Annotated in this window: 117 protein-coding genes and 10 pseudogenes (2 of these 127 cut by a window edge); 69 read left to right on the top strand and 58 right to left on the bottom strand. The window is 60.1% G+C overall.

Going from position 1 to position 110,341, the window contains the following annotated elements:
* Together BLV47_RS33285 and BLV47_RS33280 are read left to right on the top strand one after the other, a co-directional pair.
* Positions 1-523, top strand: partial view of a hypothetical protein gene (locus BLV47_RS33285; protein WP_092320720.1) — the end only. Its footprint begins 605 nt before the window's first position; only the last 523 of its 1,128 coding nucleotides appear in the window; the start codon falls outside the window, past its left edge; the stop codon is at positions 521-523.
* Positions 520-1,779: an insulinase family protein gene (locus tag BLV47_RS33280; RefSeq protein WP_092320719.1), complete on the top strand. Its 1,260-nt coding sequence runs from the start codon at positions 520-522 to the stop codon at positions 1,777-1,779. Before BLV47_RS33285 ends, BLV47_RS33280 begins: the two co-directional genes overlap by 4 nt.
* A gap of 102 nt (positions 1,780-1,881) precedes the next feature.
* Here BLV47_RS33280 and BLV47_RS33275 read toward each other — a convergent pair whose 3' ends face one another.
* Positions 1,882-2,250, bottom strand: a complete 369-nt coding sequence (locus tag BLV47_RS33275; protein WP_092320718.1) for a PilZ domain-containing protein — start codon at positions 2,248-2,250, stop codon at positions 1,882-1,884.
* Positions 2,251-2,382: 132 nt separating this feature from the next.
* On the opposite strand from BLV47_RS33275, the gene BLV47_RS33270 reads away from it, so the two are divergent.
* The 7 genes from BLV47_RS33270 (at position 2,383) to BLV47_RS33240 (ending at position 6,120) form a co-directional block, all read left to right on the top strand.
* Positions 2,383-3,405, top strand: coding sequence for a hypothetical protein (locus tag BLV47_RS33270; RefSeq protein WP_092320717.1), 1,023 nt, complete (start codon positions 2,383-2,385; stop codon positions 3,403-3,405).
* 141 nt (positions 3,406-3,546) lie between these two features.
* Positions 3,547-3,960: a hypothetical protein gene (locus BLV47_RS33265; RefSeq protein ID WP_092320716.1), complete on the top strand. Its 414-nt coding sequence runs from the start codon at positions 3,547-3,549 to the stop codon at positions 3,958-3,960.
* Positions 3,957-4,664: a cyclic nucleotide-binding domain-containing protein gene (locus tag BLV47_RS33260; protein ID WP_092320715.1), complete on the top strand. Its 708-nt coding sequence runs from the start codon at positions 3,957-3,959 to the stop codon at positions 4,662-4,664. Before BLV47_RS33265 ends, BLV47_RS33260 begins: the two co-directional genes overlap by 4 nt.
* A complete protein-coding gene (locus BLV47_RS33255; protein ID WP_092320714.1) occupies positions 4,661-4,867 on the top strand; it encodes a hypothetical protein in 207 nt (68 codons plus the stop codon). The genes BLV47_RS33260 and BLV47_RS33255 overlap by 4 nt, the downstream gene beginning before the upstream one ends.
* On the top strand, positions 4,864-5,376 hold the full coding sequence (locus BLV47_RS33250; RefSeq protein ID WP_092320713.1) for a hypothetical protein: 513 nt from the start codon (positions 4,864-4,866) through the stop codon (positions 5,374-5,376). Before BLV47_RS33255 ends, BLV47_RS33250 begins: the two co-directional genes overlap by 4 nt.
* An 88-nt stretch (positions 5,377-5,464) precedes the next feature.
* The gene (locus BLV47_RS33245) at positions 5,465-5,644 is read left to right on the top strand and encodes a hypothetical protein (RefSeq protein ID WP_092320712.1); all 180 of its coding nucleotides are present in this window, start codon (positions 5,465-5,467) and stop codon (positions 5,642-5,644) included.
* A gap of 89 nt (positions 5,645-5,733) precedes the next feature.
* Positions 5,734-6,120, top strand: a complete 387-nt coding sequence (locus BLV47_RS33240; RefSeq protein ID WP_143038351.1) for a hypothetical protein — start codon at positions 5,734-5,736, stop codon at positions 6,118-6,120.
* 276 nt (positions 6,121-6,396) lie between these two features.
* Here the strand turns inward: BLV47_RS33240 and BLV47_RS33235 are convergent, their stop codons facing one another.
* The gene (locus BLV47_RS33235) at positions 6,397-6,663 is read right to left on the bottom strand and encodes a hypothetical protein (protein WP_244168999.1); all 267 of its coding nucleotides are present in this window, start codon (positions 6,661-6,663) and stop codon (positions 6,397-6,399) included.
* Between the two features lie 177 nt (positions 6,664-6,840).
* Between BLV47_RS33235 and BLV47_RS33230 the strand changes: the two genes are divergently transcribed.
* Entirely contained in the window at positions 6,841-7,365 is a 525-nt protein-coding gene (locus BLV47_RS33230) for a hypothetical protein (RefSeq protein WP_092320710.1), read from the top strand.
* A 92-nt stretch (positions 7,366-7,457) separates the two neighbouring features.
* Here BLV47_RS33230 and BLV47_RS35955 read toward each other — a convergent pair whose 3' ends face one another.
* From BLV47_RS35955 to BLV47_RS33200, 7 genes are all read right to left on the bottom strand, one after another.
* Positions 7,458-7,709 carry a hypothetical protein gene (locus BLV47_RS35955; protein ID WP_143038350.1) on the bottom strand — a complete coding sequence of 84 codons (252 nt, stop codon included), beginning with the start codon at positions 7,707-7,709 and terminating at the stop codon, positions 7,458-7,460.
* A gap of 14 nt (positions 7,710-7,723) precedes the next feature.
* Positions 7,724-7,930 (bottom strand): hypothetical protein, encoded by a 207-nt coding sequence (locus BLV47_RS33225; protein WP_092320709.1) that lies wholly within the window; start codon positions 7,928-7,930, stop codon positions 7,724-7,726.
* Positions 7,931-7,946: 16 nt separating this feature from the next.
* Positions 7,947-8,327 carry a hypothetical protein gene (locus BLV47_RS33220; protein ID WP_092320708.1) on the bottom strand — a complete coding sequence of 127 codons (381 nt, stop codon included), beginning with the start codon at positions 8,325-8,327 and terminating at the stop codon, positions 7,947-7,949.
* A gap of 12 nt (positions 8,328-8,339) precedes the next feature.
* Positions 8,340-8,603, bottom strand: a complete 264-nt coding sequence (locus BLV47_RS33215; protein ID WP_092320707.1) for a hypothetical protein — start codon at positions 8,601-8,603, stop codon at positions 8,340-8,342.
* A complete protein-coding gene (locus BLV47_RS33210; RefSeq protein ID WP_208605342.1) occupies positions 8,600-8,908 on the bottom strand; it encodes a hypothetical protein in 309 nt (102 codons plus the stop codon). The genes BLV47_RS33215 and BLV47_RS33210 overlap by 4 nt, the downstream gene beginning before the upstream one ends.
* Positions 8,909-9,007: 99 nt before the next feature.
* Positions 9,008-12,346: a UvrD-helicase domain-containing protein gene (locus BLV47_RS33205; protein WP_208605341.1), complete on the bottom strand. Its 3,339-nt coding sequence runs from the start codon at positions 12,344-12,346 to the stop codon at positions 9,008-9,010.
* A 68-nt stretch (positions 12,347-12,414) separates the two neighbouring features.
* Positions 12,415-15,099, bottom strand: a complete 2,685-nt coding sequence (locus tag BLV47_RS33200; RefSeq protein WP_092320706.1) for a PD-(D/E)XK nuclease family protein — start codon at positions 15,097-15,099, stop codon at positions 12,415-12,417.
* Positions 15,100-15,254: 155 nt separating this feature from the next.
* Between BLV47_RS33200 and BLV47_RS33195 the strand changes: the two genes are divergently transcribed.
* Positions 15,255-16,328 (top strand): sunset domain-containing protein, encoded by a 1,074-nt coding sequence (locus tag BLV47_RS33195; RefSeq protein WP_092320705.1) that lies wholly within the window; start codon positions 15,255-15,257, stop codon positions 16,326-16,328.
* A gap of 371 nt (positions 16,329-16,699) precedes the next feature.
* Here BLV47_RS33195 and BLV47_RS33190 read toward each other — a convergent pair whose 3' ends face one another.
* Complete coding sequence (locus BLV47_RS33190; RefSeq protein WP_092320704.1) at positions 16,700-17,593, bottom strand: hypothetical protein; 894 nt, start codon at positions 17,591-17,593, stop codon at positions 16,700-16,702.
* A 160-nt stretch (positions 17,594-17,753) separates the two neighbouring features.
* Between BLV47_RS33190 and BLV47_RS35950 the strand changes: the two genes are divergently transcribed.
* From BLV47_RS35950 to BLV47_RS33150, 9 genes and pseudogenes are all read left to right on the top strand, one after another.
* Positions 17,754-18,179, top strand: a complete 426-nt coding sequence (locus BLV47_RS35950; RefSeq protein WP_143038349.1) for a hypothetical protein — start codon at positions 17,754-17,756, stop codon at positions 18,177-18,179.
* 41 nt (positions 18,180-18,220) lie between these two features.
* Positions 18,221-19,906: an IS21 family transposase gene (gene istA, locus BLV47_RS33180; RefSeq protein WP_062838241.1), complete on the top strand. Its 1,686-nt coding sequence runs from the start codon at positions 18,221-18,223 to the stop codon at positions 19,904-19,906.
* The gene (gene istB / locus BLV47_RS33175) at positions 19,794-20,543 is read left to right on the top strand and encodes an IS21-like element IS1474 family helper ATPase IstB (protein WP_062838242.1); all 750 of its coding nucleotides are present in this window, start codon (positions 19,794-19,796) and stop codon (positions 20,541-20,543) included. Before istA (BLV47_RS33180) ends, istB (BLV47_RS33175) begins: the two co-directional genes overlap by 113 nt.
* A gap of 126 nt (positions 20,544-20,669) precedes the next feature.
* A pseudogene (locus BLV47_RS36820) lies at positions 20,670-20,849 on the top strand (AraC family transcriptional regulator ligand-binding domain-containing protein); the annotation flags it as partial.
* Positions 20,850-20,888: 39 nt separating this feature from the next.
* Positions 20,889-21,323, top strand: coding sequence for a helix-turn-helix domain-containing protein (locus tag BLV47_RS36650; RefSeq protein ID WP_244169010.1), 435 nt, complete (start codon positions 20,889-20,891; stop codon positions 21,321-21,323).
* Between the two features lie 396 nt (positions 21,324-21,719).
* The gene (locus BLV47_RS33165; protein ID WP_425272218.1) at positions 21,720-22,139 is read left to right on the top strand and encodes a JAB domain-containing protein; all 420 of its coding nucleotides are present in this window, start codon (positions 21,720-21,722) and stop codon (positions 22,137-22,139) included.
* Between the two features lie 186 nt (positions 22,140-22,325).
* Positions 22,326-24,011, top strand: coding sequence for an IS21 family transposase (istA, locus tag BLV47_RS33160; protein WP_062838241.1), 1,686 nt, complete (start codon positions 22,326-22,328; stop codon positions 24,009-24,011).
* On the top strand, positions 23,899-24,648 hold the full coding sequence (istB, locus tag BLV47_RS33155; protein WP_062838242.1) for an IS21-like element IS1474 family helper ATPase IstB: 750 nt from the start codon (positions 23,899-23,901) through the stop codon (positions 24,646-24,648). The genes istA (BLV47_RS33160) and istB (BLV47_RS33155) overlap by 113 nt, the downstream gene beginning before the upstream one ends.
* Positions 24,649-24,721: 73 nt before the next feature.
* A pseudogene (locus tag BLV47_RS33150) lies at positions 24,722-24,874 on the top strand (JAB domain-containing protein); the annotation flags it as partial.
* 35 nt (positions 24,875-24,909) lie between these two features.
* On the opposite strand, the gene BLV47_RS36315 reads toward BLV47_RS33150, so the two are convergent.
* Both BLV47_RS36315 and BLV47_RS33140 read right to left on the bottom strand, forming a co-directional pair.
* A complete protein-coding gene (locus BLV47_RS36315) occupies positions 24,910-25,074 on the bottom strand; it encodes a hypothetical protein (RefSeq protein ID WP_425272217.1) in 165 nt (54 codons plus the stop codon).
* Positions 25,075-25,322: 248 nt separating this feature from the next.
* Positions 25,323-25,946: a TetR/AcrR family transcriptional regulator gene (locus BLV47_RS33140; protein ID WP_092320700.1), complete on the bottom strand. Its 624-nt coding sequence runs from the start codon at positions 25,944-25,946 to the stop codon at positions 25,323-25,325.
* Between the two features lie 107 nt (positions 25,947-26,053).
* Between BLV47_RS33140 and BLV47_RS33135 the strand changes: the two genes are divergently transcribed.
* The 4 genes and pseudogenes from BLV47_RS33135 to BLV47_RS33120 all read left to right on the top strand — a co-directional run bounded on the left by BLV47_RS33135 (position 26,054) and on the right by BLV47_RS33120 (position 29,878).
* Entirely contained in the window at positions 26,054-26,947 is an 894-nt protein-coding gene (locus BLV47_RS33135) for an alpha/beta hydrolase (protein WP_244168998.1), read from the top strand.
* Between the two features lie 10 nt (positions 26,948-26,957).
* Entirely contained in the window at positions 26,958-27,794 is an 837-nt protein-coding gene (locus tag BLV47_RS33130) for an SDR family NAD(P)-dependent oxidoreductase (protein WP_092320698.1), read from the top strand.
* A 9-nt stretch (positions 27,795-27,803) separates the two neighbouring features.
* A pseudogene (locus tag BLV47_RS33125) lies at positions 27,804-28,001 on the top strand (DUF1329 domain-containing protein); the annotation flags it as partial.
* A 50-nt stretch (positions 28,002-28,051) separates the two neighbouring features.
* Positions 28,052-29,878 carry an FAD-dependent oxidoreductase gene (locus BLV47_RS33120; RefSeq protein ID WP_208605339.1) on the top strand — a complete coding sequence of 609 codons (1,827 nt, stop codon included), beginning with the start codon at positions 28,052-28,054 and terminating at the stop codon, positions 29,876-29,878.
* Between the two features lie 236 nt (positions 29,879-30,114).
* Here the strand turns inward: BLV47_RS33120 and BLV47_RS33115 are convergent, their stop codons facing one another.
* Positions 30,115-30,612, bottom strand: a complete 498-nt coding sequence (locus tag BLV47_RS33115) for a ProQ/FinO family protein (protein ID WP_092320697.1) — start codon at positions 30,610-30,612, stop codon at positions 30,115-30,117.
* A 326-nt stretch (positions 30,613-30,938) separates the two neighbouring features.
* Between BLV47_RS33115 and BLV47_RS33110 the strand changes: the two genes are divergently transcribed.
* The 7 genes from BLV47_RS33110 (at position 30,939) to BLV47_RS33080 (ending at position 37,114) form a co-directional block, all read left to right on the top strand.
* Complete coding sequence (locus BLV47_RS33110; protein ID WP_003116664.1) at positions 30,939-31,451, top strand: antirestriction protein ArdA; 513 nt, start codon at positions 30,939-30,941, stop codon at positions 31,449-31,451.
* A 507-nt stretch (positions 31,452-31,958) separates the two neighbouring features.
* Positions 31,959-32,330: a helix-turn-helix domain-containing protein gene (locus BLV47_RS33105; RefSeq protein WP_092320696.1), complete on the top strand. Its 372-nt coding sequence runs from the start codon at positions 31,959-31,961 to the stop codon at positions 32,328-32,330.
* Between the two features lie 11 nt (positions 32,331-32,341).
* Positions 32,342-33,169, top strand: coding sequence for a replication initiator protein A (locus BLV47_RS33100; RefSeq protein ID WP_092320695.1), 828 nt, complete (start codon positions 32,342-32,344; stop codon positions 33,167-33,169).
* Between the two features lie 244 nt (positions 33,170-33,413).
* Positions 33,414-34,052 carry a ParA family partition ATPase gene (gene parA / locus BLV47_RS33095; protein ID WP_092320694.1) on the top strand — a complete coding sequence of 213 codons (639 nt, stop codon included), beginning with the start codon at positions 33,414-33,416 and terminating at the stop codon, positions 34,050-34,052.
* Positions 34,049-34,291, top strand: a complete 243-nt coding sequence (locus BLV47_RS33090; protein ID WP_092320693.1) for a hypothetical protein — start codon at positions 34,049-34,051, stop codon at positions 34,289-34,291. Before parA ends, BLV47_RS33090 begins: the two co-directional genes overlap by 4 nt.
* Complete coding sequence (locus tag BLV47_RS33085; protein WP_092320692.1) at positions 34,288-34,815, top strand: S26 family signal peptidase; 528 nt, start codon at positions 34,288-34,290, stop codon at positions 34,813-34,815. The genes BLV47_RS33090 and BLV47_RS33085 overlap by 4 nt, the downstream gene beginning before the upstream one ends.
* Positions 34,816-35,164: 349 nt before the next feature.
* The gene (locus tag BLV47_RS33080; protein WP_092320691.1) at positions 35,165-37,114 is read left to right on the top strand and encodes a relaxase/mobilization nuclease and DUF3363 domain-containing protein; all 1,950 of its coding nucleotides are present in this window, start codon (positions 35,165-35,167) and stop codon (positions 37,112-37,114) included.
* A gap of 17 nt (positions 37,115-37,131) precedes the next feature.
* Here the strand turns inward: BLV47_RS33080 and BLV47_RS36815 are convergent.
* From BLV47_RS36815 to BLV47_RS33045, 8 genes and pseudogenes are all read right to left on the bottom strand, one after another.
* A pseudogene (locus tag BLV47_RS36815) lies at positions 37,132-37,224 on the bottom strand (helix-turn-helix transcriptional regulator); the annotation flags it as partial.
* Between the two features lie 167 nt (positions 37,225-37,391).
* Complete coding sequence (locus BLV47_RS33075; protein ID WP_223198360.1) at positions 37,392-38,261, bottom strand: HD-GYP domain-containing protein; 870 nt, start codon at positions 38,259-38,261, stop codon at positions 37,392-37,394.
* An 83-nt stretch (positions 38,262-38,344) separates the two neighbouring features.
* Positions 38,345-38,611 (bottom strand): DUF3391 domain-containing protein, encoded by a 267-nt coding sequence (locus BLV47_RS36860; RefSeq protein ID WP_336509734.1) that lies wholly within the window; start codon positions 38,609-38,611, stop codon positions 38,345-38,347.
* Between the two features lie 156 nt (positions 38,612-38,767).
* Entirely contained in the window at positions 38,768-39,148 is a 381-nt protein-coding gene (locus BLV47_RS33065; protein WP_001054412.1) for a hypothetical protein, read from the bottom strand.
* Entirely contained in the window at positions 39,145-39,471 is a 327-nt protein-coding gene (locus BLV47_RS33060; protein WP_000091614.1) for a hypothetical protein, read from the bottom strand. Before BLV47_RS33060 ends, BLV47_RS33065 begins: the two co-directional genes overlap by 4 nt.
* 23 nt (positions 39,472-39,494) lie before the next feature.
* Positions 39,495-39,830 carry a hypothetical protein gene (locus tag BLV47_RS33055; RefSeq protein ID WP_000741275.1) on the bottom strand — a complete coding sequence of 112 codons (336 nt, stop codon included), beginning with the start codon at positions 39,828-39,830 and terminating at the stop codon, positions 39,495-39,497.
* 14 nt (positions 39,831-39,844) lie between these two features.
* The gene (locus BLV47_RS33050; RefSeq protein WP_001172026.1) at positions 39,845-40,180 is read right to left on the bottom strand and encodes a helix-turn-helix domain-containing protein; all 336 of its coding nucleotides are present in this window, start codon (positions 40,178-40,180) and stop codon (positions 39,845-39,847) included.
* Positions 40,161-40,538 carry a type II toxin-antitoxin system RelE/ParE family toxin gene (locus BLV47_RS33045; RefSeq protein WP_003151133.1) on the bottom strand — a complete coding sequence of 126 codons (378 nt, stop codon included), beginning with the start codon at positions 40,536-40,538 and terminating at the stop codon, positions 40,161-40,163. The genes BLV47_RS33050 and BLV47_RS33045 overlap by 20 nt, the downstream gene beginning before the upstream one ends.
* Positions 40,539-40,729: 191 nt before the next feature.
* On the opposite strand from BLV47_RS33045, the gene BLV47_RS33040 reads away from it, so the two are divergent.
* Both BLV47_RS33040 and BLV47_RS33035 read left to right on the top strand, forming a co-directional pair.
* Positions 40,730-41,332: a recombinase family protein gene (locus BLV47_RS33040; RefSeq protein WP_010465829.1), complete on the top strand. Its 603-nt coding sequence runs from the start codon at positions 40,730-40,732 to the stop codon at positions 41,330-41,332.
* Positions 41,316-44,345, top strand: a complete 3,030-nt coding sequence (locus BLV47_RS33035) for a Tn3 family transposase (RefSeq protein ID WP_010465834.1) — start codon at positions 41,316-41,318, stop codon at positions 44,343-44,345. Before BLV47_RS33040 ends, BLV47_RS33035 begins: the two co-directional genes overlap by 17 nt.
* Here the strand turns inward: BLV47_RS33035 and BLV47_RS33030 are convergent.
* Positions 44,302-45,144, bottom strand: a complete 843-nt coding sequence (locus BLV47_RS33030) for a helix-turn-helix transcriptional regulator (RefSeq protein WP_092320689.1) — start codon at positions 45,142-45,144, stop codon at positions 44,302-44,304. The genes BLV47_RS33035 and BLV47_RS33030 overlap by 44 nt on opposite strands.
* Positions 45,145-45,300: 156 nt before the next feature.
* Here BLV47_RS33030 and hemA point away from each other — a divergent pair, with 156 nt between their 5' ends.
* The 10 genes from hemA to BLV47_RS35940 all read left to right on the top strand — a co-directional run bounded on the left by hemA (position 45,301) and on the right by BLV47_RS35940 (position 55,252).
* Entirely contained in the window at positions 45,301-46,533 is a 1,233-nt protein-coding gene (hemA, locus tag BLV47_RS33025) for a 5-aminolevulinate synthase (protein WP_092320688.1), read from the top strand.
* Position 46,534: 1 nt separating this feature from the next.
* Positions 46,535-47,038, top strand: a complete 504-nt coding sequence (locus tag BLV47_RS33020) for a GNAT family N-acetyltransferase (protein ID WP_092320687.1) — start codon at positions 46,535-46,537, stop codon at positions 47,036-47,038.
* A complete protein-coding gene (locus tag BLV47_RS33015; RefSeq protein ID WP_092320686.1) occupies positions 47,035-48,105 on the top strand; it encodes a Gfo/Idh/MocA family oxidoreductase in 1,071 nt (356 codons plus the stop codon). Before BLV47_RS33020 ends, BLV47_RS33015 begins: the two co-directional genes overlap by 4 nt.
* Positions 48,106-48,127: 22 nt before the next feature.
* The gene (gene asnB / locus BLV47_RS33010; RefSeq protein ID WP_092320685.1) at positions 48,128-49,981 is read left to right on the top strand and encodes an asparagine synthase (glutamine-hydrolyzing); all 1,854 of its coding nucleotides are present in this window, start codon (positions 48,128-48,130) and stop codon (positions 49,979-49,981) included.
* Positions 49,982-50,066: 85 nt separating this feature from the next.
* A complete protein-coding gene (locus BLV47_RS33005) occupies positions 50,067-51,266 on the top strand; it encodes an MFS transporter (RefSeq protein ID WP_092320684.1) in 1,200 nt (399 codons plus the stop codon).
* Positions 51,267-51,279: 13 nt separating this feature from the next.
* Positions 51,280-52,206: a LysR family transcriptional regulator gene (locus tag BLV47_RS33000; protein WP_092320683.1), complete on the top strand. Its 927-nt coding sequence runs from the start codon at positions 51,280-51,282 to the stop codon at positions 52,204-52,206.
* Entirely contained in the window at positions 52,206-52,472 is a 267-nt protein-coding gene (locus BLV47_RS32995; protein WP_092320682.1) for an EexN family lipoprotein, read from the top strand. Before BLV47_RS33000 ends, BLV47_RS32995 begins: the two co-directional genes overlap by 1 nt.
* Positions 52,473-52,557: 85 nt before the next feature.
* Positions 52,558-52,965 (top strand): antitoxin Xre-like helix-turn-helix domain-containing protein, encoded by a 408-nt coding sequence (locus tag BLV47_RS32990; RefSeq protein ID WP_092320681.1) that lies wholly within the window; start codon positions 52,558-52,560, stop codon positions 52,963-52,965.
* A complete protein-coding gene (locus tag BLV47_RS32985; protein ID WP_092320680.1) occupies positions 52,965-53,660 on the top strand; it encodes an RES family NAD+ phosphorylase in 696 nt (231 codons plus the stop codon). Before BLV47_RS32990 ends, BLV47_RS32985 begins: the two co-directional genes overlap by 1 nt.
* 245 nt (positions 53,661-53,905) lie before the next feature.
* On the top strand, positions 53,906-55,252 hold the full coding sequence (locus tag BLV47_RS35940; protein WP_143038348.1) for a hypothetical protein: 1,347 nt from the start codon (positions 53,906-53,908) through the stop codon (positions 55,250-55,252).
* Positions 55,253-55,330: 78 nt separating this feature from the next.
* Here BLV47_RS35940 and istB (BLV47_RS32980) read toward each other — a convergent pair whose 3' ends face one another.
* Together istB (BLV47_RS32980) and istA (BLV47_RS32975) are read right to left on the bottom strand one after the other, a co-directional pair.
* Positions 55,331-56,080: an IS21-like element IS1474 family helper ATPase IstB gene (istB, locus tag BLV47_RS32980; protein ID WP_062838242.1), complete on the bottom strand. Its 750-nt coding sequence runs from the start codon at positions 56,078-56,080 to the stop codon at positions 55,331-55,333.
* On the bottom strand, positions 55,968-57,653 hold the full coding sequence (gene istA / locus BLV47_RS32975; RefSeq protein ID WP_062838241.1) for an IS21 family transposase: 1,686 nt from the start codon (positions 57,651-57,653) through the stop codon (positions 55,968-55,970). The genes istB (BLV47_RS32980) and istA (BLV47_RS32975) overlap by 113 nt, the downstream gene beginning before the upstream one ends.
* Positions 57,654-58,166: 513 nt before the next feature.
* On the opposite strand from istA (BLV47_RS32975), the gene BLV47_RS35935 reads away from it, so the two are divergent.
* The 3 genes and pseudogenes from BLV47_RS35935 to BLV47_RS32965 all read left to right on the top strand — a co-directional run.
* Positions 58,167-58,379: a hypothetical protein gene (locus tag BLV47_RS35935; protein WP_143038347.1), complete on the top strand. Its 213-nt coding sequence runs from the start codon at positions 58,167-58,169 to the stop codon at positions 58,377-58,379.
* A gap of 104 nt (positions 58,380-58,483) precedes the next feature.
* Positions 58,484-58,801: pseudogene (locus tag BLV47_RS32970) on the top strand (site-specific integrase); the annotation flags it as partial.
* A 203-nt stretch (positions 58,802-59,004) separates the two neighbouring features.
* Positions 59,005-59,565: pseudogene (locus BLV47_RS32965) on the top strand (helix-turn-helix transcriptional regulator); the annotation flags it as partial.
* A gap of 61 nt (positions 59,566-59,626) precedes the next feature.
* On the opposite strand, the pseudogene BLV47_RS36645 reads toward BLV47_RS32965, so the two are convergent.
* Positions 59,627-60,182, bottom strand: a pseudogene (locus BLV47_RS36645) (IS66 family transposase); the annotation flags it as partial.
* 279 nt (positions 60,183-60,461) lie between these two features.
* On the opposite strand from BLV47_RS36645, the gene BLV47_RS32950 reads away from it, so the two are divergent.
* Positions 60,462-61,553, top strand: coding sequence for an IS630 family transposase (locus BLV47_RS32950; protein ID WP_092320991.1), 1,092 nt, complete (start codon positions 60,462-60,464; stop codon positions 61,551-61,553).
* Between the two features lie 161 nt (positions 61,554-61,714).
* Here BLV47_RS32950 and BLV47_RS32945 read toward each other — a convergent pair whose 3' ends face one another.
* The 13 genes and pseudogenes from BLV47_RS32945 to BLV47_RS32885 all read right to left on the bottom strand — a co-directional run bounded on the left by BLV47_RS32945 (position 61,715) and on the right by BLV47_RS32885 (position 72,469).
* Positions 61,715-62,965: a benzoate/H(+) symporter BenE family transporter gene (locus BLV47_RS32945; protein ID WP_004574812.1), complete on the bottom strand. Its 1,251-nt coding sequence runs from the start codon at positions 62,963-62,965 to the stop codon at positions 61,715-61,717.
* A gap of 186 nt (positions 62,966-63,151) precedes the next feature.
* Positions 63,152-63,442 (bottom strand): annotated as a pseudogene (locus tag BLV47_RS32940) (transposase); the annotation flags it as partial.
* A pseudogene (locus BLV47_RS32935) lies at positions 63,433-63,840 on the bottom strand (OprD family outer membrane porin); the annotation flags it as partial. The pseudogenes BLV47_RS32935 and BLV47_RS32940, both read right to left, overlap by 10 nt.
* Positions 63,841-64,111: 271 nt before the next feature.
* Positions 64,112-64,303: a 2-hydroxymuconate tautomerase gene (locus BLV47_RS32930; protein ID WP_003454301.1), complete on the bottom strand. Its 192-nt coding sequence runs from the start codon at positions 64,301-64,303 to the stop codon at positions 64,112-64,114.
* Between the two features lie 49 nt (positions 64,304-64,352).
* Positions 64,353-65,147, bottom strand: a complete 795-nt coding sequence (gene dmpH, locus BLV47_RS32925; protein ID WP_059392972.1) for a 2-oxo-3-hexenedioate decarboxylase — start codon at positions 65,145-65,147, stop codon at positions 64,353-64,355.
* On the bottom strand, positions 65,144-66,181 hold the full coding sequence (dmpG, locus tag BLV47_RS32920) for a 4-hydroxy-2-oxovalerate aldolase (protein WP_003448357.1): 1,038 nt from the start codon (positions 66,179-66,181) through the stop codon (positions 65,144-65,146). Before dmpG ends, dmpH begins: the two co-directional genes overlap by 4 nt.
* 10 nt (positions 66,182-66,191) lie before the next feature.
* Positions 66,192-67,130 carry an acetaldehyde dehydrogenase (acetylating) gene (locus BLV47_RS32915; RefSeq protein WP_003448356.1) on the bottom strand — a complete coding sequence of 313 codons (939 nt, stop codon included), beginning with the start codon at positions 67,128-67,130 and terminating at the stop codon, positions 66,192-66,194.
* Positions 67,131-67,144: 14 nt separating this feature from the next.
* A complete protein-coding gene (dmpE, locus tag BLV47_RS32910; protein WP_092320679.1) occupies positions 67,145-67,930 on the bottom strand; it encodes a 2-oxopent-4-enoate hydratase in 786 nt (261 codons plus the stop codon).
* Between the two features lie 11 nt (positions 67,931-67,941).
* On the bottom strand, positions 67,942-68,790 hold the full coding sequence (locus BLV47_RS32905; protein ID WP_059390751.1) for an alpha/beta fold hydrolase: 849 nt from the start codon (positions 68,788-68,790) through the stop codon (positions 67,942-67,944).
* A 10-nt stretch (positions 68,791-68,800) separates the two neighbouring features.
* Positions 68,801-70,261 (bottom strand): 2-hydroxymuconic semialdehyde dehydrogenase, encoded by a 1,461-nt coding sequence (locus tag BLV47_RS32900; protein ID WP_059390750.1) that lies wholly within the window; start codon positions 70,259-70,261, stop codon positions 68,801-68,803.
* 34 nt (positions 70,262-70,295) lie between these two features.
* Positions 70,296-71,219 (bottom strand): catechol 2,3-dioxygenase, encoded by a 924-nt coding sequence (locus BLV47_RS32895; RefSeq protein ID WP_059390749.1) that lies wholly within the window; start codon positions 71,217-71,219, stop codon positions 70,296-70,298.
* Positions 71,216-71,548 carry a 2Fe-2S iron-sulfur cluster binding domain-containing protein gene (locus BLV47_RS32890; RefSeq protein ID WP_059390776.1) on the bottom strand — a complete coding sequence of 111 codons (333 nt, stop codon included), beginning with the start codon at positions 71,546-71,548 and terminating at the stop codon, positions 71,216-71,218. The genes BLV47_RS32895 and BLV47_RS32890 overlap by 4 nt, the downstream gene beginning before the upstream one ends.
* 144 nt (positions 71,549-71,692) lie before the next feature.
* Positions 71,693-72,469 (bottom strand): 1,6-dihydroxycyclohexa-2,4-diene-1-carboxylate dehydrogenase, encoded by a 777-nt coding sequence (locus tag BLV47_RS32885; protein WP_003452491.1) that lies wholly within the window; start codon positions 72,467-72,469, stop codon positions 71,693-71,695.
* Positions 72,470-72,615: 146 nt separating this feature from the next.
* On the opposite strand from BLV47_RS32885, the gene BLV47_RS32880 reads away from it, so the two are divergent.
* Positions 72,616-73,701 (top strand): IS5-like element ISPst12 family transposase, encoded by a 1,086-nt coding sequence (locus BLV47_RS32880; protein ID WP_011913346.1) that lies wholly within the window; start codon positions 72,616-72,618, stop codon positions 73,699-73,701.
* A 218-nt stretch (positions 73,702-73,919) separates the two neighbouring features.
* Here the strand turns inward: BLV47_RS32880 and benC are convergent, their stop codons facing one another.
* From benC to benA, 3 genes are read right to left on the bottom strand one after another with little or no spacing between them, the layout of a single operon-like run.
* Positions 73,920-74,930, bottom strand: a complete 1,011-nt coding sequence (gene benC, locus BLV47_RS32875) for a benzoate 1,2-dioxygenase electron transfer component BenC (RefSeq protein WP_037018498.1) — start codon at positions 74,928-74,930, stop codon at positions 73,920-73,922.
* Between the two features lie 9 nt (positions 74,931-74,939).
* Positions 74,940-75,428 (bottom strand): benzoate 1,2-dioxygenase small subunit, encoded by a 489-nt coding sequence (gene benB, locus BLV47_RS32870; protein WP_003452498.1) that lies wholly within the window; start codon positions 75,426-75,428, stop codon positions 74,940-74,942.
* Positions 75,429-76,796, bottom strand: a complete 1,368-nt coding sequence (benA, locus tag BLV47_RS32865; RefSeq protein WP_092320678.1) for a benzoate 1,2-dioxygenase large subunit — start codon at positions 76,794-76,796, stop codon at positions 75,429-75,431.
* Between the two features lie 157 nt (positions 76,797-76,953).
* Here benA and BLV47_RS32860 point away from each other — a divergent pair, with 157 nt between their 5' ends.
* Positions 76,954-78,297, top strand: a complete 1,344-nt coding sequence (locus BLV47_RS32860) for an IS1380 family transposase (protein WP_037014129.1) — start codon at positions 76,954-76,956, stop codon at positions 78,295-78,297.
* 87 nt (positions 78,298-78,384) lie between these two features.
* On the opposite strand, the gene BLV47_RS36430 is transcribed toward BLV47_RS32860, so the two are convergent.
* Complete coding sequence (locus BLV47_RS36430) at positions 78,385-78,588, bottom strand: hypothetical protein (RefSeq protein WP_037014132.1); 204 nt, start codon at positions 78,586-78,588, stop codon at positions 78,385-78,387.
* A gap of 801 nt (positions 78,589-79,389) precedes the next feature.
* Between BLV47_RS36430 and BLV47_RS32850 the strand changes: the two genes are divergently transcribed.
* Positions 79,390-79,791 carry a single-stranded DNA-binding protein gene (locus BLV47_RS32850; RefSeq protein ID WP_037014135.1) on the top strand — a complete coding sequence of 134 codons (402 nt, stop codon included), beginning with the start codon at positions 79,390-79,392 and terminating at the stop codon, positions 79,789-79,791.
* A 117-nt stretch (positions 79,792-79,908) separates the two neighbouring features.
* Here BLV47_RS32850 and BLV47_RS32845 read toward each other — a convergent pair whose 3' ends face one another.
* Positions 79,909-80,139, bottom strand: a complete 231-nt coding sequence (locus BLV47_RS32845; RefSeq protein WP_037014137.1) for a DUF6437 family protein — start codon at positions 80,137-80,139, stop codon at positions 79,909-79,911.
* A 460-nt stretch (positions 80,140-80,599) separates the two neighbouring features.
* On the opposite strand from BLV47_RS32845, the gene istA (BLV47_RS32840) reads away from it, so the two are divergent.
* Together istA (BLV47_RS32840) and istB (BLV47_RS32835) are read left to right on the top strand one after the other, a co-directional pair.
* The gene (istA, locus tag BLV47_RS32840; RefSeq protein WP_011608156.1) at positions 80,600-82,093 is read left to right on the top strand and encodes an IS21-like element ISSsp5 family transposase; all 1,494 of its coding nucleotides are present in this window, start codon (positions 80,600-80,602) and stop codon (positions 82,091-82,093) included.
* Complete coding sequence (istB, locus tag BLV47_RS32835) at positions 82,090-82,857, top strand: IS21-like element ISSsp5 family helper ATPase IstB (RefSeq protein WP_007011060.1); 768 nt, start codon at positions 82,090-82,092, stop codon at positions 82,855-82,857. The genes istA (BLV47_RS32840) and istB (BLV47_RS32835) overlap by 4 nt, the downstream gene beginning before the upstream one ends.
* A gap of 83 nt (positions 82,858-82,940) precedes the next feature.
* Here istB (BLV47_RS32835) and BLV47_RS32830 read toward each other — a convergent pair whose 3' ends face one another.
* Entirely contained in the window at positions 82,941-83,618 is a 678-nt protein-coding gene (locus BLV47_RS32830) for an FAD-dependent oxidoreductase (protein ID WP_167365738.1), read from the bottom strand.
* A gap of 92 nt (positions 83,619-83,710) precedes the next feature.
* On the opposite strand from BLV47_RS32830, the gene BLV47_RS32825 reads away from it, so the two are divergent.
* Both BLV47_RS32825 and BLV47_RS32820 read left to right on the top strand, forming a co-directional pair.
* Positions 83,711-84,856: an MFS transporter gene (locus BLV47_RS32825; RefSeq protein WP_092320676.1), complete on the top strand. Its 1,146-nt coding sequence runs from the start codon at positions 83,711-83,713 to the stop codon at positions 84,854-84,856.
* Between the two features lie 37 nt (positions 84,857-84,893).
* A complete protein-coding gene (locus tag BLV47_RS32820; RefSeq protein ID WP_143038346.1) occupies positions 84,894-86,126 on the top strand; it encodes an MFS transporter in 1,233 nt (410 codons plus the stop codon).
* On the opposite strand, the gene BLV47_RS32815 is transcribed toward BLV47_RS32820, so the two are convergent.
* A complete protein-coding gene (locus BLV47_RS32815; RefSeq protein ID WP_092320675.1) occupies positions 86,083-86,751 on the bottom strand; it encodes a TetR/AcrR family transcriptional regulator in 669 nt (222 codons plus the stop codon). The genes BLV47_RS32820 and BLV47_RS32815 overlap by 44 nt on opposite strands.
* 78 nt (positions 86,752-86,829) lie before the next feature.
* On the opposite strand from BLV47_RS32815, the gene BLV47_RS32810 reads away from it, so the two are divergent.
* Genes BLV47_RS32810 through BLV47_RS32800 form a run of 3 tightly spaced genes read left to right on the top strand, consistent with a single transcriptional unit; the run spans position 86,830 to position 88,556 of the window.
* Positions 86,830-87,981 (top strand): aromatic ring-hydroxylating oxygenase subunit alpha, encoded by a 1,152-nt coding sequence (locus BLV47_RS32810; protein ID WP_092320674.1) that lies wholly within the window; start codon positions 86,830-86,832, stop codon positions 87,979-87,981.
* Positions 87,978-88,280 (top strand): SCP2 sterol-binding domain-containing protein, encoded by a 303-nt coding sequence (locus BLV47_RS32805; protein ID WP_022676120.1) that lies wholly within the window; start codon positions 87,978-87,980, stop codon positions 88,278-88,280. Before BLV47_RS32810 ends, BLV47_RS32805 begins: the two co-directional genes overlap by 4 nt.
* A 6-nt stretch (positions 88,281-88,286) precedes the next feature.
* Entirely contained in the window at positions 88,287-88,556 is a 270-nt protein-coding gene (locus tag BLV47_RS32800; RefSeq protein ID WP_082209094.1) for an HNH endonuclease family protein, read from the top strand.
* Between the two features lie 3 nt (positions 88,557-88,559).
* Here the strand turns inward: BLV47_RS32800 and BLV47_RS35910 are convergent, their stop codons facing one another.
* Positions 88,560-88,820, bottom strand: coding sequence for a hypothetical protein (locus tag BLV47_RS35910; RefSeq protein ID WP_022676121.1), 261 nt, complete (start codon positions 88,818-88,820; stop codon positions 88,560-88,562).
* Between the two features lie 78 nt (positions 88,821-88,898).
* Entirely contained in the window at positions 88,899-90,008 is a 1,110-nt protein-coding gene (locus tag BLV47_RS32795) for a tyrosine-type recombinase/integrase (RefSeq protein WP_208605338.1), read from the bottom strand.
* A gap of 173 nt (positions 90,009-90,181) precedes the next feature.
* Between BLV47_RS32795 and BLV47_RS32790 the strand changes: the two are divergent.
* Both BLV47_RS32790 and BLV47_RS36810 read left to right on the top strand, forming a co-directional pair.
* A pseudogene (locus tag BLV47_RS32790) lies at positions 90,182-91,444 on the top strand (IS1380 family transposase); the annotation flags it as partial.
* Positions 91,445-91,666: 222 nt separating this feature from the next.
* Positions 91,667-91,927 carry a helix-hairpin-helix domain-containing protein gene (locus BLV47_RS36810; RefSeq protein ID WP_092320671.1) on the top strand — a complete coding sequence of 87 codons (261 nt, stop codon included), beginning with the start codon at positions 91,667-91,669 and terminating at the stop codon, positions 91,925-91,927.
* 34 nt (positions 91,928-91,961) lie between these two features.
* Here the strand turns inward: BLV47_RS36810 and BLV47_RS32780 are convergent, their stop codons facing one another.
* On the bottom strand, positions 91,962-92,600 hold the full coding sequence (locus BLV47_RS32780) for a hypothetical protein (RefSeq protein WP_092320670.1): 639 nt from the start codon (positions 92,598-92,600) through the stop codon (positions 91,962-91,964).
* 7 nt (positions 92,601-92,607) lie between these two features.
* A complete protein-coding gene (locus tag BLV47_RS35905; protein ID WP_143038345.1) occupies positions 92,608-93,039 on the bottom strand; it encodes a hypothetical protein in 432 nt (143 codons plus the stop codon).
* A gap of 525 nt (positions 93,040-93,564) precedes the next feature.
* Between BLV47_RS35905 and BLV47_RS32765 the strand changes: the two genes are divergently transcribed.
* The 3 genes from BLV47_RS32765 to BLV47_RS32755 all read left to right on the top strand — a co-directional run bounded on the left by BLV47_RS32765 (position 93,565) and on the right by BLV47_RS32755 (position 97,034).
* A complete protein-coding gene (locus BLV47_RS32765; protein ID WP_092320667.1) occupies positions 93,565-93,894 on the top strand; it encodes a hypothetical protein in 330 nt (109 codons plus the stop codon).
* 90 nt (positions 93,895-93,984) lie between these two features.
* A complete protein-coding gene (locus tag BLV47_RS32760) occupies positions 93,985-95,295 on the top strand; it encodes a glycoside hydrolase 5 family protein (RefSeq protein ID WP_092320666.1) in 1,311 nt (436 codons plus the stop codon).
* A gap of 194 nt (positions 95,296-95,489) precedes the next feature.
* Entirely contained in the window at positions 95,490-97,034 is a 1,545-nt protein-coding gene (locus BLV47_RS32755; RefSeq protein ID WP_143038344.1) for a hypothetical protein, read from the top strand.
* A gap of 105 nt (positions 97,035-97,139) precedes the next feature.
* On the opposite strand, the gene BLV47_RS32750 is transcribed toward BLV47_RS32755, so the two are convergent.
* From BLV47_RS32750 to BLV47_RS32740, 3 genes are read right to left on the bottom strand one after another with little or no spacing between them, the layout of a single operon-like run.
* Positions 97,140-97,388 carry a hypothetical protein gene (locus tag BLV47_RS32750; RefSeq protein WP_092320664.1) on the bottom strand — a complete coding sequence of 83 codons (249 nt, stop codon included), beginning with the start codon at positions 97,386-97,388 and terminating at the stop codon, positions 97,140-97,142.
* 54 nt (positions 97,389-97,442) lie between these two features.
* Positions 97,443-98,141, bottom strand: coding sequence for an RES family NAD+ phosphorylase (locus tag BLV47_RS32745; protein WP_088922263.1), 699 nt, complete (start codon positions 98,139-98,141; stop codon positions 97,443-97,445).
* The gene (locus BLV47_RS32740; RefSeq protein WP_088922262.1) at positions 98,138-98,533 is read right to left on the bottom strand and encodes an antitoxin Xre-like helix-turn-helix domain-containing protein; all 396 of its coding nucleotides are present in this window, start codon (positions 98,531-98,533) and stop codon (positions 98,138-98,140) included. Before BLV47_RS32740 ends, BLV47_RS32745 begins: the two co-directional genes overlap by 4 nt.
* Positions 98,534-99,393: 860 nt before the next feature.
* Here BLV47_RS32740 and BLV47_RS32735 point away from each other — a divergent pair.
* On the top strand, positions 99,394-99,750 hold the full coding sequence (locus tag BLV47_RS32735; RefSeq protein WP_092320663.1) for a hypothetical protein: 357 nt from the start codon (positions 99,394-99,396) through the stop codon (positions 99,748-99,750).
* Between the two features lie 40 nt (positions 99,751-99,790).
* Here the strand turns inward: BLV47_RS32735 and BLV47_RS32730 are convergent, their stop codons facing one another.
* From BLV47_RS32730 to BLV47_RS32720, 3 genes are all read right to left on the bottom strand, one after another.
* The gene (locus BLV47_RS32730; protein ID WP_143038343.1) at positions 99,791-100,141 is read right to left on the bottom strand and encodes a hypothetical protein; all 351 of its coding nucleotides are present in this window, start codon (positions 100,139-100,141) and stop codon (positions 99,791-99,793) included.
* 151 nt (positions 100,142-100,292) lie between these two features.
* Positions 100,293-100,673, bottom strand: coding sequence for a hypothetical protein (locus BLV47_RS32725; protein WP_244169008.1), 381 nt, complete (start codon positions 100,671-100,673; stop codon positions 100,293-100,295).
* A gap of 199 nt (positions 100,674-100,872) precedes the next feature.
* Entirely contained in the window at positions 100,873-101,283 is a 411-nt protein-coding gene (locus tag BLV47_RS32720; RefSeq protein ID WP_092320660.1) for a hypothetical protein, read from the bottom strand.
* 325 nt (positions 101,284-101,608) lie between these two features.
* Here BLV47_RS32720 and BLV47_RS32715 point away from each other — a divergent pair, with 325 nt between their 5' ends.
* Positions 101,609-102,157, top strand: a complete 549-nt coding sequence (locus BLV47_RS32715) for a hypothetical protein (protein ID WP_092320659.1) — start codon at positions 101,609-101,611, stop codon at positions 102,155-102,157.
* Positions 102,158-102,201: 44 nt separating this feature from the next.
* Here the strand turns inward: BLV47_RS32715 and BLV47_RS32710 are convergent, their stop codons facing one another.
* The 3 genes from BLV47_RS32710 to BLV47_RS32700 all read right to left on the bottom strand — a co-directional run bounded on the left by BLV47_RS32710 (position 102,202) and on the right by BLV47_RS32700 (position 104,560).
* Positions 102,202-103,110, bottom strand: coding sequence for a nucleotidyltransferase domain-containing protein (locus BLV47_RS32710; RefSeq protein WP_092320658.1), 909 nt, complete (start codon positions 103,108-103,110; stop codon positions 102,202-102,204).
* 71 nt (positions 103,111-103,181) lie between these two features.
* Positions 103,182-103,820: a uracil-DNA glycosylase gene (locus BLV47_RS32705; RefSeq protein ID WP_092320657.1), complete on the bottom strand. Its 639-nt coding sequence runs from the start codon at positions 103,818-103,820 to the stop codon at positions 103,182-103,184.
* On the bottom strand, positions 103,820-104,560 hold the full coding sequence (locus BLV47_RS32700) for a hypothetical protein (RefSeq protein ID WP_244168997.1): 741 nt from the start codon (positions 104,558-104,560) through the stop codon (positions 103,820-103,822). Before BLV47_RS32700 ends, BLV47_RS32705 begins: the two co-directional genes overlap by 1 nt.
* A gap of 384 nt (positions 104,561-104,944) precedes the next feature.
* On the opposite strand from BLV47_RS32700, the gene BLV47_RS32695 reads away from it, so the two are divergent.
* The 5 genes from BLV47_RS32695 to BLV47_RS32675 form a co-directional block, all read left to right on the top strand.
* Positions 104,945-106,510 (top strand): OmpA family protein, encoded by a 1,566-nt coding sequence (locus BLV47_RS32695; RefSeq protein ID WP_167365737.1) that lies wholly within the window; start codon positions 104,945-104,947, stop codon positions 106,508-106,510.
* A gap of 15 nt (positions 106,511-106,525) precedes the next feature.
* The gene (locus BLV47_RS36425; protein ID WP_208605337.1) at positions 106,526-108,433 is read left to right on the top strand and encodes a hypothetical protein; all 1,908 of its coding nucleotides are present in this window, start codon (positions 106,526-106,528) and stop codon (positions 108,431-108,433) included.
* Positions 108,433-109,266, top strand: coding sequence for a hypothetical protein (locus tag BLV47_RS32685; protein WP_244168996.1), 834 nt, complete (start codon positions 108,433-108,435; stop codon positions 109,264-109,266). The genes BLV47_RS36425 and BLV47_RS32685 overlap by 1 nt, the downstream gene beginning before the upstream one ends.
* A 165-nt stretch (positions 109,267-109,431) precedes the next feature.
* Positions 109,432-109,911, top strand: coding sequence for a hypothetical protein (locus BLV47_RS32680; RefSeq protein ID WP_092320655.1), 480 nt, complete (start codon positions 109,432-109,434; stop codon positions 109,909-109,911).
* Positions 109,898-110,341, top strand: partial view of a hypothetical protein gene (locus BLV47_RS32675; protein ID WP_143038342.1) — the 5' portion only. The gene runs 351 nt beyond the window's last position; only the first 444 of its 795 coding nucleotides appear in the window; its start codon is at positions 109,898-109,900; its stop codon lies off the right edge, out of view. Before BLV47_RS32680 ends, BLV47_RS32675 begins: the two co-directional genes overlap by 14 nt.

Genomic DNA, 110,341 nt, shown 5'->3' with positions numbered 1-110,341 from the left:
GACCGGGGCATTGCGTGAGAATCAGGGCTCCCTGCTACTGGGCTCCCGCGCCAAGGGCAGCACCCTGGCTATCAGCATCCTCCCTGACCGGGAATACACGCTGGAGCAGTTGGTTGCCGCTCACTTCTCCGCCCTGATTGATAAGTCGCCCAGTGGGCGCTCGCTGATCATCGACGGCATGCGCCTGCGCAAAGACAGTGAAAGCCTGCGCGCCGGGTTCACGCTCGCCCAGCAGCGCGACATCAATATCGTGATCATCGAAGCGGAACCCAGCGCTGAGCTGTGGGGAATGGCCGAAACGCGACTGGTGTTCGGCTTCGACATTGACCTGACAATCACTGAATCGGCCGAGCTGAATCTGGTGCTGACTCAGGCTGCCACCTACGTTGGCCAGCAGGGGCAGAAGCTGCTGTTCGTCTACCACACCACGGCGGGCGGCACTCGCTACACGGCGATGGATCTCACCCCGGACACAATCGCGACCAATGTTGTGCGCCGAGTTTTCGGGGCACGCCTGGGATGAATCTGTTCCGTCGATCAGCGCTTGCAGCTGCTCTTGCCGTACTGGCTGGCCAGGCCGTGGCCGGCTCCTTCATTGAGGTTGATCGGCCTGGGCCTATAGCCGTGCGCGTCGAGGTCGACTACGGCCTGCTCGATAGCTGCGGCTCACGAGAGCTGCCTCACCTGATTGAGCATGTGGTGCTTTCCGAAACCAAGTTCGGGGAAACGCCGGCAGACTTCATTGCCACCCTTGCCGCTCAAGGCGTGCGGGCGACTGCGATCACTCGCCAGGACTTCACCGAGTTCACGTTCGAGGGGCGGCCAGGCACGGGCGATCTGATCGAAGAGGCCATCCTGGAAACCCTGGGCCGGAAGACTCTGCCGGCAGCATCGGCTGCCCGAGAGGTTGAGGCCATCCGGCTTGAGCTGGGAGCAGCTAAAGGCTTTACCAGCATTCCGCACCCCTTCGAGTCGTGGTCAGCGGACCATATCGCCGGCACGCAAGTGGCCTGCGGTACCGAAACGCGGCCTGTTGCGGATATTGGTGCTACGGAGATTCAGGCTGCCTTCGATAGCTTCTACGGGGTCGAAAACTACACGCTGTCGGCAATCGGGCCAGCGGGCGAGATCGATGGCGCTGCACTACTCAACCGCATCAGCCAATCCAGACCAGAGGTCAGCCCACCGGAGCGCAAACTTTCGGCTGGAGTTGTTCCGCTTGAGCCAGAAGAGAACGGCATGCAGGCATCGGGTGAGACTGGGCTTTTCGAAGTCCTGATTGCGATACCGGGCCGCATGGATCTGCCCGCTCCGAAGGCGCGAGAGGCTGCTGAGATGGCACGCCTTGCGCTCCAGGCAGAACTGAGAAAGGAACCTCTGGCATACAGCGTCAAGGCCGTCGTCCACCAGTCAAATCGAGCTGGCTGGGTGAGTTTGACCAGTGAATTGCCAGTGACAATACAGGCCAAAGTGTCAAAAAATGCGACCAGTTTCGCGGTTCAGGCTTTTACAGATGCAGTGACCAAGCCCATCGACACGAGCTTCCTGAGCAATCGAGAAATGGCAGAGAATGCCGTACACATCGCGAGTTCCGCTGAACGGAACGATTCAGGGATGGTTGGATTTCAGTCGAGGCCAGCTGTTTCGCGGGGTTGGAGCCCCTATTTGGTAGTAGTGACTTATCCAAAAATTGTCATTACTATGTTCGGAATGTTGATCGCGCTGTTGGCCTTTGGCCTGTTGTACCGCAGTCACAAACCGATTCGGGCAGATGGGTAGGACTTTCCTATAAGACACCCCCCCCTCTTATCTCCTGCTGTGGTGCCGCTCCATTTGCCCGACTTTACAAAAAGAACCCGCCTCTTGGCGGGTTCTTTGTTTTCAGGGTAGCGCTTTGAACTTATCGCCAAGGCCGCTGAGGAATGCTCCCTCAGGAGTATCGCCGCCTGGCTCAACAATACTGACACCGACCTTCAGATCACCGCTACCGTGATCGGTAGAGGCGTTGACGACGTTGCAGGTGAACAACAGCTCAACGCCGGTCTTGAAGTTCAGCTTCACAGTAATCTTGTCGCCGATCGTCATCCGCTTAGTCGTGGTCAGGAGCATGCCTGCGTAGGAGATGTCCTTGATGTGGCAAGGCCCCCACCCCAACACAGAACCGATGATTCCTAGACGCTTGATCTCCTGACTGACAAACAGGATGTCGGGGAGTGCGTACCGAGTGTGTCTGCGGTCAGAGTGACCCATGCGGTTTTACCTTGGCAGTTGTTTTTCCTAATAACTGCATCGGAGTGAACATTTTGCGGTGCCCACTTGGCTCGCTCGCAAAAAAAACCACGAATAGACTCGCGCGTTCTAGTCACGGCCCATCAGAGAACTATGACTCACTCCATCCAACGCGCCATCCAATATGCAGGGCATGCACTTCCCTGGCAGATCCAGATTCCACTGTTCCTCTGCATCTTCGTGGCAGTTGGCACGTTCTGCTCAATACCCAGCGAGACCTTCCCCAGCGGCTTTACGGTCAACCAGGCACTTGAAGACTTCGGCGTATTCCTTCTGTTCACAGCCCTTTGGGCCGGGATATACGCCCACTTCCGCCGCGACATAAACATCTTCTGGCTTCTTGCGCTCTTTGCCGCAGCGCTTGTCCAGGAAGAGATCAATGTCTGGAACAAGCTCCTGTTCGCCTTAGGCGATACCTTCGGTTATGAGATGACATCCAGAGAGCGGCAGCGTGGCGATGTGTTCATGCTTGCGCTGATCGCAGTCACCCTGCTGGTCAGGCTCGTCCTCGATCGACGCTTCAAGTCATTCATGCGCCTCCACATCACCTTCTTCCTGTTTGCCTTCGTCTCCTTCCAGCTGATGATTCACTTTGTCTTTGCCTACAACCTGCAAGGCGCAGTGATTGAACAGCGACAGAAGTACCTCCAGGAGGTCGTCGCTACTTATACGGACAGGTTCGATTACCTGTGCCAGCAGGATCATCTGATGGGATTCGAGTTCAGCGACAAGCCTGACGCAGAAGTGCTCAAGGTGGCTCCCTCCGTAGTGGATGTCCTGAACAAGAGCAAGGACAGCCCACTCTATGTGACCTCTTGGCTAGAGGTGGCAAAGCCTAGCGGCGAGATATTCCGCGGCGTTGATGCCAACGCAAAGGTTCTGGTGGCCCTTTACCATGAAGGGTCAGAAAACCGGATGGTAGTTGACACTGAATTCCCGATCACCCTGCACAAAATAATCAGCACATCTCTTCTGACTTTCGCTACGCCTTTCGGCCTGGTGTGGTTCTTTGGAGGGATGCACCTGGTGCTCTTTCATCAGGCGCGGGTCTACCGCATGAAATACGGTTCGCTCTTCCGCAAGTCCCTTCCTACCAGCCCAGCCATCCCCGCCTGACGCTGTTTCCTGCGAATCACCCGGCTGGGGCCAACATGACCCCAGCCCCCGCCTCACACACCAATAACGCTTTTGCTGTGACATCGACCAAAAATGGACACCGGCGCTCCGTTATTACGGGAAATACCACAGCGCGCCAGCATGTTTACCGAAGCCAAAGTCACAGTCCCATGGGACCTATCCGATACGAAGACCTTGCGAAGCAATTTCGTGAGCAAGAGCTTCTACGTCGTGATCGATGGTGTCCGCATCGAGGCTGTTCGGTCGGCCGCAGCGCTGATCAAGGAATCGTTTGAGAAGTCTGATGGCTCAATGGTCCGCGGGCCTCTGTGCATGCCGACTGAGAGGCGCAGATACATGATCCTTCGGGAGGTGCCTTCCGAGGGGAAACGAGGAATGTTTATTCCGGGGCCGAAGCGTATCCGCAACGTACTGCTGATCATTCGGCCAAGCGCAATTGGTGTAGCGGCAATGATCTCTCTCACTCTACCGAACAGCGTCAACGTCAAGATCGAGCCATACGAGTCGCAGTACGAACTTAAGGAGCCGAAATGAAAGGTGCACTTCAATTCGACCCAGCTGCGGCCCATGTGTCGGTGCTCGATACGCCAGAACCTGAATACTTCAACAAGACCCCCCTTCTGGAGGGCAGCTGGGCCAGCTGGCTGGTCACCGCATCAAGTTATGGCCAGACATGCTCCATCAAGTCTGGGACGGTGCTGCGGCCAGGCGCAGACGATCTGTTCATCGTCCTGGGTGGCTGTGTCGTTGTCACCGGCATCGATGCGTCACACTCGTCGAAACCGTTGTTTGTGACGGCCATGAAGCGTGGGGACATCATCACCAAGCCCCAGTATTCGTCTGTGGATTTTTCCTTCACCGCGAGAAACGAAGTTCACCTCCTGCATGTGGGAGGGAAGCACTACAAAGAGTTCAGGGATGCCGTGAAGAACAGCGAGGCTGGGATCATGGCAACTGAGCTGACCCTGCTCGCGCTGCACGGGGTGGCCGCACACTCACTGCTGCTCAATGAGACAAGCCGGCTGCTGCGAGTGGCAACCACCCTGGCCCTTCACCCAGATGTCCCGAGAGGTCGCAACGGCACCATTGTTTCCTGCACGAAGGAGCAGCTGCTGAATTACGCGGGGGTGTTCAACCGCCGCATTGGTGCCAGGGCTTTCAGAGAGCTTGAGCAAGCCGGCACCATCGTCTTCGACGGGTACAAGAAGTTCCTCTATTGCGGGGAAGTCCCTGTATGAAGCACGACCGTATCAGCGTCACAAACCTGTCTTTCTACGCCGAAAATCCGGATGCCTTCTGTAAGGCCGGTGGCAAGCCTTACAACGCCAAGGCTGCACGGATCGGGGCGCGCGATCACAGCCGTGTTGGCAGGCTGCCGAGCAAAGCTCTCTATGTGATCCTCACCGTGGCCGCCATTGCTCTCTACCTGTACCTCTCATGAGTCTCTTTCTTCCAATCGCTATCGTCCTCATCGCGGTAGCGCTCTACCTCACAACCAGGACCACTGCTCAAAAGGGCGTACACCGAACCTTCAAGCTGGAGCCGGGCAGATACAAGCTCATTGGCTCTGACCTCGGCGGCGAGTCCAAATCCATTATGTTGACCCACTCTGGGATCGGCGGTGTTCCGGATGCCATTTTTGAGGACAGGAAGAAGCCCAGGATCATTGTTGGTGAGTACAAGGCTCGCCTGATGAAGCGAGGGCCACGGCCGCGGGAGTATTACCAGGTCATTCTGTACATCGGCATCGCAAAGCTGCGCTGGCCACAGCACGAGGTTGTCGGACTCATCTCCTACCGGGACAAGACGGTCTGGATCTATCACGACCAGCGGGCATTTCAGGGCCTCGTAGATTTGAAGCCCGAAGCTGTGCGCTCAATTCGGGCCAAGAAGGCTGCAAACCCCACCCCGCTCCATAAGCGCATCCCGATCAAGATCCCCGTCCGATAGCCTGCCGGCACGCTCCCCTCACGTTTACCTTGCCAACTCGCCTGGCGCTTCGCTCAGGCGGGCTCAAAACAGCCGAGAGGAAACAGAGATGGGAAATTCACGGGAACTGTCGCCCGAACACCGGGCCGCCCTTATGCGATTGCGCCAGGCCTTCACCGAAGCCACTGAGTGCGGTGCCCTGGACTTATTGAACGATTTCCATCGTGATCCAGACAGCATCAACGATGTTGTTGAGTCGCTCGAAGAAGCGCTCGATCACGAAGCGTGAACACGGGGGGCTCGCTGCGATAAAGTCCGCACACTCCATCGCAGCTGCTCCCCTGCACATTGAATCTACCGACCATGGAGACCTGTGAGATGTCATCAGCGGAAAGCAAAATCGATCAGCCGGAGAAGGTAATCGATCGGGCCGAATTCGATGCGGTCATTACTGCCGTCGTCGCCGGCGTTTCTGCCCGGCAAGTTGGCACGGGCGGCTGGCGGCTTATTGGCCCTCTTGCACCCGTCACCCCAACGTCCATAGGACGCTTCCGCTCAGAGCGCAAAGCGCTTGAGCAGCAGGTGATACACGCCTTGGCGCGACTGATCGGATGGGAGTTTAAGGGCGAAGAGCACTACCGGGCTATAAAGCGAATCCAGCGCCGCCTCAACCTGATCAAGGCAAATCTCCCCACAACTGAAGCATTCTTGATTGAGGAACTTGCGGCAGAGGGCTTCACTGTTGCGGGTGCCGAAGAGCTGTAGCCGCGGAATTGATCGCCAGAACTCGGAGGCGAAATGCACATCAGAACCCTCCAGCGGAAGGGTTATGCCGTGAAGTCGTCCAGCGTCGGCCATTGGGTTGATGGCAGGTGCGGCTATTTGGTCACCGGCTACCACGAATCCCGCGAAGAGGCCGTAGAAGAAGCAGCTCGCCTCATTCAGGCCGCGGTTACATCGGGCTAGAAGCCAGCTTGGCTACTTGATCAGGGGTAGGCTCTACCCCTGATCCCAGGCCGCCAAGGCATGGCTGTGCGGGAGTCACTGGATTCGTTCTTCTCGCTCGCCTCTATACACGCAGAAGGCGGAATTCATTGCGTTGTACGTCACCGCATAGGTGAAGTCGCAGAAGTAGGCGGGATGCTTGGTGGCTACCACATCACCGGCCGAGCACTTGTCGCGATGGGATTCTACCACGGTGTCGTTGTTGGCCCCCAAACATGCCTTACCAGTCAGGTCAGTCTCGTGCTTATCGCAGCCGGCGAGAACAGCAGCTACTGCCAGGAGGGTGAACATTTTCAGCTTCATGCATCTTCCTTCGGTTGGTTATGGTGAACAGCTCTTACCTGAGAGCACCTGTTGCATCCTAACGGCCATTTTCAGCCTGCCTCACGGGCCTGCTGGCACGCCAGCCGGGCCATGATACTTGGTTCACCCTATGAGCAACTCCCTGCAACAGGGCGCACAGCAGCAAGAGGAACCATCGTGAACGCTGACCTGATCAAAGCCGCCAATCTCCTGCGCGAGGCAGGTTTCAACCTGAAGTCCCTCACGCGCGACTTCATCCACCCGTGCCTGACTGTTGACGGGACGCCCATCAGCCCATCGGCCAATGGATTCCATCAGGCCATGAAGGCAGGCAAGCCGGTCTATGAGCGTGTGCTTGGGGAGTTCGTCATTTCGGTGGAGTCTGCCAATGCAGCGGACCCGGCTGAGGACTGGTTCGACTGCCAGGTGACCGTGGCGAAGAGCACTGCCCCCATCGTCTCCCTTACCGGGTATGGTTGGCTGCAAGTAGTCTCTGGTGCCGAGTTCGTCGGTCAGGATCAGGGCTATCTGAGCAACTGGTATCTGAACAACGTCGGCTATGACCCGGTAGCAGAAGAGCCGAACATTGATTTCGCCGAGCTGGTTTCGTCATGCGAAGAGCTGGCCCTGATCAACAACTGCGGCGGGGTGGACTCCGCTGCGTACCTGTCCATCGAGGGCATCCGCGCTCGGGAGGACTAACCTCCCCCCCTGAACCAACGAAAAAGGCAGCCATCTGGCTGCCTTTTTCGTCGCCCTTCCCTCAACCATCAGCACCCAATATTGATCGTGTCCTAGGCAAGTCCTGCCCATTCACGGAACGTCGGCATGATCTCGGTGATCAATAAATAGATAGTGAGCCCAATCGCCACTAGGGCCCAGAATTCAAGCGAGTTAAAAAACCTGCTCGATCTCTTAGGGGAATTCTCACTGCAAGTTAGAAAATCGCGCACCTCGCGAATTTCTTCAGGTGTTGCTTCACCAGCAGCCCAGCGCGCTCGTAATAGTTCAATGCGCTCGTTACCTTCGGAAAATCTGATACCCATAATCCGATTACCTATCACTTGATTCGCCCAGATTGGATGGCGGAAAACAGGTCGTTCCGGTACTGGTCTCGCTCAATCACTTCAGCCTCGCCAGCCCGGCGCAACTCCCACTGACCGAAGGCCTGAGCCCAAACAAGGGTGTACTGCAATACGCCTTCGCGCCGCACCTCGATGCTGCCGTCCGGTTGATCGTGATTACTCCAGGGTTCAAGCATGGGCATGGTGTTTTTCCCTTAATCAGAGTCCCAGCCAAACACGCTTACTGTCAGCCCAGTCGTAGAGCTGGGCCAGCATGCTATTGAGGTCGTCCAGCGGAGTGAAATCGTCTTCGCCTTCGTAACTATCCGGCTTCAGTGCTTCCATACCCTCAACGATTTGAGTCAATTCTTCGTCCTGGTCGGTGGAGTTCCAATCCAGCCATTCGGCCGGCACCTGGCTACGCAATAAGGCACCAATGCGATTAGCCACCTGAGCCGAGTGCTCGTTCGAGGTGTTCGCCTGATCCTCATACAAGACCGCTTTAATGTCGATTTTACGATCCCATACAGGCTTACCAGCTGCGCGACGTGCTGCTGCTACCCGGTGGTTTTCAACGATGCTCTCGATGGTGCGGGGCATGAGTGATTCAACCTAACTCTTGAGTGCAGCGCGGAACTCGTCCCAGAGGGCGGAATCGCAACCGCGCACGTGAGGGTGGAGTCGTTCGAGCAAAGCGCGGAGCTTGTCAGCTTCTTCCAGCCCAAGGCGGTAGCCTTCTTCAACCGCCGCTCTTCGGATCGCAATGTTACGTTCTTGGGTAGAGTCGATGTGGATGCACCGGTCTACGGCTGCCGTCAGTGCACTTTCCAGTAGGGCTTCATCAAGATGCTGCGACATGGGTATTTCCTTGATCATTTAGCAGCTCGTGCGGCACGCAGCTGAGCCTCCAGCCATTCGACATAGCTGGCCTGGCCGCTGGCCTTGAACTCGGCAAGCAGAGAGTCAGAGCTTTTACCATCCAACTCCCGGCGCGCATCACTTCTGAAGTAATGCACCCACTGGCTACCGCCGAGCTTACCATTCCGCTTTACGCCATCGGCATACTCCCAGGTGACCTGGAAACCACTTCCAAGTGGCTCTGAGAGTTTCACCACCCGGCGGGGGCCGTTCTTGAACTCGAATACGCGCCCAACTTGAATTGACTCAATAGGGACTGCCATAGGTTTCCTATACCTGGTCGCGGCCAACGCTGAGGCGGCGCGCAAACGAAAAAAGGGCCTGGCGTTCGGCTGAATAGCCAGGCGTATGCTGGGATTCGATTAGCCGATCTCCCGGAGGCAATCTACTGCCGGGAAATAAAGGGCCAGGCGAACCGGGAGGTCAACGCCAGCGTCAATCACACCCTGACGGTATTCCTCCATCTTCGCTCTGTACCGGCTCACTTCTGCCTCAACGAAGGCCTCGATGCTAACGCCTTCCTTCGGAGCCGGCGACTTCCAGTCGACGATCCAGAAATAACCATCTTCAACGAAGGACTTGTCGATAATCCGGTGAACCCAGCGGCCACCGCGATACGCACTGACTTGCACTTCCTGACCGCCATTGTCCCGCTTCTTGAGAATCCACTGACCGTGAGCACTCTGAAGGGTATTCACCACCAGCGCAATTACACGCTGTACGCCGGCGTTGAGCGACTCGGACGGGTAGCCCTCACGGCGCATCATGGCGGCAATGGCGGCCTGCTTGCCACTGACCTTTTCAACACTCCACAGATCCACACCATCGCGGCCAATGATCTCGACGACTTTGTGATAGACGATACCTTCAAGTCGCGCGCACAGATCATTGCCCTGCTCATCGCGGCCCTCGTCATTCAGGTCGTTCTCGCTCGGCGCATGCTCATTGCCCGATGCCGGGATGAACACGCCAGCCGGCAATTGGAAGCTGAATCCTGGGCTCAAACGGGCCTTAGATGGGACGCCAACATCAACGTCTTCCTGTAGCGGGATGCCCGGTTGAACATTGCGAATATCGGCCTCGATTGCAGGCCAGAGGCTTTCCAGAACTGAACCCTTGGCATAGGAGGCCTCGGTCTTCTCGTCGAGCTTCTCGTAGGTCGCATAGAGCGTGCAGGTCACCTTGGCCCGCGTGGTCATCACATACGCGAGGCGCGCAATCTCGTCATTGATCTCGGCTTTGACCTTGCGCCCCAGGTAGTTGAAGAGTCGTTTCTCGGGCGCGTTATCCGCGCATTGAGAGCCGGGATTCGGAGCCAGAACGAAGATGTCATTGATCCGCTTCCAGTAAAACAGGGGCGCATCATCGGAAGCGCCACGGCTGTTGAGCGCAGGGATGATGACGTGATCGAACTCCAGGCCCTTCGAGTTGTGGATGGTCATGATCACCACGCGGCCCGGCTTAGGGGTCGCATACAGGCTGTCGATAGCACGGAAGAAAGCTTGTGGCTTCTCCAGGCAGCCGTTCACTGTGTGCTTCAGCAGCAGAGCGAAAACGGTCAGCACGTCATCCAGCTCGGTGCTATCCACGGATGCAGCCCCGCCCAGGCCAACCCAGAGGGCTTTCGCTGCCCAAGACAGGTCGTCACCACGACTGGAGCCGGTAACGGCGTCATAGGCCTTGAGGAAGGCGGCAACTCGAATGGCACCTTCCGGCGAGAGCTTCGCCTGAACAGCCGGGTTCTTCAGCGAGTGAAGAACAATGCGGTCGCCCCGTGCGACGGTTACGCAATCCTCCCAGGAAAGCCCAACGAATGCCGCGCGCAGGAGGCAGAACCACGAAGAGCGGTCAGCAAGGTGCCAGAGGGAGCGCACAAGGGCGACCACTTCAGATACCGGCGACGACTCACTCAGAGGGTCGATATTCTGGCCACTGGCGGTGATTCCGCGCGCCTTCAGGGCCGGCAGGATGTGTTTGATATGCGAACGGGCGCGGACCAGGATCGCAATGCTGGCTTCTGCGTCAGCCTTGATCAGGCCGTCGATCTGGTCTGCTACCGCCTCCGCCTCACCCAGCGCGCCTGTGCTGATCGGCTTAACCGTTACAGCGCCAGCACCAGAACGTGCAGGCACGGACGGGATGAATGGGATGTCGCTATCGGCAAACACCTTCGAGTAGCACTGGTTGTTCCACTCAACGACCGCTGGCATCGAGCGGAAGTTGACCACCAAGTTGATCAGCTCAAGCTCCAGATTGCCGAAGCGCTTGCTGCGGATGATCTCGTTGAAGGTCTCCGGGGTCGCGTTGCGAAACAGGTAGATCGACTGGCTCTTGTCCCCGCAGAAGAAGATCGAACGGCCATCGCCATGCGACCAGTCAGCGGTCAGTTTGGACAGCAGGTAATACTGGTTTGGCGAACTGTCCTGAACCTCATCGACCAGGATGTGGTTGATTCGATCTTCCTCAAGAAGAGCATCGCCAATTTCTGCGCCCACACCCAGGGCCTGAATAGCTCGGGCAGCTACCTCCGGGAAGTCGAGAGCGGCATTGTCCTCGAAGGCCAGAGTCAGGTTGGCCAGGAGGTAGCGCAGGATCACGGTGAAGTGCCCACACATCTCTGCCGAGAACTCGGCGAACTCAACCTCAGGCAGGCATTGAATGGCGTTCAGCGCCTCTGCATAGCGGGTCGATTCTTCAGTGCCCTTCAGCTCCTTCAGCACCTCGTTCATGCGCTTGGTCAGGGAGTGCCCTGCCGGGAAGCCATTCTTGGCATTCACAGTGGCACGCAGTTTCCCATCGCTGGTGAGGATGAAGCTGGAGAAGTCACGGATGAAGTTGCAGTAGGCTTCCGAGGTTCGATCGGCAGGCACATTCGCCGCCCACTCAAAACCCGGCAGCTCGCTGGCAGCATCTGCTACGACGTTGATCAGAGCATCGATGTGCCCGTTAGAGAGGTCACCGAGCGACTTTTGCAGCTCGAATGCCACGGAATGGGCTAGCGCCATCTGCATTTCGGCTACGTCCAGGCCAATGATCTCGTGTGCCCACTGATCACGCTTGGCCAGCAGGGTGCTGAACATCGGGACAAGCTTCTCGAACTGGTTCTTTGCGAAGCCCAGTACGGCCTCAAGGGCTGCGCGCAGCTCTTCTGGAGCCGAGTCATCGTTGACCGAGCCCAGAGTTTCGAGAATGGCCTGGCGATAGAGCAGGTGCGGGTCGTCCGTGGTCTGTCCGCCGCCGAGCCCTGACATGATCGGGGTCTTACCGGCGAGGTATGCCGAGAAGCTATCGAAGGTCATGATCCGCAGGCGGCCTGGGTTCACCAGCAGGTTCCAGCCAAGCTCAGCGTCACGCTTGAGCACAATCTGGCCGAGCGCATAGAGAGGCTTCTCATGAACGCTCTGCGGTTCAACGCCGCCAGCAGCCAGCGACAGGGCGTCAATGATGCGCTCTTTGATTTCGCCGGCAGCCAACGTGGTGAAGGTGATTGCCAGCACCTCTTCCGGGCGCATAGCTACGGAAAGGCATGCCAGCATGCGGTAGATCAGCTCAGTCGTCTTGCCAGAGCCAGCAGGAGCCAGACACACCACCGAGCGGCGCGGGTCCATTGCGTCGGCGCGAGCCTGGCCATCGTGCGGATTGCTGGCAGCTACGGCGGCCAGGATTGGTTCAAGACTGAGGTGGCCTGCAAATGCGTTCATGGGTGTTCTCCAGTTGATGTACCCAGTCTAACGACGGGCCGGCGTGCCAGTAGGTGCGCCGGCAAGGGTCATCGAGTGAGAGGGGCAATGAACTCGTAGCCCATCGGATGCTTACCTGATTCGATGACGGCATTCCCCGCCATGAAGCCAGCAGCCATCTCCTGAAGAGCCGTATCCCAAGCCTCGGTTTGCTGCGCCCATGCAACCGGATTGTCGACCCCTGACTTTTGCCCCTTGGATGGGCACAGTTGAGAGGCGAAGTCCGAGCGGACATGGAAGCCCAGTGCAGCGGAATTCACCTGAGCCAGAGCTACCCCGCTGATTTCAATGCCAGCGACTACTTTGAAGTCGATCTGGGTTGCATAGATCGGAAGCTGAGGCTCAGTGAGGCTTTGAGCATTCAGGCCTTTGAAGCGGATGACCGACCCGGTTTTGTAGTCGAGCACCACATCAGCGAACTTGGTTTTGTCCTTATCGAAGAACACACGGTCGCGGCGGTCGATCTTCACGGTGACCGGTACTTCCCCCACTACGATTTCGTGCTTTTCCTCGAAGCCGAGGACTTCGAACTCGTACTCACGGGTCTTCTCCAGCTCCAGCCAATCGATGGTCAGCGTGGTGAGGCGGTTCTGCTCCAGGCGGATGATTCGCTTGCCATAGCGCCAGATCAGCTTGTTGAGCAGTCGCTCAGAGGCCAGTTCAATGACCTGAACCACCTTCTCGAACAGCTCATCTTCTGTCATTGCCTTCAGGGCTTCAGAGGTTCGAACGTCAGTCCAGAACAGCTCCAGAATGAGGTGAACCATCGTGCCCTGAATGCGCGGGTCAAGGCCGACCACAGGCAGCGGAAATTCGGTGACGCCCAGGCGATGCTTGGCGAAGCTGTAGAAAGGCGCTTCGGCATAGTCCTTGAAGATCCCCACGCCGCCTTTGAGCATCGTTTTCTCTTCGTCGCTAACTGGCGGGACGACTTCAGGCACGACCACGCTTCGATCCAAGGTGCCAGCCAGGCTCTCGATGAGAGCGCCGCGTCCTTCCACTTTGTCGCCCGCCTCCGGCCAGCAACCAAAGAGGTCGCAATGGCCGACAGTCACGCCTTTGTCTCCCACCATCGGGCACGAAACCACAATCTCGTCCCCGACTCGGAGCACTGCGTCGACCACAAGGCGGCCCCGCTCAAGGGCCAGTTCCCCGCTTGCCTCCGGAATGCCGGCAGCAATCTGGAGCGGCGTCGGAATGAAGGGGGTCGGGCTTGCCGGCACAGGGAGCACAGCATTGGATGCGCCAAGCACCCACACTTTCTCCCAGTGAAGGCCAATCGCCTCTTCGTAAGACATGATCGACACAGGAGCTACGTGCGAGATGCGCGGCTGGAATTGGCGGGTATCAACGACCTCGCGAAGCCACATGTACGCACGCTGATAGGTGATCTTGCCCAGCTGGGCGTCGAGGGTGCGATACAGCACCAGCACCTCATCCCAAGCCTTCATGGTCTGGAAGTTGGCGCTGTCCAGGTCGCCCATGCCCGGCCAGCCCATGAGCGTGAGGGATTCTGCGAATTCCTCCGCCCAGGCAGACGGCAGCTTGGAGTCGTCGCTGACGCGGCGAGCCATCAGTTCACCGAAGCGCTCGCGGAACGACGGGACGGAAGCTTTCTGGCACGCACCGAGTGCCCGCAGGAAGTCAGTGCCACCCATCGACAAGCCCAGATTTTCGCGCAGCCATACGTCCATCACTGCACGGTCGGCAGCCTCAGCATCGGGCGCATAAATCCAGCGGCTGCGCAGGACTCGGGAGAACACCTCGATGTCAGCCTCATTCGGGGTGATCGAGAGAAGGTCCAGAGCACAACGAACAACCGGCCGAGAGCCGAGCGAAGCACCGCTCGAAATGTCCCACAGAGTTTTGACCTCTTGATGGTCGGCGGTAGGCAGGAACGCAGTAGGACATGCAATCAGGCCCAGCGCATCCATCAGAGGCGGGCCGTACTTGCGTACGTCAGGCACGAGGATGGCCATGGTCGGGGCCGCCAGCGGTTCATCTGCATAGGTTGCAAGGGTCTCGGCGACCCAATTGGCCACCGCCGCATATTCATCATCCTGACTGTGCGCCCGGACAAGCGCCGGCACAGCAGGCTCGAATGCATGGTCGGCGTGCTCAACCACACAGCCCATCGACTCCATAGCATCGAGGATGGCTTGCTCAGCAGGGTTCACCTGAAGAAGGCCGACGATCAGAACCCGCTTCGGCAGGGTTACCTCGCCGCGCTGAATCGCCTCCAGAAGGAGTTCAGGAAGGTGGGCGCGGTAGACCCAGCCACGCTCTTTGCAGCGCGCCTCGATCATCTCCTGCCACTGGAAGAACGCCTCGTACTCACTCTTGAAGAGGAATAGCTCGCGATCCATGGTGATGCCGTACTTCTTGGCCAGAGCAAACGCCTGATTGGCCTTCCGCGCCGTGCTCGTGGAGGAAATCATGGTTTCGGGCAGCAAGCCCGAGCTATCAGTGACGGCCTTGGTCACCGCCAGCTCCTGCACCGGGAACAGCAGTTGCTCATCAGGCATCAGATCAAGCCAGGTCTGCTCAATCCACGAAGTGACAGTCTTGATGACAGCCTTGCTGAACCAAGCCTTCTTGCCGCTGCCAGCTTCAGCTGCGGCCAGCTGCATGCGCAGAAAGCGAGCGACGCGCTCGGTCGAAGTGAGAACGACAGTCCCCTCTTCCAGGCTGGTGATTTGACGGTTGAAATCCATGATGAGTCCTCTCGATGTATGGGCTCATCGTAACGACCGACATGCGTGCCACCAGGCCGCCCTGACTTGATTTCACACCCGCAACTTCACGACCTCTCTTTGGCCTTGGCACAGGCATCACTCCGTTATCATGTGGTCATGTCAAAGGAGGTTTTATGCGCCACGGAATCACTGCTTTTGTAACTGCACTCACTCTGCTTCTATCTGGATCGGCTCTCGCCGCCGATATCACTCTCGGCTCCTGGAATGTGAAACGGCTTGGTAAGCAGCACTCCTATGAGGCGCTGTCCGCCGTTGCCGGGAAGTTCGACATCATCGCCCTCCAGGAGGTGATGAACGAAGACGGCCTGGATCGGTTCGAAACAGCCCTCGAAACGCGCACCGGCGAAGCGTGGGGCCGGCTGGAGAGTCATCTGATCGGCTCCCGCTCGTACAAAGAGATGTATGCCTTCCTCTACCGCGAATCGAAGGTTGCCTACGAGGATGGCGCAGTGGTCTACATGGACCGGGGAGACAAGTTCATCCGTGAGCCCTACTCGGCACGCTTCCGGGCGCTGAGTGACAACTCGATCTTTGCCTTGGCCACCGTCCACATTCTTTATGGCAAAGGCGTTGAAGACCGAACTCCGGAGATCAAAGCCCTGGCCGACTACTGGACGTGGCTTGGGGAAATCTACCCCGGTACCGAGTTGATCATGGTCGGTGACTTCAACCTGGCCCCAAACCATCCTGCATGGGGGCCGCTCAAGCAGTATGCGCGACCGCTGATTACCAGCGGAGCCAGCACGCTATCGGGTAAGGACGGGCGTTTCGCCAACCTTTACGACAACATCTGGGTTTCCAACAGCAGTGCCTATGCTCGCAACAAGGCCGGCATCGTGAACTACCCGAAGATGATCGGCTGGAACCATGAAAAAAGTCGCAAGCATGTCTCTGACCATGCCCCCGTGTACCTGGCTATGGGCAAGTCTGCGGCGAACATCAGCACCCCTCAGCCAACCGCCATGCTCCCGGCAATGTCTTCGGCCCCATCGCTGGCCAAGGCCGCCCCGCAGCAACAAGAAGCCGTCGCTGGCACAGGTGGGGTTCGAGGGAACAGCAACTCCAAGATCTACCATCGCCCAGACTGCCCTTCTTACGGACGTATCAGCGCCAAGAACATTGTCGAATTCAGCTCGGCCTCAGAAGCAACTGCCGCTGGATATCGCCTTGCGGGCAATTGCCGCTGAATCTGTTGTGAAACCCAGTTACCGAGAGACTCCATGCACAAGAACACTACCCAGAGTCACGGCCGCAGCCGCAAGGGGCAGGACGTTGCATTCCGAGAATGGGCCGCGAAACTAGGCCCTGATGACAAACTACCGAGAGGCCGATGCAGATCTGTGAGAGCCGCCAGCACGCAGCCGGCCATGTCTCAGGAAACTGCAACTCCCTTGGAGGAAATGCCCGCAATACCAGTGGAGCCGGTTGTGTTTGACTCCATGCCGGAGCATCGCTCTTTCGGTTCGTTCGCCAGCACCTGGGAACCGTGCTGACCACGAGTGCGACCTGATGCAAACCAGCCGACAAAAGAAAGCCCCGGATTGCGGGGCTTTCGTGTTTAGAACACGCCGATAGGCTCCAGGCCTTCACGCTCTCGGGGATCACCCTTCGCAGACAGCAGGTAGACCAGAGAGTCGGGCTTGGTCTTGCCCAGCAGCAGGGCCAGGTCATCAACCTTGTACGAGCTTTTCGGGTCAGGCCAGATGATCATTTCAATCCTGAACGTGTGGGCCTTGAATCCCCCCATCTCGACTGGCGCATAACCAGGTGCGTACTGGGCGCGATACCGATCAGTGATCAGCGCCGTCCTTCCATCTACGGGCACCTTGATCCGGTATGAGTGCCTCCAGAAGCTGTCGCTACGGGGCTCGATCAGCTCAAAAGCCGTCGTTACGTTCTTGTCGTAGTCATCCCAGCACGCCTTCAGAGCATCTTCCTTCGAGAGTTGCTCAGCAGGCTTGAAGCAAAGGATGTGAGATATCGATACGCGTGCGTCGTGAAAGCCAGAGGTATCGGTGTTCAGCACAGCAACCGCGCCTACAGCAGCGCCGGGGGCTGCATCAGCCAGGCCCGCTGTGATCGCGCCATCGGCTACGCCCTCACTCTGACCATTACTTGGGTGCCCGTATTTGCTATTCCGGATGCGTTCTGCCTCGGCCTTTCCTGCGTTTCTGGGCATGGCAGCGGTAAACGTCATCGGGGGCCAGTCTTCCATGCTGGGAAAGCCCAGTACGGCTCTCGCTTTCTCAGTGTCAGTTTTGAGCCCGCTCAGATCCAGCGGTTGGGTATTGGCAAACTTGACGGTACCGCCGAGTGGCTCGTAATAGGAGTAGTAGAGGCCTTTGTGATCGACCCCTACTTCGCTCGGAATCGGGATAGGCGGAATCATGGCGCACCCCTGAACTGTCAGGGCAATACTTCCGGCAAGTGCAAGCTTGAGATATGGATTCATTGGTTCCTCCTTGTGCCCCCGCATTTTAACAGCGACGCCGCTGTCTTCACTCCGAACTCAGCCTCTTGAAACACCCCGGCCTGATGGCCGCCCCGAGGCTCTAGCGCGGGCCTATACAAGAACCTACCGGTCATCGGCATATTTCAAATGTCACCCCAAAATGGACGCCAGCCGGGCGTTATTAGGGAAATGCCATGCTGTATTGATCAATGAGGTGGTTATGAATTCGCCGGCAATGCCGTCCACGCGCACCTATGCGCTTGGTGTCGGTCGTATTCCAGAGTTCCGGTTGGTGTATCAGCCGATCTTCAAGGTTGGGCCAGAGGGTGAATCTGAGCCCTTTGCCTACGAGGCGCTGCTGCGCGTTGAGGAAGAAGGAATACTGGCTTCTGCGAACAATCACATCCTTCACCATGAAGGCCTGGTGCGGATTTCGGAGCACCGTGACCGGCCGTTTCGGTTGATCGTGACCGCTCATTTCGGTAGCAACGTGACCGATTCTCCGCCTGTTCCGAAACAGGTGGTCACGGCTTACCGAAATCGCCGGTCACGACTTAGCGAAAGCCTTCCCCTTCGTTGCGCATGACCTGATGCGCCGCCATCCTCGACCGATTTCGGGAGAGGAAGATGGCGGCGCCGCGAGTAGCCATGCGAAACATCAAAGAATGTCTGCGCCTCAAGTTTGAGGCCGGCTTGTCCCACGAGAAGATTGCCCGTGCCTTGCAGCTGTCCAAGGGCGTGGTTAGCAAGTACATCGCGGCGGCGCGGGTGGCCGGGCTGGACTGGCCGGCGCTGGTGGCCATGGACGAGGCCGCGCTGGCGGCCGCCTTGTTTGCACCGACGTCGACGAACAAGCCGCGCGGTGAGCGAGTGCTGCCCGATGTGCTGAGCATCCACCGCGAGTTGCGACGCAAGGGCGTGACCTTGCAGCTGCTGTGGGAGGAATATCTCGCCGCGCATGCGGGCCAGCCGACCTACCGCTACACCCAGTTCGTCGAGCACTACCGGCGCTACGCCCAGACGCTCAAACGTTCGATGCGTCAGCTGCACCGTGCGGGCGAGAAGCTATTCATCGACTATGCCGGGCCGACGCTGCCGGTGGTCGACCCGGCCACCGGCGAAGTGCGCCGGGCGCACATCTTCGTCGCCGCCCTGGGCGCCTCGAATTACACCTATGCCTGCGCGACGCCAGGCGAAACCCAGGTGGACTGGCTGACCTCGCTGGGCCAGGCTCTGACCTACTTTGGCGGCGTGCCGGAAATGGTTGTGCCGGACAATCCGCGCGCCCTGGTCGCCCAGCCGGATCGCTACGAGCCGGGCCTGAACCGGGCCACGCTGGAGTGCGCGCGTCATTACCAGACGGTGATCCTGCCGGCACGGCCACGCAAGCCTCAGGACAAGGCCAAGGCCGAGGTGGCGGTGCAGGTGGTCGAGCGCTGGATCATGGCGCGGCTGCGCCATCGGCAGTTCTTCAGCCTGCATGCGCTTAACCAGGCCATCGCCGAGCTGCTGGAGGATCTGAATCGGCGCCCGTTCAAGCGGCTCGATGGCTGCCGGCGCGACTGGTTCGAGCGCCTGGATCGCCCGGCCTTGCGAGCGCTGCCGGTGCATCCCTACGAGGTCGCCACCTTCAAGCGCTGCAAGGTCAGCATCGACTACCACATCGAGGTCAATGGCAGCTTCTACAGCGTGCCCTCCGCCCTGGCCCGGCAGAACGTGGACGTGCGACTGACGGCACACACCCTGGAAGTGCTGCATGGCAACCGGCGGGTGGCCAGCCACCTGCTGCTGGGGCGACGCGGCGCTTACAGTACCCAGCGCGAGCACATGCCCGCGGCGCACCAGGCGCATCGCGAATGGACGCCACAACGCCTGCTCGACTGGGGCGCGCGGATCGGCCCCTACACGCGCCAACTGATCGATCACCAACTGACCCACAAGCCGCACCCGGAGATGGGCTACCGCGCCTGCCTCGGCCTGCTCTCGCTGGCCCGGCGCTATGGCAATGCACGCCTGGAAGCCGCTGCCGAACGTGCCGTACACCTGCGCGCCTTCACCGGGCGCAGCGTGCGCAACCTGCTCCAGCAAGGCCTGGATCAACAGCCGCTGCCCCAGCGTGCCGCCGAAACGACCTTACCCGGCGACCACGAGAACGTCCGTGGCGCCGACTACTACCAACCCCCGCAACAGGAGCTGTTCGATGATGCCGCAACACACCCTGAATCAACTGCACCAGCTACGCCTGGACGGCATGGCCCGCGCCCTGGAAGAGCAATGGACGCTGCCGGCCAGCCACAGCCTGAGCTTCGATGAACGCCTCGGCCTACTGCTCGACCGCGAACTGGCCTGGCGTGACAACCAGCGCCTGGTACGGCTGCGCAAGAAGGCCAAGCTCAAGTACGCCAACGCCTGCCTGGAAGATCTCGACCGCCGCACCGGACGCGCCCTGGACGAGCGTCTGATCGCCACCCTGGCCAGTGGCGACTGGATCCGCCAGCAGCACAACCTGCTGCTGACCGGCCCGACCGGTGCCGGCAAAACCTGGCTGGCCTGCGCCCTGGGCAACCAGGCCTGCCGCCAGGGCTATAGCACCCTGTACCTGCGCACCCCGCGCCTGCTGGAACAACTGCGCATCGCTCATGGCGACGGCAGCTTCGGCCGTACCCTGCAACAGCTGGCAAAGGTCGACGTCCTGGTGCTGGACGACTGGGCGCTAGCCCCGCTGGAGGAAGGAGCCCGGCATGACCTGCTGGAGGTGATCGACGACCGCGCTGGCAGCCGCTCCACCATCCTGACGAGCCAACTGCCCATCGAGCACTGGCACGGCTGGATCAACGACCCGACCCTGGCCGATGCCATCCTCGACCGCCTGGTGCACAACGCCTACCGGCTGACGATGAAAGGCGAGTCGCTGCGCCGAAAAAAAGCCGAGGAACAAGCCGCATCGTGACCGATGCGATTACAATCCAGAACCCGCGCAACCGGGGTGGAAGCACCGGTCACGTATTAGCGAAACGCTCGGTCACGTTCACCGAAATCCGCACTAGACCTGCCGGGCCTGGCGCAAGTCGAGGAATTGGTCTGCTCCGTGGGGGTGCAATTACTGCGTGCCCTTCTAGGCGATACCTGGCGCCCTTCGGCCGTCCTACTGCGGCACCGTGCGCTTGGTGATGAGGCAAGCTATCGGAGGGTACTCGGCTCCCAACCCCGCTTCTCGGCCCATTGCTGCGGCATCGAACTGGCGACCTCCGCGCTTTCAAAGCCGCTGAGTACCGCCGATAACGGACTGCACCAGTTGATCGTTGAACACATGCAGAAGATGGAGCGCCTATCTGCCGACGACCTGCCTGGCTACGTCCGGCAACTGCTCCGCCACCTTCTACCCAGCGGCCGCGCCACCGTTGAGAAGGTCGCCGACAGCATGGCACTCAACAGCCGTACCCTGCAGCGTCGCCTGAGTCAGGAAGGCACATCCTTCCAACGGCTGCTCGATGAAACGCGCCAGGACCTGGCCAGCCGTTACCTCGCAGACCCGTTCATTAGCATGATGCAAATATCGGGGCTGCTGGGTTACTCCAATCAGAGCGGGTTCTGTCGGGCGTTCAGTCGCTGGTTTCAAATCACACCATTGGAATGGCAAAAGCAACATTGTTCCAATCGGCAGCCCCGCCTGCTGCGCGCCTCCCGCTTGAACGCACTGCATAGGCGAATCGAAAGCAAGAGCTTATAGGTGCTCGGCCTTCTAGGACTCTATAGCGCGAATATTTCGGTAGCGGCCGTCTGCCAATCGTTTTGATAGGGCACAGGCTACAAGTGGCGACCAGCGTCGTTCCTTTCTCGTTGTTGGTGCAGGCCACATCTGCAGTTCTACTGCTCGCCAACAACGCCTCAGGGCGTTTTAGTCCGTACCGATAGAGCCTGCGCGCTGCGCTTGCTGACGGCGCCTGTGAGATCGGTGGAATGGCGGTCTTGCTGTTTCCTCTCACCCTATCACGGCGTTCTCGCCGTCAAGGGCTGCACGCGCTTCGCGCGCTTGCGGCGGGGCCGGCTATCGCCCCCTGACTGCTGCGCTGCGCCGTGCTGAGCCGGTTCCGGGCAATTCCGCCCGAGCAACTGGAGCATGATCATGTCGCAGCTTTCTCTCGCCTTTGACGCTTCCCTGATGATTCGCGACGAGCAAGGTCGTTATTTGCCTGCTACTGCGGAGCAGATCCTGAACGCTGCTCGCAGGGTGATCGATCAGAAGGTTCAGCGAGGTGCAGCCTTCACGTCTTCGGAGCTGGTCAAGGACTACCTGATCGCGAAGCTGGGTGGCTTTGAGCACGAGGTTTTCGCAGCGCTGTTTCTGGATGCCAAGCATCGCCTGATCCAGTACGTCGAGATGTTCCGCGGCACCATCGACAGTGCGTCTGTGTACCCGCGCGAGATAGTCAAGGAAGCGCTGCGCCTGAATGCAGCTGCTGTGATATTCGCGCACAACCATCCAAGCGGAATTCCAGAGCCAAGCTGCGGATTTCGGAGCACCGTGACCGGCCGTTTCGGTTGATCGTGACCGGTCATTTCGCTAACGCGTGACCGCTCATTTCGGTAGCAACGTGACCGATTTTCCGCCTGTTCCGAAACAGGTGGTCACGGCTTACCGAAATCGCCGGTCACGACTTAGCGAAAGCCTTCCCCTTCGTTGCGCATGACCTGATGCGCCGCCATCCTCGACCGATTTCGGGAGAGGAAGATGGCGGCGCCGCGAGTAGCCATGCGAAACATCAAAGAATGTCTGCGCCTCAAGTTTGAGGCCGGCTTGTCCCACGAGAAGATTGCCCGTGCCTTGCAGCTGTCCAAGGGCGTGGTTAGCAAGTACATCGCGGCGGCGCGGGTGGCCGGGCTGGACTGGCCGGCGCTGGTGGCCATGGACGAGGCCGCGCTGGCGGCCGCCTTGTTTGCACCGACGTCGACGAACAAGCCGCGCGGTGAGCGAGTGCTGCCCGATGTGCTGAGCATCCACCGCGAGTTGCGACGCAAGGGCGTGACCTTGCAGCTGCTGTGGGAGGAATATCTCGCCGCGCATGCGGGCCAGCCGACCTACCGCTACACCCAGTTCGTCGAGCACTACCGGCGCTACGCCCAGACGCTCAAACGTTCGATGCGTCAGCTGCACCGTGCGGGCGAGAAGCTATTCATCGACTATGCCGGGCCGACGCTGCCGGTGGTCGACCCGGCCACCGGCGAAGTGCGCCGGGCGCACATCTTCGTCGCCGCCCTGGGCGCCTCGAATTACACCTATGCCTGCGCGACGCCAGGCGAAACCCAGGTGGACTGGCTGACCTCGCTGGGCCAGGCTCTGACCTACTTTGGCGGCGTGCCGGAAATGGTTGTGCCGGACAATCCGCGCGCCCTGGTCGCCCAGCCGGATCGCTACGAGCCGGGCCTGAACCGGGCCACGCTGGAGTGCGCGCGTCATTACCAGACGGTGATCCTGCCGGCACGGCCACGCAAGCCTCAGGACAAGGCCAAGGCCGAGGTGGCGGTGCAGGTGGTCGAGCGCTGGATCATGGCGCGGCTGCGCCATCGGCAGTTCTTCAGCCTGCATGCGCTTAACCAGGCCATCGCCGAGCTGCTGGAGGATCTGAATCGGCGCCCGTTCAAGCGGCTCGATGGCTGCCGGCGCGACTGGTTCGAGCGCCTGGATCGCCCGGCCTTGCGAGCGCTGCCGGTGCATCCCTACGAGGTCGCCACCTTCAAGCGCTGCAAGGTCAGCATCGACTACCACATCGAGGTCAATGGCAGCTTCTACAGCGTGCCCTCCGCCCTGGCCCGGCAGAACGTGGACGTGCGACTGACGGCACACACCCTGGAAGTGCTGCATGGCAACCGGCGGGTGGCCAGCCACCTGCTGCTGGGGCGACGCGGCGCTTACAGTACCCAGCGCGAGCACATGCCCGCGGCGCACCAGGCGCATCGCGAATGGACGCCACAACGCCTGCTCGACTGGGGCGCGCGGATCGGCCCCTACACGCGCCAACTGATCGATCACCAACTGACCCACAAGCCGCACCCGGAGATGGGCTACCGCGCCTGCCTCGGCCTGCTCTCGCTGGCCCGGCGCTATGGCAATGCACGCCTGGAAGCCGCTGCCGAACGTGCCGTACACCTGCGCGCCTTCACCGGGCGCAGCGTGCGCAACCTGCTCCAGCAAGGCCTGGATCAACAGCCGCTGCCCCAGCGTGCCGCCGAAACGACCTTACCCGGCGACCACGAGAACGTCCGTGGCGCCGACTACTACCAACCCCCGCAACAGGAGCTGTTCGATGATGCCGCAACACACCCTGAATCAACTGCACCAGCTACGCCTGGACGGCATGGCCCGCGCCCTGGAAGAGCAATGGACGCTGCCGGCCAGCCACAGCCTGAGCTTCGATGAACGCCTCGGCCTACTGCTCGACCGCGAACTGGCCTGGCGTGACAACCAGCGCCTGGTACGGCTGCGCAAGAAGGCCAAGCTCAAGTACGCCAACGCCTGCCTGGAAGATCTCGACCGCCGCACCGGACGCGCCCTGGACGAGCGTCTGATCGCCACCCTGGCCAGTGGCGACTGGATCCGCCAGCAGCACAACCTGCTGCTGACCGGCCCGACCGGTGCCGGCAAAACCTGGCTGGCCTGCGCCCTGGGCAACCAGGCCTGCCGCCAGGGCTATAGCACCCTGTACCTGCGCACCCCGCGCCTGCTGGAACAACTGCGCATCGCTCATGGCGACGGCAGCTTCGGCCGTACCCTGCAACAGCTGGCAAAGGTCGACGTCCTGGTGCTGGACGACTGGGCGCTAGCCCCGCTGGAGGAAGGAGCCCGGCATGACCTGCTGGAGGTGATCGACGACCGCGCTGGCAGCCGCTCCACCATCCTGACGAGCCAACTGCCCATCGAGCACTGGCACGGCTGGATCAACGACCCGACCCTGGCCGATGCCATCCTCGACCGCCTGGTGCACAACGCCTACCGACTGACGATGAAAGGCGAGTCGCTGCGCCGAAAAAAAGCCGAGGAACAAGCCGCATCGTGACCGATGCGATTACAATCCAGAACCCGCGCAACCGGGGTGGAAGCACCGGTCACGTATTAGCGAAACGCTCGGTCACGTTCACCGAAATCCGCAGCCAAGCCAAGCTGACAAGGTGCTCACACAACGTTTGAAAGAAGCCTTGGCGCTAGTAGATGTCCGCTCGCTGGATCACATCATCGTGGCAGGCCAACGCACCGTATCTTTCGCTGAGCTTGGGTTGCTATGAACCAAGGGGGCTGAGCCCCCTTTTTGCTGGCCCTTTCAGGCATGCGCAGCGTGTTCAGCCGATTCCTCTTCCTTCGCTGCCAGCCCCACCGTCCAATGCCCACCGTTCTCTTGGATCAGGTGCAGCAGGTCGTAGGTTCTGATCATGTCGAGCAGACCAGAATGGCCATAAGCAGCACTCTCAAAGGCCGACTTTTTCAACAGAATCGACCTGAAGCTGCCAGTCGCGACGGGCAACAACCGGCCAGAAGCAGCCGTTCCTGCTCATGGATGCTTGAACGCTAGAATGGTGCGACGGGCAACATCAATGATCTCGGCCTTCGAGAATGGCTCCCCTATTAGAACCCCACGAAAGAACAAGGGGGATGAAGCCAGCTTGAGGAATTGGCGTGGATTCGTTGAGAGAGGCAGCTCGCCGCGCTCTATTGCACATTCAGCAGCAGAAATTGCTAAAGGCGGCGACTTCTCAAGCCAGACTGGATGATTGTCAGTGCTGACTGCACAAGAGCCTCGCGACTGACTGACTCCGACCGCAAGGCGTCATCCCGCAACGCCAACGTCAGCACGCCATTCATCATCGACCAGACTGCGTTTGCTGTGCTGTCAGGATCAATTTCTGGATCGATCCATTCCTCTGCAATCCCATCGCGAATGATCGCCGCCATGTGCGCGATCTGCTCCCGCGCCATCGCGCCAATGCGAGAAATAGCCTCAGGATCTTCTGGGGGGTTGGCCAGGATGCGGAACTGATGGGGCCGTTCCATTGCGAAGCTGACGTACGCATTGAAGATTCGCAGACCCCGCTCTTCAGGTGTCCCCTTACCGTCATACGCCTTATCGACGTAGGCACGGTTTTCCTCCATCGAGCGCTCGGCAATAGCGATGAGCAGCGCGGGCTTCCCACCCACCCGGTTGTAGACCGTTTGCAGGGACACGTCGGCCCGACGTGCAACCTCATCGGCTGATACAGCCGCCATCCCCCCCTCAATCAGCAAGGTCTCGGCGATCTCTACCAGGTTCTGGCGCATGTCAGCTGCGCGGCGTTGGGTGCGGGTCAAATTCACGGTCGTCATGGCGGTTGACGGTATCACACTCAATGGATAGAGTCATATCCAACGTTGTAATAGACTCCAACGTTTGAGTTAAAAAAATTTCAATACACGACTCCAGGATCATGACCATGAACCGTCTCGATGTTGAGTTCCTGGCTGAGGGCAGCCGCTGTAAGGCTTGGCTCTATCTGCCGAAAACCAAGAAACCTGCTCCAGTCATCGTCATGGCTCATGGCCTGGGGAGCACGCGTGTGATGCGACTCGGTGCCTATGCCGAGCGCTTTAGAGACCTCGGCTATGCCTGTCTGGTTTTTGATTACCGGCATTTTGGTGATAGCGAGGGTGAACCGCGTCAGCTGCTGGATGTGAACAAGCAGTTGCAGGATTGGAAGGCTGCCATCGCCTTCGCACGGACGCGCACTGATGTGGATACAGACAAAGTCGTCCTCTGGGGCACATCCTTCAGTGGAGGTCATGTCATCGCGACTGCCGCCGATGATCAGAGAGTCGCTGCGGTGATCTCCCAGTGCCCCTTCACCGACGGCATGGCCTCCAGCATGGCTGTCCCGCCCCTGACCTCGATCAAGGTCACCATCCGCGCCCTGACAGACAAACTGGGTTCCTGGTTTGGTGCTGCGCCAGTAACGATTGCCCTGGCGGGCAAGCCTGGCTCAACCGCAATGATGTCGGCGGCAGACTGCGAACAGGGCTATCTCCAGCTGGTTCCTGATGCCGCAGCCAAGCAGTTCCCCAACTACGTCGCTGCCCGCATCGCACTGCAAATCCTTACCTACTTCCCTGGTCGGAAAACACCGCAGCTGAATTGCCCGACGCTTTTCTGCGTCTGTGAAACCGACACGGTAGCTCCAGCAAAAGCCACCCTTCGCCATGCCCGTCGTGCTCCCCGTGGCCAGATCAAGATCTACAAGGAGGGGCATTTCGATATCTATCTCGGCGACTCCTTCGAGAGAACCATCGGCGACCAAATCGACTTTCTCCAACGCACCGTTCCCCTGAACTGAGGATCCAATAATGGCTTTTTACAATCTTGATGGGCGCGTTATTGCGATCACCGGTTCGACAGGTGGGCTGGGCTCAGCCGTTTGCCAGGCACTGCTCGACAAAGGTGCCAAGCTCGCATTATTCGACATGGATGGTGCGGCGGTTGAGGCTCAAGCAACAGCCCTCGGCGCCAACACCCGCGCCTGGCAGGTGAATGTCTGCTCGATGGAAAGCATCGACACTGCAATGGAAGAAGCAGCAGCGCACTTTGGCGGCATCGATGTGGTGATTGCGAATGCCGGCATTACTGCATTCGAGCCCCTGGTGACGGGTGATCCCAAGGTCTTCGAGCGGGTGATCGACGTGAACCTACTCGGGGTATGGCGCACCTTCCGTGCCGCCGTAGGTCATGTGCAGAAGCGTCAGGGCTACCTGATGGCGATCTCGTCATTGGCTGCTTTCAGCCATTCACCGTTGCAGGCCTCGTATACCTCAAGCAAGGCCGGCGTATGGGCCATGTGCAACAGCATTCGCCTGGAGCTTCGCCACACGGGTGTCGGCGTCGGTAGCGTGCATCCCACGTTCTTCCATACACCGCTAATGGATCAGACCTTCAAGAGCGCTGCGGGCAGCAAGATCTGGAAAGGAAACAATTCAGGACTCTTCAAAATGGTGGCCCTGGAAGATGTGGTGAAGAGCATCGTGAAGGGCATCGAGAACCGCTCCGACATGATGTTCGTGCCCAAGGAAAACTCCTTCGTCGCACACCTGCCACGTCTGTTCCGCAAGATCCTTGAAGCGGTTGAGTTCAAGGACAGTGAAGTCGCAGCAATGGTCGAGGCCGCCAAGCCCGCTCCAGCCAAATAGAGCATTTCCTTAGCGGAGGCCCACTCCCAGTTCTACTACAACACGCAAGTGCCCTGGTACACCCTGGAAACCATTGCTGACCTGCAAGCTGGCCGGTATCTGGCGATGGGGATGAAGAACGAAGAGAAGCAGGCCTACGACTTCAGTTACACCGCCTCGGAAAGCGATTACACCCCAGCGGCATTACGCCTAGCGGGCGTGCGTTGAGTCGAACCAAGCCACAGCGGTGATTCTGTACAAGTAATGGAGTAAGAGAAGTGATCAACCCAGCCAACATGAGCGAGTCTCCAGCAAACATCCTGATCGAGGCCGAGGATTTTGATAGCTATGGGGGCTGGGTTCTCGACTCCCAATTCGAGACCGTCATGGGGTCGCCCTATCTGCTTGCCCACGGCCTGGGGCGCCCTGTTAGCGATGCCTCTACAACGATTAATCTTGAGCGCCAAGGTGCGTACCACGTCTGGGTGCGAGCGAAGGACTGGGTGCCATCGCATCATCCTGGGCGCTTCACCGTATCGATTAATGGAGTGGTTCTCGACACGGTATTTGGTGCGAATAGCGAGGATTGGTCGTGGCAGCCAGCGGGCAAGATTTCGCTGGAACCAGGCGCCACTACCGTGGTGCTTCATGATCTGACCGGCTTCGATGGCCGCTGCGATGCAATCTACCTGTCAACCGATGACGTAGCCCCACCCAATGAGGTGAATGCCACCAGCCAAGCCTGGCGTAAAGCACTACGCGGCCTGCCAGATAAGCCGCTCGATGCCGGCCATTACGATGTGGTTGTGGTCGGCGGAGGTATCTCGGGATGCGCTGCTGCGTTGACCGCTGCTCGTTTGGGGCAGAGCGTCGCTTTGATCCATGACCGTCCGGTGCTTGGTGGCAATGCCAGCAATGAAATCGGTCTGATGCCGAGAGGCTCACAGGGCGCTCTGCTCAACGAGCTGGCCCAGCGTTCAGCGAACGGTGATCTGGCTGCACTATCACTGCTGGAGGCTGAACCAACCGCCAAGGTTTTTCTCGGACACCGCATCATCAGCGTCGAAAAGCAGGACTCTAAAATCACTGCGGTTCAGGCGATTCAGGCACGTGGCGGCCACGAGCGCCGCATTACCGGCTCGGTGTTCATCGACGCCAGTGGCACGGCCATTATTGGCGTGCTTGCCGGTGCCGAAACGTTGTTCGGGCGGGAGGCTCGCGCTGAGTTCAACGAGCCTTATGCGCCGGAAGTGGGCGATGACATGCACCACGGCAATACGCTGTTCTTCCGCACTCGCATGGCAGAACACCCGGTTTCATTTCCCGAGGTGCCATGGGCAACCGAAGTATCCAAGGACTACGCCAACCTGAGCGGTCAATTACTGGAGGCCGGCGTCGAAAATGCTCCTGGGCCACAGGCAGGGGCCAATCCGAGCACACCTGAGTTCAGATTCGGCAGCAAAGCCGACGTGTTTCCTGCCACTCACTTCTGGGAATACGGCCAATGGCTCGACCCATACACCAATGGTGAGTTGATTCGCGACTACCTGATGCGTGCGCTCTACGGCACGTTCTCGAACGTCAAAAAACTCGAACCGGAAAACTATGCCAACCTGGAGTTCGAATGGATGGCCTTTGTCGCGGCGCAGGGCGAGTTCCGGCGCTATCGCGGCGACTATGTGCTGTCGGAAAATGACATCCGCAACCACACCAGTTTCCCCGATGCGTTGGTGCCCAACGATGGGGCCTTCTGCATCCACTGTGCGTGGGAGCCAGGCGAAGGTAAGTACGACTTCCGCCTAAAGGATTGGATCTGGGACATGCGCGACAAACAGGCCTATGGGATCCCATACCGCTGCCTGTACTCCGCCAACATCGACAACCTGCTGATGGCTGGTAAGCACATCAGCGTCACCCACGTCGCTGGCTCATCAACCAAAACCATGGGCAACGGATCGCAGCACGGCATTGCTACCGGTGCTGCTGCGTTCCTGTGCAACCAGCACAAATCATCGCCGCGCGGCCTCTATGAGAACCACCTCGGCGAACTGAAAGCGCTGGTCGACCAGTTGACCGCTTGCGATCACGAGCACCCACCCAAGTGATGCTACAAAGCACTCTAGGGTGTTTCAGGAGGTAGGCGTATCTGAACGTCTCCTTCTGGCCGGTTTCTGCCTGATGTGAATGCCCGCTAGCTAGATGTGCGGATGCACCGCTCATGGCCGATAGCGAGCACTTCTGGTAAGCGGTGCCGGCCATTTGCAGCTCTTCGAACAGCCTCGCGCACCTTGCCAATGATTGGGCAACTCGGTGCCGAGCGCGAGTAGTGTGAATCCACAAACTACTCGACAGCTGTCTCTGCGGCGGAGCCCTGTATACGCTCTTTCGGCTTCGACTGATTACGTCGTGCTTGTCCGCGCTGCCGCTTGGCCTGCTGCTTCGCATGCAGAGCCTGAGCCGCCGTCACCATGCCAACTGCCCGACCGCTCAAGTCCAGGCGCGGCGCATTCTCCGTCATGCTTGCCCAGTATCGACTTCCTCGACACCAGGTAGCGATACCCTGCTTGAGCTGTTCGCTGGATATTCCGAGCAACTCCAGATGTTGCTCGGCATCCTTGAGAATGCCCTCCTTTAGGGGAACCTTGGGGGCCGGGTTAACCGGAAAGGCCAATGGAAAATGCTTCTGCAGTCGCCAGATCGCTTCCACCGCAGGATCTTGCTCGCGAGGCTTCGTCTGCGGAGAAGGCTTCCGCACACGCTGCTTCGGACTATCCGTCTTTACCTGCACTTTTTCGGCTCGCAGGCGGTCGCGTAGCTCAGCTAGTTGTTCAAAACCCATCGTTCAGTTCGCAGCTTCATGGTTGATTCGTGGCGCAAGGTTATCTCATGCAGTCTTTCGGCACAGCCCGGAGCCGACTCCGGTCAGTTACCCACTGGCGAATCAGGCATGCCGTCACCACCCATGGTGACGCTCTCCCTCTTTCCAAAGCAGGGGTTCTTGCCCCCTCAAAATCAAGAAAAATAGACGGTTTCCACCCGGACGCTGCGCTGGGTGGAGCCTCCGCGATTTTTCCTGATTTTTTCACGACCGCCTTAGTCGCCCTAGTCGGCAGGGGTTCATGCGCAGCGCAAGCGCAGAACCCTGAAGACGAAGGAGCGAAAGCCATGAGCGAAGAAATCAGGATCTACGTTGCCGACCTGGCCGCGTACAACGCCGGTCACCTGCATGGCGTCTGGATCGACGCCACCCTGGAGCTGGACGACCTCCAGGCGCAGGTCAGTGCCATGCTGGCGGCCTCCCCTGTCGAGGGTGCGGAGGAGTATGCCATCCACGACTTCGAGGGCTTCGACGGCTACCGCCTCGGTGAGTACGAGGGCCTCGAAAACGCCCATGAGATTGCGTGCTTCATCGAGGAGTACCCCGCGTTCGGCGGCGCCCTGCTCGCTCACTTCAACGACCTGGAGCAGGCGCGCAAGGCGGCTGAGGAAGATTATTGCGGCTGCTACAGCTCGCTGGCCGACTACGCCCAGGAGCTGACCGAGGAAACCACCAGCATTCCGCCGCACCTGGCTATGTACATTGACTACGGTGCCATGGCCCGCGACATGGAATACAGCGGCGACGTGTTTACTTTGGAGACCGGCTTCGAGCAGGTGCATGTGTTCTGGAATCGCTAACCCAGCGGAAGGCACCGGGAAGACCCGGTGCCTTGTTTTTTTTGCGCCCCTGTCCTGCCGGCCACCCGCGCGCCCCACCCGGACGGCTGATGCACAGGCGTCTGCACCCAGCGATCAGCCTGGAGCAACCTCGTTGGGTCGTCCGCTGATTGAGACCGTTACGGTCTTACGGTTTTGCCCAAATCCGTCGATCCGTATCCACGGATTTACGGGTTTGTGGAGAAGCGGATTTACGTTTTTACGGATTTACGGAAATCCGCCGATGCGGTTTTCCGGTTTTGTGGAAAGCCGTAGACCCGTAAATCCTTAGGCTGCACGCACGGAGCTTGGCGTGCTTGGGAACCATGGCCGGTGACACGCGTAGATAGGCGTACCCGGTCAGCGTCCAGACCTTCTCGGTATCAATCCTCGCCACTCCTGCCTGCGCATTCGCCCAGACCCAACCCGGCATGATCGAGCGCGACGGCTGCCGCACGGTGCACCTCCCACGTCAACGGAGAACACACCATGTCGCACTCAACCAATCTTTCCCATCACTCGCGTCGCATCGATCTCGATGCCCCGCTGCACCGCAAGGCCGGGCCGATGACGCATGCCATGCAGCCCGTGGAAAGCGCTGGCGAGGCGCAAACATCACAGGCCTGCCCTACCCCTCGTTACCTCACCAACAGCGAAGCCGCGGCCTTCCTGCGGCTGTCGCCGCGCACGCTGGAGAAGCAGCGGGTAATCGGCGGCGGACCGCGCTTCCACAAGTTTGGCCGGCGGGTGATGTACGCGGTTACCGACCTCGAAGCCTGGGCCGGTGAGCGCAGCTTCGAGACCACCTTCGATCCCGAGTACATCGACCGCCACCCGGGAGTGCAGCGTGATGATCAGTGAAACCTTCGCTCATGAATCGTCAGCATCTCGATTTGACTTCGCAGAACGAGCAACTGGATCTGTTTCGTGCCCTGCCGGGGGATTTGGCGCCACGCGACGCCCAGGATCTGATGGCGCATCCGTTCTTCTCGCTGGCCAAGTCGCGGCGCACCGTGCCGATCGACTTTCGCTCGGGCGAGGTGACGGTGCGCGTGGAGGGCACGCTGGAACACGGCATCGCCACGATCTGGGATGCCGACATCCTGATCTGGGCGGCCAGCCAACTTGTAGAGGCGCGCGATGCGGATATCCCCACTTCGCGGCTGATGCGTGCAACGCCCTACCAGATCCTGCGCTTCATCGGCCGGGGCACCTCGCTGCGCGACTACCAGCGCCTGAAGGCCGCCCTGGATCGGCTGCAATCGACCAGCGTGGCCACGTCGATCCGCGAGACCACCGGCCGGCGTCTACATCGTTTCTCCTGGATCAACGAGTGGAAGGAGTTAGCCGCGGCGGATGGCCGGCCACTGGGTATCGAGCTGATCCTGCCGGACTGGTTTTACAGCGGGGTGCTGGATCAGGCTCTAGTGCTGACCATCGACCCGGCCTACTTTCGTCTCACCGGCGGCATCGAGCGCTGGCTGTATCGCCTGGTGCGCAAGCACGGCGGCAAGCAGAAGGACGGCTGGCAGTTCGACTTTCGCCATCTGTATCGCAAGTCGGGCAGCTCGGCGCGCTATTCAGACTTCGCCCTCGATCTGCGTGCGCTGGCGGCTCGCCAATCGCTGCCTGGGTATCGCCTGGAAGTGGTGCGTCTGTCGCGTTCGACCGAGCTGCTGGCCTTCCGGCACGTGCCGTAGACGGCACGGGGATATCTTCTGGAAAAGCTGTGAATCCAGACGTGCTTTCAGGCGCATGCCGGCCCGTGCTATCAGGAGCACGGCGCACGTGCTTTCAGGCGCACGAACGCCTCTGCAGGCCAAGGCTGGCGGGGCCGACAGCCTCCCTTAACTTAACTAACTTAAAAGCTCTAACTTGTTATTGGGGCAGCGCCGGATTGTGGACAGGTGCTGATCGGGGCAGTTTGGCCGGGGAGATCCGGCCATGATCGTCGCCCTGCTCAACCAGAAAGGCGGGGTGGGCAAAACCACCCTCGCCACCCATATCGCCGGTGAACTGGCCCTGCGTGGAAAGAACGTCATCCTGCTCGATGCCGATCCGCAAGGCTCGGCGTTGGATTGGACACAACGGCGCAGCCAGCAAGGTTTGCCGAGATTGTTCAGTGCTGTCGGCCTGGCGCGCGAGACACTGCACCAGGAAGCCCCGGAGCTGGCTCGTCGTGCCGATCACATCATCATCGACGGGCCGCCGCGCATCGCCGCCCTCGCCCGCTCGGCGTTGCTGGCGGCCGATCGCGTGTTGATCCCGGTGCAGCCCAGCCCCTACGACCTGTGGGCCAGCGCGGAGATGGTCAACCTGATCCGCGAAGCGCAGGTGTTCAGGCCCACACTGCGCGCAGCGTTCGCCATCAACCGCCGCGTCAGCACCACGGTGATCGGCCGTGAAGCGCGCGGCGCCTTGGCCGACCAACCGCTACCGGCACTGCAGGCCGAGGTACGCCAGCGCATCGTCTTCGCCGAGAGCGTGGCAGCAGGTCGCTTGGCACGCGAACTGGCGCCGGACAGCGCCGCCGCGCGCGAGGTCAGCAGTCTGGTCGACGAGCTACTGAGGTGGTCGCCATGAGCAGCAAGCGCATCGGTATCGGCGCACGCCCGCTGACCGATCCGAACGCCGAAGCCTGGATACGCCAGGGCGCCGCCGTCGACAGCGGCAAGGCCGAGCGCTACAGCGCCCGGCTGACGCTGGACGTGACGCCGGCACTGCGCACGCGCATCAAGCTGGCGGCCTTCAACCGCGGCGTGACCATGACGGAGATGCTGCGCGAGGTGCTGGAGCGGCAGTTTCCGGAGGCCACTGCATGACGCCGGGTACTCGCGGCGCGCGGTGGCCACTGGCGCTACTCGCCGTCGGCTTATTTGCCCTGGGTTGGGCAACGATTGCGACGTCGCCACCGCGGCTGGTCTACAACGCGTCCGACAGCGTGCCCGTCGGTTGGTACCGCATTTCGCCGGCCAACTCGTTGGCGCCTGGCGACCTGGTGCTGGTTCGCCTGCCGCCGGAGGTGAGGTCGCTGGCGGCGCGGCGCGGCTACCTGCCGGCGAACGTGCCGTTACTGAAGACCGTGGCGGCGATGGCGCCGCAGCAGGTATGCGTGCAAGGCCGCCAGGTGCGCATCGATGGCGTCCTTGTGGCCAAGCGCTCGAGATGGGATCGACAGGGTCGCGCGCTGCCAAGCTGGCAGGCGTGTCGGCGTCTGGTTGGCAATGAGCTGTTCCTGCTCAGCAGCAGCAACCCGGCGTCGTTCGACAGCCGCTACTTCGGCCCAATCTCTGTCGACGCGGTGATCGGGCGGGCGCGGCCCTTGTGGCTGGAGTCGCGTCGATGAACAGGCCTTCTCCGTGTCGATCCGCCTGCGGAACGCACGCGCTCGGTGCGCACAGTCGCGGGCCGCCAGGCTGCAGATACTTCGGCCCTCGCCTGCCGACCAGGGGCTTTGGAAGTCGCCATTCTGCCTCCCCTGATTACCCAGCTCAGCAGCGCAAAGGCACGGAAAAAGCGGAGGGCAAGATAAAAGGGGGCGGCACTTCGTTGGCCTGGAAAGCAGTCTGCACGGGGGTTGGCGGCGACACAGCGCCGGTGTCGCCAGGTGCCGAAATAGTGCTCGCCCTACAGTTTCACTGGCCGGGAAGCGTGCCTGACACGCCGTACTGCGATCAACTTGGAGGAGTCCAAACATGAGCAAAGGGAGTCGTCAGGACGACGAATTGCGTTTTCGCCCGCAGCCGGGCAAGCCGCAGCAACGCGGTCAACCCTTCGTCAATCAGGTGCTGCGCCAGGCCAACAAGGCCGGCACCGGAAATCCGCGCAAGGCGGGCCACCAGCCCGGCGCCCGCCTCGGCCGCGGGCATGTCGCCGCTCGTTTCAGCGCGCAGCAACTGCCGTCCAACGCCCGTCGCGTCACCATCAAGACACGCTTGGTAAACCTGCGCCAGGCTGGCAAGCGCTCGACGCTCAGCCACCTTCGCTACATTGAGCGCGACGGAGTCAGTCGCGAGGGCGATCCGGGTCAGGCCTATGGATCATTGACCGACCAGGCCGACCTCAATGCGTTCGAGGAACGTTGCTGGGATGACCGCCACCAGTTTCGCTTTATCGTCTCGCCCGAGGACGCTGAGCAACTCGACGACCTACGCACCTACACCCGCCACCTGATGAGCCGGATGGAGGCCGACCTCGGCACCCGCCTCGACTGGGTGGCGGTCGACCACTGGAACACCGACAACCCGCACACCCATATCGTCCTGCGCGGCAAGGACGACACCGGCAAGGACCTGGTGATCGCCCGCGACTACATCGCCGAGGGCATGCGCAACCGTGCTTCTGAGCTGGCCACCGAATGGCTGGGGCCGCGCACCGAGCTGGAGATCCAGCAGAGCCTACAGCGCGAGGTGCAGCAGGAGCGTTTCACCAGCCTGGATCGCAACCTGCTGCGCGAACGCCTGGCCGGCGGCCTGAGCCTGAAAACACTTGCAAACCATCCACGTCGGCAACTGCTGATCGGCCGCTTGCAGCATCTGCAGAAGCTTGAACTGGCCCATGAAGTTCGACCTGGGCATTGGCTCCTGCATGACGACGTCGAGGCGACCCTGCGCGCCATGGGCGAGCGCGGCGATATCGTGCGTACGATGCAACGGGCCATGGGTAGCCTGCAGCGCGAGCTGGCGGTCTTCGAGCCGGGCAAGGATGGTTCTGTTGTGGTCGGTAGGATCGTATCCAAGGGCCTGGCCGACGAGCTAAACGACCGCGGCTATCTAGTGGTCGACGGCCTCGACGGCAAGGCGCATTACCTGGCCCTGCCTACCCGTGCGGAGCTGGCCGACTACCCCATCGGCGGCCTGGTGGAAACACGCAGTCTGAGCAAGCCGCGCGCGGTGGATCGCTCGATTGCTTCGCTGGCTGCGGACGGCCTTTATCGAACCGATCATCACCTGGCCCTGGCACGCTCGCAGTCGAGCGACGGACATGATCCTGATGCACTGATCGAGCGTCATGTGCGCCGCCTCGAAGCCCTGCGCCGGGCCGGTATCGTCGAGCGGTTGGCCGAGGGTGTCTGGCGGGTGCCGGCCGACCTGCCCGAGCAAGGCCGGCAGCATGATGCTCGCCGCCTGGGCGATGTCGCCGTCGAGCTGCGCACACCGCTGCCCCTCGAGCAGCAGGTACGCGCCGTCGGCGCGACCTGGCTGGACCAACAGCTGATCGGCGGCAACCGCGAGCTGGTCGACAAGGGCTTCGGCAAGGAAGTGCGTGAAGCGTTGCGACAGCGTGCCGACTTCCTGGTGGAACTGGGGCTGGCCGAACGCCAAGGCCAACGCGTGGCGCTCTCACGCAACCTGCTGGCCACCCTGCGAGGACGGGAGCTGGCCGCAACGGCGCGCGAGATCTCGGCGCAGACGGGCATGCAGTATCGCCCGGTAGTCGAGGGCCAGCGCGTCAGTGGGATCTACCGGCGCAGCGTGCAGTTGGCCAGCGGCCGTTATGCCCTGCTCGACGATGGCATCGGCTTCAGCCTGGTGCCGTGGAAGCCGGTGGTCGAGCAGAGGCTTGGGCAGAGCGTGTCGGCAGTGATCCAAGGCAACAGCGCGTCCTGGCAACTGGGTCGCCAGCGCGGGCCGTCGATTGGTTGAGCAACAGGCGCCGGGGCTTATACCAACGCCGGTTCCTGCTGCAACCACTGCTCGAAGTCGCGGCTCTGCGGCATGCCTTCCTTGGCTGCGTAGTAGACCAGCCGCAGGTGGGGGATGTAAGCCGGAACCCCAGAAATTTCCGTCACCCTAGTTGGGTGGGCTCAACACTCGTGTCACCAGCTACCTTCTGGAGAATCGAGCTCGGCCATCCCTCCCTGGACGGGCATCGCTCGACGATGTTCAACGGCTCCCTCACGGGGCCGTCGTTTTGTGGGGGCTATTCCATCCACAAGTCGTCGAGGTTCTTGAAGTTCCAGAGCGTCGGGTCTTCGGGGCCAGTGATACTGTCCTTGCAACTCGTGGCCGCCAGGTCGATGGTCTGCATCGGGATCGGCTCTCTCGAGCGTAGCGAGAAGAACACGCGAACCTTGGGAGTCAGCAGTGATTCCATTCCCGGCTCAACGACAACGGCCAGACGCTGAGAGGACAGGCGAACCAAGGAGCCGACGGGGTAGATGCCCACGGCCTTGACGAAGGCGTGGAAGATGCGTTTGTCGAAATGGCCCTCCCACTTGGCCATCTGCCGCATCGCCGCGGACGGGTCCCACGGCTTTTTGTAGGCTCGCTCCGACGTCACGGCATCATAGACGTCGCAGATTGCGCCCATGCGGGCCAGGAGTGAAATGGCGTCACCGGCCAAGCGATCCGGGTAGCCGGTTCCGTCGATCTTCTCGTGATGGTGCAGGGCAATGTCCACCACCCCGGGCTCGGCCCCGCCTGCGCGCAGCATCTTTGCGCCCTCCACAGGGTGGCGCTTCATGATGGCGAACTCGGCATCGGTGAGCTTGCCTGGTTTGTTAAGCACTTCCAGCGGCATCGCGGCCTTGCCTAGGTCGTGCATCAGTCCGCCGATGCCAGCCAGGCGCGTTTGCTCCTCGTCTAGATCGAGATGCCGGGCCAGCGATAGCATCAGGGCGCAGACGGCAACCGAGTGCAGGTAGGTGTAATCGTCGTGCGTTTTGATGCGTGCGACGCTGATGAGGGCATGAGGTTGGCGCAGCACCGAGGCAGCGATTTCTCCGACCAGCGGCAACGTCGTGCTTGGGTCGACGGCCTTGCCAAGCCGGGCTTCCTGGAACATGTCCATGACTTGGGACTTGGCCGCAAGACAGAGTTTCCGTGCATAACACATTTCGCTCTCCATTGAGGTTGCGCCGTCACTTTTCTTGCTTAGTGGACTAGACGGCAGAGATTGCTCCTCCGACAATTCTCTGGGCTCTGGGCTCTGGGCTCTGGGCTCTCTGGGCTCTCTGGGCTCTCTGGGCTCTCTGGGCTCTCTGGGCTCTCTGGGTCGACTTGGCTTTTGGCCAAGTCGACCCAGACCTCCCCGACGCCACATTCTCGAATGGCAGAGAGATCCTGAGGCTCGGTCAGCAGGAAGCTGCCGCGCCAGAATGGGTGTCGAACCCAAGAGCCGGCGAGCTTGTGGATGTACATGCCGAGACGAAGCTCGGATACGGGAATGCGTTTTACCAACTTATTTTCCTTTCTGAGTTGGGTGGTTAGGCGTGCGCCGAGGCTGGCACCCAGCGGTAGAGCGGAGGTAAGGTCACGCCAAGATTCTTGGATCAGCCGGAACCGCCGAAATTTCCGTCAGCCGATCAACATGGCTTTGTCTCGCGCTCGGTCGATGCGTTCCTGCATCGCCTGCATGACTTCTTCGTGGGTGTACGACTTGGCGTTGGGGTCGTCGGCCTCTCGGAGAGCTTCCTCGACCTCGCGGGTCATCCGCGCATATTCTTCCGGCCACAGCGCTTGCTCCATGCGCAGCGACGCCTGCCCAAGCAGGTGCAGCAGGCCGAACAGCCGCATGTCATTGGTGGCGACGACGTGCTCTCGAATCCGCTCCTGGATCACCTCGCAGGCCCGATGCGCCTCTGGCGTCGCCGTGCCCTCGTAGCCGGCTGGGAGTTCTGCTTCTTCAGCGATTCGCGCCCAAGCGATAGCCAGCGCCTCGATGGTGGACAGGTTCATTTGCTCATCCACTTGCGCAGCAGACGCTTTTTCAGGGAGGCGCGCTCTTGCGGATTGCGTCCCTTGTGGTTGGCAATGCGATCCGCCGTGGCGGCCTGGCGCTTGATGGGCCAGTAGGAGCGGCCATCCTTACCCATCGACCAGACGTTGCTGACCTGGTTTTCCAGTAGAGGCAGATGGGCGCATAGAGCTTCCGGCGACGCGCTGGCCAGCGCGGTGCGCTCGTGGGTTCGCCAGCGCTGATGCCAGAGTTTCTTGTCCTCGCGCTCGCTACGGCAGGTCGTGTGCCCAACGATGGGCGTTTTGCGGCGGCTGCGGCTCATGATGTGGTTGTCTCCAAGAACATTCAGGACAGGCTTTCTGGGTAGAGCGCCGTCAACCGGGACAGGGTTTCTTGCACTTGTTCCAGCGAGGTCATCAGATGATCAACCTGATCCTGAAGATCCACGGCGAGATCAAATAGCTCAGCCACTCGGCTGCGTGATCCCTCGTTGAACGCGGCCATTGCCAGTTGATGCAGCTTCAACAGGTCGGTGCGCAGTTGCGGAGGTGCGCCGTCTGCGCTGTCATTCAAATCGCCGCGCAGCACGTCCACGGCATCGACTGCACGCAGCAGTGCCGTGGTATCGAAATTCTCGGGAGTCAGTTCGTCCCATTCGTCGTCGGTGATGCGGGCTGCCATCAGGAGAGCTCCGATTAAGCGGTTGCGAGCGTTAGATGCCCGATCGGCTCGGCTGCTGGCCGTACCTTGATTTCGATGTCGTAGCCGAGGCGATTCAGACAATCCATCAGCTTGCGTTCGGATAGATTGGTGAAGTCGCCGCGCATCATGCCCGACACCTTCGGTTGCGGGATGCCCATGCGTTTGGCCGCCGCTTGTTGAGTCAGCCCAAGGGCGCGCATGGCCCTCCTGATCTCGACCACCAGGCCGGTCTTGATCTTGAGCTTTTCAGCGTCAGGCAGTCCAAGGTCGGCAAAGACGTTGCCCGAGCTGCGCTGAACCTCGACGCCTTCAATGATTCGTTTTTGCATTTCGTAGCTCCTGTGCCAATACCTCGGCCACCTTCAGCCGAGCGCGGATGATGTCCATGTCGGCCTTTGGCGTGGCGATTCCGCTCTTGCTCTTCTTCTGGAAGCAGTGCAGGACGAACACCGCTTCCGCAAACTTGACCGTGTATACCGCTCGATAGGTGCCGCCGGCATCGTCTTCGACGACCTCCAGCACGCCGGCACCACCGAACCCCTTGAGCACCTTTGCTGCGTCATCCTGATCGCCTATCTGCGCCAACGAGAGCGCGTAACCGAAACGGCGACGCACGTCGGACGGCAACGCCATCAAATCCTTGTGGCTGCTCGCGATCCATTCGAGCGGTTTTTCTTTGTTTGTCATGACGGAATTTTATACCTGTTCAGGTAATGATGTAAACGCGGCAACCTCAAGGAGGTGTCGTAAAACATTTGTTTTGCGACAGGCTGTCAGCCGCCGCTGTGCTACCTGTGCAACACCCCCTCAAAAATGTACGGAAAACTCTATCGCTATTCACTATTATGCGGAAACCTGTTTTTGATGGTTATCCGCCTATGTTGGTTGGCTACATGCGCGTGTCGTCGGACTCCGACCGCCAGAGCACGGACTTGCAGCGCGACGCGCTGCTCGCCGCCGGCGTCGATCCGCGTCACCTGTTTGAGGATCGTGCCTCTGGCGCGAAGGATGACCGTGCCGGCTTGGCGCGGGCGCTTGAGTTCGTTCGAGCCGGCGATGTGCTGGTGGTGTGGAAACTCGACCGGCTCGGTCGCTCGCTGTCGCACCTGCTCGCCATTGTGACTTCGCTCAAGGACAAGCGGGTGGCGTTCCGCTCGCTGACAGAGAACCTGGACACTACGACGCCCTCGGGCGAATTCCTGTTCCAGGTGTTCGGTGCGCTCGCGCAGTACGAGCGCGCCTTGATTCAGGAGCGCGTCGTCGCGGGCTTGGCCGCCGCACGCAAACGCGGCCGGATCGGCGGCCGGCCGCAGGCGATCACTGGTGAGAAGCTGGACGCCATCGTCGCCGCGCTCGATGGCGGCATGTCTAAGGCGGCGGTGTGCCGCAACTTCAATGTCAAGCGCACTACGTTGATCGAAACATTGACGCGAGCAGGTTGGCGTGGTGCGGGAAGGACGGTCGATGAGCAACAAGAATAAGCTACTCACCGTCTTTTCTGACGCAGAGCAGGAAGCCTTGTACCGCCTACCGGACTTCGACGATGCTCAGCGGCTGGAATACCTGGCGTTGGCCGAATCTGAACTGGCGTTCGCCAGCAGCCGGCCTAGCCTGCAGGCCCAAGTCTATTGCGTCTTGCAGATCGGCTACTTCAAGGCCAAGCATGCTTTCTTCCGCTTCGATTGGCATGAGGTCGAGGACGATTGCGCCTTCGTGCTGAGTCGCTATTTCCACGGCGAAGCGTTCGAACGCAAGGCGATCACCAAGCATGAGCACTACAGCCAGAGGGGTCAGATCGCCGAACTGTTCGGCTACCGGTCGTGGGCGGCTAGCTTCCTGCCGCAACTGGCACAGCAGGCTGAACAGATCGTGCGGCGCGACGTAATGCCAGGATTCGTGGCCGCCGAACTGATCGTTTGGCTCAGCGAGCACAAAATCATCCGGCCCGGCCACACCACCTTACAAGAGCTGGTCAGTGAAGCCCTGTCCACCGAACGCAGGCGCTTGGGCGGCTTGCTGGCAGAAGTGTTGGACGAATCGGCCAAAGCTGCGCTGGGCCAGCTCCTGGTGCGTGACGACACCCTGTCTCAACTGGCAGCGCTCAAGCAGGACGCTAAAGATTTCGGCTGGCGTCAGATGGCAGGGGAGCGCGAGAAGCGCGCCACGCTGAAGTCCTTGCACGGGATCGCCAAGGCGCTGCTGCCCAAGCTCGGCATCTCGCAGCAGAACCTGCTGTACTACGCGAGCCTGGCGAACTTCTATACCGTCCATGACCTGCGCCACCTGAAGGCGGAGCAGACCCGGCTCTACCTGCTGTGCTATGCCTGGGTACGTTACCGGCAGCTCACCGACAACCTGGTCGACGCGATGGCCTTCCACATGAAAAAACTTGAGGACGAGAGCCGCACGGGTGCGAAACAGTCCTTTGTCGCCGAACAGCTGCGACGCCATCAGGAAACGCCGCAGGTTGGCCGCCTGCTGTCGCTGTACGTGGACGACAGCGTGGCCGATCCGACGCCGTTCGGCGAGGTGCGCCAACGCGCCTACAAAATCATGTCCAGGGAATTGCTGCAAAACACGGCGCAGCGCATGAGCGTCAAGCCACTGAACAAACTGGCGCTGCACTGGCAGGCGGTGGACGGCCTGGCCGAACGCATTCGACGCCATCTACGGCCGCTGTACGTCGCGCTCGACTTCGCCGGCACGGCCCCCGATAACCCATGGCTCGCGGCGCTGACTTGGGCCAAGAGCGTGTTCGCCAAGCAGCAGCGCCTATCACAACGGCCACTCGACGAATGTCCGGCGGCAACGCTGCCGAAACGCTTGCGTCCGTACCTGCTGATGTTCGATGCCGAAGGCACGCCGACAGGCCTGCATGCCGATCGTTACGAATTCTGGCTTTACCGTCAGGTCAGGAAACGCTTCCAGGCGGGCGAGCTCTACATTGACGACAGCTTGCAGCACCGGCATTTGTCCGACGAGTTGGTTTCGATGGACGAGAAAGCCGCCGTGCTCGCGCAGATGGACATCCCCTTCCTGCGGCAGCCGGTCAGTGCCCAGCTCGATGCACTGGCGGCCGAGTTGCGTGCGCAATGGGTGGCGTTCAATCGCGAGCTGAAACAGGGCAAGCTGACGCACCTGGAATACGACAAGGACACGCAGAGACTGACCTGGCGCAAGCCCAAGGGGGAGAACCAGAAGGCGCGCGAGCAAGCTCTCTACGAGCAACTGCCATACTGCGATGTCGCCGACGTGTTTCGCTTCGTCAACGGCCAGTGCCAGTTCCTGTCGGCGCTGACACCATTGCAGCCACGCTATGCGAAGAAGGTAGCCGACGCCGACAGTCTGATGGCGGTGATCATTGCCCAAGCCATGAACCACGGCAACCAGGTTATGGCACGTACCAGCGACATCCCGTACCACGTCCTGGAGAGTACCTACCAGCAGTACCTGCGCCAGGCGACGCTACATGTGGCCAACGATTGCATCAGCAACGCCATCGCCGCACTGCCGATCTTCCCGCATTACTCGTTCGACCTCGATTCGTTGTACGGTGCCGTTGATGGGCAGAAATTCGGCGTCGAGCGACCAACTGTGAAGGCGCGCTACTCGCGCAAATATTTCGGCCGCGGCAAGGGCGTCGTCGCCTACACGCTGCTGTGCAATCACGTGCCGTTGAACGGCTACCTGATAGGCGCACACGAGTACGAGGCTCACCACGTGTTCGACATCTGGTACCGCAACACGTCGGACATCGTGCCGAGCGCGATCACCGGCGACATGCACAGCATCAACAAGGCCAACTTCGCCATCCTGCACTGGTTCGGACTTCGTTTCGAGCCGCGCTTCACCGACCTCGACGACCAGTTGCAGGAGCTGTATTGCGCCGATGATCTGGCATTGTACGAGAAATGCCTGATCCGGCCGGCTGGCCAGATCGACCGGCAACTCATCGTCGGTGAGAAGGCGAACATCGACCGAATCGTCGCCACACTGGGCCTGAAGGAAATGACGCAGGGCACGCTGATCCGCAAGCTGTGCACCTATACGGCGCCGAACCCGACGCGGCGCGCAATCTTCGAGTTCGACAAGCTCATCCGCAGTATCTACACACTGCGCTACCTGCGCGACCCGCAACTGGAGCGTAATGTTCACCGCTCGCAGAACCGCATTGAGTCCTATCACCAGCTACGCTCGACCATCGCCCAAGTCGGTGGGAAGAAGGAATTGACCGGCCGCACCGACATCGAAATCGAGATCAGCAACCAGTGCGCCAGGCTGATCGGCAACGCGATCATCTTCTACAACTCGGCGATCCTGTCCCTGCTGCTGACGAAGTACGAGGCAGCTGGCAATGCCAAGGCGCTGGCGTTGATCACGCAGATGTCGCCAGCGGCCTGGCGGCACATCCTGCTGAACGGGCATTACACCTTCCAGACTGACGGCAAGTTCATCGACCTGGATGCGCTCGTGGCGGGACTGGAGCTGGGCTGACGGAAATTTCTGGGATTCCGGCGTACAACCCCAGGTGGCGATCCTCGTCGATGGTCAGCGTGGTGTGTTCGAACACCACCTGGCCAACCGCTTCGATGTGCAGGTGGCGGATCCCCTGGCACGGGCCGTGGATGTCCTGCTGCCGCCACCAGTCCCTGAAGTCCGGCGAGGCCTTCTCCAGGTCCTTCACCAGCGCGGCGATATCCGGATCCTGGGTCGCCCGCACGAAGTCGCGGCGAAAGCTGGAGAGGATCTGCAGCGCCTGCTCATCCCAAGGGTTGAACAGCTCGCGCATGGCCGGGCTGGTGAACAGCATCCACAACAGGTTGCGGCGGTCCGCCGGCAGCGCGGAGAAACCGAACACCCGATCCGCCGCGGCATTCCAGGCCAATACGTCCCAGCGCAGGTTGAGCACGTAGGCCGGGCGCGAGGGGATGTCGCCCATCAGTCGGTGAATCAGCGCAGGCACCGTGCACCAGGTCTTGCCCGGCTCTGGCGGCAGACGCTGGTGAGCCAGCAGGAACAGGTGGCGACGCTCGGTGGCATCCAGCTTGAGCGTGCGCGAAAGGTTGTCGAGGAAGGTCGCAGACACGCTGATGTCCCGCCCTTGTTCCAGCCAGGTGTACCAGGACAAACCCACCCCTGCCAGTGCCGCGACCTCCTCGCGACGCAGCCCTGGCGTGCGCCGTCGACTACCGGCGGGCAGGCCCACCTCCTCCGGCGAAATTCGTTCGCGGCGACTACGCAGGAATTCGGCCAGCTCTACCCGAGTGCGTTCAGCTGTGCGAGGCGCGCTCATACGGTTACCTCCAGTACTAGGATAAACAGTCAAATTGTAACCCCTATAAATCCCTAGAAGAATAGCCCGACCTGGCCGCAATTACCCGTGCCAGGGCTCTCGCTTGATGAGGAACCACACAGAGACGTGTCATCAACTCGCTAAGGAGATAAACGGATGTACCAAGCACTTCTTCGGGAACAACTGGAGACACTGAAGTCCTCCAACCAGTACCGCACCTTCACCACCCTCAGCCGTATCTGCGGCCAGTACCCGTTGGCCAAACTGGATGGCTGTGAGCAAGAACCGGTGGTGGTCTGGTGCAGCAACGACTACCTCGGGATGTCGCAACATCCTGCAGTGCGCGAACAGATGCACGATGCGTTGGAGACCTACGGAGCGGGCTCCGGCGGATCGCGTAATATCGGCGGTTCGCACGAGGTGTATGCCAGCTTGGAAGAAAGCTTGGCTGACTGGCATGACAAGGAGGCGGCGCTGGTCTTCCCCACCGGCTTCGGCTCCAACGATGCAACCCTCCAGTGCCTGCTGCGGCGTATTCCCGATTGCGTAGTAATCAGTGACGAACTGAACCACGCCTCCATCGTCAACGGCATTCGCTCCACGCCCAACGAGCGCAAGATCTTCCGCCACAACGACGTCGAGCATCTGGCGCAGATCCTCGCCAGCTACCCGCTGGGTCAGCCGAAGATCGTGGTCTTCGAGTCGGTCTACTCGATGGATGGGGATATCGCCCCCATCGCCGAGATCGTTGCGATCGCCAAGCGCTACAACGCCCTCACCTACCTCGACGAAGTGCATGCCGTGGGCATGTATGGCCCGCGCGGCGCCGGTATCGCCGCCGAGCTGGGCGTGGCCGATCAGGTAGACATCATCCAGGGCACCATGGCCAAGGCCATCGGCGTAATCGGCGGCTATATCGCCTCGACCCAGGTGATCGTCGATGCGGTGCGCTCCTTCGCCACAGGTTTCATCTTCACCACTTCTCTGCCGCCGGCCATCACCGCAGGCTGCCTGGCCAGCGTCGAGCACCTCAAGGCCAGCAGTACCGAGCGTAATCGCCTGCATGCCCAGACCGCCAAGCTGCGCGAGCGGCTCAAGCACCATGACGTGCCGGTGATGCCCTGCTCGCAGACCCACGTGCTACCGGTACGGGTAGGTGAAGCCAAGCGCTGCAAGGCAGCGGCCGAACGCCTGCTGCATAACCATGGTGTGTACCTGCAGCCGATCAACTATCCGTCCGTGCCGGTAGGGACGGAGCGCTTCCGGATCAACGCTACGCCGAACCACAGCGATGCGCAGATCGAACATCTGGCGGTGTCGCTGCGCGAGACCTTCGATCACTTCAGCATCCCGCTTGCGTCCGAGGTGTTCGCTGCGGAGGTGGCCTGAGATGGAACAGTCCTTCTTCACAATACGTCCGGCGAACCAGGCCGATCTGGCCCGTTTGGTGGAACTGCGCGCCTATCTGTTAGACGGCAGCAACGCCAGCTATTCGAGCAAGACGCCGCAGGACGCGGCTCGCTGGCGGGCGGCCTACCGCACCTGGCTGAATAGCCGCCTGAACGACAGCGACTGCGTGCAGATCCTCGCCGCCGAGCACAGGGAATCCGGCCAGGTGCTGGGCTGCGCAACCGCCATCATCGACCAACGCGCGCCGGCACCGGGCTGCCTTAACGGCCTGTCCGGCTGGGTGCAGTCGGTGGTGGTGGAACCGCAGTGGCGGGGCCGTGGCATCGCCAAGCAACTGATGCAGCACCTGCTGCGCTGGTTCGCCAACCGCGACGTCGGCTGCGTGGTGCTGCAGAGCACCGCGGATGCCGGCACGCTGTACCAGACCCTCGGCTTCGCCGTCAGCGACGAGCGCCTGCTGATCCGTCAGGAGGCCTCGGCATGAAGATTCTGATCATCGGCCTGGGCTACGCCGGCAACCGCTACCGCCGCGCCTTCGAACATATCGCCACGAGTACCGGCCTGCCGCTGTCTCTAGCCTATGTCGGGCGTCGGCAGAAGACGACCGAACTGCCCTACTTCGATAACGTTGGCCGCGCGCTGCTGGTGTTTGAGCCGGACATCGTGGTGGTCAGCGTCAACGACCACAGCCATGCGCCTGTGCTCAAGCAGCTGGCCGGCTACCGGGGCTTCGTGCTCTGCGAGAAACCCCTGGTCACGCCTGCTGACGACCTGGATGAGCTGCTCGGTGCGCTAGATCGGATCAGTGGCTTTGCCCTGGACCTGGTGGAGCGCTACTCGGATGCGACCCAGCAGTTGCGCGACTGGGTCGAGCGCCATGACTGGCAACTGGTACGTGCCAGCTTCCACTGGGGCAAGGACCGTATCAACGACTACCGCCCCACCTGCGGCGTGACCAGCGAGGTGATTCATGCCCTGGATCTGCTCGGCTGGATCTGCCCGCGCGCCGGCCAGCTCCAGCTCGATGGCGTGCTCGGTGTGCGCTCGGACTTCTCCATCTCCGGCGCAGAGGTGCTCGACACCTTGCAACTCATCGCCAGCTTGGGCGAAGCGCGGATCACCGGCTACGCCAGCTTCGTCAACATCGTGCGCCAACGCACCGTGGATTTCAGCTTCGTCGATCGCGATACCCGGCTGATCCATGCGCGCCTGGTGTTCGACACGCCGCGCTGGGATCACGACCAGCTGCGGATCTGGACGCGCGGTGCCAACGGCGCCGAGGAGCTGCTGCACGAGTTCGCCACCGCGCCCGACGAGCCTGGCCTGGACACCCTGCACAAGCTCTCGCGGCTGTGCCGGCAGGTGGTGCGCGCCGTGGCGCTCAAGGAGACGCCCCGCCAGCCCTTCGCGGGGCTCGACACCGCCGTGGCGCTACAGCGCCTGCTCAACGACCTGGAAACCCATGCCCGAGCCCCAGCACCGGCGCGCTACGTCCATGGCGAGACGCGCGTGCTGCTGGCCGAGGACAGCGACCTGGAAAGCCTCGGTTAACCCAATCACAAGGAGAACGACTATGTGTGGAATCGCTGGATGGCTGTCATACAGCCAGAACCTGGAAACGCAACGCGACACCCTGCAGCGCATGACCGACACCATGGCCCGGCGCGGGCCGGATGCCGGCGGGCTGTGGATCGACGGACCGGTCGGCCTGGGCCATCGGCGCCTGTCGATCATCGACCTGGAGGGCGGTCGCCAACCGATGACCGCCCTGCACGGTGGCCCGCGCGAGGTCGCGGCCATCACCTACAGCGGCGAGGTCTACAACTTCCGAGAGCTGCGTACCGAGCTGCAGCGACTCGGTCATCAGTTCAAAACCCGCAGCGACACAGAGGTGGTGCTGCGCGCTTATGTCGAATGGGGCGAGGCTTTCGTCGAGCGCCTCAACGGCATGTATGCCTTCGCCATCTGGGACCTGCGTACGCAGGAGCTGCTGCTGATCCGCGACCGCATGGGCGTCAAGCCGCTGTACTACTTCCCCACCGCGGATGGCGTGGTGTTCGGCTCCGAGCCCAAGGCGTTGCTGGCCAATCCGCTGGTACCGCGCAAAGTGTGCGCCGATGGTCTGCGCGAAATTCTGGAGATGGTGAAGACGCCGGGCCACGCCGTGTTCGACGGCATGCGCGAGGTGATGCCCGGCGAGATCGTGCGCATCAACCGCCAGGGCCTGGGGCGCCGCCACTACTGGAAGCTGGAGGCGCGCGAGCACGAACACACGCTGGACGAGACCATCCGCCATACCCGCGACCTGCTGGAGGACATCGTCGACCGCCAGATCGTCGCCGACGTGCCGCTGTGCAGCCTGCTCTCCGGCGGCCTGGATTCCTCGATCATCACCGCGCTGGCGTCGAAGAAGTTGCTGGCCGCCGGCAAGGAGAACATCCGCTCCTTCTCCGTCGACTTCGTCGACCACGGCAGCGGCTTCACCGGTGATGCCGTGCGGGGCACGCCGGATGCGCCTTTTGTGCGTGACCTGGTGGAGATGATCCGCTCCAGCCACCAGGAGATCGTCCTCGACAGCCGCGAGCTGGCCGATCCGGCGCTGCGTGCGCAGATCGTTCGCGCCCTCGACCTGCCGCCGGCGTTCTGGGGCGACATGTGGCCGTCGCTCTACCGGCTGTTCCAGGAGGTGCGCAAGCACTCGACGGTGGCACTGTCGGGCGAGAGCGCCGACGAGGTCTTCGGTGGCTACCGCTGGTTCCACGATCCGGAGGCGATCCAGGCCGATACCTTCCCCTGGCTGGCCTCGGTCACCGGCAAGTACTTCGACGGTAAGACCCTGTTCGATCCAGGACTGCTGGCCCAACTCGACATGCACAGTTTCCTGCGCGACAGCTACACCCAGGCCATTGCCGAGGCGCCGGTGCTGCCGGGCGAAAGCGCGGTCGACCAGCGCATGCGGCAGATGAGCTACGTCAACCTGACACGCTTCGTGCAGACCCTGCTCGACCGCAAGGATCGCATGAGCATGGCTGTCGGCCTTGAGGTGCGGGTGCCTTTCTGCGACCACCGCCTGGTCGAGTACGCCTTCAATATCCCCTGGGCGATGAAGGCCTTCGACGGGCGAGAGAAAAGCATCCTACGCGCGGCGACCCGCGACCTGCTGCCAGAGTCGATCAGCGAGCGGGTGAAGAGCCCATATCCCTCGACTCAGGATCCAGCCTACGAGCAGGCGCTGCGTGATGCCCTGGCCGCTATCCAGGCGGATCACAACGCGCCGGTGACGCCACTGCTCGACAGCGGCCGTATCCAGCAGACCCTGGCCAAGCCGCTCGACAGCGTCTCGCCCATGTACGAGCGCATGGGTATGGAGCTGGCGGTCGGCCTCAACACCTGGCTGAACGAGTACGACGTCAGCCTCGAACTCTAGTCCCCAACCGGATGCGGCCCCGGTGCGGGGTCGCATCCCTACGCTGTACCACCCACGCGTTCTTGCAACGCAAGCGAGTCCGAGCATGCACACACCCAACCAATCACCCATCTACCTCATAGCGCTGGGGGCCTTCGCCCTCGGCATGGCCTCCTACGTCACCGCCGGGCTGATCCCGATGATCGAGGCCTCGTTCGCGGTATCCGTCGCGGTGGCCGCTCAACTGGTCACTGCCTTCACCCTGGCTTATGGCCTGGGTTCGCCGATCTTTGTGGCCCTGACGCCGGCGCATCGCCAGCGCGCCGGCTTGTTGCTAGCCCTGGGCCTGTTCGTCATCGCCAACGCCGCCAGCGCGCTGGCCGAGAGCTTCACCGCGTTGATGGCCTGGCGCGCCATCGCCGGTATCGGTGCCGGCGTCTATCTGGCCATGGGCATCGGCGCCTCGGCCGCGGTGTCCACTCCGGAACGACGCGGCAAGGCCATCGCCATCATCATGGGCGGCATGGCCAGCGGTGTGGTGCTGGGCGTGCCGCTCAGCCTGCTGATCGCCGAACAGCTGGGCTGGCAGGCCGCCTTGTGGCTCGTAACCCTGCTCGGTCTGGTGGCCCTTGTCGGCCTGCTGCTAAAGCTCCCATCCCTGCCGGCAGCAACCGCCACCACGCTGAGTCAGAAGCTGGCGATCCTCGGCGACGGCCATGTGCTGGTCATCCTGCTGGTGTCGCTGCTCGCCGCCATCGCCAGCCTGGGCATGTACACCTTCATCGCCCCATTGCTGGCTGACCCGGCCTACGGCGCGGTGCGTTCGGTCACCCCCTATCTGTGGGTCTGGGGCATCGGCGGCGTGCTGGGCAGCTTCCTGATCGGCCCCCTGGTGGATCGCATCAAGGGCCCGGTGCTGACCTTCGCCATCATGCTGATCCTTGCCGTGTCGCTGTTCGTGCTGCCGCTGGCGGCGGCCCTCAGCACCTGGTTGGTGATGCTGCCCATCGCGCTATGGGGCGCGGTCGGCTGGGCACTGCAGGTGCCGCAGAACAACGAGCTGATCCTGGCACGGCAGGCCCAAGGTGACGGCAACCTGGCCATCGCCCTGAACGAGTCGGCGCTGTACCTGGGCAGCGCCATCGGCGCCGCAGCTGGCGGCTTCGTGCTGCTGTTGCAGATGCCCACCTGGACCCTGGCCGCCAGTGCCGGTGGTGTCGCCGCGCTAGGCGCCCTGCTGCAGATCATCAACCTGCGTCGCCAGCCAACCTGGAACGGCGACGTGCAAGCCGAACCCTACAACTGACGGAGGAAAGGCCGTGGAACTGCGCCACCTTCGCTGTTTCATCGCCGTCGCAGAAGAACTGCACTTCGCCCGTGCCGCCGCGCGCCTGCATATCGAACAGTCGCCTCTCTCGCGGATCATCAAGGAACTGGAGTACCGCCTGGGTGTGCAGTTGTTCGAGCGCACCACGCGGCGCACGCGGCTGACCTGGGCCGGCAAGGTGCTCTTGGAAGAAGCGCGCCGGGTGCTGGCCGTGGTCGACCAAGCCAAGGCCAGCGTCAAGAGTGCGGCGGCCGGCTACCGCGGGCGTATTCGCGTCGCGCTGTCCGATGGCATCCCGCAGGCACGCCTGGCCACCCTGCTCGCCCAATGCCGCGAGGAGGAACCGGAGGTCGAGATCTGCCTGTCGGAAGTCACCTTCAGCGAACAGGTCAGAGGCCTGAACGATGACCTGTTCGACATCGGGCTCGCCCAGTCCGACGAAGTGGGCGATGGGCTGATAGCCGAACCGGTTTGGTTCGATCCGCTGGTGGTGGCGGTACCTGCCCGCCACCCACTGCTGAGCTACCGGCGCGTGCCACTCAACGAGGTGGTGCGCTACCCGTTAGTCCTTTGCGATCCGCAAGTTTGTGAAGGGTTCTGGCAACAGCTGCAGCGGGTGCTGGGCGCCGTAGATACGCGGCTGACCATCGCTGACCGCGTCCCCACCCTGGACCTGATGATGGCGCTGGTCGCCGCAGGGTATGGATTGGGTTTTTCCAGCCTGGCGCGCATCAACGAACTGAACAATCCGGACGTCGTGGCCCGGCCGCTAGACGGCTGCGCAACCGTGCTGACCACTTACTTGGTGCGGCGCGAAGGCGATCCGGCCGAGCAACTGGCCCGGTTTATCGGGCGGGTGAGTCCGGCGGAAAGCCAAGCGTTGCTGCCGGATCACTCATTACAGAAGGAGATCGCTTGATGAAAAAGATGTCATTACTGCTGGCTGCATTGCTGCTCAGCGCATGCGAGAAGCCAATGCCGTTTGAGTCGGCTGAAGCGCTTGCGGAGAATCCCGAGCGGCTCAAGGTACTGCGACTGCAGTGCCGGGACAATCGAGCAGAGTTAGGTGAGGCCCAGTGCAACGCAGTCAGCGATGCCCAGCGCATACGTTTTATGGGCAAAGGCACCACCTACACTCCCCACCCCGTCCAGTTCTTCCACTCGGACAGTGACAATGGACGCTAGAAGCAGCGCCAGTGCAATAGCCACTGTTAATCTGCAGACTCAAATATGCTATATTTCGACCTACAGATTAAATCGAGGGCTCTCCATGACAGCTGCCACCATCCAAGCTCAGGACTTCTCGAAAACCCAGTGCGCAGCCGGCCTGCGCGCCGCGCTGAACATCCTGGACAAGTGGAAGGCCACCTGCGAGCAGGCTTGCCGGGTGCTGCGGATTTCCCGCAGCACCTACACCCGAGCCAGTCAGAAGGATTCGGCATGGGCGGTAAGCCTGGACTCCGATCAGATGCAGCGCATCAGTCTTGTGCTGAACATCCACGCAGCGCTGCGCGTTGTGTTCGACAACCCCGAGAACGTCTACGGCTTCCCCACGATGGAGAACCACAATGAGTTCTTCAACGGCCGCAAGCCGCTCGACATCATGGCGCAGGGCGACATGATCTCGCTGTACGAGACATTCCGACGGATCGACGCGCTACGAGGTGCCCAGTGGTAATGCTCGGAGACCTTCCCGTGCTGGAAGGTGAAAGTCTGCAAGCATACCGTTTGGTCAACTCCAAGTTTCCGCCCATTGCCCTGTTCGATGATGTCGCCGACGCCGAGGACTTCGAAGCTCTTTATCAGATCCAGGCGCTAACCAATCCACGGCTGCAGAACGAGATTGGTCGCCTGGAGCTGATTCCGCGTGACCAGATTCCGTTCGGCATCCCAGGCTGCTCGTATGCGACAGCACCCTTCACCCACGTCAATCCAGCCGGCTCGCGCTTCAGCAATGGCAACTTCGGCGTGCTCTACCTGGCCGACAGAATGGATACCGCGATCGCCGAGGTGCGTCATCACCAGGAGCACTACTGGTCGAATGTGCCGGAGCTCAACTATGAGCGTTTCGTCTTCAGAGGGCTGACCGCCAGCTTCAGCGACAGCGGGATGAGAGACGCCACCGCACTGCCGCTTTCAGACGCCATCTATGCGCCGGACGATTACGCACACTCGAATCGATTGGGAAGCGAAGTGAAACGAGCGGGATACCCAGGCCTGCGCTACCATTCGGTTCGATCTCCCGGCAACATCTGTTGGGCGCTGATGACCCCGCGACCTGTTACCTCGATCATCCAGAGCGCTCATTTTGAAATGATCTGGAGCGGGCAAGTTATCAGTGTCAATCAGATCACAACCCTTCTAGCCACGTAGCTCAAAGTGGGCTGAAATCGGCCCCTAGCAACCGGTGAGACAGGCAGAAACCGGCCAGTAGCGGACGTGTGGGCCGATAAATAAATCTATCCTCTTTTCCACTAGAGACAGGGGCGCCTGAAGTTTTGACGTGCTTGAATGCTGACCAAAACAGTCTGCATGCGGAAGATTAACTGCTAATATTTAGAAGGCAATCTATAATTCTAACGCACTTGGCAATACCGATCATTGCCCTATAAAAATAATTGCTAATTCTAGAAAGTGAGAATCACGTGACGAAATTCGGATTTGCAAAAGGGTATGCCCAAGTTTCGTATGAAAGACTTTTACTCACCCAGCCCGACTTTAACTTGCAAGGGCTATGGGAGAAAAATGGCAGATACTATATAGCTTGTAGCGATATCGCGACTGCTATCACTTCAGGCGGAACGCCTCTAAAAAAATGGTTTGATGAGCACTGTAGAGTAATTGCCTATCAAGTAGACTTGACAGAGACACCACCGCCGGGTGCAACTCGACTACCCGCCCGCACAGTAGAGCAACTGTCGCAATTACATGGTGCCCCACTGAACGCTGTTCAATTCCATCTGGAAATCAAGCGACAACTGCCGAAAAACTTTCCAGCATTCAACATTCAGGATTTCCCTGACAAGTTAATTTTCACATCAACCAAACCTTTAGACCCTGACCAAATTACGGAAGTAAACATAGCCGTTGCCAACCTCGGAATTAACATCGATACCGAATTTAAGACTGCCGACACACACACCTTGGTCACCGCCGCTCAATCCGCCACATATCGCGAGCGAACAGCTTGGCCAACCGCAGTGCTAGATATCCATGATGAAAGTGAGCAGAGGTGGTTTGATTCCCGCATCTCACTTTTTACCGATGCCCCTACTGCAACTGATGTCCGTAGAGATTCTGGCACTGCGTGCTTCATAGACTGCTCGCTAGGCACGCCAGGCAATATTCGAAACTACCTAACAACCTATAGCGACATATACATTGCCCCACCATTAGGAGACTTTGAGCCTTTCTTAAAGCATCTCAAAATCACCAGCAGCGATTTGAGAACTTTAATCGAAAGACGACGAGTAACGCTGGTGCTTCCGCATGATCTACATAAATATGACCCAAAAGGATTGGCAGAGCACTTAGAGCTAAGTTCCAGCAATGCCGTAATGCATAGGCAGCTCGCGGTAGCAACCATCCAAGAATCGAGGAGAAGAAATCCCTTGATGTATCCACCAATTGACAATGAGTCCAGAAGAAAACTATTGGACCTAATGATTGGTGACGCTGAAAATCTTGAGCGCAAATTCTTAAGGATCGCCCGCGACCATTTTGGTGCTAGTTGGTCCTCCCTAGAAGCAGACTATTCAACGTTGGGAGCGGTTGCAGGCTTGCAACACGGCTCAGCAAGGCTGCTTGCAGAAATGGTATCTGCCGCAACTGGCCAGAATCTTAATCCATTGCTGATGTACAGCACGCTTTCTGTTGAGTGGTCAGCAGCGCTGAATGCTAACTTCTGCCCTACAGATGCTGGTGGCGCGAATATCGAAGCAATGGCAACTTGCGGATTTCGGTGAACGTGACCGAGCGTTTCGCTAATACGTGACCGGTGCTTCCACCCCGGTTGCGCGGGTTCTGGATTGTAATCGCATCGGTCACGATGCGGCTTGTTCCTCGGCTTTTTTTCGGCGCAGCGACTCGCCTTTCATCGTCAGTCGGTAGGCGTTGTGCACCAGGCGGTCGAGGATGGCATCGGCCAGGGTCGGGTCGTTGATCCAGCCGTGCCAGTGCTCGATGGGCAGTTGGCTCGTCAGGATGGTGGAGCGGCTGCCAGCGCGGTCGTCGATCACCTCCAGCAGGTCATGCCGGGCTCCTTCCTCCAGCGGGGCTAGCGCCCAGTCGTCCAGCACCAGGACGTCGACCTTTGCCAGCTGTTGCAGGGTACGGCCGAAGCTGCCGTCGCCATGAGCGATGCGCAGTTGTTCCAGCAGGCGCGGGGTGCGCAGGTACAGGGTGCTATAGCCCTGGCGGCAGGCCTGGTTGCCCAGGGCGCAGGCCAGCCAGGTTTTGCCGGCACCGGTCGGGCCGGTCAGCAGCAGGTTGTGCTGCTGGCGGATCCAGTCGCCACTGGCCAGGGTGGCGATCAGACGCTCGTCCAGGGCGCGTCCGGTGCGGCGGTCGAGATCTTCCAGGCAGGCGTTGGCGTACTTGAGCTTGGCCTTCTTGCGCAGCCGTACCAGGCGCTGGTTGTCACGCCAGGCCAGTTCGCGGTCGAGCAGTAGGCCGAGGCGTTCATCGAAGCTCAGGCTGTGGCTGGCCGGCAGCGTCCATTGCTCTTCCAGGGCGCGGGCCATGCCGTCCAGGCGTAGCTGGTGCAGTTGATTCAGGGTGTGTTGCGGCATCATCGAACAGCTCCTGTTGCGGGGGTTGGTAGTAGTCGGCGCCACGGACGTTCTCGTGGTCGCCGGGTAAGGTCGTTTCGGCGGCACGCTGGGGCAGCGGCTGTTGATCCAGGCCTTGCTGGAGCAGGTTGCGCACGCTGCGCCCGGTGAAGGCGCGCAGGTGTACGGCACGTTCGGCAGCGGCTTCCAGGCGTGCATTGCCATAGCGCCGGGCCAGCGAGAGCAGGCCGAGGCAGGCGCGGTAGCCCATCTCCGGGTGCGGCTTGTGGGTCAGTTGGTGATCGATCAGTTGGCGCGTGTAGGGGCCGATCCGCGCGCCCCAGTCGAGCAGGCGTTGTGGCGTCCATTCGCGATGCGCCTGGTGCGCCGCGGGCATGTGCTCGCGCTGGGTACTGTAAGCGCCGCGTCGCCCCAGCAGCAGGTGGCTGGCCACCCGCCGGTTGCCATGCAGCACTTCCAGGGTGTGTGCCGTCAGTCGCACGTCCACGTTCTGCCGGGCCAGGGCGGAGGGCACGCTGTAGAAGCTGCCATTGACCTCGATGTGGTAGTCGATGCTGACCTTGCAGCGCTTGAAGGTGGCGACCTCGTAGGGATGCACCGGCAGCGCTCGCAAGGCCGGGCGATCCAGGCGCTCGAACCAGTCGCGCCGGCAGCCATCGAGCCGCTTGAACGGGCGCCGATTCAGATCCTCCAGCAGCTCGGCGATGGCCTGGTTAAGCGCATGCAGGCTGAAGAACTGCCGATGGCGCAGCCGCGCCATGATCCAGCGCTCGACCACCTGCACCGCCACCTCGGCCTTGGCCTTGTCCTGAGGCTTGCGTGGCCGTGCCGGCAGGATCACCGTCTGGTAATGACGCGCGCACTCCAGCGTGGCCCGGTTCAGGCCCGGCTCGTAGCGATCCGGCTGGGCGACCAGGGCGCGCGGATTGTCCGGCACAACCATTTCCGGCACGCCGCCAAAGTAGGTCAGAGCCTGGCCCAGCGAGGTCAGCCAGTCCACCTGGGTTTCGCCTGGCGTCGCGCAGGCATAGGTGTAATTCGAGGCGCCCAGGGCGGCGACGAAGATGTGCGCCCGGCGCACTTCGCCGGTGGCCGGGTCGACCACCGGCAGCGTCGGCCCGGCATAGTCGATGAATAGCTTCTCGCCCGCACGGTGCAGCTGACGCATCGAACGTTTGAGCGTCTGGGCGTAGCGCCGGTAGTGCTCGACGAACTGGGTGTAGCGGTAGGTCGGCTGGCCCGCATGCGCGGCGAGATATTCCTCCCACAGCAGCTGCAAGGTCACGCCCTTGCGTCGCAACTCGCGGTGGATGCTCAGCACATCGGGCAGCACTCGCTCACCGCGCGGCTTGTTCGTCGACGTCGGTGCAAACAAGGCGGCCGCCAGCGCGGCCTCGTCCATGGCCACCAGCGCCGGCCAGTCCAGCCCGGCCACCCGCGCCGCCGCGATGTACTTGCTAACCACGCCCTTGGACAGCTGCAAGGCACGGGCAATCTTCTCGTGGGACAAGCCGGCCTCAAACTTGAGGCGCAGACATTCTTTGATGTTTCGCATGGCTACTCGCGGCGCCGCCATCTTCCTCTCCCGAAATCGGTCGAGGATGGCGGCGCATCAGGTCATGCGCAACGAAGGGGAAGGCTTTCGCTAAGTCGTGACCGGCGATTTCGGTAAGCCGTGACCACCTGTTTCGGAACAGGCGGAAAATCGGTCACGTTGCTACCGAAATGAGCGGTCACGCGTTAGCGAAATGACCGGTCACGATCAACCGAAACGGCCGGTCACGGTGCTCCGAAATCCGCAGCAACTGCCGCCGCCAGCTTTATAACCGGGGTTCCAAACAAAAACTTCATAGACCCTATTACGAAACTCGACACTATCATAAGCGACTTACTAGTTCTGGATAATGCGGCGCCGATTCACGAGGTACTCGATGCATTTCAAGCTGAAGAGATATCAAGACTTAACAAAATATTAAGAGACTGCAATTTTGAGACTAATGCAACCAATCAATACATCGCTGATATCAACGAGAGAGTTAAGCAATTTGAATACATCCAAAAAAAAGCAAAGAAGCGGGATATTCTGGGCTTGGCCGGGGCATTAATTCCCGCCGCACTAGCAGGAACCACAGGTGGTCTTGGGGTTCTCGCTGCGTGGATTCCATTCGGAGTTTATGTCGCACAAAGAATAACCAGCAATGAAGATAGAGAAGGGAATCCGGTCACCGACTGGCTGAAAGCGAAGAACACCTTTACTACTAGTGAAGCGGTATTTATTAGCCGCATGCGAAAACGTGAATGAAAAACTCTAGGGCATATTTATTAGGCTGCTGTCCGCTACTGGCCGGTTAGCGTCCCTTACCCGAGCTAACCATCCTTGTCCTCCCGTACGCGGAGGACACTTCCATGAACACCATTGCTACCTACAGCCATCAGCCCTGGAACAAAGGAAAATTAGTCGGACAGAAGGCACCGCTCCGCCTGAGAGATATCTGGGCGATCCGAGTGAGACTGCAAATCGCCGAGAGAACCCGAGATCTGGCGCTCTTCGATTTAGCCATCGACAGCAAACTGCGAGCCTGCGACTTGACCAAGCTCCGTGTGCGCGACGTTGCTCATGGCGAGCACGTGTCATCGCGAGCCATCGTGATGCAGCAGAAAACCCATCGACCGGTTCAGTTTGAAATCACGGAGCAAACACGGACGGCTCTTGAAACCTGGATAAAGTCTTGAGGATTCTGGCGGTGGGCGGCGATGAAGGCGGGACAATCGAGCGGACTGGTTATTTTTTGTACAATTTTCAAACCAGGGCTTGGCTGGCGGTGTCAAGCGATGCGGTATAGGTAGTCAAAAGGGCTTCTCCCATGCACTGATTTGAGCGCTAATTATATGATATTTATCGATAATTTCCAAAGTTGATGACATTGATCCGTTTCCCCCCCCGACATAGCCTGCAGCAGCTTAATGGCTTCATCAATCTAATCGGACTGGTTTGTGACGAAGCGGAACATAACATGTCGATGACCTTGGTGGCGGAGCACTACACGAAGATCATCGCTACCAAGCTGCTCGAGACGCTCAGCAGCAATGTCAGCCGCAAAGGCTTCGTCGAAGGCAACCCATGTTTCGAGCGAGTCGTTCAGTTCATTGAGGAAAATGTCAAACGGAGTATCAGCCTTGAGCAGTTAGCGGAGCTGGCGCTGATGAGCCCACGCTCCCTCTACACCATGTTCGAGAAGCATACCGGCACCACGCCCATGAATTACATTCGCAACCGCAAGCTTGAGTGCGTCCGTGCCTGCTTGAGCAATCCCACTACCAATATACGTAGTATCACTGAGGTGGCCCTAGACTACGGCTTCTTACATCTGGGACGTTTCGCCGAGAAATACAGGAGCACATTCGGCGAGCTGCCTTCCGACACCCTGAGTCTACACAAGATGAAGTGCATCGATTCAAGGGAGTCTAGCCTGTCCTCGCTCTTTTGACTGGCTGCTTGTCGGACTTGAGCCCCGCCGTCAGGTAGAGCATCAGATTTTTTTAAAAACCATCGATCACCTCCCTGCCGTTGTCGAGACAGCGCACCAGGGCCGTCCAGCGCTTGAGGCTGTGGTCAAGCGCCTTGGAGATGGCCGTGCCTTCATGGATGCGCTCGCGCTGGGCGAGCATCCAGGTGTGCAGGGTATCGTCGAGAGGTCTGGCCTGTGCGTGGCGTATTCGCGTCGCTCGTCAGGCGGCAGTCACGCACCTCGCGCTCGATGGCGTACAGCTGACCGATATTGGTGCAGGGCCTGTCCGGCCAGCGGGCTCTGGTTGGCCACGTGCAGGCTGTAGAACTCGCGCCGGGCGTGGGCCGCGGGCCATACAGCCGATTTTGGTCACGCCTTCCCCTGCTCGAAGCAGAACTTGTAGGCGGCGAAGTCATCACAGACCAGCTGGCCTCTCCAGTCACCGAGGAAGGCACGGGCATGCTCGCCGGCTCGGCTGGGACTGAAGTCATAGACTATGGCGCGCAGCTCGGCGAACGCGCTGGCAGCATAGGCCACACGTAAACCCGCTGCGTCTTCTTCATGCCGGGCGCAAGCATTTGCACCGGGGTTTCATCGGTCGTGGTAGGGACGGCAGTTACCTGCCGCCCTCCGCTCAGATCCGTACGTGCGGGATAACCGCATAGGGCTCCTGCCTCGGGGTATGTGACGCAAAGAGATCCTCAGGATAACGATGTGCGTTTCCGGGTTTAGGTATGTAGTAGAGGTCAACGAGGCGCCCTTAACATGACCATTGATATTTGAAAGCTTGCCGTCCTAGTGGACTGTTTGGATAATTCGCTTATCTTTCAAGAAGGTTATGCTGTGCACCCTTTCATTATGGATTGAGCATGTACATGGCCCGGCCAGCAGCTCCATTTGTTTTGACGCTGGCCGATGCTGAGATCTTGCAAGGCTGGTTGCGTATGACCTCGCTGCCGCAAAGCCTCGCCCAGCGGGCGCGGATTCTGTTACGACTGGCCGACGGCCAGTCCCCTAAGGAAGTCAGTGAGCAGCTGCAAGTCTCCGCGCCAGTGGTCTTCAAATGGCGCAAGCGCTATCAGGAAGCTGGCCTGGAAGGGCTGAATGACCTGCCGCGTAGTGGGCAGCCGCGCAAACTCGACGAGGCGAAGATCAAGGAGATTCTGACCCTGACGACCCAGCGGGTACCTCGTGAAGCCACCCACTGGAGCCTGCGGCTGATGGCGAAGTACGCTGGAGTCACCATCTGGCAAGTTGCCCAAGTGTGGGCTGCAGCCGACCTCAAGCCCCACCGCCTGAAAACCTTCAAGATCAGCAACGACCCGCACTTTGCCGACAAAGTAGTCGATGTAGTCGGGCTGTACCTCAATCCGCCCGACAACGCGCTGGTGCTGTCGGTGGACGAAAAGACACAGATCCAGGCGCTGGATCGCACCCAGCCCATGCTGCCGCTCAAACCTGGGCAGATCGAGCGTCGAACGCATGACTACAAACGCCACGGCACGGCCAGTCTGTATGCCGCCTTTGACATCCTGACCGGCCAAGTCATCGGTCGCATCACCCAGCGACACCGGGCCAAGGAGTTTCTGGCCTTCCTGCAACAGATCGACCGCAGCACGCCCGCCGAGCTGGATTTGCACGTGATTCTGGACAACAGCGCGACGCACAAGACCGAAGCCGTCAGGGCATGGCTAGAAAAGCATCCCCGCTTCAAGCTGCACTTCACGCCGACCAGCGCCTCCTGGCTCAACGCGGTGGAGGGCTGGTTTGCGCAACTGGAACGACGGGCGCTATATCGGGACGCGTTCAGCAGTGTGGCGGATCTGCGCGCGGCGATCCGGCGGTTCATTGCGGCCCATAACGAACACTCAGCCAAGCCGTTTCGCTGGAACAAAACCGCGGAAGCCATCATTGGCTCGGTACATCGTGCCAAGCTGGCCGCGATCAAACATAAGTTCTTGGACTAGCCGGACAGTCCACTAGCTAGACGGCAGACCGCCGAACGAAAACCACCAAGACGTATCAGGTTCCCCGGCGCCGCGTGGCAATTGAAGAAACGCGTTTCGGCAACCGGCTCATCTGCCTCATCAGACAACTCGGCGGTTGACATCAGGATATTCTGACAAAATCAGGAAGTCTTTTTCAGAGTTTCCTTAGGCACCATTACCCTACGCAGGCTGTCACGCTCGAGTAGCCAAGACGCGATGAATGCGAACACGAGACCCCAAAACGGAGCGCCTATATTCAGAATTGGTACACCGGCCACCGACACCACAAAGGCGACCAGAGCACCAAGCGGACACTCGCCGCAAAAGGCGCCTTGGAAAGCGCCCTGCAACGCCCGGATCATGGCCAGTCCGCCGATTAGCCCAATCAAGGCCAGCGGCACCGCCAACGCAACGGCTGTTGCGACCGGTGCAAAAAGGCCAAAAATAATCATTAAGACAGCGAAGACCATGCCGCCGATCCACTGCCGATGCTGCGCGCCGCTGGAGACGAGAATCGCGTTGGTCGGCCCGGTAAGACAGGCGGGCACCGAACCGACCACCGCGAACAGCATCGAGCCCAGCCCGGACCCCACCGTAACGGCCTTCACAGGCGGTGGGTGATCGACCTGCTGCAGTACCGCAAAGCCCTGTGCGTTCTGAATGCCCAGCACAGTTATCATGAGCGGAATGACCATCTCTACCAGAGCCTGCAGCGAGAACTCTGGCATGTACATAATAGGACGCGCTAGGAGCGTTGGCACCACGCCCAGTGGCGCGATGCCGCCCGTAGTCCAAGCTACCGCGCCACCGGCGAGCAGCGCGGCCAGCACCGGCGGCAGTCGGCTCCCTAGCGCTGGCAAGACGGAGAAGAGCATGAATACTCCGAGGCTTACGGTGGCGAGCAGCGCGTTACTGGTAAACGCGGTGACAACTTTAACTCCCAGCGGCAGGAAAACGCCGGCGACCATGCCCATGACGATGGGTATTGGAATGCGGCGCATCACACAGTTAATGAGCCCGCTCCAGCCGAGTAATGTGATGAGTAGAGCAGTTACCCAGTAGGCCCCAATGACTTCCGCAAAGCTCAGGTGGTCGAGCGCCGACGGCAGCAGCAGCGCGCCCGGGATCGTCCAGGCCATCCCTAGCGGCTGCCGGTATCGCCAGCAAAAGTACAGGCTCAGCACCCCACTGAGACCGTAGGCACCGAAGATCCAGGAGGCGAGATCTACATCGCTCAGACCTCCATCACGGCCCACCATGATAAGGATAGCCAAGGGACCCGTCACCCCGAAAAGAAAGGCAGTGATGCCGTTGCTAAGAGCGTGACTATCGAGGCGATTCGACCTGGCTTCTTCAGCACTACCCGCGGTATTCCTTTCCTCTGTTTGCAAAGTCTTTCCTCCGTCAGTAAGAACCTCCCGGAAAAGCCTAGGGATGGTCTGAAGTAGTCAGGTATTTCTGGCTGACTCCAGCCCTTGCCGATTTCAAAACGGTGATTCGGCTAAAAAACGATCAAATCATCCCCTCTTTCCGGATTTATAGCCGGCGCGAGCACCTCGCGCCGGCCATTTCCCGCATTACAGACGCACCTCTCCTGCATTCGTCAGCAAATGTCGGCGCGCCATCCACAGGTTCGACAGCGCGAACAGTGTCACCAACTGCGCGGTGTTCTTCGCCAGGCCACGGAAGCGTGTCTTCACGTAGCCGAATTGGCGCTTGATCACCCGGAACGGGTGCTCGACTTTGGCGCGCACTTGGGCCTTGGATTTCTCGATCTTGCGCTTGGCTTTGTACAGCGCACTGCGCTTACTCAGCTTCTTGTACATACTGCGGCGGGCCGCAATCTGCCAGATCACCTCCCGGCCTTCAGTTCGGTCTGCGACAGGCGCACCTTTAGCGCCGCTCCAAGGCGGCTGAAGTCATCGACCGCCTCGCCGCTATCCAGGGGTAGCAAGCCGGTATTCACCCTCTCGCGGCTACTGTCGAGTTTAATGCCCAGCATTCACAGCAGGTCGACGCCGAAACCGACTGTGCCCTGGGTGTAGCCAGAATTCACTCTGAGAATGAAGCCCTGCGCCCACTCTTCGGCCTTGGACTGCTGGTTGGGGCCCTCAATGTCCGAGAAATCCCGACTGAAATAATAGTTGCGCGCTTGCAGCGTCGCCGTGGTGTCTTCGATGAAACCGCCTTCAGCGGCTAGGGTACTGAGCGGCAGACTGGCGCTCACACACACCAGCAGACGGGTTAGGTTCGGATATTGCTTCATTTTTGACTCGCTCTTTTTTATTGTTTTTTGGAAAGCATATATATGCCACATATTTCCCGCCCACAATTCTCCGTACCGCAAGTGGGCGGCCTTGAAACCACCTCGCTACCCAGACAGGCAACTCGGCGTAACAAACGGACCAGCCGCTCTGCACTTTTCCTCGCTTCAGGCATGCTTAAAATAACAGGCAGTCACTTGCCCGCGCTCTTTGTGGCCGCGTCCCAATGCAGGTCTGGTTCCTCGACCCGAAGTGCCCTTGGGCATCTCCACTTCAGCGTCTGACCTTGCTGGCCAGTTCGCCGCCGATACCGAAGTGGCCCTTGGCCATCTCCGTGATAATCACTCGCACGCTGGTCAGCGGCGCATCCAGGGAGCGCGATATGGCCTCGCTGACCTCACGGATGAGGGTTTCCTTCTGCTCGTCGTTGCGGCCTTCAAGAATGTGGATCTGGGCAATGGGCATGTTGTGCCTCCTGAATAAGAAGGCCGCCCGGGCAGGGCGGCCGAATGGCTCAGATGAAGCGCGCGGAGACGCTGCCAAGCCCCTGATAGCGCACGGTGATGTTGTCGCCCGGCTCCACCGATACCGCAGCCGTGATGCCACCGGTCATGATGAAGGTGCCGGCCGGTATGTGTTCGCCGCGCTCTGCCAGCAGGTTGGCGAGCATCGCCACGCTGGACAGCGGATGGCCGAGCACTGCGGCGCCGGCACCAAGTTCTACCACCTCACCGTTCTTCTCCATCACCACGCCGAGGGTGCGCAGGTCGACGTCCTCCAGATTGGCCATCTGGCCGCCGGTGATGAAACGGGTCGAGGAGGCGTTGTCGGCCACCACGCTGATCAGGTCGAACTTGAAGTTCTCGTAGCGCGAGTCGATCACCTCGACGGTGGGGATCACGTAGTCGATCGCTGCAATCACGTCACCGATGTGGCAACCGGGGCCTTGCAGCGGTGCCTTGGTGACCACCGCGATTTCCGCCTCGATCTTCGGATGGATCAGCTTGGAGCAATCCACCACGCCACCGTCGGGCACGCTGAAGTAGTCGGCGAGAAAGCCGTAGATCGGCGTCTCCACGCCCATCTGTGCCATCTTCGCCCATGAGGTCAGGCCCATCTTCAGGCCGACGATCTTGTTGCCGCGCTCCTCCTTGCGCCGGCGGATTTCCCACTGGATGTCGTAGGCATCGGCGAAGGTCATCTCGGGATAATCGTTGGTGACCTTGTGGATGTCATGGGCCTGCAGTTCGGCGTTCTCGATGTGCTCGGCCAGGGCCAGCACCTGTTCGCGGGTCAGGGTACGATTCATGCCTGTTGCTCCTTGCGGGCTGCCAGCAGATCGAGGGCGACGTCGACAATCATGTCTTCCTGGCCACCGACCATCCCGCGCCTGCCCAGTTCTACGAGAATGTCCAGGGTCTTCAGCCCATACTTCGCGGCTGCCACCTCGGCGTGGCGCAGGAAGCTGGAGTAGACCCCGGCATAACCCAGGCCGAGGGTTTCGCGATCAACTCTCACCGGACGGTCCTGCAACGGCCTGACGATATCGTCGGCGGCGTCCATCAGCGTGTAGAGATCGGTGCCATGGTTCCAGCCGAGGCGCTCCGCGGCGGCGATGAACACCTCCAGCGGCGCGTTGCCGGCGCCAGCGCCCATTCCAGCCAGCGAGGCGTCGATGCGGTCGCAGCCCTCTTCCACCGCGATGATGGAATTGGCCACGCCGAGGCTGAGGTTGTGGTGCGCATGCATGCCGGTCTGGGTCTGCGGATTCAGCACCGCCTTGAAAGCGCGCATGCGGTCGCGGATGTCGTTCATGTTCATCGCGCCACCGGAATCGGCCATGTAGATGCACTGTGCGCCGTAGGTCTCCATCAACTTGCCTTGCGCTGCCAGTTGCTCAGCCGGAATCATGTGGCTCATCATTAGAAAGCCGACGGTGTCCATGCCCAGTTCACGGGCATACTCAATGTGCTGTCGCGAGACATCCGCCTCGGTGCAGTGTGTGGCCACGCGCACCGAGCGGGCGCCGGCGTCATAGGCGGCTTTCAGGTCATGCACGGTGCCGATTCCGGGTAATAGCAGCACTGTAATCCGGGCGTGCTGGATCACATCGGCGGCGGCCTCGATCCACTCCAGGTCACTGTGCGCACCGAAACCGTAATTGAAGCTGGAGCCCTGCAGGCCATCACCGTGGGTCACTTCGATGGAGTCGACGCGGGCCTTGTCCAGCGCGCGGGCGATGTCCTGAACATTCTGGATCGAGTACTGGTGACGAATCGCATGGCTGCCGTCGCGCAGGGTTACGTCTGAGATATAGAGTTTCTTGCCGGGGTTGAAGGTCATGGTTCGGTCCTCAGGCGTTCAGCAGCGACTGCGCCATGCGTTCGGCGGTAGCCAGCGCGGCGGAGGTCATGATGTCGAGGTTGCCGGCGTAGGCCGGCAAGTAGTGGGCGGCACCTTCGACTTCGAGGTAGATCGAGGTCTTCAAACCGCTGAATGTGCCGAGGTCTGGGATATGCAGCGGCGCGGATTCGGGAATCACGTCGAACTGCACCTTCTGCTTGAGACGATAACCCGGCACGTAGGCCTGCACGGCGCTGGTCATCTCCTCTACGCTGGCCTCGACCAGTGCCTGGTCGACGGTTTCGGACAGCACAAACACCGTGTCACGCATGATCAGCGGCGGCTCGGCCGGGTTCATGACGATGATCGCCTTGCCCTTGGCAGCGCCGCCGATCACTTCGATGGCCTTGCTGGTGGTCTCGGTGAACTCATCGATATTGGCGCGAGTGCCGGGACCAGCCGATTTCGACGCGATCGAGGCGACGATTTCGGCATAATGCACCTTGGCCACACGCGATACCGCGGCGACCATCGGGATGGTGGCCTGGCCACCGCAGGTGACCATGTTGACGTTGAGTTTGGCGAGGTGCTCTTCCAGATTCACTACCGGTACGCAGTAAGGGCCGATGGCCGCCGGGGTCAGGTCGATCAGGCGGATGCCGGGTTTAGCACGACGCAGCAAGGCATCGTTCTGCACATGGGCGGAGGCGCTAGTGGCATCGAAGACAAAATCGATGTCGGCGAATTCCGGCAGGTTGATCAACCCTTCGACGCCTTCATGGGTGGTCGCCACACCCATGCGCTGAGCACGGGCCAAGCCATCGGAGGCCGGGTCGATACCCACCATGGCCCCCATTTCCAAGTACTGTGCGTTGCGTATCACCTTGATCATCAGGTCTGTGCCGATGTTGCCTGGGCCTATGATCGCTACTTTCAGTTTCTTGCTCATCAGGCTGTCCTCGATCAGATGAAGCGCACGCTGGCGCTGCCGATGCCGCCGATCTCGACGCGCATGAAATCACCGGTCTTGACCGGTTCCAGCGGAACCAGCGAGCCGGACAGGATCACTTCGCCGGCCTTCAGGCCAATGCCGAAGTGGCCGAGGGTGTTGGCCAGCCAGGCCACGCAGTTGACCGGCGAGCCGAGCGCAGCCGCTCCAGCGCCGGTGGAGAGCAGCTGGCCGTTCTTCTCCACCAGCATGCCGCAGGTGACCAGATCGACCTGGCGCGGTGAGACGGCCTGGTCGCCGAGTACGAACAGCCCACAGGAGGCGTTGTCCGCGACGGTGTCCTGGATCTTGATCTTCCAGTCCTGGATGCGCGAATCGACCACTTCGAAGCAGGGGATCACGCATTCGGTGGCGGCCAGCACGTCGGCATTGGTCACGCCCGGACCCATCAAATCATTCTTGAGGATGAAGGCGATCTCGCCCTCGGCGCGTGGCTGGATCAGCCGCTCGCTGATCGGCATGGCTTCGCCGCTGTTGTAGACCATCGCGTCGGTGAGGTAGCCGAAGTCCGGCCGGTGCACGCCGAGCATGTTCTGCACGGCCTTGCTGGTGACGCCGATCTTCTTGCCGATCACCCGCTCGCCGGCGGCGAGGCGCCGCTCCAGCATGCGCAGGGAGATGTGGTAGGCGTCCTCGACGCTGATGTCGAAGCCGCGGCTGGTCAGCGGCGTGACGGTCTCACGCTGGACCATCGCCTGGTAGAGCTCGTCGCCGAGTTCGTTGATCAATGTCTTGTCCATATCGGTCTCTCTCAGGAATGGAGGGCGTCGGCCTCGGCGAGGAAATTCTCGACCAGGCGGGCGAAACGCTCGGCGTGCTCAATCTGGGTCCAGTGGCCGCACTGGCCGAAGACGTGCAACTGGGCGCGGGCGATCCATTCGGCCAGGGTCAGCGAGGCCGCCAGCGGAATCACCTGGTCCTCGCGGCCATGGATCACCAGTGTTTCGTGGGGCAAGGCGCGGATGTCCGCTTCGTCGCTGGCCAGCCCGTCGACCCAGCGTTGGCGCGGGGCCGGGAACATCTGGGCGAAGGATTCCTGAAAGCCGGGGCGGATACTGGCCTGGTAACGCAGCTCGGCCAGCTCGTCGTTGACCAGGTTGCGGTCGTAGGCGAAAACGTCCATCAGCCGGCGCATGCTGGCAAAGGACGGCTCGTAGCCCCAGACAGCATCCAGGCCCGGCGTGATTGGAAAACTCACTCCAACGCTGCCCATCAGCACCAGCCGGCGCACCCGCTCGGGATGCCGGATGGCCAGTGCCAGCGCCAGCCCGCCGCCGAACGAGTTGCCGACGATATCAGCCTGCTGGATGCCGAGGGCGTCGAGCACGCCGATGGCATGCTCGACCCAGCGCTGCTGATGGTACCGACCGTCAGCCGGGCGATCGCTGTAGCCGAAGCCGAGCATGTCCGGAGCGACCACCCGGCGCGTCTGCGCCAGCTGCGGAACGATCCCGCGCCAGTTGGCCCAGGCGGTGACGCCGGGGCCGGAGCCGTGGATCAGCAGGACTGGGAAGCCTTCGCCCTGATCATGCAGGTTGGTGCGGTAGCCGGCGGCGAGGATTTCGCGACCGATTTCAGGGCTTTGCTGCGGTGCGTTCATGACCAGGTCCTCAGAGTTTCACACAGATGTTTTTCAGCTCGGTGTAGAACTCCAGCGAGTGCACACCCCCTTCGCGCCCGATGCCCGACTGCTTGCTGCCGCCGAAGGCAGTGCGCAGGTCGCGCAGGAACCAGCTGTTGACCCAGACGATGCCGGCCTCAATCTGCCCGGCGACGCGGTGGGCGCGCGAAGCGTTCTCGGTCCAGATCGCCGAGGCCAGGCCGTAAGGCAGGCTGTTGGCCAGTTCAATGGCTTCCTCCTCGCTGTCGAACGGGCGGATATGGCAGCAGGGGCCGAAGATTTCCTCGGTGACCACCGCCGAATCGTCGGCCAAGCCGGTCCAGATGGTCGGCTGCACCCAGGCGCCGCCGGCCAGGTGCGCCGGCATCTCCGGCACGCCGCCGCCGGTGACAACGGTGGCGCCGTCGTCGACTGCCTGCTGGTAGTAACTGAGGACTTTTTCACGGTGCTTATGGCTGATCAGCGGGCCGAAATTGGCCTCTGGATCGTTCGGTTCGCCGATCTTCAACGCTTCGGCGCCGGCCTTCAGGCGGGCGACGAACGCGTCGAAGATCGGCCGCTCGACATACACCCGCTCGGTGCCCAGGCAGACCTGGCCGCAGTTGGCGAAGGCCGAGCGCAGGGTGCCCTCGATGGCCTTGTCCATATCGCAGTCGGCGAAGACGATGCCGGCGTTCTTGCCGCCCAGCTCCAGCGACACCTGGCGCACGCCCTTGGCCGCGGCGCGCATGATGGTTTCGCCGGTGCCGGTCTCGCCGGTGAAGGTGTAGGCGTCGACGTCCGGGTGCTCGGTGAGGAAGGCCCCGGCCGAATCGCCGCCGAAACCGTGCACCACGTTGTACACGCCGGCCGGCACACCGGCGGCCTGCATCACCTCGCCGAGCAGGGTGGCGGTCAGCGGGGTTTCCTCGGATGGTTTGACCACCACGCAGTTGCCGCAGGCCAGGGCCGGGCCGACTTTCCAGGTCATCAGCAGCAGCGGCAGGTTCCACGGGCTGATCACCCCGATCACCCCCTTGGGCCGGCGCACTCCGTAGTTGAGTGCACCGGCGCCGTCCGGGGTGGCCATCTCGAAGGTTTCATTGGCAACATTCTTGAGCAGGTCGGCGAACACCTTGAAATTGGCCGCGCCGCGCGGAATGTCGATGTGGCTGGCCAGAGATTTGGGCTTGCCGGTGTCGAGGCATTCGGCCTCGAGAAACTCGTCGAAGCGCGCCGTGATGCCATCGGCCACGCGATGCAGAATCTCAGCGCGCTCGGCCACCGTCATCTTCCCCCAGGGTCCCTTGAGCGCGGCACGGGCAGCTTTGACCGCAGCGTCGACCTCGGCGCGGCCTGCCTCGTGGACGCGGCCGATCACCTGGCCGTTGGCCGGGCTGACATTGTCGAACAGCTTGCCGCTGGCCGAACCGACGAAGGCACCGTTAATGAAATGCTTGATTTCTTTCATCTGCGCAATCTCTGCAATAAGTCGAACCGGGCCTTCAGGTCAGCACGGTCATGAATCGTTCGTTGAGAATGCGGTCGTGGTAAAAGATCGCCTTGCCCAGCTGGTCAGTGGTCCAGGTCACCGGTTTGTGGTCCGGGTAGTTGTAATCTCCCCCGCAGAACACTTCGTTGCGGTTACCGGACGGGTCGAAGAAGTAGATGGTCTTGCCGTGAGTGAGGCCGTGGCGGGTTGGGCCGATGTCGATCGAGGTGTCGGTCATGGAGATCAGGTCGGCGGCGCGAAGCACGTCTTCCCAGGTTTCGAGGTGGAAGGACACATGATGGAGGCGGCCTTTTTCCGGATGGTGAATGAAGGCCACGTCGTGGGCCTTGGTCGACAGGCTGAGGAACTGGGCGACGCGCGTGCCATTTTCGTCCAGCACCTGTTCGGCCAGATAGAAGCCGAGCACCTTGGTGAACAGGTCATAAGTCGCCGGCAATTGGTCGCCATACATGAGGGCGTGGTCGAAACGCACAGCCGCCATACCTTTCAAATCGCGCGGCCATGCCTCGGGATTGACCTCATTCACACCCCACTTTCCAGTATATTCCTTGTCTGCATACAACTCGAAGTGATGCCCGGAGGATGCCTGGAAGCGCACGCGACGGCCACAGCCCCTGAGTTCTCCGGCGGGAATGGTCTCGATCAGGCAGCCGTAGTCGATCAGGTCCTGGGTCAGACGGACCAGGCACTCATCATCGATCACCTTGAAACCCATGAAATCCATGCCCGGCTCATCCGCTTCACGCAGCACCAGGGAAAACTTGTCCACTTCGGTCCAAGCCTTGAGATAGACACGGCCCTGATCGTCACGGTCCATCTCGATTAGGCCCAGCAACTCGACGTAGTGTTCCAAGGCCTTGCTCATGTCCAGTACACGCAGCTGCACATGGCCGGGGCGCATTACACCTTTGTTCATGACGTCACCTTTTCTCTGTTGTCAGGTTTGTTTCCGCCAACGTGGCGAAAGTACTCGATGGTCAAGTCGGTTTGCGGAAACACTTGACAGGCCAGGGCCAGGCCTTCGGCGGCAGCCTTGGCCGGCACGTGACCGCGGCTCATGCGTCCGCTCCGGTAGGCTCCGCTGAGCACCCGCACTCTACAAAGGCCGCAACCGCCGCCGCGACAGCCCACCGGTATGCAGCGCTTGCCCTGGGCTTCCATGGCGCGCAGCACCGACTGGCCCTCCGCACAGCGGAATGACTGGCCGCTTAGCACTTCGCACACCTCGTAGCCGGCGCTGTTCATATTCATCCCAGATACACTAAACATGACGGAAGTATCTCCCAACAGCTCTGGGTGATGCCGGCATAGCCCCGAAAATGAGCGTCAGGGATCTTATGTACGTTGCTTCTGCGCATGTCGATTTCTCTTCTTAACCAGACATAAGGGTCAACCGAGGTCTCCTCCTGCCACCGGAAGAGTCATACCGGTGATGTAGGAGGCGGCGTCAGAAGCAAGGAATAGAATAGCTTCGACCTGCTCATCAATGCTTCCGTAGCGTTTCATAAGGCTGCTGTCGAGGGTCTGGTCGACGATCTGCTGGTACCAGACCTTCTCCTGCTCACTCGGCTCGGCGCTATTGCGCGGGATCCGCCGTGGCGGCGCCTGGGTGCCACCCGGCGCGGTGGCGTTGACGCGGATGCCGCGCTCGGCGGTTTCAAAGGCCAGGCAGGCGGTCAGGGCGTTAACGCCACCCTTCGCCGCGCCATAAGGCACGCGATGGATCCCGCGCGTGGCAACGGAGGAAACATTTACGATGGCGCCACTGCCCTGCTCGAGCATTGGCGGCAGCGCGGCGTGGCAGCACCATAGGGTAGGAAACAGTGAACGCCGCACTTCGGCCTCGATCTCGTGTTCCTGGTAATGCTCGAATGGCTTAGCCCAAATGGTGCCGCCAACGTTGTTGATCAGAATGTCCAGACGACCGAAGCGCTCGAGCGCCGCCGCCATCACCCGTTGGCAATCGGCGAACTGCTCAAGGTCGGCGGTCAGGGTCAGCACCTCAGCGACTCCGACCAGTTCGTCGGCCAGCTCATGTATTAGCTCGGAACGGTCGACCAGCAGCAGCCGACCTCCTTCGGCCGCCATCCGTTCGGCCACGCGGCGACCGATGCCCTGGGCAGCGCCGGTGATAACGGCAGTCTTGTCCTGGAAACGTTTGTTCATGAACCACCTCGGTTGTGTAGCCCAGATGCAATTTTGGGAAAGTTCGCAGGAAACATGGGCTCTACCAGGCCGTTGAAAAAAGCCAGAGCCCGCGTGGCTCTGGCAAAATGGCGGCCATCCTCTTCTGCCGAAGCCAGCCCAAGCCGATGCGTGGACTCGACCTCAAACAAAACGAGCTGTTCAGTTATACGACGCTGGAGCAGCGCATCCCGAACGATCACCCGCTGCGTCCCCTGCGAGGCCTGGTCGATACCGTTCTGGCTTCGATGGATCGGGACTTCGACGGGCTGTACTCCACCCTGGGACGGGCCTCGATTGCGCCGGAGCGGCTGCTGCGCGCCTCGTTGCTGCAGGTGATTTACACCATTCGCTCCGAGCGGCAGTTGGTCGAGCAGATTGATTTCAACCTGCTGTTTCGCTGGTTCGTCGGCTTGTCGATGGACGAGCGCATGTGGGATCACTCGACCTTCAGCCAGAACCGTGACCGCTTGTTCAACCAGGATGTAGCGCGGCTGTTCTTCCAGCGCATCAAGTCGCTGGCCGCATGGTCCGAGTACGCCAGCAACGAGCATTTCAGCGTCGATGGCACGCTGATCGACGCCTGGGCCTCGCACAAGTCCTTTATCAAGAAGGATGGCGGCGACCCACCGGAGGATGGCACGCGCAACCCCGATGCCGACTTCAAGGGCGAGAAGCGCAGCAACGCGACCCACCAATCGACCAGCGATCCCGAGGCCCGGCTGGCGCGCAAGAGCAATGGCGATGCCAGTCGTCTGGCGCACATGGCCCACACGATGATGGAGCACCGCAACGGTCTGATCGTGGATGTGGAATGCACCGAGTTCAATGGACGTGCCGAGGTAGAGGCGGCGCTGGAGATGCTGGAGCGCACGGCCAAGCCGGGCAGCACGGTAGGTGCAGACAAGAATTACGACCAGAAGCGTTTCGTGCAGAGGGCGCGCGAGCTGAAAGTGACACCGCATGTGGCGCAGAAGCGCAAGGGCAGCGCCATCGATGGGCGCACCACGCGGCATCCGGGGTATGCCGCCAGCCAGAAGATCCGCAAGCGGATCGAAGAAGGTTTTGGCTGGCTGAAGACGGTTGGCGGCCTGCGCAAGACCAAGCTGATCGGTCGCGCCAAGCTGAGTGCTCAGTTATTGCTGGGTTTCTCGGTCTACAACCTGATCCGACTGGGTAGCCTGTCGGGTTGGTGGCGAGGATCGCATGTATAGGGCGAGTTACGCCCAAAAAACGCCGAAAGGCGTGAACGTGGTGCTGAAACCTGTCAAAAAGGCCTGAAGTCAGGCCTTGTGTGGACTCCGTTAGGCCAAAGCGCTTGAAAAAGCGCCAAACCGGACGGGTTGGGGCAGTTGAAGCCGAGTTTTTCAACGGCCTGCTACTGCACGAATAAAACAGGCCCGCTCACCAAGTAAGCGGACCAAAGGAGCCTCTAGGCGCTGGCGGCGAACTTCTCATAATAGAAATTGGCCGGCTGGATGCCCTGTGCGCGAATGTACTGACTGACCGCCTCGACCATTGGTGGCGGACCGCAAAGGTAGACATCTACCTCACCGCCGTTGAGGTGTTTGGGCTCGATGTACTGGGTCACATAGCCCTTTTGCGGATAGGCGCTGTCCGGGCTGGCGACGCAGGCGCTGTAGCTGAAGTTGGGAATGCGCGCGGCGAATGCCTCTAGCTTGTCCATTTCGACCAGGTCGTGGTCATGGGTGACGCCGTAGATCAGATGGAGCGGGTGCTCGCTGCCCTGCTCGGCGATCTTCTCCAGCATCGCGGTGAACGGCGCTAGGCCGGTACCACCCGCCAGCAACAGCAGCGGCCGCTTGATCTCGCGCAGATAGAACGCGCCCAGCGGTCCAGCCAGACTGACGCTATCGCCGACCTTGGCGAGGCTGGTCAGGAAGCTGCTCATCAGCCCGCCCGGCACGTTGCGGATCAGGAAGCCGACCTCGCCATCCTTTTGCAGCGAGCTGAAGGAATAGGCGCGGGTCTGGTCGCTGCCCGGCACTTGCAGATTGACGTACTGGCCCGGCAGAAACGCCAACTGGTTCAGCGATGCGCTTTTGATAGACAGCGCGATGGTGCTCTCGGACAGCTGACGCACGTTGCTGATCGCTGCCTGATAGCTGGCCTGCTGGGTCTTACAGACGTCCGATGCGGCCGGAACGCGAATCACGCAGTCGCTTTCGGCGCGCATCTGGCAGGTCAGCACGTAGCCCTGCTCGGCTTCGGCTTCGCTCAACGCATCCTCGATGTATTCCTCGCCGAGGTCGTAGCGGCCGCTCTCGGCGAAGCATTTGCAGGCGCCGCATGCACCGTTTCGGCAGACCATGGGTAAATTGATGCCTTGGCGGTAGGCAGCATCAGCAATAGTCTCGCCAGCATTAGCATCGATGAAACGAGTGACGCCGTCTTCGAAGTTCAGTGCAACCTTGTGTGTCATGGCGGCACCTCAGACGTGGTATACATCGATGAACTGGCGGACGTAGTCGTTCTTCAGAACGACCTTCTTGGCCTTAATCAGCGGGCTCTCGCCGCATGTGTCGAGGGTGCAGAAGTTGGTGCCAAAGAAGTGGTCCACCGTCTTGTACCGGTAATTCAAGGTGTACCAGTTGTAGCGCAGCTTACAGAAGCCGTCGGACTGCTCGAGCAACTCCAGATTGCTGATGTTGTGGCTGGTTCGGGTGTCCGGAATGGTGGCACTGGAGCGCTCGGTCTTGATGCGGAACACCCGATCCTCTAGGCCACCGCGATTGCCGTACCAAATCAGCGAGATCTGGCTCTGCGGGTCTTCGGTCAATTGGTCGCGGTCGTCCCAGGCCGGCATCCAGAAAGTGGCGTCCGGCGCGTACATTTCCAGCCAGCTATCCCACTGCTTGTCGTCGAGGTAGCGTGCTTCGCGGTAAAGGAAATCGCGCACGGCTTCGTAGGAGATAGTCATTTACGCGCCCTCCGCATGGATCAGCCGATCCTGTTCGGCCTTGACGGCCCTGATCATCTGCTGTTGCCAGTACTTGTGCTGCATGACGAACAGGCCCTCGTCCTCGATACGCGGGCCACTCATCAGCGGGTGCAGATCAATCCCCCTAGCAATTTCGTCGGGGCCGTCGATCCAGTGCGTCGCCCCACGGGACATATCGTTCATTCCCCTGCCGGCGAAGCCCTGCTGGCAAGCGCGGAATTCTTCAAGGTCGTCCGGGGTGGCCATGCCGCTGACATTGAAGAAATCCTCGTACTGACGGACGCGGCGGGCACGCGCCTCGGCGCCCTCGCCTTTCGGCGCGATGCAGTAGATGGTGATTTCGGTTCTATCCACCGACAGCGGACGGGTGATACGCAACTGCGAGCCGAACTGGTCCATCAGGTAGAGGTTCGGGTAGAGGTTCGGGTAGAGGCAGAGGTTGCGGGAGATACCGATCATCCAGTCGGCACGGGCTTCACCAACCTCACTGGCTAAGCGATCTCGATCAGCGAACAGCGGACGGTCTGCCGGGTCGGGCCAGCGCGCCCAGATCATCTGATGGCCGTTTTCAAAGGAGTAGAAACCACCGCCACCCTTGCCCCAGCTACTGGCGCTCATGGCGCGAATATCATCGCCCGCTTCTCTCAGCTTGCGCTGCTGCTGGGTGGCGGCGTAATTCCAGTGCACAGTGCTAACGTGGTAGCCGTCGGCCCCGTTCTCGACCTGCACCTTCCAATTGCCTTCGTAAACATAGGTGCTGGAACCGCGCAGCACCTCCAGACCTTCGGGCGATTGGTCGACGACCATGTCGATGACCTTCCTCGACTCGCCGAGGAATTCTTCCAATGGGGCGACGTCCTCGCGCAGGCTGCCGAACAGAAATCCGCGGTAGGAAGCAAAGCGCGCAACTTTCTTCAGGTCGTGCGAGCCGTCACAGTCGAAGCTGTCCGGATAGCCGGCGCCCTTGGGGTCTTTGACCTTGAGCAGCTTGCCCGAATTGCTGAAGGTCCAGCCGTGGAACGAGCAGGTGTGGGTGGCCTTGTTTCCACTCCTAAAGCGACAGAGCGTGGCGCCGCGGTGACTGCAGGCATTGATGAAGGCATTGAGCTCACCATCTTTGTTGCGTGTGATGAATATCGGCTGCCGGCCCATCTGCGTGGTGTAGTAGTCGTTCTTCTCGGGAATCTGGCTCTCGTGGGCGAGATAAATCCAGTTACCCTCAAAGATGTGTTTCATCTCTAAATCGAACAGCCGAGGGTCGGTGAACATCTCGCGCTTGCAGCGGTAGATGCCCTCATTCTCATCTTCTTCAACGAGGCTATCAATATAGTCGAGACCCAGGTTCATTTTCGTGCCTCCATTATTATTGTTTCAGTTGCATAAAGCCTAAGAGCTAGCCCGAAAAATTCATCGGGGGTTGGCGGATGTAGCGTAAAGCCATGATTTGACGTATGATTTGGTTGCTTAATCCGATCAACGTCATTTCTGGAGAGCTACACCCGCCATGGACGATCTTACGCTACCCTTTCCCGGGCTGTCACCTGTTTCTGGCAAGCGGTTGGATGTCAGATTTGACGGCGGCATGCTGTCATCTGATGGCGGGATTTTGCTGTTGCGCGAGGTCGAGCAGCGCCTTGGCGTGGCCGATCGTCTGGCGGCCTGTATCAAGGATCCGCGCTCGCCCGAGCACATCACGCATAGCCTTGCCGACATCATCGGGTTCCGGTTGATGATGATCGCTGCAGGCTATGAGGATGGCAATGATGCATCCAGCCTGCGCGTCGATCCGATGTTCAAGATGGCGCTCGATCTGACACCCTCTGGGACCCGCGCGCTGTGTTCGCAGCCGACCATCTCCCGTCTGGAGAACCTGCCCGATACCCGGGCGTTGTTGCGCATGGGGCGTGCGATGGTCGATCTGTATTGCGAAAGCTTCCCCACAGTGCCCAAGCGCATTGTGCTCGACATTGATGACACCTTCGACGCTGTCCACGGCGGCCAGCAGTTGCGCCTGTTCAATGCCCATCATGACGAATACGGCTTCCAGCCCATTGTCGTGTTCGATGACCAAGGCCGCTTCATCACCGCCGTACTGCGCCCGGCCAAGCGGCCCAAGGGCACAGAAATCAGGGCTTTCCTGCGCCGCTTGATGCGCGCAATCCACAGCCATTGGCCAAAGACACAGATCCTGTTGCGCGGCGACAGCCACTATTGCTGCCCCGAAGTCATCGACTGGTGCCGTGCAGGCGGGCACGACTTCATCCTGGGTGTTGCGCCGACTTCGACACTACGCCGCCATATCACCGATCTTGAAGCCAGCACCAAAGCGCGCTTTGCGGCATCACCCACCGAGGGCAAGGTACGCCGCTTCAAGACCTTCAACGATTGCGCCAAAAGTTGGAGCCGGGTCGAGCGGATCATCGCCCGCATCGAAGTCGGCGATCAGGGCGCTGACACGCGCTTTGTCGTCACCAATCTCAAGAAAGGCTCGCCCCGCTGGCTCTATGAACACGTCTATTGTCGGCGGGGCCAGGCCGAAAACCACATCAAGTCGTGGAAAACCCATCTCGCCGCAGATCGAACATCGTGCTCCAGAGCCACAGCCAACCAGTTGCGGCTGTTCCTTCATGCTGGCGCCTATTGGCTGATGTGGGGCTTGCGCACTGCCATGCCGAAACGCTCGATCTGGCGCACCGTCCAGTTCGATACCTTGCGCTTGCGCCTGATCAAGATCGCCGCCCGTGTTACCGAGCTGAAGACCCTGATCCGCATCCAATGGCCAACAGCCTGTCCCAACCAGCAGGTCTTACGGATCGCCCTTGCCCGCATCCCCAGACTTGTCACCTGAGCGTTGCGGCAAGCGCGCCAAATCAAACCCCTCCCTTCAACCTGTAAACTTTCATCCACCGAAACCCTGGCTCACCGCCGGCGACGATCAGGTATGCTCGGACGACGCCAAATGCTTGAAACTGAGCGCGCCAAACTCAACCGGATGAATTATGCGGGCTAGCGCAATGGTCTTATAGCGGTCCGCCTTCGGGAGCTTGATGCGGCAGTAGAAATGGCTGTGCGCGACATCACCGCGCCGGAAGATGATCAAGCCGGGTTTGAGTTCCTCTTTATCGGCGATAAACGCCATCGCCATCCTCCACTGTGCAGAATCCGTGCAGATCGGCGGCGTAAGTGTTTGATTTGCCATAGCTGTGCAGGGTCTGTGTAGATGTTTATATATGTTTTTCTTGTTTAATCATAGAATTTTAGATAAATGCTCTCATCCTGCCCTGAATGCGGCTGCTGCGCCATATGGTGATGGACCAGCCTTCGGGCTAATTTCGTTCGCTTGAGCCTGCGGCGATCAACATCTGCAAGCCATGCTGGCGACCGGACATGGCCTGGCTTCTAAGCCTTCCACCGATGAACTTTGTATGCGCTTGGACCGAGGTCCATTCCCGGCTCAGGGGTAGCACGTCCGTCCGGATTGCCCACATCCTCGCATGCAAAATGGCGCCGTCAGCGCCGGCCGTCGCAGTACCCCGAGACGTCTCCCGGCGGTGTCGGTTCTGGTCGCGGTCGCGGTCGCAGTCACAGGCGCGCCGCAGCTGTCTCAAAGCGGCATAGCGCAGGAACCAGCTGCCGCGCGGACTGGGGGGGGGCACATTCAAGGCCTCAGAATGCCACGAAATGGCAGGTCATCTGCTCGGCACAAGTCCGGGGCCATCCGGCTCTTCGCGAACCCCTCCCTGAAGGCGGCGTCAGCCCCTCGCAACCCTGATCCGGTCCGGCCGTGTTGCCGCTGCGCGGCTGCCCGCACCACCCGGTCCCGATCCGGGTTCCCCTCCCGTCGCCCTTGGCGCCGTTCGGTGCGAGCGGCTGCCGCCCCCTTCTGACGGTCAGTTCGCAGCCGGGATGGCCCCGGACCTGCGCGATCAGGAGAAAACCCATGACCAATCTCGTTATCCTCGTCGGCCGCATCGCCCGCGATCCCGAAACCCGCACCACCACTGGCGGAACCAGCATCACCAGCATCTCGGTTGTGACCGACCGGCCCGCCCGCAAGGACGGCAAGACCTACAAGGATGAGAACGGCTACACCGCCAAGGATAGCGAATTCCACCGGATCACCTGCTTCAATGGCCTCGGCCAGAACGTCGCCAAGTTCTGCAGCAAGGGCCAGATGGTGACGGTCGAGGGGCGCATCCACTACACCCAGTGGGAAGACCAGACCGGCACCAAGCGCTACGGCTGCGAGATCATCGCCGACAAGGTGGATTTCCTGACCAAGGGCCGGTCAGATGGCAACAATCGCAGCAATGAAGAGGCGCCCGATATCGACGAGGACTGAAAGCCGATATGGCTGGAACAAGGCCCCGATGGCACACGCTATCGGGGCCTTTTCTTTTGTACACCGGCGTTAGCAGCGATGCGGGGCATCGAGCCCGCGCATCGCTGCATGGAGTGCTTATGCGGGGGCGAGGCGTTGCAATGCTGCCTCGATCCCGAGCGTCATCGACGCACGGACAAGCTGTTTCAGGTCTGCGGGTTCGATCATTTCCGCGCCGCATTCGATAAGAATCTTGCCGAGTTCGGCGGCGGTTTCGTCGCGAAGCTGTGCCTCCCTGACATCGAGTTCGCCCCGCTGTTCACGAAGTTTCTTGAGCGCGTCGCGTGCGCTGGCTTTGGACCTCGCCATGTATCTCGCCTTTCGTTGGCCATTGATCCCCTCCACACACAGGTTTGGCACATGGCAAGCGTGTAGGAAAACCGCTGGCGGGGCCGGCGTTGGCGTAATCCCGCTGACGTTGGAGAGGTCTCTCTCACAGAGATTTCAAGGGTGATGCGGGCTTTGGAGACGCGTCAAGGACGACGGGGCCCCACCATTTTTGCCGGGCAAGCCCGGAAAAATCGTTACCCCCATCGCCGCTTCGCGGCCGCGTTCCGCGGTCCCTGACCCGTCTCGTCGCCCACATCCTTCGATCTCCTGATGCGACGCATCAACCATCAGGAGGAAAAACCATGTACGCTTCATTGAATGAGAACGGCGGAGCAATATTCGGCCACGCTAGCGGCGGGATAGTCCTGCTGCGGGCGGCGTAAAAGTCGTCCACCTTGAAGCCTTTCTGCCAAGTCAGGGAGGTGTGGGGATCTACAGCGTGGAACTTTATCTTCAGGTCCGTTTGGCTTGCGCGGATGGCATGAGCCAGCGGGCGGCGGCGAAGCGTTTCAATGTGTCGCGCGATACGGTGCGCAAGATGCTGTCGTTTTCATCGCCGCCGGGTTACCGGCGTCAGTCTGCACCGCAGCGCCCGAAGCTGGACGGGTTTGTGGGGATCATCGATGGATGGCTTGAGGGGGATCGCGGTGTCCCGCGCAAGCAGCGCCATACGGCGAAGCGGGTATTCGACCGTTTGCGCACCGAGCATGGTTTCACCGGCGGCTATACGATCATCAAGGATTACATCCGGGAGCGCGAGCAGCGCAGCCGGGAGATGTTCGTGCCGCTGGCGCACCCGGCGGGAGATGCACAGGCCGATTTCGGGGAAGCTCTGGTGGAGATCGGCGGGGTGGAGCAAAAAGCCTACTTCTTCGCGCTCGATCTGCCGCACAGTGATGCCTGCTATGTGCGAGCCTATCCGGCGGCGGTGGCGGAGGCCTGGGTGGACGGACATGTCCATGCCTTCGCGTTCTTCGGCGCGGTGCCGCGCTCGATCGTCTATGACAACGATCGCTGCCTTGTGGCGAAAATCCTGCCAGACGGCACGCGCAAGCGTGCCACGCTGTTCAGCGCTTTCCTGTCGCATTACGTGATCCGCGACCGCTATGCCCGCCCGGGCAAGGGGAACGAGAAAGGCAATGTGGAAGGGCTGGTAGGTTACTGCCGCCGCAATTTCATGGTGCCGATCCCGAAGTTCCCGACCTGGGAGGCCTTCAACCTGTGGCTGGAGGAGCAATGCCGCAAGCGCCAGCAGGACAAGGTGCGCGGGGAGAGCGAGACGATCGGTGAGCGCTTGCAGCGCGATCTGGCGGCCATGCAGCCTCTGCCCGCTACACCCTTCGAGGCCTGCGATCAGACGAGCGGGCGGGTCTCCTCGCAATCTCTGGTGCGCTACAAGACCAACGATTATTCGGTTCCGGTAGTCTGGGGCCATCAGGAGGTCTGGATCAGGGCCTATGTCGATGAAGTGGTGATCGGATGCCGCAGCGAAGTTATCGCCCGTCATCCTCGTTGCTATGCCCGCGAGGAGGTTATCTTCGCCCCGCTCCACTATCTCCCGCTGGTCGAGCAGAAGATCAACGCATTCGACCAGGCCGCCCCTTTGCAGGGCTGGGATTTGCCCGAAGCGTTCGGGACGCTGCAGCGGTTGATGGAAGGGCGCATGCACAAACATGGCAGGCGCGAATATGTGCAGGTGCTGCGCCTGCTGGAAACGTTCACCCTCGCCGATCTCCAGGCGGCGGTGGAACAGGCCATCGCCCTTGGCGCCATCGGCTTCGATGCCGTCAAGCACCTCGTCCTGTGCCGGGTCGAACGCGTACCGCCCAGACTGGACCTGGACATCTATCCCTTCCTGCCTCGCACCACGGTCGAGAAGACCGTTGCCAGAGCCTATCTGAGCCTGCTCTGCGACAGGCAGGAGGCCGCATGAGCGATCAGGCACCGGAGATTCTTCTCGCTCACCATCTCAAGGCCCTCAAGCTGCCTACGTGCCTGCGAGAGCATCACAAGCTCGCCCGGCAATGTGCCGCTGAAGGCGTCGATCATATCCGCTTCCTCGCCCGTCTCGTCGAGATGGAGATGATCGACAGGGAGCGTCGTATGGTCGAGCGGCGCATCAAGGCCGCGCGCTTCCCCGCCGTCAAAAGCCTCGATAGCTTCGACTTCGCCGTCATCCCCAGGCTCAACAAGATGCAGGTGCTCGAGATGGCGCGCTGCGAGTGGATCGAGCGGCGTGAGAACGCCATCGCTCTGGGGCCATCGGGCACCGGGAAGACGCACGTAGCTTTGGGGCTCGGACTGGCAGCATGCCAGAAAGGACTGTCGGTGGGCTTCACCACTGCGGCGGCGCTGGTCAGCGAGATGATGGAGGCGCGCGACGAGCGGCGTCTCCTGCGCTTCCAGAAGCAGATGGCCGGATACAAGCTGCTCATCATTGACGAACTGGGCTTCGTACCGCTCTCCAAGACCGGTGCCGAACTGTTGTTCGAGCTGATCTCCCAGCGCTATGAGCGCGGCTCCACCTTGATCACCAGCAACCTGCCCTTCGACGAATGGACCGAAACCTTCGGATCCGAGCGCCTCACAGGCGCGCTCCTCGATCGTCTGACCCATCACGTCAGCATCCTCGAGATGAACGGCGAAAGCTATCGCCTCGCTCACAGCCGGGCCCGAAAGGCCAAAACCAGACCCTGAAAATCAAGCCAATGCCGGGGGGAGTGGCCTTCGGGCTACGCCCTCACGCCACTCCCCCCGGCATGTAACACCGTGGCCTGGTTTTACGCCGCCGCATGGCCGACTTTTGCTCCGCCGTTGACAGGCAGGCCGGTTGCAGCGCGCATCATCATCGTACCAAAACCGCCAATCGGGAAGCGGTCATCGGTCGCGCCAGCGCTCGCAATATCAAGCACCGACACCCGATCCGCGTCGGCAGCGATATCGGTGGCACAATGGAGATCAACGAATCGCCGTTCGTAAATGTCGCGCGGCACGGCGCTGAATGGTTGATCGTTGCCTGATCGCGCGATGCGTTCGGAGCGCCGCATCAGCCGTTGGTCAGCCGCAACATAGCGATTGACGACTGATCGAGGCTCGTTGCGGCTATTGGCTCGCAGGGCAAGCGATTCGCGATCGCTGGGGATGACTGTAACGCCCTGCTGCGCCGCAAGCGCCGTAATCGGATTGATCGGCGCGTTGTGAATATAACTGGCGCCGACGTCGAACGGCAAACCGAGTGTTTGACTGTCGGTGACAATGCGGCCGCCAGGACGCCCGCGCGCCTCCAGCACAATGACCCGCGCACCGGCCCCTGCCAAAGCCCGTGCAGCAGCAATACCGGCGGCCCCAGCGCCAATGATGGCGACGTCGTAAACGGTCGAAGGGGCGAGCGACTGTCCCGCCTGCGCCCAAGCTCGCGGTGACGACATCGCTCCTGCTGCAACAGCGCTGGCAATCATGGCTCTTCGGGTAATCATGTCATAGCTTTCATCATCATAGTGTTACCTGTCAGTTGACACACTGTCAAGTGACAGGTAGCGCCGTTGAATATATGCAATCAGTTTGGCGCTTCGCTTTTTCCTCCCTGATCGATGTTGTCGCAGTGGCGATGATGTTGCCTTTGATCGCGCTGTTCATGAACGAACAGCGCGTGACCCCCGGCTATGTCGGGCTTTATGCAGCTGTCCCGTTTGCTGCCTTGCTGGTTAACTTGCCGCTGGTGCCACTGGCTATGCGCCGTTTCGGCTTTGGCAGGATGTTTGGCGCGGGGTTGCTCTTGTCGAGCGCGGGAATTGTGATGTCGGCGCTTAGCCGCGATTATGCGTCGCTGTGCCTCGGCGCGGGGTTGGTCGGCATTGGCGCCGCCTATCGCTGGAGCGCGGTTGAGGCGATGATCGCATGGTCTGCTCCGATAGACAGTCTGGGCCGCGTAACTGGCTTCTATCAAACGCTTGTCGCCGCCGCCTATGCCATCGGCCCGTTCTTGGTGCCTTTGTTCGCGCTGACGCTCGATAGCGCGGGCTATGTCGCGATTGGGCTTGCGGTCGCATCATGGCTGCCGGTGCTGATAGGCGGAACGGCTGAAAAGGTGCAATTTGCCACAAATGATACGCCCGGCGGCAACGCGTCGTGGCACGTCTTTCTTCCGCTCGCAGCGCTAGGCTTTATCGGCGGTGTTTTTGAGGTCGGGTTGAATGTACTGGCCCCGATTCAAGCTGAACGGCTTGGCGCTATCGCCACTGATAGCGCAATCATCCTTACCGGCGTCATCGCCGTGGCCAGCTTGGTGATGCAATATCCGGTCGGGCGATTGGCCGACCGCTTTGGCATCGGGCCGATGATGCAGATATTGTGCGCTACCTTGTTACTGTCGCTGCTGGCAGCGCCGTTGGGATCGGGCATTGATGCGATGATCTGGCTTGCCGCCATTATCTGGGGCGGCGCGGGCGGCGCGATTTATACGCTGACGATGATCCATGTAGGCCGCTCGTTTCGCGGGCAGTCGCTGGCGGTATCGATCGTCATCGCGGCCTATACCGTCGGCGGGGCGATCGCGCCTGCGCTGGGTGGCCTTGGCCTTGGCTTGTCGACTCAATGTGGGTTAGCATGGGCGCTGGGGCCGCTGCTGTTGCTGGCATGGCCTTTGGCGCGCCTGCGCCCGAATTTGCCGCGTGGCGATCACGGCGACACCCAATGACGCCGGAAACAAAATAATGTCGTTATTCCAGTCGATTATGAAGCTGACCCGCCGCAGCGATCCGACAACCACGCTGCTGGCGCTTGACCCCGCCAATGCTGAAGAACGGCCCGCGGTTCTTGCGGCGCGCGCCGCGTGGCTGCTCTACGCGCTCGCCCCGCTCATCACCTATATAACCCCGGTTTATCTTGCGCTGCTGGCACAGCGGGTGCCGCTGACCGAGCGCGAAATCGGTCTGCTCGCTGGTGCAGAGTCACTGGGCGGTGTGATCGCCGCGCTCACCGCGCGCTGGTGGATAACCCGCTTCAACTGGCGGGCAGCCGCGCTGGCGGCGTTGCTGGTGATGATCGCCGGGATCGTGGCGACGGCGTTTACCCTCTCACCTGACGTCTTGCTTATCATCCGCGCGACAGCCAGCATATTCGGCGGCGGTCCGTTGATCGTCATTGCGATCGTTGTGCTGTCCGAAAGCGCCGCACCTGATCGCAATTTTGCTTATGCTTTTACGGCACAGTTGGTGATCGGTTTGGTGGTGCTGTTGCTGTTACCGGTCGCTGGCGATGCGCTTGGCTGGACCGGCGTTATCATATTGCTCGCAGGATGCTTCGTCACAGCGCTGCCGTTAGTGGGCTTGCTGCCAAAGAGGTCAGCAAACCCGGCGGCGTTGGTGGTACCGGCTGCCAGTCTCACCCGGCCAAGCTGGTTGCTGTTGCTGTCCATTGCGCTGCTCTCGGCATCCACGCAGGCATCATGGGCTTTTTCCGAAGTGCTCGGCAGCGATGTCGGCATGTCATTGTCGGGAATGAGCCAGTTGCTGGTGGGATCGACTGTGCTTGCAGTGATCGGCAGCCTCGCGGCTGCACCGATTGGCCAACGGATCGGGCGTCTACCCGCCTTTATCGGCGGAACGGCGATCATCCTGCTGTGCGTGTCCCCGCTCTACCTTGTGCTTGGCCCAACGACTTACGTCAGCTATTATCTGATCGGGGCCTGCGCTAGTGCCTTTATCGCGCCATTTCAATTGGGCGCGCTAGCCGGACAAAAAGATGCTTCGGCGGCGGCATCGCTCATGCCTGCGGTACAGGCGGCGGGCATGATGGCGGGGCCAGCGGCGGTTGGCCTGACGGCCGATATATCGCACGGGCCGCTGTGGTCAGTGAGCATCGCCGTCGCGTTTCTGTTGCTTGCAGCCCCGGCATTCGCCGCTGCTGCATGGTCACGCAACCTTAACGGGGTACCTCCACCGCAATCCGGAACGCCAGAGACTTGACCATAGCCTCTATACCAACAAGGTCAGCAGCAGCTGGCCTGCCTTCCCCCACCACCGATCCAATCCCGTCGATCATGCTGCTGAGCGCCGCTGCCAAGCGAAGGGCTTCCCGTTCGGAGAGCGCGCTATTGACCCGGCGGATCAGCAGCGCAAACAACGAGCGATAGAGCGTCATAAACTGCGTCAGTGCGGCGCTGACGTCGGCGTCGAGATCGGCAAGGGACCAGACATAATTCCAGAATGCGCGGCCGCGCAGCGCGAGCGACTCAACCATCAGAAAATCCAGATAATCGCGCATGGCTGCTGCTGGATCAGCCGACTGACCCGTCAGTTTGGTAATCAGGCGGTCATGATAATCATCGATCCAATATTCGATCATTGCGCGCACCAGTGCCGCGCGGGTCGGAAAATAATATTGTACCGAAGCCAGCTTCAGGCCCGAACGTTCCGCCACCTTGTGCGCCGAAAAATTTTCTGCGCCCACTTCTTCGACCAGCGCCACAGCGGCATCCAAGATTTCACACGCTGTAGCGGTATGCGCCGGGCGCGGTCCGCGAATGCCAGATATCGCCTCTTGCAGGCTAACGCCCCCGTCAATCGTAATATGAGAATTGGCATTTTGCATAAGCGACGCTCTGGAATTGACAGCCTGTCAGCTGACAGGTAAAGTGTACTTATCTGAGGTAGAACACAGGACGCCATCATGCAACAGATCCATCCCCTCTCCCCGCTGCTGCGTGAGGCCACCCCGTCGCTGCCGCCGTCGCGCTATATCGATGGGAACGTTTATGCCGATGAATTGCACAATATATGGAAAAAAGGCTGGAATTATGTCGGGCCGCTGTCGGATATAGCCCCTGGCACGATGCGCCGGGTGGATGTGGCAGGCGCCAATATCCTGCTGGTTCGAGCCAAAGACGGCGATGTCCGCGCCTATCACAATGTCTGTCCGCATCGCGGATCCGAACTGTGCACCGCCGACGAACAACCTTTGCGCGGCGGACGGATATTATGTCCCTATCATGCGTGGAGCTTTAACGCCGACGGCACACTGGCAAGTACCGCTGCGGCCAGTCACGCGCCCGATTTCGACAAAGCGGATCATGGTCTGCGCAGCGTTGGTCTGATCGACTGGAATGGGCTGCTGTTTGTCCGCCCGGTGGAAAGCAGCGATGATTTTGGCGCAGACAATGCCTTTGGCCTGCATGACCTTGATAACTGGCCAATGCGCGAGCTGGTAACCGCAGGCCGCGAAACCCATCTGGTTGAATGCAACTGGAAAATTCTGTGGGAAAATTTCAACGAATGCCTGCATTGTCCGGGTGTTCATCCATCGCTATGCGACCTCATTCCAATCCATAGAAAAGGGCTGCTCGCTTATTCTGATGCGCCCGATTGGACCCCCGACAGCATGGAACCCGAACATGGCTTGCGTGATGGCGCACGCAGCTGGACGTTAAGCGGAGCGGCCGCCACCGCCGAATTTCCTGGATTGACAGAGGACCAGCGCAACGCTGGCCAGGTCTATTGTGTGATCTGGCCAACATTGTTGATCGTCGCGCATGTCGATTATATCAGCATCGTGTCCTATCGCCCCAAGGGGCCGGAACAGACCGAAGTCACCGGCGAGGTGCTGGTGGCGCCAGCGGCTTTGGCCGACCCCAATTTCGATCTGCACCAGATTGTTGCGTTCAATCAACAGGTGCAAAATGAAGATGAAGAAGTGTGCGAATTGAACCAGCGCGGTCTGCGCACCAGTCCGTTTAAGGCTGGCGTCCTGATGCCAGAAGAATATAATGTGAAAACGTTTCACGATTGGATCGCGCGGCAAATGGCCGGGGCGGATGCCGCATGACCGTTGACGAGCTGATCGGGCAAATGGCCGAAAACCGCGCGTGGATTGCGGGAGCGCGGGTGGCTATTGATTTTGGCGATGATGGCGCAGTCTTGCTTGACGGTATCGCGCAAGGCGTCCGGTGCGCGGAACTGGGGGAGCCAGCAGACACACATATCGCCGTTAGCTGGACCGACTGGCTGGCGCTGACGCGCGGCTCGCTTGACCCACGCCGGGCTATCAACAACGGCAAGATTGTCATCACTGGCGATATGAACAACGTCGCCAAATTGATCGAGCTGGGGCACCGCATGTTTTGATGGGAGATATTTCATAGGAGCATCACGGGTCACCGATTGCTGCACTGTATCGGCAACCTTACTCTGGCCACGCCCGGCTATAACTCGACTTTGAGTAATTGTGCCTTTGCCGAGAAGCGCCCAGAAATCGCAGCAAACAGCAGTTTGATGCTGAACAGCTATTTCCAATTGCTGACCGATCAAGACGTGTGGGATGAGGCCGTCCTGCAAAAGCGAGCGCAAGGTTTATTGCCCTTGGCAATCCAGCTGTGGCCTCGTCCTGCGAGCATTCCGTAGGTTTCAAATCACTTTATTGCGCCACTCTGAATTCGCCAGCGGCGTAGCGGCGACAACTGCGACGAAGACGCGGGCAAAGGGGTGCTTGAGGCTCGGCGCGCCTATTTCCGTTGCCCGCTTGGCCCATGTCCCGATCAAGTGCGCCAGCGGCGCATCGGGATACGGGCGGAAAGGCTTGCATGGCAGGTCGCATTGAAGCTCGATGCGCCATAGGTCTGCAAAGCAATCTGCACCGATCTGCTTGACCAAGAATGCCAGCGGCATGTCGGCGACCGGCGATAGGAGCCCACGCAACACATCGCAGCGCGACGCTGTTAGGGTGCGGCCTGAAAGGAAGGTGATTTACCGCCGTTGTATTCGCGCCCGGTGAGTTGGCGTCGCGAGCCGTGCCTTTGCGCCTGCCGACGCTTTGGCCGATGATCGGGCCGTGCCGTCATTGTCGGTCGGATCGTTCACCATCGGCTCCCATCCGCTCATGCCCTGCAACACGCGGTCGGCATGTTTGATGGTGTTCACATGACCATAATGCTGCTCGATCATCTTGACCGAGGTGCCCATCTGCTCGGCGAGAATATAAACATCGACACCTTCGCTAAGCCGGAAGGTGGCATAGGTGTGCCGGAAGCAATAGGTTGAGCGCGGAGTGCCGTTCGGCCCGATTTTGAGTTCAGCTTCGGTCAGCAGTTTCTCAACGGCGTCTTCATACAGGAATTTGACGGGTTTGCCGGTGATGGTGGTGAAAACAGCATCGTCCTGCCCCGTGGCTTTCGAGATAGCACGAATGCGGTCAAGATAGTCACCCACGCTCTTGGGTGCGACCAACTTGCGCGATTTGCCTTTGCCCTGGACGAACAGGACGACGATCTCTTTGCCGTCGCGATCCTTGGCGGGCATGATGTCGCGCCAGCGCAGGTTCTTCGCCTCGGGCGGTCGCATCCCGGTGTTGCACATAATCAGCATGAAATTGTAGCACATTGTGCGCGCCCATGCACTCGGCGCTTTTGTGGCCTTGGCAATCCATGCGCGTCCCACCGTATGCAGCTTGCGATATTCCTCCAACGTGAATTCATCGCGGCGCATGGTTTTGAGCTTTGGCTTGCCCTCGAAGCGTTGGCTGGCGGGAACATAGCGTTTGCTGATCGCAAAGTTCATGGCGGCATTAAACGCGCCCATCTCGAACTCAATGGTGGCATCGCTGATCTGGGGGCGGTGTCGGCCAGTCCCGTTCTCGCGCCGCCAAGTCGGATATTGTTTCCAGCGATCCGGCCCGATGAGGTGAACCTGTGTGTTGCCCACATAGCGATCAAGCGACCCAAGCAGGACATTTTTGAGGTTTTTGACCCGCGCGGCGGAAATCTCGCCTGTGTCAGCGCGACGCTGCTGCACGGCGATATATTCCTCCGCCACTTTCCGGAACGAGCGATTGAACACGGGATGGTCATGTTTGAGCAAAACGCGGATTTCAGCATCTTTATCGACGGCCAGCTCGCGGGCGGCTCGCAGATCGGTCGTACCTAGCCCGAAAAATTCATCGGGGGTTGGCGGATGTAGCGTAAAGCCATGATTTGACGTATGATTTGGTTGCTTAATCCGATCAACGTCATTTCTGGAGAGCTACACCCGCCATGGACGATCTTACGCTACCCTTTCCCGGGCTGTCACCTGTTTCTGGCAAGCGGTTGGATGTCAGATTTGACGGCGGCATGCTGTCATCTGATGGCGGGATTTTGCTGTTGCGCGAGGTCGAGCAGCGCCTTGGCGTGGCCGATCGTCTGGCGGCCTGTATCAAGGATCCGCGCTCGCCCGAGCACATCACGCATAGCCTTGCCGACATCATCGGGTTCCGGTTGATGATGATCGCTGCAGGCTATGAGGATGGCAATGATGCATCCAGCCTGCGCGTCGATCCGATGTTCAAGATGGCGCTCGATCTGACACCCTCTGGGACCCGCGCGCTGTGTTCGCAGCCGACCATCTCCCGTCTGGAGAACCTGCCCGATACCCGGGCGTTGTTGCGCATGGGGCGTGCGATGGTCGATCTGTATTGCGAAAGCTTCCCCACAGTGCCCAAGCGCATTGTGCTCGACATTGATGACACCTTCGACGCTGTCCACGGCGGCCAGCAGTTGCGCCTGTTCAATGCCCATCATGACGAATACGGCTTCCAGCCCATTGTCGTGTTCGATGACCAAGGCCGCTTCATCACCGCCGTACTGCGCCCGGCCAAGCGGCCCAAGGGCACAGAAATCAGGGCTTTCCTGCGCCGCTTGATGCGCGCAATCCACAGCCATTGGCCAAAGACACAGATCCTGTTGCGCGGCGACAGCCACTATTGCTGCCCCGAAGTCATCGACTGGTGCCGTGCAGGCGGGCACGACTTCATCCTGGGTGTTGCGCCGACTTCGACACTACGCCGCCATATCACCGATCTTGAAGCCAGCACCAAAGCGCGCTTTGCGGCATCACCCACCGAGGGCAAGGTACGCCGCTTCAAGACCTTCAACGATTGCGCCAAAAGTTGGAGCCGGGTCGAGCGGATCATCGCCCGCATCGAAGTCGGCGATCAGGGCGCTGACACGCGCTTTGTCGTCACCAATCTCAAGAAAGGCTCGCCCCGCTGGCTCTATGAACACGTCTATTGTCGGCGGGGCCAGGCCGAAAACCACATCAAGTCGTGGAAAACCCATCTCGCCGCAGATCGAACATCGTGCTCCAGAGCCACAGCCAACCAGTTGCGGCTGTTCCTTCATGCTGGCGCCTATTGGCTGATGTGGGGCTTGCGCACTGCCATGCCGAAACGCTCGATCTGGCGCACCGTCCAGTTCGATACCTTGCGCTTGCGCCTGATCAAGATCGCCGCCCGTGTTACCGAGCTGAAGACGGGGGTTGGGGAGCAATGGAACTGAAAACCAACGTAAGCCGAATTAGAGTTCGTTTTACTCGTCAGCGACTGCGAATTAACGAACTTTGATTCGTGAGAAAGGTTTATTGCACTGATTTTCGGGTGTTGGTGACCTTTCCTCGCGATAGCGGAAACGGTTTCATAAAACGGTCGTTTTTCGAAACTATCCAGACGTTGCAAGGGTTTGCGGGGCAGCGACTGAGCTTAAGTGCACTTTCTGTTCCGTTGCTCCCCCAACCCCCTGTTTGCCATCGAGGGGCTGCCGGGCGTAGGCCCAGCAACAGCAGTCAAAGCCCTCAACCATTTCCGCTCAGTGCATGCGGTCATCAATGCGTCGATAGACGATCTCTGTGCCGTTCCTGGTATCGGCAGGAGCAAAGCCCAAAAGCTGTTTGAGTCCATTCACTGGAGAATGCCAGAGGGCGTCTCTGCTGAAGGCTGCCGATCGCTATTCGTTGATCAAGTCTAAGACTGATCGATCTGCCTGGACGGGTTGCGCCACTCTACCCCTGACGCCGTTGCTGCCGCCGCCCGGAGCGTTCATCCGGGTGTACTTCGGCGATCCGCGAGAGCACGGCAACTTTGCTGGGGACAGGCAGCCCCTCGCTACTGCATCGAGCTGCGACGGCACGCATCGCAGCCGCGGGGCTCTTCTTCAGCTCAGTGAGGTAGCCAGAACGGATTACGTCCTTGATGAGAGCGTCCACTCTTGAGTCCAGGCGCTTAACGCCGGCATCAGCCCGCCGCTTGCGCACCATACAGCTCACCGAACCCTCTCGCTCAATACCATCCAGCCACCGATAGATTGTCGCAGCAGACACCATCAGCTCATCTGCGACGGCTTTGACGCTCGCGGTAGTTCTGGGCGTGAGGCCAACCAATGGCGCAATAGCCCGGTAGCGAGCCATTGCGACTTGCCAGCGGCTTTCCGGGATGTGATCTGGCTCTAGCCGATCGGCCGACTGGCCATTGGCTCCTGCCGGGCTCACCGTCACGGCGCTGATCTTCAGCACCTGGTCATCACCGGCCGCCACGTCTGTAGCTAGAACCTCTTCAGGCGACATCTGCTTCCGAACGCAATAGGTTCGGCCAAGATGGGAGATGAGATAGCCGGTATGAATGGTGATGGGCGCTGTATTCATCGTCAGTTCAAACCCCAGCGCTCGATGCCATCAGCCCGCGGCGAATGACCTCCACTTCATTGCGCAGGCCGCAAAGACCATCGAAGGCATTCTCAGCTTTATCGCTTGTGCCGGGGGTGATGTAAGCCGCGAGGAAGTTGTTCAGGACCGACTTGATCAGAATCGCCGGACTCTGGCGCTTGTTGCTCGCAGCAATGACCAGCTGCTCCAGGGCTTGCGGTGGAGTGCCGATCAGGAAGTGCAGGCCGACGTAGTTGGCGATCTCGATCAAACCCTGCTCAAGGACTTTCTGACCCTGCTCTTCTTCCAGGCCTTCAAACTCAAGAAGGCGGCCTGTCGGCGCACCCTTCTCCATGGCTTTCAGCTCTTCAAGTTTGCGATTCACTGCTGCCTGGATCTGGGCATCAAAACCAATGTTTCCTAGTGGGATTGGGGGCATGGAGTGTCCTTCGTCGTTTGTGGTGCTGGCGCTATGTAGGGCCTGAACTTACAAGGATAACGAAGCAGGTCCAATTCCCAAGCCAAGTCAGGGCTTCGAAACGCGGCAGCCGAACTTGGCGACCCCACTTTGGCTGTGACTCTTCAACGGGTTCGTTACGATGACCTCTGACACCAGTCAGGCTTTGGTTTGGTTGTATGGAGTGTGAGCCTGGCGATGGCTTCAAGGAAGGTTTCTTCCGCAATGCGGAAGGTGACGAGTGATCGGCGAGGGCATGATGAGTCAAGCATGTAAATCTTCGGCGGCTCTTCTGGTGAGAGTACCGGCCGGCAAGTCAGAAGGCTTTTCTGCGGGATGGGCTAAGGCTGATCTCCACATAAAGACACACGGCCGCCGGCCAGATGTTGTACCCGCCTTGGCCAGCGAAGAGCACCAGTCTGGCTATGTGGCTCGCCTGCTGGAACAAGACGCCTTCGGGGGCGTTCATCAGGTCAGCAATCTCCAAGTACAGCCCATGGAGGCTAGATGACTCAGCGCTTCATCAAGTTGGATCACCCCGCCATCGGGCGGAAGGTTTCAGTCATGGTCGGCTATGACCGGCCACTCAGCTACTTCTTCATGATCATCGAGGATGAAGAGTCACCTGATGACGATCTTGTTTACTCGAATCTGGAAGATCCCAAGGCGGGCTTCCCCAAAACCCTCGATCGATACCGTGAAGTTCTCGCCGGCATGGGGATGACCATCCCCGAAACTGTTTGGGCAGCGGTCCTTGAAGACCAGAAGAACAACGCTGGCAATCTCGTAGCCTGGTACGACAGCACAGGCACAGAAATCAGCAGCGACGATTACTGATCTGACCCAGCACCGCAAACCACGCCGTTACGGTGCGGACACGGGGCATGCCCCGGAAATAAGGGAAAGTCCAAGCATGAGGATTGCGGAATGAAGAAAATGTACGTTGGGCTGCTGAGCGTCATCTTGGCAGGCGTTCTCCAGGTTGAGGCTCAAGCTGCACCGTTGGCCATCAAGCCGGTCAAGAGTGTGGCGTGGGCCGACTTTCTGGGCATGAACACTCAGTTCACATGGGTCAGCCCCGAAGCCCGCCGCGCGCAGATGGCCAAGATGAAGGAGCTGGGGCTGAAGTGGCACCGCGAGGGCATTCACTGGGAGCTGCTCGAACCCGAGGAAATGCAGTTTCGCTTCGCCGAGGTCGACGACACGGTAAAAGCAGCCGGTGAAAACGGCCTCCTGTCTTCGCTGTACCTGGTTGGCTCTGCCCGTCACCAGACCACCGCCCCGGCCGGGGTATCGAACCCGGATCAATACCCGCCAAAGTCCGCCGCAGTGTACGCCGATCGCCTTGCGATGCTGGCTGAGCGATACCCGACCGTGAAGGCGTGGCAGGTATGGAATGAGCCGAACATTCCGAGCTTCTGGCAGCCGAATGAAGACCCTGCGGCCTATTCGGTTCTCCTGCGGGAAAGCGTTGCTGCCCTTGCAGCGCGAGCTCCAGCTGCGCAGCGTGTCATTGGCGGCATGGCCTACTACAGCCAGATGCCGATAGCTGGCGGGCTGATGTTCCAAGCGCTGGCAGGCACTGGTGATCTGACCCCCGAACGGGTTGTTGCCTACCACCCCTATACGAACAGCGCCGAGGGTGCGACACCGGCCGACCGCGATTTCATCGATACAGCGAACTGGCTCAACACCAATCTCCGTCAGGCCGGCGTGAAAGACATCTGGGCCACCGAGTTCGGCTGGTCGAGCTATGCCGGCCCTTCGGAGTTGCAACCAATCGTTGGTGAAGCAGGCCAAGCCGATCTGACAATTCGCCGCCTGGCACTCATGAGCGCCATGGATTTCAACCGAGTGTTCCTCTTCACCCTGGCTGATCTCGACGAGCGCGCGACCGTCAGGGATCGCAGTTATGGCCTGATTCGCCAGGACGGGACGAACAAACCGGTATTCACGGCGCTGAAGCGCATGCTGGCAACTGCTGGCCCGTCGCTCAGCCCGGCCGATGTGCCTGCTTACACAGCCTCTCCACAGAGCCTGATCTCGATCAGCTGGAAGAAGCCTGACGGCAAGCGTGTGCTGATGTTCTGGGCCAACGAGACGGGCTCGCTCAAGTTTGCAAACAGCGGCAGCGTGGTAGTGAACGATCCGCTCACCGGTGGCAAGGTGACTGTTTCCCCGGTGGGCGGCGCGGTGAGTCTGAGTGTCGGCAAGACACTTAAGATCGCGACCTACTGAGCCAGGGCGTAACGGTAATGCCTAGTTTGACTGCTAGGCATTACTGATCGCCAGGCTGGCAGGAATGGCGATAAAGAATTGAATTATGGATTCAAGGAGCCAGTGATCTTTTCTGCGGGAAGGAGCAATAGGCTTCAATGAGAAACCAAGATATTTTATAGCAAACGGGATAAGAGACCGGAGCGGTGACTGACATGAACAACAGAACATTTGCCCTTTCAGTAGATGATTTCTCTTCAGGGCGATTCAACGAGGTTGCCGAATTTATTCGTGAAAACTGGCCGTTTGCTAATCGTCCATCGGAGAATGAATCACTTGAAATCCTAGCGAAAAGCCTCGGATATCAAGACTATGGTGATGCAAGGTCGAAGGCAACTGATCTGCCGGCATATAATTTTTCTCTTTACATTAACATCGCCGAGAAATTCGGCCGACTTGGACTGGCTCCAAAAGATGAGAAAAATACAGAGTCAATGACGCCCCTTGAACAAATTGCAGCGGCCTTTTGTGGTGATACGTTCGGCGCGAAATTTGTTGAAACTTGGCCAGTTAAGCTTCTAGGACGCTGGAATTACGATGGCAATCCCTGCGCGTTCGACCAGGAGAATTTGGACGAGGCTGGAAAGTATTTTGACCGATTGCTGACGAATACCGCTCCGATGGTTATAGACCTTAATGGTAGGAAAAAGAGCACGCATACGGCCGCGTCTTTGATTTCAGGGCTATATCCAAGTCTAACCCTGAATGATTTGGAGGCTAGGTCAATTGGCGAGCTTATTGATTCAGAAGCTGCTGAGGCTTTGCTTCAGGACGTGATGCCTATTTTGCTTGGTGAAGTCCTTTGTGTGAGTGAGCGTCAGGCTAACAAAATCGTTCATACCACTGGGATGAGCATGGCTGATATTTGGGCCCTGCCACGCACGGAGGCTGGCTTCCCTAATTTGTACGCCCACATGCGTGACCGCCTGCCTGCCATTCTGGAACGCAAGGCTGCTGATCTGTATATAGCGCCTAGGCAACAGAATGGTTTTTACCGACTTGGGGACGGAGCATTTGACCAGCAACCAATGATGGCCAAAAAGGTTGACGAGGGCTCGTTCTGCTTTTCTGTTGAACGGGATGAAATCGAGTGTCCGATATTCAAGACTTACAGTTGGATAGGGCAACTGAGAGAATCTTCTGGCCGAGTCAGTGCGCAAATATCGGGCACTTACATTGCTGGACCGGCGAGACAGGACATAGCTTCCTTTGATTTGATTTCTGCGCTCGATGAAATGGGCGACTTTAACGTAGATATTGTTGATTTCGTCCTTGATACTCTTCAAGAAGAAGTCCTTGAGGAAAGCGGCGTTCGGATTCCTAAGGGAGACTTGAATGCCAACATGCTTTTTGAGGATGGCAACCTGATCACCATTTTGGGTTGGGAGCGGCATGCAGATTCCAAAGCTGGGATTGGTGCATCTTTGCTTTCATATTGCATTGGTGAATTGAAGCGTAAATTCAAGCGAGACATTCATATTGCCGGCTCGGTCCAACCTTACCAATACTACCGTGGCGCTGAAATGCTTCCTTCTGTGAGGGAGCAACGGTTTGACGATATAGACAAAATATCCAGAACCATTATACGGGTTGCAGAACTGGGTAATGTGGTTCGAGTATTCCTAAAAGGGCATGTTCATGTTGAACCAGATTCCACTTTCCAGCGCTATTGTGGTGAGGCTTACCTAAGCCATGGATAGCTAACGGCGCACGCCTGCTCCGGGCAGCTGCGGGACCGGAAGGTTCGGTTCGGTTGTTATGCCTGGAGCCTGAAGGTAGTCGTAACCCGACTCCGATGCTGGTGCTTAGCGTGCCTGGCGGCTACGCACCAGCGGCCCGTAGCGCTCTATCACCTGCTCGGTGAGCGCGGGATCAGCCAGCGTCAGCCGATCCTCCAGCTCGATCAGTTGGCTCTTCTGCTCGATCAACACATCCACGGCGCGAGCATCCGCTTCACGCGCCATCTGGATCTGTTTCGAGAGCCAGGCTATCTGAAATGAGAGCAGCTCTTGCGCCGTCTCAAGGCGAGCAAGGCGTTCAGTCGTCGTATCCATCCGTCATCCTCGCTATGCGCCCAAGAGGTTAGCCGTCGCCGCCGCGTGCTCAGCTCACCCCTTGAGCATCTGAAGCTTGTTTACGCTGGTGACTGCGCCGTTCCAGACCATTTCGTAGTGAGTCGTCTGGATGATCGAGGTGACAAGCCGCGGCGTCATCAGCGCCCAGCAGACATGCCCTGGTGCACGAACTGAGTTGTATCGTAGCCCAGGGCATGCAGCCATTTTCGCTTCACGGCCGAGCATCTGCGCTGAGCTGTAGTCATCGGGGCTGTAGATCGGATCATTGATCGCAATGCCACAGGCATCACGCATGCCCTCATCGGTGAACGTGCAGTTCAACCCGCGGAACACGAAACGCTCAAAGCGCAGGCCGGTGACGTTCGACCAGTAACGGGACTGGTGATGGCGCACCTCGGCAACTGCCGTGTCGATGTCATCGGCCACGTAGAGGACGCCAAAGCGGCCATCGCTGAAGCGCGAGCCATCCTGATTAACGTGAGTGAACGGTGCCGTGGCGTAAGAGCAGCCGGTGATGCCGAACGGGATCTCGGATCGAGGGATCAGCTCCAGCTTGCCGACTTCGTTCAGCAGGCGTGGATTGGTCAGCGCCTGTGCCTGGAACAAGGTCTCGAAGTCCTCGGCGTTGGCCACGTCATCGAACAGTGCGATCGGCGGGAACTTCGAATTGACCAGACGGTAACCCTGCACCTGGTCGCCGGCGAGCAGCGGGAGGCTGGACAGGTAACTCACCAGCCGGCTCCCCGCAGCGCGTCAATGCGCTTGTACGTCTCGAACAGGGACATCAGGTCGCCCTGAGCCATGATCTCCAGCGGACGCCTGCCATTGAAGAAGTCGTTGTGGTTCTCCATCTGCGGGAAACCGTAGACGTTCTCCGGGTTGTCGAACACCAGACGCAGCGCCGCGTGGCAGTTCAGCACGATGCTGGCGCGCTCCAGTTGATCGCTGTCCAGCTCCACTGCCTTACCCTGGTGGGCACGACTGATGGTGCTGCGCGAGACGCGCAGGATGTTGCAGGACTGCTCAGTGGACGCGGCCCACTTCCCCAGGATGTTGAGTGCCGTGTTCAACACCACACGGCTCTGATCCTTGGTGAAAGCGGCTGCTTTGAGGGTGGCGTTCATGATGGCTGTTCTCCGCATCTGTAGAAACGATACTAGCCCAAATGCGTCTAGTGACACAACGTCAGGCGAAGACATGTGACGGTACTTTTCGGCGTGCCCGCCAGGCACACCAGCCCGGAGCACCCTTTCCCAGCACGGCCCCGATCACCCGCCGAAGCGGCTCCCTTTCAAAGTAGTTATACCATCACCACATGCAGGCATCCGACCCCCACCCAGCCTGCCCCTCCGTGCCCGGCCACTCCACCCTGACACACCCTACTTATACCATCACCACATACGCAGCCTGTGACCCCACTCGTGCTCCCTCCCACCCCCCCTACCCTGTCCAACCCTTTTAGGCGTTCCCGCCGGGGGCCTGGTGCCGGGGCGTGAGAAAAAGATGGGGAAAAGAAAGAAAAGCAAAATAAAAGAAAGGGTTAGACAGGGTGCGGGGTGGCAGGACAGCACGGATAAGGCCGTTAAAGCTCGCTTGTGGTGATGGTATAAGTTTTGAGGGTTTTGCGGGGTGCTCTTGCGGGGGGTTTGGGCTTGTGCGGGGCGTCAGGGAGGCACCTGTAGCGGGTCTGGTCGCGCTCTGTGGTGATGGTATAAATCTGGTGGTGCCGGTTGGGCTGTTGCGGCGCTTCAGGTCGGTACCGGGCAGCAGGAGGTGTAAGGGCGTTCAGGCTCCCTTGTGGTGATGGTATAGCTTTCTTGCCGGCAGGCCGGGCCGGTGGCCATCGCCCTGGTTTCGAGTCCAGGCTTTGGCCGTGAGTTGGGACATGGCCATGTGACAATTGCGGCCTGAACTTTGGGCGCGAGCCTTCACCGTTACCATCGCAGCATGGCCACCTTGAGCCTCAACCAGGAAGGACACCGGTATGACTGATCAGGACGAAGAGCGCTACGCCGCCATCATGGCAGACCACGATGCCGCCATTGCGCGGGAGTTGGATCAGGTGCATGCCGAGAACTCGGCCGTGCTCGATCAGGTGCAGGCAATGGTCTCACCGGAGGCCTTCCAGCAGATCAAGGATACGCTGGCCGATTCGGGCTTCACCCACAGCTACCAGATCGCCGACAGCCCGGTGGGCATGCCGCAGGACGATGATTTCGTGCTGGGCACCGTGTACGTCAATCAGACCACCAACGGCGGCTTCTCCGGCGATGACTATGCCGGGACTATGAGCATGCCCTTGCAGGCCGGCCGGTACTTCCAGTTCTGCTACGCCTGCTGAGTTGCTGATAAAGAAAACGGGCCAATTGGCCCGTTTCATTTCAATAGAGTCTTGTGTGTTCACTGAGGAAACGCTTGCCAGTTTGGCTTTCCGTCTGCTCAGTCCAAGTATCCGCGCAACTCTTGCATCTGTAGTGCTTGAGATACTTCGTGAATGTCAGTTCGTATTCCTTCACGCGAGTCTCAAAGTTCGGCGGGTCAGCTCCATCATTCTTTTTAACCTGCCTCTCCACCGAGACGTTTTCGTAGCGCCTGCCTATGTCTTCCTTTTTGTCGACAACCTTCGAGAAAAATTTACCGCAGCTGGGGCATGTCACCTCACGGTAGGCATATCCGACCATTAGGAAGACAAACATGCCACCAGCTATCCAAAGCAGAATCTCGCTATCCACGAGCACCCCCCTATGAAATCTCTTCCAGATTCATTCTGGAGACCGGTTGTAAGGTAATCCAAGAGTAGGCTTTAGACACCCACCATTTATTTGCGAACAGATATCTCGGTGAGTGAACTGCATTCTGCTATGTCTGGCGAGCCGCGCGAGCTCAGTCCGTCACGCACAGCCAGCTCTTGCGGGCCTGGTACTCGGTGAACGGGTGAGAGCGGATGCCGGCAGGCGTCTTGTCGCTGAAACTGGGCAGAGGGAAGTCCGGGTCATGCAGCACCACCCCATAGCGGGGATGCCGCTCCACAACCACCCTGTGCCAGCTGTTGTTTCCGCCGTCGCGGCTATCGACTGCAAGGATGCCCACGCCCTGGATCGAGTCCCAACCTTCGAAACGCTTTCGCTGGCAGTCCACGCCTAGCAGCGCCAGCGCCTTCTGGAGTTCGGTGAAGTTGGTGGCCAGCGGCCGGCCCTTGCGCGTGCCGATCTGCGCATCGAGGAACAACTGCCGCACCGCTGCATACTCACGCCCGGTGATCATCGCCACACAAGCCACTCCACACCCAAGCGGATCGTCCTGCCTGACTTTGCGGACACGGCAGCTCTCAACCCAGCTGCCATCACCTTTTACTCGTGCCACTGCCCTTCCCCCTCCATGCAAGTTTGACTCAGCACCCGCTCAGTCCCCGCAACGGCAAATGCCCGGCACAAGGCCGGGCAGCGCGCTAACCCACCACCGACTACTCGGTCTTGAGGGTGAAGTTCGCCATCCAATGACGGGACACTTCATCGGTCGGGTATTTGTACTGTTTGCCGTCCCCATGCACCACGATCCACGGGTTTTTCGGTGCGCGCGTGTTGAACCCGACCAGCTTGCACACTCCGCGTCCGTTAATGAAGGGTTCGCGGGTGACATCGATGCCGTACATACGGCCCATGCTGGCAAGCATCTGCTTTTCTTTCTCGCTCTTGCGATCAACCTTGCCCGGCAGCGAGGCTTCGATCTTGCAGGTAAAGCTGTCGTCGAGGAATGAAATGTTGCCCAGCTTCACTTCAAAGCCGAGATCGAGGCCGCTCAAGGCCTTCTCAATGGCTTCACGGGCTACTTTGAGGTTCTGGCGGTTAAAGCCGGCTGCGAAGATTTCGTTCATGGTTTGCTCCCTCTGCGGTGTGTTGGTGAGAGGTATCCTCACAGCGTCACCTGCGTGCCAGAACATCCAGAGAGCAATTTTTTTAACGAAGAACAGGGGCGCAAATTCGGATTATATGCCGTCGCGAACCATGCTGACTTTGAGTTAGGGTGAAAGGAGTAATCCGCAAACAAGCGCCAGGCTAGTCAGGGAACAGATAATGGTAAGAGACGCTGAGTGGGAACTCGCAGTGAAACGTGCCGGCGCTTCTACTGTGTTGCACTACATAGTGTGTCCACACTCCCCGCCCAGATTAGGAACACTGCTCAACCGGTATGGACAGCCAGTGCTGACCAAGTACGAACAAGTTGACTGGAAAGCTCTGGCCTCCGCCGCCAAGTCTGCTCTTGTTGGTGTTGTTCCAAAGAAAATGAGCGCCTACGTGGCCAATGATGGCGTTTGCGTAATGGACGTGCTGCACGTTTCAACACTAAACGGCAGGACATTCACCCATGCACCACAGTTCGAAGATAATGTCAGAGCGGCACTATCTAAGCTCACCATGAAGGACATGAGAGCCGGTATAACCAAAATTTCCGAAGTGAAACCCGGCTTACACAACAACACCACTGATGATGGCATGAGGCCCCCACTTGGAGCGTTGATCATGTCAATCAAATACCAGAACGGAATGCAGATTCTTGACTATGCCGATACAGCAACAAATGCCCTGTTCGGAGCCCCTGTTGTAAGGCCACCGTTTCCAGGTTCCAGACTAAAGCCGGTAACAGCCAAGATGCCTCATTACCTCAAGTCGTGGCTTGAGGACCAATTCGGCGTCGTTTATGGCGACAAGTGCACCATGTCAATCATGGGAAAGACCTTCTCCTTCTGATCTGTTGCGCTACGGTAGGCTGGTAATTCAGCCTGCTGTGTCCGCTAGAAGAATTCGATTTCTCGGTATGTTTCCTGATGGCGTTTGTACTCAGGGCCTCGGCTGAGAATCCAGATCCCGTTTGGCCCCCGTTCAGAGATATGCGGGACCAGGAGCAGATGGCTCACGGCATCACTCTCCAGATGCCAGGGCATCAGGTACGGCTTCCCTACTCCGATCACGATTGCACCGCACGCGAAGTCTGCCTCCCCGCCTGGCACCACAGGGGCGTTGGGTTCCAACGGCTCAATGGCTTTGTAGATCGCCGGTATCAGCGCTTGGGTTTGCTGGTCGGGACAGTGGGCCAGCGTTGCAAGGACCGCTTCATTCCCGGCTTCAGGTTCGAACGCTGAGGTATCGAGGCTTTCCAGCGGGATGAACTGACTGTCGAATACTCCGTTGCGAATCCCCCACGACACGAGGGACCGCGTATCCATACCGGCAGCAAACTGTTGTGGCCGGAGTGGCAACTGGTCATGTTCACGCTCAAAGCGCCCGGCATCCGTATCGACATTGATCGAGTCAATGGCACCCCGCCAATCGCTACCCTTCCCTGACCAGATCAGCACAGCGTCGGTAATGTCGAACCCAGCTTTGTTCTGCTCTGGCGTTCCCAGGAATAGAGATAGCCGGCCGACCTCACCGAACAGGACATTGGCCACCACTTCTGCCGGAGGGCATGGGCCGGCTTGGTAGTCGAGTTCGATCAGTACATCCAGGTCACCACACTCCGTAGCGCCTCTGGCATAGGAACCGAAGACCCAGAGCCTGGCAGGCGTGAAGAGAGAGATGACATCGCCTGCGTACTCGTGCGTGTACTGAGCATGGCTTACACCGGATTCGTCGAGCCTGGCGCACATAGCCACCAGTGCTTTCGTCATCTCGGCCCGAGCCAGCCTAACTTCGTTCTGCATTTCCTCCCCTCTGCTTTGTCATGACGCTCACGCACGCATTCCGCCTGGCCAACCACACTCTGGAAACTTAGTTAGTGGATGATGGCCTCAAGACCATCACGGAACTTGTTGGCCCCACCATTAGCTGGGTGCCTAACTTTGGTCGCGGAAATACCCGCTGCCCGGAGGATGTCGTCTGCCTTGTTGCCAACCGCCACAAAGGTAGCAGTCGGGTAATGCAGCCGGAGCAGGTTGAGCGCTGGAAGGCCAAGCAGAACCTCTTCATCGGACGGTGTGCGATTGGTGTGTGGCTGGCCAGGGTGATGAGGGTGGAGTTGAACTGAGTTCCAGAGAATCACGTCGCCGGCGATCCCCAGCTCACTGAGTTTCCCCCACACGATAGTGGCTGAAGGTTCGCTGAATGGCTTCCCTCGATCAGTGAGCCGGCCCTGCAACTCCGGCATCCGCGGAATCTTCCCTTCAAGCAGTAGCCGCTCGGAGGTGAATGCAACGCCACTGTACCGACACCCCTGATAGCCAGGAGCTTCACCTACGAGGATCAGCTTGGCATCGCAATCGAGGTGAGCGGCCAGACGGGCGATCTTGTTCTCTATGGTGTTGATGGGCAGGTCATGTGGGCAGCTTTGCCGCCAAGGGTTAAACAGTCCCGGCCTACCGACCGGCAGCGTATCGACCAGCTGGGTTGCCAGTTGCAGGGCGCAAAGCTTCATCAAAACTCTTCCTCAGCAATAACGAGGCTTTGCGGATAGGTACTCCACTTGCCGTTTGGTGGTGAAACTTGCTCGACGATAACGCGGGTTCGCTTGGTTTCCACGACGCGCAGCAGTCCGACATGCTTCATAGCCGGGTCACGGAACATGACCAACTGGCGTCTGCGCAGCTGACGAATGTTCAGGTGTTTTTGCCCATCTTCCCGCAGGCCTTTGAGCTCATTGAGTGCGGCCGTACTGGCGGCAAACTTGGTAAGGTCGATCCCTCTGTTCAAGCAATGTCGATGGAGGGCGTCGCGGAGTTTATCCGCCTCACCGCTCTGGTGAATCCGATCGAGGATGGTATAGAACTCGGGATTGTGTACCGAGCCGTCGTATCTGCGGCCGAGGATGACCTGGACGAAGTGGCCGAACTCGTGGGCCATGGTGTGCGTCAGGACATTCAGGAGGTTGATCTCTCCCTGGAAGTATTTGCGCTGATGCACCTCTTTTGCGGTCAGCCATTTGCAAATGTTCTCCGGGTCCGACTTGCTGGCGATCATCTTGATCCCATAGGTCAGGGTCATATCAGCATTGCGCCGCACATCCCGAGCATGGGTGAGGCAGGTCTTGCGGCCACTCCCAAGACGCACCGTAAGACTGGCATTGGGGTTGTGTTTTAAGGCCCAGCCAATCCGTGGTTTCCACAGGAGGTCTTCGGTAATCCGGCACATGGCCATGCCGACTGTGTTGTGGTTCATCCCTACTCCCAATCCGCTTGAATGCCCCGATTCTATGGCTGCCCCTCTGCTCGGGCACTCCAAGTGGGCTGCGTGAATGCTGGCGGACTGGGTTGGTTGCCAAATTTATGCCGCCAATTTCTTAATTGATGATGGCAAGTGGCCCATTTTGTGGCGTAATCAGCACTTTGACTGCCAGGGAACATCACTGGGCATCTTCGAAGAGGGAACTTCGCAAGCCTGCTGCTTCGCAAACCCCCGCTTCACCGGCCCCACTTCATCCTGGTCGTCGAAATCGCCCCGTTACAATGCGAACGCCACCCGAATATCTTGGCGCGCTCTCCTATTGAGCACGCCAGCTGGAATCAGGCCTGAGAGAGGCCCGAATAAATGGAGAGGACTGGAATGCTTAGCACCCGTGTGATGCGTCCCACCGCGCTGGCTGTTGCCGTTGCTGTGGGCCTGAGTGGCTGTGCCACGATTGATCGTACCGTCGCCGAGAACGACAGCTGGGTTAGCTGCGTGGGTGGCGGCCTGATGGGCGCACTGGCTGGTGCAGCGGTTGGTGCTGCGACAAAGGGCGATGGCAAGGCCATTGCTATTGGCGCGGTAGCTGGCGCTGCTGTCGGGTGTGGCGCTGGCCTGCTCTACAAGAAGCGGGTTGACCGCTTGCAGGCCATCGCCAAGGAAGAAGGCCTGCAAATGAAGGTGCGCGAGCTGAAGGCGGTAGAAACTCCCGCCACCGCTGGCCAGGCTGCCAAGTTCAAGCCGGTGGGCATCGAGGCCGAGCTTCAGCTTCAGGAAATGTTCCAGGTAGGTTCTGCCGTGATCACTCCCGAGGGCTACCGCAAGCTAACCCGTGTTGCGGGTGAGTTCGTCGAGAAGCGCGAGGCGGCTGCTCAGGCTCAACCCGGTCAGGCACAGCTGCCCCGCAAGAAGGTTCTGGTCGTTGGCCATACCGACTCGACCGGCCCGGCTGAGCTGAACCAGAAACTGTCCGAGCAGCGCGCTCGTGCCGTTGGTGAGATTCTGGCGGCGGCCGGCGTTGCCAAGTCCGACATCTACTATCAGGGCGCTGGCGCTTCCCGCCCGATCGCTTCGAACACCACTGAGCAAGGTCGCGCCGACAACCGTCGCGTCGAGTTCATCGAGGTCGAGAACGAAGAGCTGCTGGTCAAGCGCGTGCAGGATGAGCGCAACAACTCGAAGTACCTGGCACACGGCACCGCGCCGGCAACCAAGGTCAAGCCTGCCCCGACCAAGCCGGCACCGGTGGTGAAGAGCGAGCCAGCTGTACAGGCTCCGGTCGTTAAAGCACCGGCTGTTCAGGAACCAGCAGTCACCGCTCCAGCCCCGGCCCCGGTATCCGCCCCGGCCACCATCGCGCTCGACGGCAAAGGCGGCATCGACTTCGGCGGCAAACTGGTCACCACCACCAATTCGACCCTGGCCAGCGGCATCCAGCCGAAGACTTCGGATTTCGAACTGATCAGCACCGCCTACGCCAGTGCGCCGGTCAGTTCGTGCGTGGGCGACATGCCGCGCGTCGAGGGTGAGGTGAAGAACCTCTCGACTGGCCAGCCGCTCAATGAGTACGCCACCACTGAGTTCTTCCCCGGCCTGAACGGCAAGCCGTGGGGTGCTGCGGTGAATGGCCATGTGGCGTCGGTCGGCCCGGTGGCCATCCTGCGCGATGAGGCACAGGTCGCCCAGAACCCGACCATGCAGTTCATCAGCAACTACAAGTCCAGCAACAAGAAGCAGACCCAGCCCTATCAGGCCTTGGCCAACACCTACGAAGGTGAAACCCAGGTCCTGTACCGCGTCTTCGCCGTCGACCAGAAGAAGTCGCCGGTCAGCTGCATGGACATCGTTTTCGACAAGCGCGCCGGTAATGCGGTGGCTGGCGAGATCTATTACCCGAAACAGGGTGACGCCTACGTCGCTCAGTTCCAACCAATTCGCCGCTAAGAGAGGCTTTCAAGCATGAGCGAACTTATCCCGACGTTCTTCTCCCTGTACTGGCACATCCTCCTGGCCGTTGTTGCCACGATGTTCCTCGCCATCGCCATCATCGTGAACTGGTACGAGTTCCGTTACTGGATGATGAAGGTGCGTCTGCGCTTTCCCGGCATCGGCCGAATCGCGACTTGGGTGAAGAACCCTGGCGAGCGCGAGAAGCCTAGCGAGAAGAACCCCAACGCCGTTGGTTTCAACACTTCCGAGAGCGAGCTCTGCGGGGCATACAACACCTACTACCAGGACCATCTTCCTTCGGAAGCCAACTTCCGTCGCAACCAGGACTATCTGGCCAAGATCGACGAAGACGGTCGCCGCGAGAAAGGCTGGGGCCTGTGGACGCTGATCATCGTCCTGATGCTGATCGAGGCCTCGGCATTCGGCTTCGCCTTGGCACCGTTCGCGCTGACGCTCGCCACCCCCAACACTGCTCTGGGCGGCGCATTCGCCATCGGCCTGGTCATCAGTATCATTGGCCTGTTCCTGAGCGAGTTTGCTGGCCGTCAGCTCTACCTGAACAGCGTCGTCGGCAAAATCATGTCCTACGAGAACATGCGCCGCGGCCAGGACATGATGAAGACCCACATCATCACCATCGACAACACCCATGCCGATGATGAGATGCAGCCCTTCCAGCAGATGCTGAACCGCGTGAAGGTGCCGAAAAACGGCGAAATGCCGGCCAAGCGCTATGGCGTCCTGATCGCCTACGGCATCTTCATTACGGTGCTCGCCGTGGCGGCCTTCTGGGTGCGTACCGAAACCCTGAATGCTCAGGAAGCCCAGCTGGTCGAGAACCCGCCTGCGGTCAGCCAATCGGCAGACGACTTCCCGGTTTCCGGTGCTGCTGAAGACGACTTCCCGATGCCATCTGACATGAACAGCATGTCCGAAAGCGTCGCCGGCAAGTCTGCTCAGGATCAGATCGATGCCATGCACCGCGCCTCGCTGGTCACCTTCGCTGTTCTGTCGGTCCTGTTCATTTTCATCCAGGTGACTTCGACCTTCCTGGCCTACATGTTCGGCTTCGCCGGCACCCATTCGCGTAAGGCTTGGGAGCTGACCCACAAGTTCGCCAGTGCTGCTGACTTCGTGCGCTATCACGAGAGCCGTGCCCGCTCGATCGCTCATGATGCCCAGTCCTCTCTTGGCAAACTCCAGGCGATGCAGGTGAACGTATTCCGCGCGAATGGCGAAGATCGCGAGAAGCTGCGTGCAGACATGCTGAGCCGCACTTTCATGACGTTCATAGCCGAGCGCGAGGGTGAAGCCGCATTCAAGGCCCAGAAGGAAAAGCTGGACGCCCTGAGCAAGGAAGGGTTGGCTGTCATCGAAACCTACATGAAGAAGACCATCGAAGACCTCAACGCCGCGATTGCAGTCAACGACAACGCACGTATCGCCGAGATCATCCGTGTGGCGCGTCCTCGCTTTGCAAACGCGACTGATCCTTCGGTTGTGGCCTACCAGAAGCAATTCAAAGGCGTGGTAGATGTATTCGGCGCAACTCTGGATGAACCAGTGCCGACCGCTGCCCCCGCTCCTGCACCGGCCCCGGTACAAGCAGCTGCACCCCAGCCTGTCGCCCAACCAGCACCAGCACCTCAACCTGTTGCTGAGCCGGCCCCGGCAGTAGCAGCCCCAGCACCAGCACCCCAGCCGATTGCCGAGCCTGCGCCGGTGGTTGCAGCAGCTCCGGCTCCGGCCGCAGCGCCAGCACCAGCACCTGAAGCAGCCTTCAACCACAACGCTTGGGGTGACCTGACGGTGTTTGAGGCTGACGACATGGAATACGTTGCTGGCAAGAAGGGCGTGGATGTTGCCCTGCTCCAGCGCGCTCGCCGCCTCCAGCTGCTCGACAAACAGGGGGCCTGATGAAACTCAAGAGCCTCCTGCTGGCTCTGGCTATTGCGCCCGCCGCCCTCGTGGCAGCGGAGCGCAATGAAGTCCCGAGCTGCTATGCGCAAGCGAAGATCAGTGAGTTCCGGGCCGAACCTTCGGGCCGGATGCTGACGGTCGTCGTCGATCAGACCACGCCACTGACGCAAGACCTTCAGCGAACTGCCTGGGGTCACATCAAGCGCTTCATGAAGCCCGGCGACAAGATCCGCCTGTACTCTTTCAGCGCCTACCTGGAAGGTCACTACACTCGCCTGCAATTCGCCGGCGAGCTGGAAAACCCGATCAGCGAGGACATCCTCGGCAGCGTGCCGATGATGGGAGCACGCAAGCTGGACCAGTGCCTCAAGAGCCAGCCCAAGGTGCTGTTCCAGCGCTTTGGCAAAGCGTTCGCCGGCACAATGGGCAAGTCCAGCTCAGACATCCCGCGCAGCGAAATCCTGTTCAGCATGCAGTCGATCGGCGAAGACATCAGCAAGGCCGAGGGCGTGAATGAGCACGTCATCCTGCTCATGTCGGACATGCTCGAATACAGCGACTTCGGCAGCTTCTACCAGGCCAACGGCATCCGGGACATCAACCCGGCTACCGAGATGGCCAAGGTCGAGAAGCAGAACCTGCTGGCCGACTTCAGCGGTGCGCGCGTCTACGTTCACGGGGCAGCATTCGTGCCGACGCAGAACAAGAACGGGTACCGCAGCGGCAAGATGATCCAGAACCTCGAATCTTTCTGGAAAACCTACTTCAGCAAGTCAAACGCCGATTTGGCAGGCTTCGGGAACCCCGAGCTCACCATCGCGGTGGAGTAACAGAAGGCCCGTCGAGAGACGGGCTTTTTCATTTCAGGGCACGCCCTCCCTTTCCCTCCCGCATCAGTTCGCCCCCGAAGTTCACGGGCCATGTTTGGCCATAGAATCGTGAGGCCCTCGTTTAGACTCGGCGATCATCACCGATATCGCTTGCAGCCAGGCCCCATGCTGACCAACCCATCAAAACAAACCGTTACTGCCCATCACGCCCCGGTGCGGTTTCAGCTTCTGGCCATCGTCCCACACCTCAACTCAGCAGCACTTGGCTATTCACTGATCTGGAAGGGGGCTGTTGGCCAGACAGAGGATTGCCATATCCCCAGCGGATCAGTCGTCACCGCGAGCAAATCGAGCGCGATCGGCCTGGCCATCTCTGTTGTAGAAGGCTGGGCATATAGCGGCAGCGTTCCGATGAACCTGGTGGACGCGGCGAAGTGCCGACTTGAGGCTTTCGAGGCCAGCGATCAGGTATCGATCATCCTGATCCGGGCAAATCGTCTGGTCATCGACCGGCTCAGGTTGGCGGCACCGGTGCCAGCACAAGAACTCCCTACCCCTCCCGGCCGCTGGCAGTTCGCCTCTGGCCAGGTTGCCCACACTCCAGATCACAGAACCCAATCAGAGGTGCCCGATGTCCTCATTTGAAACAGCCGCGTCCAAGTTCTTTGGCAAAGTTGAGGCTGAGCCATCGTCCAATCTTGAGCGCATGATGCTCAACTCCCCTGGGCTGTGCCTGATCGCCTCCGATGACGCTCTCCTGCGCCGCCGGCTGCTGGCATGCATGGCCTCCGTCGAGATTCGCCGGCAGGCTGATTCCTCAGCGAACAGCGCCAAGAGCATCAGCATCCTCGCGAACGGCGATGCACAAGACATGGCACTCGCGCTCATGAGCCTCGACTCGCTGTTTGATGCAAATGAGGTCGATCTTTCGAGTCACGTTCTATTCAGAACGGCACCTCAGTCATTCGAGAGGCTTGGGGCTCTGGGGATTGTCTGCTCGGCAGAGCGGGTGGATGGCACTGATGAGGCGCAGAGCGGTTTTCCGCCGCTGCACTTCGACCACAAGGTGTTCACG

Origin of the sequence: Pseudomonas saponiphila (assembly GCF_900105185.1) — a bacterium.
Taxonomy (GTDB): domain Bacteria; phylum Pseudomonadota; class Gammaproteobacteria; order Pseudomonadales; family Pseudomonadaceae; genus Aquipseudomonas; species Aquipseudomonas saponiphila.
Note: the sequence above shows the minus strand (reverse complement) of the source record. Positions and strands in the feature narration are given on the sequence as shown.

Coding starts and splice junctions, on each gene's coding strand:
- BLV47_RS33055 (WP_000741275.1), bottom strand. CDS start 39,830: ATGGCAGCCCGCATCACCGACGACGAATGGGACGAACTGACTCCCGAG.
- istA (WP_062838241.1), top strand. CDS start 18,221: ATGGCGGCGCCGCGAGTAGCCATGCGAAACATCAAAGAATGTCTGCGC.
- BLV47_RS33050 (WP_001172026.1), bottom strand. CDS start 40,180: ATGCAAAAACGAATCATTGAAGGCGTCGAGGTTCAGCGCAGCTCGGGC.
- BLV47_RS32780 (WP_092320670.1), bottom strand. CDS start 92,600: ATGAATACAGCGCCCATCACCATTCATACCGGCTATCTCATCTCCCAT.
- BLV47_RS33235 (WP_244168999.1), bottom strand. CDS start 6,663: ATGAAGCTGAAAATGTTCACCCTCCTGGCAGTAGCTGCTGTTCTCGCC.
- BLV47_RS32985 (WP_092320680.1), top strand. CDS start 52,965: ATGCTCGGAGACCTTCCCGTGCTGGAAGGTGAAAGTCTGCAAGCATAC.
- BLV47_RS32860 (WP_037014129.1), top strand. CDS start 76,954: ATGGACGATCTTACGCTACCCTTTCCCGGGCTGTCACCTGTTTCTGGC.
- BLV47_RS33115 (WP_092320697.1), bottom strand. CDS start 30,612: ATGGGTTTTGAACAACTAGCTGAGCTACGCGACCGCCTGCGAGCCGAA.
- BLV47_RS35950 (WP_143038349.1), top strand. CDS start 17,754: ATGGACGCCAGCCGGGCGTTATTAGGGAAATGCCATGCTGTATTGATC.
- BLV47_RS33100 (WP_092320695.1), top strand. CDS start 32,342: ATGAATCGTCAGCATCTCGATTTGACTTCGCAGAACGAGCAACTGGAT.
- benB (WP_003452498.1), bottom strand. CDS start 75,428: ATGACTATCTCCTACGAAGCCGTGCGCGATTTCCTTTACCGCGAAGCA.
- BLV47_RS32880 (WP_011913346.1), top strand. CDS start 72,616: ATGCGTGGACTCGACCTCAAACAAAACGAGCTGTTCAGTTATACGACG.
- BLV47_RS33190 (WP_092320704.1), bottom strand. CDS start 17,593: ATGAATCCATATCTCAAGCTTGCACTTGCCGGAAGTATTGCCCTGACA.
- BLV47_RS32930 (WP_003454301.1), bottom strand. CDS start 64,303: ATGCCCATTGCCCAGATCCACATTCTTGAAGGCCGCAACGACGAGCAG.
- BLV47_RS32830 (WP_167365738.1), bottom strand. CDS start 83,618: ATGATTGCCAGCGCTGTTGCAGCAGGAGCGATGTCGTCACCGCGAGCT.
- BLV47_RS32845 (WP_037014137.1), bottom strand. CDS start 80,139: ATGGCGAGGTCCAAAGCCAGCGCACGCGACGCGCTCAAGAAACTTCGT.
- BLV47_RS32895 (WP_059390749.1), bottom strand. CDS start 71,219: ATGAACAAAGGTGTAATGCGCCCCGGCCATGTGCAGCTGCGTGTACTG.
- BLV47_RS32710 (WP_092320658.1), bottom strand. CDS start 103,110: ATGCAGAACGAAGTTAGGCTGGCTCGGGCCGAGATGACGAAAGCACTG.
- BLV47_RS32685 (WP_244168996.1), top strand. CDS start 108,433: ATGAAACTCAAGAGCCTCCTGCTGGCTCTGGCTATTGCGCCCGCCGCC.
- parA (WP_092320694.1), top strand. CDS start 33,414: ATGATCGTCGCCCTGCTCAACCAGAAAGGCGGGGTGGGCAAAACCACC.
- BLV47_RS32995 (WP_092320682.1), top strand. CDS start 52,206: ATGAAAAAGATGTCATTACTGCTGGCTGCATTGCTGCTCAGCGCATGC.
- BLV47_RS33005 (WP_092320684.1), top strand. CDS start 50,067: ATGCACACACCCAACCAATCACCCATCTACCTCATAGCGCTGGGGGCC.
- BLV47_RS32700 (WP_244168997.1), bottom strand. CDS start 104,560: ATGAACCACAACACAGTCGGCATGGCCATGTGCCGGATTACCGAAGAC.
- BLV47_RS33060 (WP_000091614.1), bottom strand. CDS start 39,471: ATGAGCCGCAGCCGCCGCAAAACGCCCATCGTTGGGCACACGACCTGC.
- BLV47_RS36860 (WP_336509734.1), bottom strand. CDS start 38,611: ATGTACATCCACAAGCTCGCCGGCTCTTGGGTTCGACACCCATTCTGG.
- benC (WP_037018498.1), bottom strand. CDS start 74,930: ATGACACACAAGGTTGCACTGAACTTCGAAGACGGCGTCACTCGTTTC.
- BLV47_RS32900 (WP_059390750.1), bottom strand. CDS start 70,261: ATGAAAGAAATCAAGCATTTCATTAACGGTGCCTTCGTCGGTTCGGCC.
- BLV47_RS32990 (WP_092320681.1), top strand. CDS start 52,558: ATGACAGCTGCCACCATCCAAGCTCAGGACTTCTCGAAAACCCAGTGC.
- BLV47_RS33195 (WP_092320705.1), top strand. CDS start 15,255: ATGCGCCACGGAATCACTGCTTTTGTAACTGCACTCACTCTGCTTCTA.
- BLV47_RS33085 (WP_092320692.1), top strand. CDS start 34,288: ATGACGCCGGGTACTCGCGGCGCGCGGTGGCCACTGGCGCTACTCGCC.
- BLV47_RS33280 (WP_092320719.1), top strand. CDS start 520: ATGAATCTGTTCCGTCGATCAGCGCTTGCAGCTGCTCTTGCCGTACTG.
- BLV47_RS33035 (WP_010465834.1), top strand. CDS start 41,316: ATGAGCAACAAGAATAAGCTACTCACCGTCTTTTCTGACGCAGAGCAG.
- BLV47_RS32885 (WP_003452491.1), bottom strand. CDS start 72,469: ATGAACAAACGTTTCCAGGACAAGACTGCCGTTATCACCGGCGCTGCC.
- BLV47_RS32890 (WP_059390776.1), bottom strand. CDS start 71,548: ATGAACAGCGCCGGCTACGAGGTGTGCGAAGTGCTAAGCGGCCAGTCA.
- istA (WP_062838241.1), top strand. CDS start 22,326: ATGGCGGCGCCGCGAGTAGCCATGCGAAACATCAAAGAATGTCTGCGC.
- BLV47_RS33110 (WP_003116664.1), top strand. CDS start 30,939: ATGAGCGAAGAAATCAGGATCTACGTTGCCGACCTGGCCGCGTACAAC.
- BLV47_RS33075 (WP_223198360.1), bottom strand. CDS start 38,261: ATGGACATGTTCCAGGAAGCCCGGCTTGGCAAGGCCGTCGACCCAAGC.
- BLV47_RS32755 (WP_143038344.1), top strand. CDS start 95,490: ATGAACAACAGAACATTTGCCCTTTCAGTAGATGATTTCTCTTCAGGG.
- BLV47_RS33015 (WP_092320686.1), top strand. CDS start 47,035: ATGAAGATTCTGATCATCGGCCTGGGCTACGCCGGCAACCGCTACCGC.
- BLV47_RS32905 (WP_059390751.1), bottom strand. CDS start 68,790: ATGAACGCACCGCAGCAAAGCCCTGAAATCGGTCGCGAAATCCTCGCC.
- BLV47_RS33065 (WP_001054412.1), bottom strand. CDS start 39,148: ATGAACCTGTCCACCATCGAGGCGCTGGCTATCGCTTGGGCGCGAATC.
- BLV47_RS32820 (WP_143038346.1), top strand. CDS start 84,894: ATGAAGCTGACCCGCCGCAGCGATCCGACAACCACGCTGCTGGCGCTT.
- istB (WP_062838242.1), bottom strand. CDS start 56,080: ATGATGCCGCAACACACCCTGAATCAACTGCACCAGCTACGCCTGGAC.
- BLV47_RS32950 (WP_092320991.1), top strand. CDS start 60,462: ATGGCCCGGCCAGCAGCTCCATTTGTTTTGACGCTGGCCGATGCTGAG.
- BLV47_RS33200 (WP_092320706.1), bottom strand. CDS start 15,099: ATGGATTTCAACCGTCAAATCACCAGCCTGGAAGAGGGGACTGTCGTT.
- BLV47_RS33210 (WP_208605342.1), bottom strand. CDS start 8,908: ATGGCAGTCCCTATTGAGTCAATTCAAGTTGGGCGCGTATTCGAGTTC.
- dmpG (WP_003448357.1), bottom strand. CDS start 66,181: ATGACCTTCAACCCCGGCAAGAAACTCTATATCTCAGACGTAACCCTG.
- istB (WP_062838242.1), top strand. CDS start 23,899: ATGATGCCGCAACACACCCTGAATCAACTGCACCAGCTACGCCTGGAC.
- BLV47_RS33105 (WP_092320696.1), top strand. CDS start 31,959: ATGTCGCACTCAACCAATCTTTCCCATCACTCGCGTCGCATCGATCTC.
- BLV47_RS33020 (WP_092320687.1), top strand. CDS start 46,535: ATGGAACAGTCCTTCTTCACAATACGTCCGGCGAACCAGGCCGATCTG.
- benA (WP_092320678.1), bottom strand. CDS start 76,796: ATGAACCTGGGTCTCGACTATATTGATAGCCTCGTTGAAGAAGATGAG.
- BLV47_RS33255 (WP_092320714.1), top strand. CDS start 4,661: ATGAAGCACGACCGTATCAGCGTCACAAACCTGTCTTTCTACGCCGAA.
- istB (WP_007011060.1), top strand. CDS start 82,090: ATGAGCGATCAGGCACCGGAGATTCTTCTCGCTCACCATCTCAAGGCC.
- BLV47_RS32765 (WP_092320667.1), top strand. CDS start 93,565: ATGACTCAGCGCTTCATCAAGTTGGATCACCCCGCCATCGGGCGGAAG.
- BLV47_RS33140 (WP_092320700.1), bottom strand. CDS start 25,946: ATGACGACCGTGAATTTGACCCGCACCCAACGCCGCGCAGCTGACATG.
- BLV47_RS33225 (WP_092320709.1), bottom strand. CDS start 7,930: ATGCCCATGCTTGAACCCTGGAGTAATCACGATCAACCGGACGGCAGC.
- BLV47_RS33165 (WP_425272218.1), top strand. CDS start 21,720: ATGTCGCAGCTTTCTCTCGCCTTTGACGCTTCCCTGATGATTCGCGAC.
- BLV47_RS32760 (WP_092320666.1), top strand. CDS start 93,985: ATGAAGAAAATGTACGTTGGGCTGCTGAGCGTCATCTTGGCAGGCGTT.
- BLV47_RS33040 (WP_010465829.1), top strand. CDS start 40,730: ATGTTGGTTGGCTACATGCGCGTGTCGTCGGACTCCGACCGCCAGAGC.
- BLV47_RS32695 (WP_167365737.1), top strand. CDS start 104,945: ATGCTTAGCACCCGTGTGATGCGTCCCACCGCGCTGGCTGTTGCCGTT.
- BLV47_RS33080 (WP_092320691.1), top strand. CDS start 35,165: ATGAGCAAAGGGAGTCGTCAGGACGACGAATTGCGTTTTCGCCCGCAG.
- BLV47_RS33215 (WP_092320707.1), bottom strand. CDS start 8,603: ATGATCAAGGAAATACCCATGTCGCAGCATCTTGATGAAGCCCTACTG.
- BLV47_RS33270 (WP_092320717.1), top strand. CDS start 2,383: ATGACTCACTCCATCCAACGCGCCATCCAATATGCAGGGCATGCACTT.
- BLV47_RS33030 (WP_092320689.1), bottom strand. CDS start 45,144: ATGAGCGCGCCTCGCACAGCTGAACGCACTCGGGTAGAGCTGGCCGAA.
- BLV47_RS32850 (WP_037014135.1), top strand. CDS start 79,390: ATGACCAATCTCGTTATCCTCGTCGGCCGCATCGCCCGCGATCCCGAA.
- BLV47_RS32750 (WP_092320664.1), bottom strand. CDS start 97,388: ATGGATACGACGACTGAACGCCTTGCTCGCCTTGAGACGGCGCAAGAG.
- istB (WP_062838242.1), top strand. CDS start 19,794: ATGATGCCGCAACACACCCTGAATCAACTGCACCAGCTACGCCTGGAC.
- BLV47_RS33130 (WP_092320698.1), top strand. CDS start 26,958: ATGGCTTTTTACAATCTTGATGGGCGCGTTATTGCGATCACCGGTTCG.
- BLV47_RS32815 (WP_092320675.1), bottom strand. CDS start 86,751: ATGCAAAATGCCAATTCTCATATTACGATTGACGGGGGCGTTAGCCTG.
- dmpH (WP_059392972.1), bottom strand. CDS start 65,147: ATGAATCGTACCCTGACCCGCGAACAGGTGCTGGCCCTGGCCGAGCAC.
- BLV47_RS33260 (WP_092320715.1), top strand. CDS start 3,957: ATGAAAGGTGCACTTCAATTCGACCCAGCTGCGGCCCATGTGTCGGTG.
- BLV47_RS35905 (WP_143038345.1), bottom strand. CDS start 93,039: ATGCCCCCAATCCCACTAGGAAACATTGGTTTTGATGCCCAGATCCAG.
- BLV47_RS33275 (WP_092320718.1), bottom strand. CDS start 2,250: ATGGGTCACTCTGACCGCAGACACACTCGGTACGCACTCCCCGACATC.
- BLV47_RS33205 (WP_208605341.1), bottom strand. CDS start 12,346: ATGAACGCATTTGCAGGCCACCTCAGTCTTGAACCAATCCTGGCCGCC.
- BLV47_RS33240 (WP_143038351.1), top strand. CDS start 5,734: ATGTCATCAGCGGAAAGCAAAATCGATCAGCCGGAGAAGGTAATCGAT.
- BLV47_RS35955 (WP_143038350.1), bottom strand. CDS start 7,709: ATGGGTATCAGATTTTCCGAAGGTAACGAGCGCATTGAACTATTACGA.
- BLV47_RS32725 (WP_244169008.1), bottom strand. CDS start 100,673: ATGATCACCGGGCGTGAGTATGCAGCGGTGCGGCAGTTGTTCCTCGAT.
- BLV47_RS33250 (WP_092320713.1), top strand. CDS start 4,864: ATGAGTCTCTTTCTTCCAATCGCTATCGTCCTCATCGCGGTAGCGCTC.
- BLV47_RS33220 (WP_092320708.1), bottom strand. CDS start 8,327: ATGCCCCGCACCATCGAGAGCATCGTTGAAAACCACCGGGTAGCAGCA.
- BLV47_RS32680 (WP_092320655.1), top strand. CDS start 109,432: ATGCTGACCAACCCATCAAAACAAACCGTTACTGCCCATCACGCCCCG.
- BLV47_RS32810 (WP_092320674.1), top strand. CDS start 86,830: ATGCAACAGATCCATCCCCTCTCCCCGCTGCTGCGTGAGGCCACCCCG.
- BLV47_RS33135 (WP_244168998.1), top strand. CDS start 26,054: ATGAACCGTCTCGATGTTGAGTTCCTGGCTGAGGGCAGCCGCTGTAAG.
- BLV47_RS36425 (WP_208605337.1), top strand. CDS start 106,526: ATGAGCGAACTTATCCCGACGTTCTTCTCCCTGTACTGGCACATCCTC.
- BLV47_RS35910 (WP_022676121.1), bottom strand. CDS start 88,820: ATGCCGCTGGCATTCTTGGTCAAGCAGATCGGTGCAGATTGCTTTGCA.
- BLV47_RS33045 (WP_003151133.1), bottom strand. CDS start 40,538: ATGACAAACAAAGAAAAACCGCTCGAATGGATCGCGAGCAGCCACAAG.
- BLV47_RS32720 (WP_092320660.1), bottom strand. CDS start 101,283: ATGAACGAAATCTTCGCAGCCGGCTTTAACCGCCAGAACCTCAAAGTA.
- hemA (WP_092320688.1), top strand. CDS start 45,301: ATGTACCAAGCACTTCTTCGGGAACAACTGGAGACACTGAAGTCCTCC.
- asnB (WP_092320685.1), top strand. CDS start 48,128: ATGTGTGGAATCGCTGGATGGCTGTCATACAGCCAGAACCTGGAAACG.
- BLV47_RS32740 (WP_088922262.1), bottom strand. CDS start 98,533: ATGAACGCCACCCTCAAAGCAGCCGCTTTCACCAAGGATCAGAGCCGT.
- BLV47_RS36430 (WP_037014132.1), bottom strand. CDS start 78,588: ATGGCGTTTATCGCCGATAAAGAGGAACTCAAACCCGGCTTGATCATC.
- BLV47_RS33090 (WP_092320693.1), top strand. CDS start 34,049: ATGAGCAGCAAGCGCATCGGTATCGGCGCACGCCCGCTGACCGATCCG.
- BLV47_RS32825 (WP_092320676.1), top strand. CDS start 83,711: ATGCAATCAGTTTGGCGCTTCGCTTTTTCCTCCCTGATCGATGTTGTC.
- BLV47_RS33265 (WP_092320716.1), top strand. CDS start 3,547: ATGTTTACCGAAGCCAAAGTCACAGTCCCATGGGACCTATCCGATACG.
- istA (WP_062838241.1), bottom strand. CDS start 57,653: ATGGCGGCGCCGCGAGTAGCCATGCGAAACATCAAAGAATGTCTGCGC.
- BLV47_RS32915 (WP_003448356.1), bottom strand. CDS start 67,130: ATGAGCAAGAAACTGAAAGTAGCGATCATAGGCCCAGGCAACATCGGC.
- BLV47_RS32805 (WP_022676120.1), top strand. CDS start 87,978: ATGACCGTTGACGAGCTGATCGGGCAAATGGCCGAAAACCGCGCGTGG.
- BLV47_RS32735 (WP_092320663.1), top strand. CDS start 99,394: ATGACTGATCAGGACGAAGAGCGCTACGCCGCCATCATGGCAGACCAC.
- BLV47_RS33245 (WP_092320712.1), top strand. CDS start 5,465: ATGGGAAATTCACGGGAACTGTCGCCCGAACACCGGGCCGCCCTTATG.
- BLV47_RS32705 (WP_092320657.1), bottom strand. CDS start 103,820: ATGAAGCTTTGCGCCCTGCAACTGGCAACCCAGCTGGTCGATACGCTG.
- dmpE (WP_092320679.1), bottom strand. CDS start 67,930: ATGGACAAGACATTGATCAACGAACTCGGCGACGAGCTCTACCAGGCG.